The sequence below is a fragment of the Clostridium sp. 7_2_43FAA genome, from assembly GCF_000158375.2.
GTDB lineage: Bacteria > Bacillota > Clostridia > Clostridiales > Clostridiaceae > Clostridium > Clostridium tertium.
In genome coordinates this window covers 1,842,311-1,957,653 of the sequence record NZ_JH815222.1, presented here as the reverse complement: position 1 = coordinate 1,957,653, position 115,343 = coordinate 1,842,311, and the positions used below count along the sequence as shown (strand labels likewise).

At 27.1% G+C, this 115,343-nt stretch carries 109 protein-coding genes, 1 pseudogene, 1 riboswitch and 2 other annotated features (2 of these 113 running past the window's edge); of the genes and pseudogenes, 92 read left to right on the top strand and 18 right to left on the bottom strand.

Translation table 11 applies throughout. The features are described 5' to 3' along the window. The 10 genes from CSBG_RS10845 to CSBG_RS10805 form a co-directional block, all read left to right on the top strand. Nucleotides 1-718, top strand: partial view of a galactose ABC transporter substrate-binding protein gene (locus CSBG_RS10845; protein WP_008679461.1) — the 3' portion only. 317 nt of this gene lie to the left of the window's left edge; 718 of the gene's 1,035 nt are visible here — the last part of the coding sequence; the start codon falls outside the window, past its left edge; the stop codon is at nt 716-718. Between the two features lie 232 nt (nt 719-950). Then, entirely contained in the window at nt 951-1,991 is a 1,041-nt protein-coding gene (locus CSBG_RS10840) for a galactose ABC transporter substrate-binding protein (protein WP_008679459.1), read from the top strand. 66 nt (nt 1,992-2,057) lie between these two features. Continuing rightward, the gene (gene scfA, locus CSBG_RS17990) at nt 2,058-2,195 is read left to right on the top strand and encodes a six-cysteine ranthipeptide SCIFF (RefSeq protein ID WP_016208429.1); all 138 of its coding nucleotides are present in this window, start codon (nt 2,058-2,060) and stop codon (nt 2,193-2,195) included. A 72-nt stretch (nt 2,196-2,267) separates the two neighbouring features. After that, a complete protein-coding gene (gene scfB, locus CSBG_RS10835) occupies nt 2,268-3,623 on the top strand; it encodes a thioether cross-link-forming SCIFF peptide maturase (RefSeq protein WP_008679456.1) in 1,356 nt (451 codons plus the stop codon). 90 nt (nt 3,624-3,713) lie between these two features. Next, complete coding sequence (locus CSBG_RS10830; protein WP_008679455.1) at nt 3,714-4,931, top strand: pitrilysin family protein; 1,218 nt, start codon at nt 3,714-3,716, stop codon at nt 4,929-4,931. A 166-nt stretch (nt 4,932-5,097) separates the two neighbouring features. Further along, the gene (locus tag CSBG_RS10825; protein WP_008679454.1) at nt 5,098-6,510 is read left to right on the top strand and encodes an aminotransferase class I/II-fold pyridoxal phosphate-dependent enzyme; all 1,413 of its coding nucleotides are present in this window, start codon (nt 5,098-5,100) and stop codon (nt 6,508-6,510) included. A 783-nt stretch (nt 6,511-7,293) separates the two neighbouring features. Next, entirely contained in the window at nt 7,294-9,150 is a 1,857-nt protein-coding gene (gene htpG, locus CSBG_RS10820; protein WP_008679453.1) for a molecular chaperone HtpG, read from the top strand. A gap of 151 nt (nt 9,151-9,301) precedes the next feature. Then, nucleotides 9,302-10,144: a pyridoxamine kinase gene (locus CSBG_RS10815; RefSeq protein WP_008679452.1), complete on the top strand. Its 843-nt coding sequence runs from the start codon at nt 9,302-9,304 to the stop codon at nt 10,142-10,144. Beyond that, nucleotides 10,128-10,643 (top strand): TIGR04002 family protein, encoded by a 516-nt coding sequence (locus CSBG_RS10810; protein ID WP_008679451.1) that lies wholly within the window; start codon nt 10,128-10,130, stop codon nt 10,641-10,643. Before CSBG_RS10815 ends, CSBG_RS10810 begins: the two co-directional genes overlap by 17 nt. Before the next feature lie 27 nt (nt 10,644-10,670). Beyond that, a complete protein-coding gene (locus tag CSBG_RS10805; RefSeq protein ID WP_008679450.1) occupies nt 10,671-11,468 on the top strand; it encodes an endonuclease/exonuclease/phosphatase family protein in 798 nt (265 codons plus the stop codon). A 23-nt stretch (nt 11,469-11,491) separates the two neighbouring features. On the opposite strand, the gene CSBG_RS10800 is transcribed toward CSBG_RS10805, so the two are convergent. Further along, nucleotides 11,492-12,202 carry an ABC transporter ATP-binding protein gene (locus CSBG_RS10800; RefSeq protein ID WP_008679449.1) on the bottom strand — a complete coding sequence of 237 codons (711 nt, stop codon included), beginning with the start codon at nt 12,200-12,202 and terminating at the stop codon, nt 11,492-11,494. 13 nt (nt 12,203-12,215) lie between these two features. Continuing rightward, nucleotides 12,216-13,829, bottom strand: coding sequence for a putative ABC exporter domain-containing protein (locus CSBG_RS10795; protein ID WP_008679448.1), 1,614 nt, complete (start codon nt 13,827-13,829; stop codon nt 12,216-12,218). Between the two features lie 402 nt (nt 13,830-14,231). Here CSBG_RS10795 and CSBG_RS10790 point away from each other — a divergent pair, with 402 nt between their 5' ends. The 7 genes from CSBG_RS10790 to CSBG_RS10760 all read left to right on the top strand — a co-directional run bounded on the left by CSBG_RS10790 (nt 14,232) and on the right by CSBG_RS10760 (nt 21,574). Continuing rightward, nucleotides 14,232-15,089, top strand: coding sequence for an S-adenosyl-l-methionine hydroxide adenosyltransferase family protein (locus CSBG_RS10790; protein WP_008679447.1), 858 nt, complete (start codon nt 14,232-14,234; stop codon nt 15,087-15,089). A gap of 60 nt (nt 15,090-15,149) precedes the next feature. Beyond that, nucleotides 15,150-15,701 (top strand): ECF-type riboflavin transporter substrate-binding protein, encoded by a 552-nt coding sequence (locus CSBG_RS10785; protein ID WP_008679445.1) that lies wholly within the window; start codon nt 15,150-15,152, stop codon nt 15,699-15,701. Between the two features lie 134 nt (nt 15,702-15,835). Further along, nucleotides 15,836-17,542, top strand: coding sequence for an ABC transporter ATP-binding protein (locus tag CSBG_RS10780; protein ID WP_008679442.1), 1,707 nt, complete (start codon nt 15,836-15,838; stop codon nt 17,540-17,542). Continuing rightward, nucleotides 17,539-18,366 carry an energy-coupling factor transporter transmembrane component T gene (locus CSBG_RS10775; RefSeq protein WP_008679439.1) on the top strand — a complete coding sequence of 276 codons (828 nt, stop codon included), beginning with the start codon at nt 17,539-17,541 and terminating at the stop codon, nt 18,364-18,366. The genes CSBG_RS10780 and CSBG_RS10775 overlap by 4 nt, the downstream gene beginning before the upstream one ends. Nucleotides 18,367-18,749: 383 nt before the next feature. After that, the gene (lexA, locus tag CSBG_RS10770) at nt 18,750-20,177 is read left to right on the top strand and encodes a transcriptional repressor LexA (protein WP_008679438.1); all 1,428 of its coding nucleotides are present in this window, start codon (nt 18,750-18,752) and stop codon (nt 20,175-20,177) included. Nucleotides 20,178-20,550: 373 nt separating this feature from the next. Then, nucleotides 20,551-20,757 carry a hypothetical protein gene (locus tag CSBG_RS10765; protein WP_008679436.1) on the top strand — a complete coding sequence of 69 codons (207 nt, stop codon included), beginning with the start codon at nt 20,551-20,553 and terminating at the stop codon, nt 20,755-20,757. A gap of 109 nt (nt 20,758-20,866) precedes the next feature. After that, nucleotides 20,867-21,574 carry a DUF3784 domain-containing protein gene (locus CSBG_RS10760; protein ID WP_008679434.1) on the top strand — a complete coding sequence of 236 codons (708 nt, stop codon included), beginning with the start codon at nt 20,867-20,869 and terminating at the stop codon, nt 21,572-21,574. A 16-nt stretch (nt 21,575-21,590) separates the two neighbouring features. Here CSBG_RS10760 and CSBG_RS10755 read toward each other — a convergent pair whose 3' ends face one another. After that, nucleotides 21,591-21,941 carry a DUF1622 domain-containing protein gene (locus CSBG_RS10755; protein WP_008679433.1) on the bottom strand — a complete coding sequence of 117 codons (351 nt, stop codon included), beginning with the start codon at nt 21,939-21,941 and terminating at the stop codon, nt 21,591-21,593. Between the two features lie 160 nt (nt 21,942-22,101). Between CSBG_RS10755 and CSBG_RS10750 the strand changes: the two genes are divergently transcribed. The 28 genes from CSBG_RS10750 to CSBG_RS10615 all read left to right on the top strand — a co-directional run bounded on the left by CSBG_RS10750 (nt 22,102) and on the right by CSBG_RS10615 (nt 50,014). Continuing rightward, the gene (locus CSBG_RS10750) at nt 22,102-22,713 is read left to right on the top strand and encodes a DNA-3-methyladenine glycosylase (RefSeq protein ID WP_008679431.1); all 612 of its coding nucleotides are present in this window, start codon (nt 22,102-22,104) and stop codon (nt 22,711-22,713) included. A 114-nt stretch (nt 22,714-22,827) separates the two neighbouring features. Then, on the top strand, nt 22,828-23,208 hold the full coding sequence (locus CSBG_RS10745) for a hypothetical protein (protein ID WP_008679429.1): 381 nt from the start codon (nt 22,828-22,830) through the stop codon (nt 23,206-23,208). A gap of 44 nt (nt 23,209-23,252) precedes the next feature. Next, nucleotides 23,253-23,699 carry a peptide-methionine (R)-S-oxide reductase MsrB gene (gene msrB, locus CSBG_RS10740; protein WP_008679427.1) on the top strand — a complete coding sequence of 149 codons (447 nt, stop codon included), beginning with the start codon at nt 23,253-23,255 and terminating at the stop codon, nt 23,697-23,699. A gap of 134 nt (nt 23,700-23,833) precedes the next feature. Next, a complete protein-coding gene (locus CSBG_RS10735; protein WP_008679424.1) occupies nt 23,834-26,041 on the top strand; it encodes a stage V sporulation protein D in 2,208 nt (735 codons plus the stop codon). A gap of 19 nt (nt 26,042-26,060) precedes the next feature. Continuing rightward, a complete protein-coding gene (spoVE, locus tag CSBG_RS10730) occupies nt 26,061-27,233 on the top strand; it encodes a stage V sporulation protein E (RefSeq protein ID WP_008679422.1) in 1,173 nt (390 codons plus the stop codon). Nucleotides 27,234-27,367: 134 nt separating this feature from the next. Further along, a complete protein-coding gene (locus CSBG_RS10725) occupies nt 27,368-28,522 on the top strand; it encodes a transglutaminase domain-containing protein (protein ID WP_008679420.1) in 1,155 nt (384 codons plus the stop codon). Continuing rightward, nucleotides 28,515-28,817 (top strand): Dabb family protein, encoded by a 303-nt coding sequence (locus CSBG_RS10720; protein WP_008679418.1) that lies wholly within the window; start codon nt 28,515-28,517, stop codon nt 28,815-28,817. Before CSBG_RS10725 ends, CSBG_RS10720 begins: the two co-directional genes overlap by 8 nt. Nucleotides 28,818-28,917: 100 nt before the next feature. Further along, nucleotides 28,918-29,784, top strand: coding sequence for a DegV family protein (locus tag CSBG_RS10715; RefSeq protein WP_008679416.1), 867 nt, complete (start codon nt 28,918-28,920; stop codon nt 29,782-29,784). 169 nt (nt 29,785-29,953) lie between these two features. Further along, nucleotides 29,954-30,559, top strand: coding sequence for a Holliday junction branch migration protein RuvA (gene ruvA, locus CSBG_RS10710; protein ID WP_008679415.1), 606 nt, complete (start codon nt 29,954-29,956; stop codon nt 30,557-30,559). A 9-nt stretch (nt 30,560-30,568) separates the two neighbouring features. Continuing rightward, a complete protein-coding gene (gene ruvB, locus CSBG_RS10705; protein WP_008679413.1) occupies nt 30,569-31,594 on the top strand; it encodes a Holliday junction branch migration DNA helicase RuvB in 1,026 nt (341 codons plus the stop codon). 43 nt (nt 31,595-31,637) lie between these two features. Further along, a complete protein-coding gene (gene queA, locus CSBG_RS10700; RefSeq protein ID WP_008679411.1) occupies nt 31,638-32,666 on the top strand; it encodes a tRNA preQ1(34) S-adenosylmethionine ribosyltransferase-isomerase QueA in 1,029 nt (342 codons plus the stop codon). Nucleotides 32,667-32,687: 21 nt separating this feature from the next. Continuing rightward, nucleotides 32,688-33,830 (top strand): tRNA guanosine(34) transglycosylase Tgt, encoded by a 1,143-nt coding sequence (gene tgt, locus CSBG_RS10695; RefSeq protein ID WP_008679410.1) that lies wholly within the window; start codon nt 32,688-32,690, stop codon nt 33,828-33,830. Nucleotides 33,831-33,930: 100 nt separating this feature from the next. Next, nucleotides 33,931-34,206 (top strand): preprotein translocase subunit YajC, encoded by a 276-nt coding sequence (gene yajC, locus CSBG_RS10690; protein ID WP_008679407.1) that lies wholly within the window; start codon nt 33,931-33,933, stop codon nt 34,204-34,206. A gap of 52 nt (nt 34,207-34,258) precedes the next feature. After that, the gene (locus CSBG_RS10685) at nt 34,259-34,627 is read left to right on the top strand and encodes a TIGR04086 family membrane protein (RefSeq protein ID WP_008679405.1); all 369 of its coding nucleotides are present in this window, start codon (nt 34,259-34,261) and stop codon (nt 34,625-34,627) included. Nucleotides 34,628-35,023: 396 nt separating this feature from the next. After that, the gene (gene secD, locus CSBG_RS10680; RefSeq protein ID WP_008679403.1) at nt 35,024-36,289 is read left to right on the top strand and encodes a protein translocase subunit SecD; all 1,266 of its coding nucleotides are present in this window, start codon (nt 35,024-35,026) and stop codon (nt 36,287-36,289) included. Beyond that, the gene (gene secF / locus CSBG_RS10675) at nt 36,282-37,154 is read left to right on the top strand and encodes a protein translocase subunit SecF (RefSeq protein ID WP_008679402.1); all 873 of its coding nucleotides are present in this window, start codon (nt 36,282-36,284) and stop codon (nt 37,152-37,154) included. The genes secD and secF overlap by 8 nt, the downstream gene beginning before the upstream one ends. A 141-nt stretch (nt 37,155-37,295) precedes the next feature. Continuing rightward, nucleotides 37,296-38,147: a DHH family phosphoesterase gene (locus CSBG_RS10670; RefSeq protein ID WP_008679399.1), complete on the top strand. Its 852-nt coding sequence runs from the start codon at nt 37,296-37,298 to the stop codon at nt 38,145-38,147. A 91-nt stretch (nt 38,148-38,238) separates the two neighbouring features. Then, the gene (locus CSBG_RS10665; RefSeq protein WP_008679398.1) at nt 38,239-38,757 is read left to right on the top strand and encodes an adenine phosphoribosyltransferase; all 519 of its coding nucleotides are present in this window, start codon (nt 38,239-38,241) and stop codon (nt 38,755-38,757) included. Between the two features lie 100 nt (nt 38,758-38,857). Continuing rightward, complete coding sequence (locus CSBG_RS10660) at nt 38,858-41,050, top strand: bifunctional (p)ppGpp synthetase/guanosine-3',5'-bis(diphosphate) 3'-pyrophosphohydrolase (RefSeq protein WP_008679397.1); 2,193 nt, start codon at nt 38,858-38,860, stop codon at nt 41,048-41,050. A gap of 12 nt (nt 41,051-41,062) precedes the next feature. Continuing rightward, a complete protein-coding gene (gene dtd, locus CSBG_RS10655; RefSeq protein WP_008679395.1) occupies nt 41,063-41,512 on the top strand; it encodes a D-aminoacyl-tRNA deacylase in 450 nt (149 codons plus the stop codon). Between the two features lie 14 nt (nt 41,513-41,526). Further along, a complete protein-coding gene (locus tag CSBG_RS10650) occupies nt 41,527-42,129 on the top strand; it encodes an MBL fold metallo-hydrolase (RefSeq protein WP_008679393.1) in 603 nt (200 codons plus the stop codon). Between the two features lie 11 nt (nt 42,130-42,140). Further along, entirely contained in the window at nt 42,141-43,565 is a 1,425-nt protein-coding gene (locus tag CSBG_RS10645) for a coproporphyrinogen III oxidase (protein WP_008679390.1), read from the top strand. A 13-nt stretch (nt 43,566-43,578) separates the two neighbouring features. After that, a complete protein-coding gene (gene hisS, locus CSBG_RS10640) occupies nt 43,579-44,826 on the top strand; it encodes a histidine--tRNA ligase (protein WP_008679389.1) in 1,248 nt (415 codons plus the stop codon). Between the two features lie 16 nt (nt 44,827-44,842). Next, nucleotides 44,843-46,627, top strand: a complete 1,785-nt coding sequence (gene aspS, locus CSBG_RS10635) for an aspartate--tRNA ligase (protein WP_008679386.1) — start codon at nt 44,843-44,845, stop codon at nt 46,625-46,627. 320 nt (nt 46,628-46,947) lie between these two features. Then, nucleotides 46,948-47,322 (top strand): GntR family transcriptional regulator, encoded by a 375-nt coding sequence (locus CSBG_RS10630; RefSeq protein WP_035285310.1) that lies wholly within the window; start codon nt 46,948-46,950, stop codon nt 47,320-47,322. 2 nt (nt 47,323-47,324) lie between these two features. Beyond that, nucleotides 47,325-48,176, top strand: coding sequence for an ABC transporter ATP-binding protein (locus CSBG_RS10625; RefSeq protein WP_008679382.1), 852 nt, complete (start codon nt 47,325-47,327; stop codon nt 48,174-48,176). 1 nt (nt 48,177) lies between these two features. Continuing rightward, nucleotides 48,178-48,804, top strand: coding sequence for an ABC-2 transporter permease (locus tag CSBG_RS10620; protein ID WP_008679380.1), 627 nt, complete (start codon nt 48,178-48,180; stop codon nt 48,802-48,804). Between the two features lie 253 nt (nt 48,805-49,057). Next, nucleotides 49,058-50,014 (top strand): GNAT family N-acetyltransferase, encoded by a 957-nt coding sequence (locus tag CSBG_RS10615; RefSeq protein WP_008679378.1) that lies wholly within the window; start codon nt 49,058-49,060, stop codon nt 50,012-50,014. Between the two features lie 31 nt (nt 50,015-50,045). Here the strand turns inward: CSBG_RS10615 and CSBG_RS10610 are convergent, their stop codons facing one another. The 4 genes and pseudogenes from CSBG_RS10610 to CSBG_RS10595 form a co-directional block, all read right to left on the bottom strand. After that, nucleotides 50,046-50,309 carry a DUF1294 domain-containing protein gene (locus CSBG_RS10610; RefSeq protein ID WP_008679376.1) on the bottom strand — a complete coding sequence of 88 codons (264 nt, stop codon included), beginning with the start codon at nt 50,307-50,309 and terminating at the stop codon, nt 50,046-50,048. A 76-nt stretch (nt 50,310-50,385) separates the two neighbouring features. Further along, nucleotides 50,386-51,261, bottom strand: a complete 876-nt coding sequence (locus CSBG_RS10605; RefSeq protein WP_008679374.1) for a carbohydrate ABC transporter permease — start codon at nt 51,259-51,261, stop codon at nt 50,386-50,388. Then, complete coding sequence (locus CSBG_RS10600) at nt 51,261-52,127, bottom strand: sugar ABC transporter permease (RefSeq protein WP_008679371.1); 867 nt, start codon at nt 52,125-52,127, stop codon at nt 51,261-51,263. The genes CSBG_RS10605 and CSBG_RS10600 overlap by 1 nt, the downstream gene beginning before the upstream one ends. A gap of 86 nt (nt 52,128-52,213) precedes the next feature. Continuing rightward, nucleotides 52,214-53,499: pseudogene (locus CSBG_RS10595) on the bottom strand (ABC transporter substrate-binding protein). Between the two features lie 654 nt (nt 53,500-54,153). Between CSBG_RS10595 and CSBG_RS10590 the strand changes: the two are divergent. The 5 genes from CSBG_RS10590 to recQ all read left to right on the top strand — a co-directional run bounded on the left by CSBG_RS10590 (nt 54,154) and on the right by recQ (nt 60,482). Continuing rightward, nucleotides 54,154-55,485, top strand: coding sequence for an APC family permease (locus CSBG_RS10590; RefSeq protein WP_008679368.1), 1,332 nt, complete (start codon nt 54,154-54,156; stop codon nt 55,483-55,485). A 200-nt stretch (nt 55,486-55,685) separates the two neighbouring features. After that, nucleotides 55,686-56,450: an EFR1 family ferrodoxin gene (locus CSBG_RS10585; protein WP_141396848.1), complete on the top strand. Its 765-nt coding sequence runs from the start codon at nt 55,686-55,688 to the stop codon at nt 56,448-56,450. 79 nt (nt 56,451-56,529) lie between these two features. Continuing rightward, entirely contained in the window at nt 56,530-56,880 is a 351-nt protein-coding gene (locus CSBG_RS10580) for a DUF1540 domain-containing protein (RefSeq protein WP_008679365.1), read from the top strand. A 272-nt stretch (nt 56,881-57,152) separates the two neighbouring features. Beyond that, on the top strand, nt 57,153-57,839 hold the full coding sequence (locus CSBG_RS10575) for a TIGR01906 family membrane protein (protein WP_008679363.1): 687 nt from the start codon (nt 57,153-57,155) through the stop codon (nt 57,837-57,839). A gap of 210 nt (nt 57,840-58,049) precedes the next feature. Beyond that, on the top strand, nt 58,050-60,482 hold the full coding sequence (recQ, locus tag CSBG_RS10570) for a DNA helicase RecQ (protein ID WP_008679361.1): 2,433 nt from the start codon (nt 58,050-58,052) through the stop codon (nt 60,480-60,482). Between the two features lie 58 nt (nt 60,483-60,540). On the opposite strand, the gene CSBG_RS10565 is transcribed toward recQ, so the two are convergent. After that, nucleotides 60,541-61,707, bottom strand: coding sequence for an iron-containing alcohol dehydrogenase (locus CSBG_RS10565; protein ID WP_008679360.1), 1,167 nt, complete (start codon nt 61,705-61,707; stop codon nt 60,541-60,543). A gap of 107 nt (nt 61,708-61,814) precedes the next feature. After that, nucleotides 61,815-63,191, bottom strand: coding sequence for an aldehyde dehydrogenase (locus CSBG_RS10560; RefSeq protein ID WP_008679358.1), 1,377 nt, complete (start codon nt 63,189-63,191; stop codon nt 61,815-61,817). Between the two features lie 367 nt (nt 63,192-63,558). Here CSBG_RS10560 and CSBG_RS10555 point away from each other — a divergent pair, with 367 nt between their 5' ends. From CSBG_RS10555 to CSBG_RS10545, 3 genes are all read left to right on the top strand, one after another. Then, nucleotides 63,559-63,831, top strand: a complete 273-nt coding sequence (locus CSBG_RS10555; RefSeq protein ID WP_008679356.1) for a metal-sensitive transcriptional regulator — start codon at nt 63,559-63,561, stop codon at nt 63,829-63,831. Nucleotides 63,832-63,902: 71 nt separating this feature from the next. Continuing rightward, nucleotides 63,903-64,162: a binding site (T-box leader), on the top strand. Between the two features lie 105 nt (nt 64,163-64,267). After that, entirely contained in the window at nt 64,268-65,281 is a 1,014-nt protein-coding gene (gene asnA, locus CSBG_RS10550; protein ID WP_008679354.1) for an aspartate--ammonia ligase, read from the top strand. Nucleotides 65,282-65,438: 157 nt separating this feature from the next. After that, nucleotides 65,439-65,627 (top strand): ferredoxin, encoded by a 189-nt coding sequence (locus CSBG_RS10545; RefSeq protein ID WP_008679353.1) that lies wholly within the window; start codon nt 65,439-65,441, stop codon nt 65,625-65,627. 37 nt (nt 65,628-65,664) lie between these two features. Here the strand turns inward: CSBG_RS10545 and CSBG_RS10540 are convergent, their stop codons facing one another. Beyond that, nucleotides 65,665-66,141, bottom strand: coding sequence for a threonine/serine exporter family protein (locus CSBG_RS10540; protein WP_008679351.1), 477 nt, complete (start codon nt 66,139-66,141; stop codon nt 65,665-65,667). 1 nt (nt 66,142) lies between these two features. After that, nucleotides 66,143-66,907 (bottom strand): threonine/serine exporter family protein, encoded by a 765-nt coding sequence (locus CSBG_RS10535; protein WP_008679350.1) that lies wholly within the window; start codon nt 66,905-66,907, stop codon nt 66,143-66,145. 218 nt (nt 66,908-67,125) lie between these two features. On the opposite strand from CSBG_RS10535, the gene glyA reads away from it, so the two are divergent. The 4 genes from glyA (at nt 67,126) to CSBG_RS10515 (ending at nt 72,135) form a co-directional block, all read left to right on the top strand. Beyond that, a complete protein-coding gene (gene glyA, locus CSBG_RS10530; protein WP_008679349.1) occupies nt 67,126-68,361 on the top strand; it encodes a serine hydroxymethyltransferase in 1,236 nt (411 codons plus the stop codon). A 191-nt stretch (nt 68,362-68,552) separates the two neighbouring features. Continuing rightward, nucleotides 68,553-70,019 (top strand): methyl-accepting chemotaxis protein, encoded by a 1,467-nt coding sequence (locus tag CSBG_RS10525; RefSeq protein WP_008679346.1) that lies wholly within the window; start codon nt 68,553-68,555, stop codon nt 70,017-70,019. A gap of 68 nt (nt 70,020-70,087) precedes the next feature. Further along, entirely contained in the window at nt 70,088-70,843 is a 756-nt protein-coding gene (locus CSBG_RS10520) for an exodeoxyribonuclease III (RefSeq protein WP_008679344.1), read from the top strand. Between the two features lie 332 nt (nt 70,844-71,175). Then, nucleotides 71,176-72,135 (top strand): RsmB/NOP family class I SAM-dependent RNA methyltransferase, encoded by a 960-nt coding sequence (locus CSBG_RS10515; RefSeq protein ID WP_008679343.1) that lies wholly within the window; start codon nt 71,176-71,178, stop codon nt 72,133-72,135. Nucleotides 72,136-72,276: 141 nt separating this feature from the next. On the opposite strand, the gene CSBG_RS10510 is transcribed toward CSBG_RS10515, so the two are convergent. After that, the gene (locus tag CSBG_RS10510) at nt 72,277-73,419 is read right to left on the bottom strand and encodes an amidase domain-containing protein (RefSeq protein WP_008679341.1); all 1,143 of its coding nucleotides are present in this window, start codon (nt 73,417-73,419) and stop codon (nt 72,277-72,279) included. Between the two features lie 154 nt (nt 73,420-73,573). On the opposite strand from CSBG_RS10510, the gene CSBG_RS10505 reads away from it, so the two are divergent. From CSBG_RS10505 to CSBG_RS10495, 3 genes are read left to right on the top strand one after another with little or no spacing between them, the layout of a single operon-like run. Further along, nucleotides 73,574-74,542, top strand: coding sequence for a metallophosphoesterase (locus CSBG_RS10505; RefSeq protein WP_008679340.1), 969 nt, complete (start codon nt 73,574-73,576; stop codon nt 74,540-74,542). A gap of 13 nt (nt 74,543-74,555) precedes the next feature. Beyond that, the gene (locus CSBG_RS10500) at nt 74,556-75,488 is read left to right on the top strand and encodes a dipeptidase (RefSeq protein WP_008679339.1); all 933 of its coding nucleotides are present in this window, start codon (nt 74,556-74,558) and stop codon (nt 75,486-75,488) included. A 26-nt stretch (nt 75,489-75,514) separates the two neighbouring features. Further along, nucleotides 75,515-76,258: an SDR family oxidoreductase gene (locus CSBG_RS10495; RefSeq protein WP_008679338.1), complete on the top strand. Its 744-nt coding sequence runs from the start codon at nt 75,515-75,517 to the stop codon at nt 76,256-76,258. A 321-nt stretch (nt 76,259-76,579) separates the two neighbouring features. Here CSBG_RS10495 and CSBG_RS10490 read toward each other — a convergent pair whose 3' ends face one another. Beyond that, nucleotides 76,580-76,978: a hypothetical protein gene (locus tag CSBG_RS10490; RefSeq protein WP_008679337.1), complete on the bottom strand. Its 399-nt coding sequence runs from the start codon at nt 76,976-76,978 to the stop codon at nt 76,580-76,582. Nucleotides 76,979-77,194: 216 nt separating this feature from the next. On the opposite strand from CSBG_RS10490, the gene CSBG_RS10485 reads away from it, so the two are divergent. Beyond that, entirely contained in the window at nt 77,195-79,390 is a 2,196-nt protein-coding gene (locus tag CSBG_RS10485) for a DNA topoisomerase III (protein WP_008679336.1), read from the top strand. A 283-nt stretch (nt 79,391-79,673) separates the two neighbouring features. After that, on the top strand, nt 79,674-79,811 hold the full coding sequence (locus CSBG_RS18300; protein WP_008679335.1) for a hypothetical protein: 138 nt from the start codon (nt 79,674-79,676) through the stop codon (nt 79,809-79,811). A 68-nt stretch (nt 79,812-79,879) separates the two neighbouring features. Here CSBG_RS18300 and CSBG_RS10480 read toward each other — a convergent pair whose 3' ends face one another. After that, entirely contained in the window at nt 79,880-81,253 is a 1,374-nt protein-coding gene (locus CSBG_RS10480; protein ID WP_242825279.1) for an ATP-binding protein, read from the bottom strand. A 124-nt stretch (nt 81,254-81,377) separates the two neighbouring features. After that, nucleotides 81,378-82,052 carry a response regulator transcription factor gene (locus CSBG_RS10475; protein WP_008679333.1) on the bottom strand — a complete coding sequence of 225 codons (675 nt, stop codon included), beginning with the start codon at nt 82,050-82,052 and terminating at the stop codon, nt 81,378-81,380. 353 nt (nt 82,053-82,405) lie between these two features. Between CSBG_RS10475 and CSBG_RS10470 the strand changes: the two genes are divergently transcribed. Genes CSBG_RS10470 through CSBG_RS10460 form a run of 3 tightly spaced genes read left to right on the top strand, consistent with a single transcriptional unit; the run spans nt 82,406 to nt 85,390 of the window. After that, on the top strand, nt 82,406-83,644 hold the full coding sequence (locus tag CSBG_RS10470) for a pitrilysin family protein (RefSeq protein WP_008679332.1): 1,239 nt from the start codon (nt 82,406-82,408) through the stop codon (nt 83,642-83,644). Between the two features lie 16 nt (nt 83,645-83,660). Continuing rightward, complete coding sequence (recX, locus tag CSBG_RS10465; protein WP_008679330.1) at nt 83,661-84,296, top strand: recombination regulator RecX; 636 nt, start codon at nt 83,661-83,663, stop codon at nt 84,294-84,296. A gap of 23 nt (nt 84,297-84,319) precedes the next feature. Beyond that, nucleotides 84,320-85,390, top strand: coding sequence for a transglutaminase-like domain-containing protein (locus tag CSBG_RS10460; RefSeq protein WP_008679329.1), 1,071 nt, complete (start codon nt 84,320-84,322; stop codon nt 85,388-85,390). 36 nt (nt 85,391-85,426) lie between these two features. On the opposite strand, the gene CSBG_RS10455 is transcribed toward CSBG_RS10460, so the two are convergent. Further along, nucleotides 85,427-85,783 carry a tetratricopeptide repeat protein gene (locus CSBG_RS10455; protein WP_008679328.1) on the bottom strand — a complete coding sequence of 119 codons (357 nt, stop codon included), beginning with the start codon at nt 85,781-85,783 and terminating at the stop codon, nt 85,427-85,429. 447 nt (nt 85,784-86,230) lie between these two features. Between CSBG_RS10455 and CSBG_RS10450 the strand changes: the two genes are divergently transcribed. The 3 genes from CSBG_RS10450 (at nt 86,231) to CSBG_RS10445 (ending at nt 90,731) form a co-directional block, all read left to right on the top strand. After that, nucleotides 86,231-87,175 (top strand): carbohydrate kinase family protein, encoded by a 945-nt coding sequence (locus CSBG_RS10450; protein WP_008679327.1) that lies wholly within the window; start codon nt 86,231-86,233, stop codon nt 87,173-87,175. Between the two features lie 96 nt (nt 87,176-87,271). Then, nucleotides 87,272-87,397 carry a CPC_1213 family protein gene (locus tag CSBG_RS18970; RefSeq protein ID WP_008679326.1) on the top strand — a complete coding sequence of 42 codons (126 nt, stop codon included), beginning with the start codon at nt 87,272-87,274 and terminating at the stop codon, nt 87,395-87,397. A 113-nt stretch (nt 87,398-87,510) separates the two neighbouring features. Beyond that, nucleotides 87,511-87,734 (top strand) — a binding site (T-box leader). A gap of 354 nt (nt 87,735-88,088) precedes the next feature. Then, the gene (locus CSBG_RS10445; protein WP_008679325.1) at nt 88,089-90,731 is read left to right on the top strand and encodes a valine--tRNA ligase; all 2,643 of its coding nucleotides are present in this window, start codon (nt 88,089-88,091) and stop codon (nt 90,729-90,731) included. 184 nt (nt 90,732-90,915) lie between these two features. On the opposite strand, the gene CSBG_RS10440 is transcribed toward CSBG_RS10445, so the two are convergent. After that, nucleotides 90,916-91,347 carry a hypothetical protein gene (locus tag CSBG_RS10440; protein WP_008679324.1) on the bottom strand — a complete coding sequence of 144 codons (432 nt, stop codon included), beginning with the start codon at nt 91,345-91,347 and terminating at the stop codon, nt 90,916-90,918. Between the two features lie 274 nt (nt 91,348-91,621). Here CSBG_RS10440 and CSBG_RS10435 point away from each other — a divergent pair, with 274 nt between their 5' ends. The 7 genes from CSBG_RS10435 (at nt 91,622) to CSBG_RS10405 (ending at nt 98,265) form a co-directional block, all read left to right on the top strand. Beyond that, nucleotides 91,622-91,867: a hypothetical protein gene (locus tag CSBG_RS10435; RefSeq protein WP_008679323.1), complete on the top strand. Its 246-nt coding sequence runs from the start codon at nt 91,622-91,624 to the stop codon at nt 91,865-91,867. Nucleotides 91,868-91,896: 29 nt separating this feature from the next. After that, entirely contained in the window at nt 91,897-92,790 is an 894-nt protein-coding gene (locus tag CSBG_RS10430; protein WP_008679322.1) for a RimK family alpha-L-glutamate ligase, read from the top strand. Then, on the top strand, nt 92,787-93,581 hold the full coding sequence (locus CSBG_RS10425; protein ID WP_008679321.1) for an ATP-grasp domain-containing protein: 795 nt from the start codon (nt 92,787-92,789) through the stop codon (nt 93,579-93,581). The genes CSBG_RS10430 and CSBG_RS10425 overlap by 4 nt, the downstream gene beginning before the upstream one ends. A gap of 2 nt (nt 93,582-93,583) precedes the next feature. Further along, nucleotides 93,584-94,882 (top strand): folylpolyglutamate synthase/dihydrofolate synthase family protein, encoded by a 1,299-nt coding sequence (locus CSBG_RS10420; protein ID WP_008679319.1) that lies wholly within the window; start codon nt 93,584-93,586, stop codon nt 94,880-94,882. A 76-nt stretch (nt 94,883-94,958) separates the two neighbouring features. Continuing rightward, complete coding sequence (locus CSBG_RS10415) at nt 94,959-96,068, top strand: N-acetylmuramoyl-L-alanine amidase (protein ID WP_008679317.1); 1,110 nt, start codon at nt 94,959-94,961, stop codon at nt 96,066-96,068. A gap of 288 nt (nt 96,069-96,356) precedes the next feature. Then, complete coding sequence (deoD, locus tag CSBG_RS10410; RefSeq protein WP_008679315.1) at nt 96,357-97,064, top strand: purine-nucleoside phosphorylase; 708 nt, start codon at nt 96,357-96,359, stop codon at nt 97,062-97,064. Nucleotides 97,065-97,323: 259 nt separating this feature from the next. Then, nucleotides 97,324-98,265: a ribonuclease Z gene (locus tag CSBG_RS10405; protein WP_035285304.1), complete on the top strand. Its 942-nt coding sequence runs from the start codon at nt 97,324-97,326 to the stop codon at nt 98,263-98,265. 20 nt (nt 98,266-98,285) lie between these two features. Here CSBG_RS10405 and CSBG_RS10400 read toward each other — a convergent pair whose 3' ends face one another. Continuing rightward, on the bottom strand, nt 98,286-99,278 hold the full coding sequence (locus CSBG_RS10400; protein WP_008679313.1) for a DUF4003 family protein: 993 nt from the start codon (nt 99,276-99,278) through the stop codon (nt 98,286-98,288). A gap of 191 nt (nt 99,279-99,469) precedes the next feature. On the opposite strand from CSBG_RS10400, the gene CSBG_RS10395 reads away from it, so the two are divergent. The 17 genes from CSBG_RS10395 to CSBG_RS10315 form a co-directional block, all read left to right on the top strand. Continuing rightward, nucleotides 99,470-100,465, top strand: coding sequence for an MqnA/MqnD/SBP family protein (locus tag CSBG_RS10395; protein WP_008679310.1), 996 nt, complete (start codon nt 99,470-99,472; stop codon nt 100,463-100,465). Then, nucleotides 100,440-101,207: an ABC transporter permease subunit gene (locus tag CSBG_RS10390; RefSeq protein WP_008679308.1), complete on the top strand. Its 768-nt coding sequence runs from the start codon at nt 100,440-100,442 to the stop codon at nt 101,205-101,207. Before CSBG_RS10395 ends, CSBG_RS10390 begins: the two co-directional genes overlap by 26 nt. Then, nucleotides 101,200-101,799 carry an ATP-binding cassette domain-containing protein gene (locus CSBG_RS10385; protein WP_008679306.1) on the top strand — a complete coding sequence of 200 codons (600 nt, stop codon included), beginning with the start codon at nt 101,200-101,202 and terminating at the stop codon, nt 101,797-101,799. The genes CSBG_RS10390 and CSBG_RS10385 overlap by 8 nt, the downstream gene beginning before the upstream one ends. 198 nt (nt 101,800-101,997) lie before the next feature. Next, nucleotides 101,998-104,082 (top strand): nitrate reductase, encoded by a 2,085-nt coding sequence (locus CSBG_RS10380; RefSeq protein ID WP_008679305.1) that lies wholly within the window; start codon nt 101,998-102,000, stop codon nt 104,080-104,082. A gap of 12 nt (nt 104,083-104,094) precedes the next feature. Next, nucleotides 104,095-104,502, top strand: a complete 408-nt coding sequence (locus CSBG_RS10375) for a 4Fe-4S dicluster domain-containing protein (protein ID WP_008679303.1) — start codon at nt 104,095-104,097, stop codon at nt 104,500-104,502. Continuing rightward, on the top strand, nt 104,502-105,728 hold the full coding sequence (locus tag CSBG_RS10370; RefSeq protein WP_008679301.1) for an FAD-dependent oxidoreductase: 1,227 nt from the start codon (nt 104,502-104,504) through the stop codon (nt 105,726-105,728). The genes CSBG_RS10375 and CSBG_RS10370 overlap by 1 nt, the downstream gene beginning before the upstream one ends. 207 nt (nt 105,729-105,935) lie before the next feature. Continuing rightward, nucleotides 105,936-106,445, top strand: coding sequence for a molybdopterin-guanine dinucleotide biosynthesis protein B (gene mobB, locus CSBG_RS10365; protein ID WP_008679299.1), 510 nt, complete (start codon nt 105,936-105,938; stop codon nt 106,443-106,445). Then, nucleotides 106,437-106,575: riboswitch (molybdenum cofactor riboswitch) on the top strand. It overlaps the preceding gene by 9 nt. Before the next feature lie 256 nt (nt 106,576-106,831). Next, complete coding sequence (glp, locus tag CSBG_RS10360; protein WP_008679297.1) at nt 106,832-108,037, top strand: gephyrin-like molybdotransferase Glp; 1,206 nt, start codon at nt 106,832-106,834, stop codon at nt 108,035-108,037. An 8-nt stretch (nt 108,038-108,045) separates the two neighbouring features. Continuing rightward, nucleotides 108,046-108,621 carry a molybdenum cofactor guanylyltransferase gene (locus CSBG_RS10355; RefSeq protein ID WP_008679294.1) on the top strand — a complete coding sequence of 192 codons (576 nt, stop codon included), beginning with the start codon at nt 108,046-108,048 and terminating at the stop codon, nt 108,619-108,621. Beyond that, nucleotides 108,621-109,112, top strand: coding sequence for a MogA/MoaB family molybdenum cofactor biosynthesis protein (locus CSBG_RS10350; RefSeq protein ID WP_008679293.1), 492 nt, complete (start codon nt 108,621-108,623; stop codon nt 109,110-109,112). The genes CSBG_RS10355 and CSBG_RS10350 overlap by 1 nt, the downstream gene beginning before the upstream one ends. Nucleotides 109,113-109,182: 70 nt before the next feature. Beyond that, on the top strand, nt 109,183-110,199 hold the full coding sequence (locus tag CSBG_RS10345) for a molybdopterin-binding protein (RefSeq protein ID WP_008679292.1): 1,017 nt from the start codon (nt 109,183-109,185) through the stop codon (nt 110,197-110,199). A 9-nt stretch (nt 110,200-110,208) separates the two neighbouring features. Continuing rightward, complete coding sequence (moaC, locus tag CSBG_RS10340; protein WP_008679290.1) at nt 110,209-110,703, top strand: cyclic pyranopterin monophosphate synthase MoaC; 495 nt, start codon at nt 110,209-110,211, stop codon at nt 110,701-110,703. Nucleotide 110,704: 1 nt separating this feature from the next. Further along, on the top strand, nt 110,705-111,676 hold the full coding sequence (gene moaA, locus CSBG_RS10335) for a GTP 3',8-cyclase MoaA (protein WP_008679289.1): 972 nt from the start codon (nt 110,705-110,707) through the stop codon (nt 111,674-111,676). 4 nt (nt 111,677-111,680) lie between these two features. Then, nucleotides 111,681-112,136, top strand: a complete 456-nt coding sequence (locus CSBG_RS10330; protein ID WP_008679287.1) for an MOSC domain-containing protein — start codon at nt 111,681-111,683, stop codon at nt 112,134-112,136. 308 nt (nt 112,137-112,444) lie between these two features. After that, complete coding sequence (locus tag CSBG_RS10325) at nt 112,445-114,529, top strand: molybdopterin oxidoreductase family protein (RefSeq protein ID WP_008679285.1); 2,085 nt, start codon at nt 112,445-112,447, stop codon at nt 114,527-114,529. Between the two features lie 9 nt (nt 114,530-114,538). After that, a complete protein-coding gene (locus tag CSBG_RS10320; RefSeq protein ID WP_008679283.1) occupies nt 114,539-114,952 on the top strand; it encodes a 4Fe-4S dicluster domain-containing protein in 414 nt (137 codons plus the stop codon). After that, a protein-coding gene (locus CSBG_RS10315; RefSeq protein WP_008679281.1) for an FAD-dependent oxidoreductase crosses the window boundary here: on the top strand, nt 114,952-115,343 show its 5' portion. Its footprint extends 832 nt past the window's final position; the window shows 392 of its 1,224 coding nt (coding positions 1-392); its start codon is at nt 114,952-114,954; the stop codon falls past the right edge of the window. The genes CSBG_RS10320 and CSBG_RS10315 overlap by 1 nt, the downstream gene beginning before the upstream one ends.

The window sequence follows — 115,343 nt, the reverse complement described above, 5'->3', positions numbered from 1 at the left end:
AATAAACAAAATTAAAGCACATAATATTCCTGTAATATTTTTTAATAGAGAACCTTCATCATTAAAGGGAGTTAAATCTTATGGAAAGTCTTTATATATAGGAACTGAAGCATGTGAGTCAGGTGAAATTCAAGGTGAAATGATAATTAATGAGATGAAAAGTGGAAATATAAAGGATAGGAATGGAAACGGTATATTAGATTATGTATTATTACAAGGCGATAAAGATAATATAGAAGCACAGTTAAGAAGTGAATGTGTTATAAAATCAATAAATAAAAATGGAATTAGGACTAATGAAATAGCATCTGAATATTGTAATTGGCAACAGGAATGTGCTAAAAATAAAATTGAGTCTTTATTTTCAAATTATGGAGATAATATTGAAGTAATAATTTCAAATAACGATGAAATGGCAATAGGAGCTATACTGGCACTTCAAGAAAGAGGATATAACATAGGAGATCCAAATAAGTTCATATCTGTAGTAGGAGTTGATGGAACAACTGAGGCTAGAAAAATGATAGAAAATGGATTTATGACAGGTACAGTTATACAAGATGCTGAAGGAATGGCTAAAGCACTCTATAGAATAGGCTTAAATTTAGCTCAAGGGAACCCACCATTGCAAGATACAGAGTATAAATTTGATGTAACAGGCGTAGGTGTTAGGATTCCGTATAATGGTTACATAGTAAGAAATTCACCTAATTTATAATTTGAGTTTTATATTTAAATAAGAATTACAAATAGATTGTTAAGGAAAGAACTATTAGAATTTATAGTTTAGGAAGAAATTAAAAAATTATAGTAGAATTATATATAGTTATTTTTATGATTAATAATACTTCTTAAATTATAGAGTATGCAAATAATATTTGAAATTATAAAGTAATAAAAAAATTATATAGATAACTGTATTAGTAAATAAAGGAGATGTGAAGAATAATATGAAAAAAGTTAGTTTATTTAGTATTGTAGTGATTATAATTATAAACATATTTAGGTTAGATATAAGTGCTAATACAATTAATACAACACCATTAAGAGCTGGAGTACTTTTATATAATGAAGATATTTATTATATTTCTGAAATAAAAAAACAATTAGAAAAACTTGAAAGTGAAAATAAAGATGAAATAGATTTTATATTCTATAATGCTGAAGGAAATCAAGAATTACAGAATAAGCAAATTGATGAACTTATAAAAATGAAAGTAGATGTAATACTATTAAATATTGTAGATGTACATGAATCAGATTCTGTAATAAATAAAATCAAGGAAAATAATATTCCTGTAATATTTTTTAATAGAGAGCCATTATCATTGAATGGAATTAAATCTTATAATAAATCTTTGTATGTAGGAACACAAGCTTGTGATGCAGGTAAGATTAAAAGTGAAATGATAATTAATGAGATAAAAAATGAAAATATAAAGGATAAGAATGGAAATGGTAGTTTAGATTATATATTATTAGAAGGAGAAAAAGATAATGTAGAAGCTCAATTAAGAAGTGAATGTGTTATAAGATTTTTAAATGAAAGTGGAATTAAAACTAATGAAATAGCTTCTGAAGTGTGTAACTGGGAAAAAGAATGTGCTAAACAAAAGATTGAGTCTTTATTTGATAAATATAGCGATAATATTGAAGTAATAATTTCAAATAATGATGATATGGCAATAGGTGCTGTCTTGGCACTTCAAGAAAAAGGGTATAATTTAGGTGATCCAAATAAGTTTATATCAGTAGTAGGTATAGGTGGAACAGAGGAAGTTAGGGAAATGATTAAAAAAGGCTTTATGACAGGTACAGTTTTGCAAGATGCTGAAGAAAAAGCAAAAGTTCTTTATAGAATAGCGCTAAATTTAGCGCAAGGTAAGGAAGCATTACAAGATACAGATTATGAATTTGATGTAACAGGAGTAGGAGTTAGAATACCATATAACGGTTACATAATAAGAAATTCACCAAATTTAGAAATTTAATCTTTTATAAGTGAATTTTTTATGTTATAATCTTTGGGTATTTTGGAAGAATGGGGGAGTATAATCATGAAACATATCAAGACAATCAATAAGACTAATATCAAAAACAGCTTAGTAAAACCAGGTTGTAAAGAATGTGCTAACTCATGTCAATCAGCTTGCAAAACTTCATGTACAGTTGCAAACTTAGAGTGTGAAAACTAATTAACAAGAAGCGGCAACAATTAAGTTGCTGCTTACTTTTTATGTTAAGCAAAGCTTTTGGAGGGATAGAAAATGTCTTTAATACACAAATTTAAACAAGGTGATAATTATTTTGTATTAGATGTAAATACAGGAGCTGTTCATATAGTAGACGAGCTAGTATATGATTTAGTACATGATGATGGAATGAAGGATAAGGAAGAAACATTAAAGCTTTTATGTGATAAATATGATAAAGAAACTGTTATAGAAGCCTATGATGAAATAATGGAACTTGTAAAAGATGGACTATTATATTCAGAAGATAAGTATGAAGATATAGCTCATGGATCAATGGATGATAGAGATTATATAAAGGCAGTTTGCCTAAATATAATTCATGGATGTAATTTAAGATGTAAATATTGCTTTGCAGATGAAGGAGAATATAATGGACATAAGGGTGTCATGTCATTAGAAACTGCTAAAAAGGCAATAGATTATGTTGTAAAAAGAAGTGGTCCAAGAAGAAACATAGAAATAGATTTATTTGGTGGAGAACCAACTATGATCATGGATACTGTAAAAGAAATAATAAAGTATGCGAGAGAAAATGAAAAAGAGTGGAAGAAAAATATAAGATTTACAATGACAACAAATGCTACTCTTTTAAATGATGATATGATGGATTTCATGGATAAGGAAATGGGAAATATCATACTTTCATTAGATGGTAGAAAATGTGTTAATGATAATGTTAGAATAAAAGTTGATGGAAGTGGATCTTATGATGACATACTTCCAAATATAAAGAAGATGATAAAAAAGAGAACACCTGGAAAGATGTATTATGTTAGAGGAACATTTACAAGAGCAAATACTGATTTCTTTGAAGATGTAATGGCTATGGTAAATGAAGGCTTTGATGAAGTTTCTATAGAGCCAGTGGTTTTAGAAAAAGGACATCCTCTTGCATTAAGAGAAGAAGATTTACCAGAAATAATGAAAAATTATGATAAACTATATGAAGATATGGCAAGAAGAAAAAGAGAACAAAATGGAGAGTATAACTTCTATCATTTTAATGTTGATTTAAATGGTGGACCATGTGTTTATAAAAGAATTTCAGGTTGTGGAGCAGGATTTGAATATGTTGCAATAACTCCACAGGGAGATGTTTATCCATGCCATCAATTTGTAGGAAAAGAAGAATTTAAACTTGGAAGTATATATGATGATACATACAATAAAGACCTTGGCAGAGAATTTAAAAAAGCTCATATATACAACAAGCCTAAATGTAGAGATTGCTGGGCAAGATTCTATTGTAGTGGAGGATGTCAAGCAAATAACTTTAGCTTCAATGGCGATATGAAAATACCTTATGAAGTTGGCTGTAAAATGCAAAAGAAGAGAATTGAATGTGCAATTGCTTTAAAGGCAGAATAATTTTAAATATAAAAGTTGGTATTTGCTTATGTTCAAATACCAACTTTTTATATTACAATGATAATAAAAAAATAAGTTTTGGAGGATAAGATGGAATTTATATTAAAAAATAAGATGAAGCTTATATATACAAAAACTACATCTAATTTAACATCAATGTCTATATCAATAGATGCAGGCGCATGTAGAGAAAAAGAATTATTAGGACTTGCTCATGCAACAGAGCATATGGTTTATAAAGGCACAAGAAAGAGGAATGAGGAAAAAATAAATAAAAACTTAAGTAAAATTTTTGGATTTCAAAATGCCATGACAAACTTTCCATATGTTATTTACTATGGAACTATGTTAAATGAAGATTTTGAAGAAGGTGTAGAACTTTTTTCAGATATAATTTTAAATCCTATATTTCCAACTGAGGGATTTGAAGAAGAAATGAATGTAATAAAGGAAGAGTTAAGAGATTGGGATGAGGAATTAGAGCAATATTGTGAAGATAAACTATTTTTAAATAGCTTTAGAGAAAGAAGAATAAAGTATCCAATTATAGGTACAAATAAAGATTTACAAAAAATAAAATTAGAAGATATAAAACAATTTTATAAAGATAATTATTTACCTGATAAGACTTCTATAGCAGTGGTTTCTTCTTTAGAATTTGAAGAAGTTAAAAATATAGTTGAAAGCTATTTTGAGAATTGGAGTACTGAGTATAATGGAAATAATAAAGAAAAAATAATTTATGATAAGACTAACTTTGGAGTTTATAAAGAAATAAAAGAGGGAATTAATACATGTAAAGTTCAAGTCATATTTCCAATAGATGATTTAAGCTATAACGAAATAAAAGCATTAAGAATATTTAATGAGTATTTTGGAGAAGGAGTTAATTCATTATTATTCGATACATTAAGAACAAAAAATGGACTTGTATATGATATTTTAACTAAGATTTCTTATGAAAAGTACATAAAGCTTTATAAAATAACTTATAGTACTTCAAAAGAAAATTTAGATAAATCTTTAGAATTAATAAATGAATGTATAGATAAAATTGAAAGGTTTGAAGTAAATATAAGTAATGATGATATATTTGATTTTAAAAAGTCTATGAAACTAAAGAGATGGTTTAGAGAAGAACAAAATATAATTTTAGCAAAAGAATTATCAACGTATAGTACAATGTTTGGAGATTATAAAATATATTCAGAAGAATTTAATAATCTTGATGCTATAGATAAAAATTATATTTTAGATGTAGCTAAAAAAGTGTTAGAAAATAAATCTATACAAGTAATAAGCAATTAAGATAATTGAATCTATAATTATTTTAATTTATTAGTTTGTAAGTGAATATATGTGGATTGCTCTTGACTTGATACGAAGGAAAAGAATAACAAAGCTATATTTGCTTTTTATAAATATAATACAATTTTTTATTCATAATTTAAGTATAAATAAAAGGGAGATATTAATGAGTAAAGCACCTTTATTAGAAGAATTATTAAAATATCATAAAGAAGAAAATTTGATTTTATCAATGCCAGGAAATAAAAGTGGGAAAGCGTTTTTAAGAGATTCATTAGGAAAAAAGTTTAAAGAAACTCTAGGGAATTTGGATATTACGGAAGTGGACCCTTTAGACAATTTACATTGCCCAGAAGGGGTAATAAAGGAAGCGGAGGAGCTTCTAGCAAAAACTTATAATGTAAAAAAAGCATACTTTCTTGTAAATGGAAGCTCTTCAGGGAATTTAGCTTCAATATTTGCTGCTTTTAAAGAGGGGGACGAGGTATTAGTAGAAAGAAACTGCCATAAGTCAATTTATAATGGACTTATTTTAAGAAAACTTAAGGTAATTTATATAGATGCTGTAATAGATGAAAATATAGGAATATTTTTGCCGCCTAGAGAAAAAGAAATAAATGAAGCTTTAAGTAAAGCATTTAATCCAAAAGGAATAATAATTACAAGTCCGAATTATTTTGGAATATCTTACGATATAGAAAATAAAATAAAAGAATTAAAAGAAAAAGGACTAAAAGTAATAATTGATAGTGCTCATGGTGCTCATTTTGTAGTAAATAAGGATTTACCAAAGTCACTAGCTAATCTTGGGGATTATGTAGTATTAAGTGCTCATAAAACACTACCTAGTTTAACACAAGGAGCATATTTATTAGTAAATAATAATGAAGAAAATATTGATTTTTATGTAAAGACTTTTATGACTACATCACCATCATATTTAATAATGGCTTCATTAGATTATGCTAGATATTATCTAGATAATTACGGAAAAGATGACTATGGTAACTTAAAAGAAAGAGCAGAAAAGTGGAAAGAAAAAATAAACTTATTAGGTAAAGTGAGTGTAATAAGTGATGAGAATTTATTTAATAAATATACAATAGATAAAAGTAGATATTTAATTACTTTAAATAAAGGATATAGTGGTCATAAACTTTTAGATTATCTTAGAGTTAATAAGATACAAGCTGAAATGAGTTTTTCACGAGGAATAGTCCTGATTTTTTCGCCTTCAAATACAGAAGAGGATTTTGAAAAAATATATTTAGCTATTAAGAATTTAAATATAAATGTGTTGAAAACTAATGAAAAAAATGCAGTGTTTTCAAAAATATCACCTGTTAAAGTATTAGAGCCTTATGAGGTTTTTAATTTAAATAGTACTAGCTTAGATATAAATGATGCTTTGGGGAAAATAGCTAAAGAGGCGATAATTCCGTATCCGCCAGGAATTCCTTTAGTTTGTGCAGGTGAAAAAATTACTAAAGAAGCTATTGATATAATTAAAGAATATATTGAAAATAGATTAAAAGTAATTGGAGTACAAGACAATATTATTAAAGTGATTGAAGAGTAAGGCATATAATATTAAAAATATTACTATCTAGAAAGTGCTTTAATATAAAATGTAGAATGTAAAATTTCCAGTGTATTTAAGAATGAAATACTGAAACCTATATTATTTTGAAATTATTTTCAATAATTTTTACTTATATTATGCATTCTACATTTTCAATTGAGCTATAGATCCATTTTTAGATTACAATAAAATACAAGCCAATAAGGAAATTACTCCTGCTAAACAAATGGAGATACTATTACTTTCAATAATTCTAAAATTGATAGTATTTTTAATTGAATTATTTAATTTAGATTTTTGGAGTATAGGGCGTATAATAGCTATAATACCCAAAGCTATAAGGGATATTCCTAATATAAAAATATAATTAATTAAAGGAAAATTTAAAGTATTATGTAGGTAAAAAGACAATAAAGATACAACTAATATCCAAGATAAAGTATTAAGAATAAGCTTTTTAAAAATAAAACCTTCTTTACAAATTAATAGATAATTCATTATATTAATATTATATAGCCTCTAGGAATTATTTTACAATATGTTTTTATAATAAACTTAACACTATATATTTAGACTTTTATATTAAGGTGTAAATTTATATAACTTGTTAAATGAAAATCAAAGAAAGTAAAAGAAAAACTAAGCTTTGTTTTACAAAATTAGTTTTTATTCAATTAATTGTTAGTAGAGATATTTTAATAACTAAAACAAGCTTTAGTAAATATTGACATAATAGTATCTTTTAAATAAAATAATTATGGTAAAGAGGAGGGATTGTTAATGGAGAAAAATAAAGGGAATATTTCAATACATACAGAAAATATTTTTCCAATTATAAAGAAGTGGTTATATTCTGACAAAGATATATTTATTAGGGAACTTATTAGTAATGGGTGCGATGCTATAAGCAAATATAAAAGATTAGTTTCTTTAGGAGAAACTAATGGAAATAAAAATGAAAAATATAAGGTTACAGTTTCGTTAAATAAAGAAAATAATACTTTGAAATTTATTGATAATGGAATTGGAATGACTGAAGATGAAGTTAAGAAATATATAAATCAAGTTGCATTTTCAGGTGCAGAGGATTTTATAGAAAAATATAAAGATAAAATGGAAGATGGAAAAGATATAATAGGTCACTTTGGGCTAGGGTTCTACTCTGCTTTCATGGTTGCAAAAAGAGTTCAGATAGATACTTTATCTTATTTAGAAGGAGCAGAAGCAGTAACTTGGATTTGTGATGGTGGTACAGAATATGAGATATCTCCATCTTTAAATAGAAAAGAGAGAGGAACAACAATAACTCTTTTTATAGATGATGATAGTAATGAATTTTTAGAATTGTATAAAGTTAGAGAAATAATAGAAAAATATTGTTCATTCTTACCTATAGAAATATATTTAGAAGAAGAAGGTAAAGAAGTTAAGGAAGAAGATATTAAACCGTTAAATGATACAACTCCATTATGGATGAAATCTCCAAAGGATTGTACTGATGAAGAATATAAAGAATTTTACAAAAAGGTATTCCGAGATTTTAATGATCCATTATTTTGGATTCATTTAAATGTAGACTATCCATTTAACCTAAAAGGAATATTATATTTTCCTAAACTTAAACATGAACTGGAAGCTACTGAAGGGCAAGTAAAACTTTATAATAATCAAGTTTTTGTTGCAGATAACATAAAAGAAGTTATACCAGATTTCTTACTATTATTAAAGGGTACAATAGATTGTCCAGATCTACCTTTAAATGTATCTAGAAGTTTTCTTCAAAAAGATAAGGATGTTATAAAAATATCTAAGCATATAGTTAAGAAGGTTGCAGATAAATTAGTTGCACTATATAAAAATCAAAGAGAAAGCTTTAATAACTTTTGGAAGGACATTCAAATATTTATTAAGTACGGTTGTTTGAGAGATGAAAGCTTCTATGATAAAATAAAGGACATTGTTATATTTAGAAGACTAAATGGTGAGTATATAACATTAAAGGAATATTTAGAAAATAATAAAGATAAACATGAAAATAAGGTCTTTTATGTAACAGATGAAAAGCAACAATCACAATATATTAAAATGTTTAAGGAAGCGGATTTAGATGCTGTAGTTTTAGATTGCTCAATAGATAACCATTTTATTAGCTTTTTAGAGGCAAAAGAAAATGGAGTTATATTTACCAGAATAGACTCTGATATTTCAGAAACACTTAAAAATAGTGAAAGTGAAGATTCAAAAGAGTTAAATACTAAGCTGGAAGAGTTATTTAAAGAAGCAACTTCTAATAAAGTAAATAATATTAAAGTAGAAAATCTAAAAAATTCAGGAACTCCTGCTATGATATTGGTTTCTGAACAATCAAGAAGAATGGCTGAAATGAGCAAAATGTTTGGTGGAATGGAAATGCCAAATATGTTTATGGAAGAAAAAACTTTAGTTATAAATAATAATAACTCAATAATTAAAAAGCTAGCATCTGTAGACTTTGAAAGTAAAAAGGATGATATTAATTTAATATGTCAGTATATTTTAGATTTAGCTTTGATAGCTAATAAGGAATTAAGTTCTGAAGAAATGAATGACTTTATTAATAGAAGTAATGAGTTATTAAATAAAGTAATAGAATTATAGTAATATCTTAAAAATGAAATCAATAAAAAATAGAACTATTTATGCTTAATAGTTCTATTTTTTTTAATTAATATTGTATCGCTACAATGGACAAAATGTAATTATTGGATTATTATAAAATAAGTAACTTAATTAAAAAGCAGGTGCACTTATGAATGGGGTAAAAAAAGTAGCTACAATAAATGATTTATCTGGAATAGGAAGATGTTCACTAACAGCAGCAATTCCTATATTATCGACTTTAGGAGTTCAATGTTGTCCATTTCCTACAGCTATACTTTCTTCTCAAACTGAATTTGATAAGTTTTCATTTTTAGATATAACTAATGAAATGAACAATTATAAAAATGTTTGGAAAGAGCTCAATATAAACTTTGATTGCATATATAGTGGCTTTTTAGGTTCTGAAAAGCAAATTGACATAGTTTTAGATTTTGTATTAGATAATAAAGATTCTTTAATTGTTATAGATCCAGTTATGGGAGACAATGGAATACTTTATGATACTTTTACAGAAAATATGTGTAATAAAATGAAAGAACTTGTTTCTATTGCAAGTATAGTAACACCAAATTTAACAGAAGCATGTATATTAACAGGAGAAGAATATAAAAAGTATGATACAAGTAATGAAAAAGTTATGAGAATTGCTAAAAAACTAGCACAAATGGGACCAGAAAAGATTATTATTACAGGAATAATAAGAGAAAGTGAAATTTATAATTTTGCTTACGATAAAGGAAGAGATGAATTTTTTATAGTAAAATCAGTTTTTAATAATGAATCATATAGCGGAACAGGGGATATTTTTACTTCAATTATTATAGGATTATTATTAAATAATCATAATTTAAATTTTGCAATTAAAAGTGCAACTAACTTTATTTATGAAGCAATTAGTTATACATCTAAATTTAAAACTAATCCAAAAGAAGGAATAATGTTTGAAGTATTTTTAAAGGAGTTGATTTTGATAAATGAAAACAAAAATTAAAACAAGAAGTTTAGTTTTGGCAGCATTATTTGCAGCTTTTATATGCATTACAATATCTATTCATATCCCAACAGGCTTTAATGGAGGATATGTACATTTAGGAGATACATTCATATATCTTGCAGCAGTACTTTTACCTACTCCATATGCAATGCTTGCAGCGGGTATAGGAGCTGGACTTGCAGATGCATTGGCTGGTGGAATGATATGGGTGTTACCTACAATAATAATTAAACCTATAATGGTATTATTTTTTACTTCTAAAAGAGATAGTATAATATGTAAAAAAAATGTACTAGCAATAGTTATAGCTGGTATTGTAGGATGGTTTGGATATTATTTAGCAGGAGCTGTTATATCAGGTAGCTTTGTAGCTCCACTTGCAACTTTCTTTATAGATATAATGCAACCTATAGGAAGTGGTATAATATTTTTAATAGCTGGTTATTCTTTAGATAGGGTGAAAATTAGACAAAGATTATCTATAGAAGCAAAATAACTTTAGAATATGGCGTGAGGTAGAAGTATGAAGGTTATGACCTTTAACTTAAGGACAGATTTCTTATTAGATATAAATAATAGATGGAATAAAAGAAAAGAAATAGTTTATGATATATTAAACAATAATGATTGCGATATAATAGGTGTTCAAGAGCTAAATAATAAAATGTTTAAGGATATTTCAAAAGAAGCTCCAGGATATAATATAATTGGGAGCCCTAGAAGTCTTAAGTATTTTATAGAAAGAAATGATATATTAGTTTCTAAGAAACATAAAATATTAGAATACAGTACTTTTTGGCTTTCAGAAGATCCTGAAAAAATAGGAAGTGCTATTTGGTATTCTGTTTATCCAAGAATATGCACAACAGCTTTAATAAGATTAAATGATGGTAATATAGTTAGAGTATATAATACACATTTAGATTTTTTATTATCAAAGGCTAGGGAATATGGACTTAAAAAAATAGGTGAGTATATGGATAAACAACATGAAAAAGACAATTATCCAGCTATACTAATGGGAGATTTTAATGCAAGTCCAACAAGTAAAGCCATTAAAAATTTCTCGGAAGGTAAATATAGTAGTAAAAAATTTATAGCTGTACAAGATCACAAGAAAGAAATTTATAATATGTCTACTATGAGTAAGTTTAAAGGAAATAAAAAAGGTCTTCATATAGATTATATATTTGTAACCGAAGAGTTTAAAGTTTTAGATACTGAAATATTAGAGTATAACAAAAATGGTAAATATCCTTCAGATCATTACCCTATGATTGCAAAACTTGATATAAATAAAAATGCTAATACTTCAAAATAGAGTATTAGCATTTTTCATTTTAATTAAGCATTATCAATTATCTTAAAGAATAAATCTTCTATATTACCTAATTCGTTATATTTTTCTTTTAAGTATTCTTTGTTACCAGAATCTACTATTTTGCCTTCCTTCATTAAAATCATTGTATCGCTTATTTCTTCCATTGAAGCAAGGATATGAGTACTAACTAGTATGGTTTTTCCAAGAGATTTTATTTTTGATAGTATTTCTCTAAATTCCTTTATTCCATTAGGATCTAAACCTACAAAAGGTTCATCAATTAAAATTATACTTGGATCATGAATTAAAGCCATTATAATAGATACCTTTTGTTTCATACCTTTAGACAAGTCTTTAGCAAGAGAATCTTTTTTATTTGCTAAGTTGAAAGCATTCATTAACTCATCAGCTTTACTTGTCCAATCTTTAATTTTATAAGCTAAGGCTATAAATTTAAAGTGTTCCCAAACTGTTAATAAATTATATAAATCAGGGGTTTCAGGTATATAGGCTAAATTTTCTCTTATGGTTCTATCCTTTGTAGATTTTCCATCTATTAAAATATCACCTGAATCTTTTCTTAATAAAGAAAGTATGCACTTTAATGTAGTAGTTTTACCAGCACCATTGGGGCCACATAATATGGATATTTCACCAGTGTTTAATTTAAATGATATATTATCAATTGCTTTATTTTTCTTAAAAGATTTAGATAAATTTTTTACTTCTAACATAATTTCCTCCAAATTAATATTCTATAAAATCAAATATTTTATTACATAACAACATTAATAAGCTTATATAAATCCCAACAATTACAGTTAATACTCCAAATGCTATATATGGATTAATAGTTATACTGTAAGTAGCTACAGTTGCAACAAATGGAATCATTATAAGTATCATTAGCACGAAAGTTACAAGAATTCCTGGCCCAGATTCATTATCCTTTGGCATAAGAAGTATTACGATTAAGTTAAGTAATTTTACTACTAATGAGAATGCTATAGTAATTAAGTAACATCCTATTCCTAAGATTAAGAATTTATAATCTAATATAATAGAAGGAATAAGCATTATACTGATTCTAATTGCTAACATTAAAAGTTCGTCTAAGACTGTAGAAAGAATTTTATTTATTGGTTTTCCTGGGATAATATAAATATATACATTTTTTAATTCTCTAGATAACTCGGAAAAATTAGATGAAATAAGAACTATATAAACTGTACCAATTGAAATCACTAACAATGAAACTAATTGATTTCCTTTTAAAGTAACATATCCTCCGATTATTCCGATAATAATATTAACTAAGAATAATAAATATTTTTTTAATGAAGTCTGTTTTCTTTTTCTAATAATTGAAGCTTTCCAATATAATGATAATGATCCCCATCTTTCTTTAGAACTACTATTTAAATTAACTTTTTTTATATCTTTTTCCATTTGTGAATGAACATCTCTCTTGTTGTTTTTTAACTGCTTTAATTTTTCATTTTGTGTAGATACCTTTTCAGCTATTTCTTCATAATATTCAACATTAAGAGTTATAAATAAGAAACAATTAATAATAATTAATGATAATAAATATAATATATCAAATATTGGCGGTGTAATTGTTTCTGTTAAAAGTAAAGATATAAATTTAACTATAGAAGAAATTATAGGTAATTTAACAAGAAAGCTATCAAAAATAGACATAGACAATTTGTTAAAGTTAAAGTTTAGACTCCAAAACTTATATAAATAAAATAAAAGTATTAAACATGCAATACCTTGTAATATGTAAGAGATAAATTTTAAGACTTTAACTAATCCTGTTTTAACTTTTATTGCAAAAAACAAATAAGATAAAGAAATAAAAAATAAGAATATAAAGAAAAATCCTAAAGCTATTGGCAATAATCCTATTAATGCTAAATTAGTAAAGGCTAGGAGCATTAATATAATAAAAATAAACGTTAAAAAGAAGCTTGCTACACCTTTTATTGCACTACGAATCATTGAATAAAATAGTATTAATTTATTATTTATAGGTGAAGGAAATAAATAGCTAATATCTGAAATTGAGAAGTTACTTGGAGCATAATCATTTAAATAATTTGCTAATACAAATAGTATAAAAACTAATGATATTATAGCTATAATTCCTAGAGCAGATTGCTGCATTTCTGGAGCTATGGAAGCTTTAGATTCATTTTTAAATATTGAAACTATAAATGAAGAAAAGCAAAGTCCGAAAAATATGATTATAGAAAATAATTTCTTTAAGAATAAAAGCGGATGATGAAAAATTTGAAAAAAGAAATTTTTAATTTTTAAAAGATCTAAATAAACTAAAACTTTTAAATCGTTCATTAAAACACCTCCATAAGTTATTTGTTAAATTATAGCAAAAATATGTATTTTAAACAAGAAATATTCATATAGGTGATTAATAGACCCAAATTAAAATTGAAGATTGAATTTTGAAAGTGTTTAAATATGAGATATCATGAATATATTATTTAGATGATTAAAAAATCGTGATTTAATAACAAAATAAGATAGCTAGTGGAAGTAAAGTGTCAACTTTTTTATTTTTAATGAATGAAAAATGCTAATTTTATATTTGGAATATTATAAATTTCGTTTATAGTGAAGTATTTATTAAAAAGTCTAAAAATAATACATATATATATGCGAATAAAAAAAATATTGACTAGAATAATATTCGTATTATATACTTTTGGTGTGATATATTACTAAGGAGGAGTATTTATGAAAAATGCTTTAGTATTCCAATCAGATTTTGGAATTGGAGATGGTGCTGTTAGTGCTATGTATGGGGTTGCTTATAATGTAGATAAGACACTTCAATTATTTGATTTAACACATGAAATACCACAATATAACATTTGGGAGGCTTCATATAGGTTAATTCAAACTGTAGTCTATTGGCCTAAAAGCACTGTGTTTGTATCTGTAGTCGATCCTGGAGTTGGATCAAATAGAAAGAGTATAGGAGTTAAGACTGCAAGTGGACAATATATAATTACCCCAGATAATGGAACACTTACTCACATTAAAAGAATATGTGGGATAGTTGAGGCCAGAGAAATCGATGAAACTATAAATAGATTACCTAATTCTGGAGCATCTTATACTTTCCATGGAAGAGATATATATGCCTATACAGGAGCAAGACTTGCAGCTGGAGTTATAGATTTTGAACATGTTGGTCCAAAAATTCCAGTTGATGAAATAGTAGAATTACCAGTTGTTGAATCTATAAAAGAAAATGATTTAGTAACAGGAACTATAGATGTTTTAGATGTAAGATTTGGTAGCTTATGGACAAATATTGGAAGAGAATTATTTACTAGCTTAGGTATTAAGTATGGAGATAAAGTTGAAGTTTCTATTAGAAATAATACAAGAGAAGTTTATAGAAATATAATGGTTTATGCAAAGTCGTTTGCTGATGTTTATGTAGGTGAAACCTTGGTTTATGTTAACTCATTAGATAATTTAGCTGTTGCTATAAATCAAGGATCATTCTCAAAAGCCTATAATATACAAACTGGAACAAATTGGATAATATCTATCAGAAAAGCTCCTAGAGTAATATATGATTAGAAATTAATTTAAAACACGAATAGTATTTATTCACTATATATGAAATGAGGAGGAATTATAATGGAAAATAAAATGTCTATTAAAACAATAGTAGCGATTGGTATAGGTGCAGCTGTATTTATGATACTAGGGCGTTTTGGAGCTATTCCATCAGGTATCCCAAATACTAATATAGAAACAAGTTATGCTTTTTTAGCATTAATGTCAGTATTATATGGTCCTATTGCAGGAATATCAATAGGTTTTATAGGTCATGCTTTGAAGGATTTAGTATTTTTTGGTTCGCCTTGGTTTAGTTGGGTTATAGCTTCAGCTGTTGTTGGTCTTATAATAGGATTATCATGGAAAAAATTAAAAGTTAATGACGGTGAATTTGGCAAGAAAGAAATTATTGTTTTTAATATATACCAAGTAATTGCTAATTTAATTGCATGGCTTTTAGTTGCTCCTACATTAGATATACTTATATATGCAGAGCCAGCTAATAAAGTTTATTTACAAGGTGTAGTTGCTGCAATTTCTAATTCAATTACAGTTGGAATATTAGGCAGTATTTTACTTTATACATATGCTAAGACTAGAGTTAAAAAAGGAAGTTTAGATAGAGAGTAATATCTAATTAAAATACTGGGGGCTTTAGGTCTCTGGTATTTTTTACGTATATATTACAAACAATATACTATTATTTTTAATCATAAATAACGTTTTCGAGGAACATATAATTTATATATAAAGGGAGGTTTGCTATGAAAAAACCTGTAATTGAGTTCGATAATTTTACATTCCAATACAGAGCTCAAGCAAAGCCAACATTAAATAATGTAAACTTAACTATATATGAAGGCGAAAAAGTTCTTATTGTTGGTCCTTCTGGATCAGGTAAGAGCACGATTTCAAGTTGTATAAATGGTCTTATTCCATTTTCATATAAAGGAGAGATTTCAGGAAGTCTGAAAGTCAAGGGGAAAGAAACCAGTAAAATGAGCATTTTTGAATTATCTAATTCAGTGGGGACTGTTCTTCAAGATCCAGATAGCCAGTTCATTGGATTAACTGTAGGAGAAGATATTGCTTTTAAGTTAGAAAATGATTGTATACCTCAAGATGAAATGAAAAATAAAGTAGAAATTGTTTCTGAAATTGTTGGAATAGATAAGCATTTAGAAGCAGCTCCATATAGTTTATCAGGTGGTCAAAAGCAGCGTGTAACCTTAGCAGGGGTTATGGTTGGAGATGTAGATATAATTTTATTTGATGAACCACTTGCAAGTTTAGATCCTGCAACAGGTAAAAATGCAATTGAATTAATTGACAAAATACAACAAGAAACAAATAAAACTATAGTAATTATAGAGCATAGATTAGAAGATGTGCTACATTGCTCTGTAGATAGAATAATAGTAGTAGATAATGGAGAAATTGCTGCGGATATAACTCCAGAAGAACTTTTAAGTTCTAATATATTAGCGGAAACAGGCATACGTGAACCATTATATATTACTGCTTTAAAATATGCAGGCTGTGAGGTTACTCCAGATATTAATCCACAACATATTGATACATTAAATTTAAATACATATAGAGAAAAACTTAAAGAATGGTATGATGAAACTGTTGACAAGAGTGTTAATATAAATTCTGAAACTATACTTGAATTAAAAGATATAAAGTTTGGATATGAAGAAAAACGAGAAATATTAAAAGGAGTTTCTTTTAATATTAAAAAAGGAGAAATGGTTAGTATAGTAGGAAGAAATGGGGCAGGAAAATCTACTATATCGAAGCTTATTTGTGGCTTTTATAAACCAACTAAAGGGCAAATATTATTTAATGGTAGGGATTTAGTTAACGATACAATTAAAGAGCGTGCAGATAAAATTGGTATTGTTATGCAAAATCCAAATCAAATGATATCTAAGACTATGATTTTTGATGAAGTCGCATTAGGACTTAAAGTTAGAGGAATTAGTGAAGAAGAAATTAAAGAAAGAGTACTTGATACATTAAAAGTTTGTGGGTTATATGAGTTTCGTAATTGGCCAATTTCAGCACTTAGCTTCGGACAAAAGAAACGTGTAACTATTGCATCTATACTAGTTTTAAATCCAGAAGTTATAATTTTAGATGAGCCAACTGCTGGGCAAGATTTTAGGCACTATACTGAAATTATGGAATTCTTGCAAGAATTAAATAGAAAAGGTGTCACTATAATCATGATAACTCATGATATGCATTTAATGCTTGAATACACAAATAGAGCAATAGTATTATCTAATGGGTTGAAGTTAGCAGATGATACAGCATCAAATATACTTACCGATAAAAGAGTAATATCTGAAGCTAATTTAAAAGAAACATCTTTATATGAATTAGCAATAAAGGCTAAATTAGATAATCCAAGAGAGTTTGTTAAAAAGTTTATTGACTATGATAGGAGGATTAGAGGCATATGAGCAAAATGCTTGAATATACAAATATAAATTCACCTATTCATAAATTGACAGGTGCGTCTAAGTTAATTGCTTTGATAATATGGGCATTAGCTTCAATGATTACATATGATACACGCGTACTTATACTTATGTTTATTTTAAGTATATTTGTATTTAAAATTTCAAAAGTAGAATTTAAGCAAGTATCCTTTGTTCTTTATTTTATATTAATATTTTTATTGTTAAATAATTTAGCTATTTTTATTTTTTCACCATATGAAGGTGTTCAAATTTATGGAAGTAGAACTGACTTATTTAAAATTGCAGGTCCATATACACTAACATTAGAACAATTATTTTATCAGTTTAATATAACATTAAAATATTTTTCTATAATACCAATGGCATTATTATTTATGGTTGCAACTAATCCAAGTGAGTTTGCAGCTTCATTAAACAAAATTGGTGTTAGTTATAAAGTTGCGTATTCTGTTTCAATAGCATTAAGATATATCCCTGATGTTCAACGTGACTATCAAGATATATCATTTGCACAACAAGCTAGAGGAATTGATATGTCTAAAAAAGAAAGAGTAACAAAAAGAATTAAAAATTCTGCAGCAATATTGATGCCATTAATTTTTTCAAGTTTAGATAGAATAGATACTATAAGTTCAGCAATGGAGCTAAGAGCTTTTGGAAAAAATAAAAAACGTACTTGGTATAGTGGAAGAAAGTTTGAAAAAAGAGATTATATAGCGATATTAATAGTTAGCTTAATATTTATTATAGCGATTATTGCAACTATAGTTAACCATGGTCGCTTTTATAATCCTTTTAAATAAAGCTGTAATAGAAATTGCATATTAAAACTTATTTAGTTTTACTTTTAAAATTATATAATTATTAATGGTGTAGGTTATTGATTTAAGAATGATTATATATAATTAAAATTTTATTTAAATTGCTTTGGAAAATATATTAAGTGATAGATTTAATGAAAGAACCAATAAAATGGACTCTTGTAAAAGAAAGAAATTTTATTGGTTCTTTTTTTATATAACATATTAATTTTTGTGTGTGAATAAACTATGTAGATTTAGAATAAAGAGATTTATTAATTATAAATAGAATGCTGAATTTTTAATAGCGATTATTTGACATAAGGTATTATAAAATATATTATTAAAATACAGAAAACATAAGATAGATTTAAGGTGGTGAAAGTATGGAACTTTCGAAAGTTCAAAATAGATTTATAAATCATAAAAGTTCTGGATATCAGCTTTTGAAAGGCAAAGAAGGAACAGGGAAGAGTACTGCATCAATTTATAAGGCTATAAATTTAGAAAATAATTATTGTATTTATGAAGAGGATAAAATTTTATTTGTAACATCTAATTATACTAAGACATATGAAGCAATGGAACTTTATAAAAAAGAAAGTAATGAGAATTATTTTTATTCATTGTTTTCGTTAGAAAAGGATAGATTAAACATTATAACGTTAGAAGAACTTATTGATACATATTCTAAAGCCTTTAGAAGAGAAAAGGGACTAGCTATGCAAGTTATAGATAAAGTAAGCGGTATAGAAATTTTAAAAGAATTAGAAAATGAAATATCATCATTTTATAAAAAATCTAAGTTTCTTCAAAAGGCAACAATGAACTTTATATTAGAAGAAATTTTATGGATAAAAGCTAGTAATTTTTCTAAGGATTACTATCTTGAAGTTGATAGAAAAGGACGTGGAGGAAGAATTAAAAAATCTTCTTATACAAGAGAATCTATTTATAAAATTAAAGATCTATATAATGAAAATTTAATTAATAAAGGCTTAATGGATGAGTATGATCATGTTATATATGCTATTTCATATATAAATAATCATGGCGGATTATATAGTCATGTTATATTAGATGATATGGAGAAGTTTACTAAGGGAGAAATAGATTTTATAAAAGCTATTTATAAAAATAAACCACATTCTTCATTTGTTTTTATATTAAATAGCGAACTTAATAATAAAGAAAATTCTTGGATGATAAAAGGTAGAAAAGTAAATACTTTAGGGATTGATGTAAAGGGAAAGAGCTTTAACTTTAAAACTAAATATGATTCAAAAAAGAAAAAACAAGTAGACACAGTTGAAAAGTATAAGTATATAAACTTAAAAAATAAGGGAATTGTAGAGTTTAATATAGATACAGCTTCGAATAGAAAAGAAGTATTTGAAGGAAACGATATTTGCTATAATGAAAATGAATTAGAAGATATTCCAATGTTTAATAATATAGCGGCAGGAACACCTATAGAAATGAATGACAATATAGAGGGAAGTTTTTGTATACCTAAATATTGGCTTGAAAGAGGAAAAGATACCTTTATATTAAGAGTAAAGGGTGACTCTATGGTAGAAAAAGAGATTTGTGATGGTGATTTAGTTGTTATTAAAAAACAAGGGACTGCAAATCATAATGAAATAGTAGCTGCAAGCTTAGATGGTGAGGCAACATTAAAAACACTAAACCTAAATGGGAATTTACCAAAATTAATGCCTGCAAATTCTTTATATGCTCCAATTAGTTTGGAAAACAAAGAAGTCAATATATTAGGAGTTGCAATTGGAATAATAAAACAGGAGATAAACTAGAAGTTTATCTCCTGTTTTATTATTAGTAAAATATATAATATACTTTTTTAGTATATTTAAACATAAGGTAGTCAACTTAAAGTAGGTATATAGAGATTTCATATAATGTAAAAATAATTAACATAATAATAAGTTATAGCTAATACATATTATATATAAGATATGATATAGAGTTAATATTTAGTAAGACATATAACTATTTTATAATCTTGAGTAAATTTAGTGTTTTAATAGCTTATAAAGATTAAAAATATATGATTTGAATTTGTTATTTAGATTAATATTACTATTTATTATAAATGTTTAAATTATTTAGATAACAATTAGAAGCATATATAAATATAAATAAAATTAAATAGGTAGGAGGGATTTTATGAATTTAGAGTTTGTAAATGATCAAAAAAGAAAAATATTAGACAATATTAATTATGCTAAGGAATCTAATATAAATAAGGTTTCAGCTATACTTATGTGTAATGATAAAGAAGTACAAAAGGAATTATTATCTTGGTTTGTTATTGAAGGATACAAAGTATCATTGATAAAAGATGAAGTTAATATTTTAACAATTGAGTGGTAAGGATTAGCTAATAATGGTATTGACAATATGATTAAAAGTGTTATAATTAACCATATAAGGAAATGGTAATGAATTTGATTTTTGGAAATATTTAGATTAGAGGTGTACCATGGGATCTATAATATTTATTTCTATTATTTGTTTAATATTTATAGTATTAGGAGTGGCTATTAGCAAGTATAAATGCTACTGGTTGATATCTGGATATAATACTCAGTCTAAAGAAGAAAAAGCTAGGGTAGATATTGAAAAAGTAGCTAAACATATGGGGAGAATGTGCTATTTAATAGCTTTTATAATATTTATAGGAGCTATAGTTTCAGATTATTTTGAGATTTCTATAATACCTTTTGTGATTATTTTAATAATTATTATATTTGGGTATTTAATATATCTTCAAAGATTTGATCATAATAAAAAGAGCAAAGCAGAAATAATAGTAATGATAGTTATAGGATTTATAACATTTTCAATTTTAATTATAACATTTTCATTTGGGAATGAGCCAAATGATCTTATAATTAAAGATGAAGCTATAGTTATAGATGGAAGCTATGGAACTACTTTAAAAAGAAAAGACATAAAATCAATAGAGCTTGTAGACGATATTCCGGAAATAGGAATTAGAAGTAATGGATATAGCGATGGCGGTGTCATTAAAAAAGGTGATTTTAAATTAAAAAGTGGAGAAAAAGTTAAGCTCTATATTCAAAGTAATAAAGGACCATACATTAAAATTTCTACAATAAATTTTGATGTATATATAAATTATAAAGATGTATCTTTAACAAAACAGTCATTTAATAATTTAAAATAGCAAAGATAGGGAAGCTTTATTTGGCTTCTCTATCTTTTTTGTTTTTAGAAGAATTTTCAGACTTCATTTCCCAATGAATAATTAATGTTAAGAATCCTCTTAATAAGGTTATTGAGCCTAGAATTATTAGTTCATTCATATTTCTAATAATAACTGTTTTTAATATTTCAGCGGCTAGCTTGAATTCAAGTGCTGTAGCCAGGGAATTTGCATATTCCCATTTTAAAGGGTAATATTTTTTTGTTATTAATGAATAGGAATAATGATAAAAAGCTTTAATGGATCCAATACATATAACTAAAATTCCCATTAACTCTAAAATGTTTACCAAAGTAGGTATAATTGATTTTATAAAATCTTCTAACATATAAATCTCCTATTAATAGTTTCTTATAATATTTATTATTCCTTTTTAGAAAAAAATAATAAGTAATAATTATGAAATATTTAAGGAATAAATATAGTAGTATAATGGATAATAAAGTTACAAAGATAATTAATTTATAAATTGAAATTGGAGATTTATTATGATTATTGAAAAAGAGTTTTATAACCAAGGAGCTATTGAAGTTGCAAAAGGTATTTTAGGTCATTATTTAGTAAGGGAAGTGAATGGATTAAAGATTAGAACTAAAATAGTGGAAACGGAAAGTTATATAGGGTCAACTGATAAAGCATGCCATGCTTATAATTATAAAAGAACAGATCGAACAAAGCCTTTATTTGAGGAAGGTGGAATAGCATATGTTTACTTTATTTATGGTTTATATCATTGTTTTAATATAGTAACTAATATTAAAGAAGAACCTGAAGCTGTTTTAATAAGAGCTGTAGAGCCTCTTGATAATTTTGAATATTTATCTAATATTAGATTTAACAAAAATTATAACGAGTTAACTAATGCACAAAAAAGAAATTTAACTAATGGTCCATCTAAGTTATGTAGTGCTTTAAGTATTACAAGGGAAGATAATTATAAAAAATTATATATAGATAGTCGATTGTACTTAGAATATAATTATGAAAAAAATATCGAAATAGTAGAAACTACTAGAATAGGTATAGATTATGCTGAAGAGGCAAAAGATTTTAAATGGCGATTCTATATTAAAAATAATCCATATGTTTCAAAGAAATAAATAGTATTAAGAATATGAATATTTATAAAAAACAGGACAAAACTATTAAGAATATGAATATTTATAAAAAACAGGACAAAACTATTAGTGAATAGAAATTAAGGAGGAATTAATATGAAATTAAAAAAATCATTATTAGTACTTTGTTCACTAATTATCTTTTCAGGAATTTTAATTGGGGCAACTCCTGAAAAAGGAATGTCAACCAAAAGTCCAGTTGTTGTAGGAGAAGTAACAGAAATAAAAAAATCAGAAGATGGAAATTCAACTATGATAACTGTACAAGGATATATGAAAGGAAAAGAAGTTAGTAAAATGACAGTTGTCGGAATTATAAATAATGAAACAAAAGTTATGAATTCTGCAAATGATAAAAAAGAAAATATAGTAATTGAAAATGGAGATTTAGTATATATGAGAGTAAGTGAAGCTATGACTAAATCAAATCCACCTCAAACTGTAATAAAAAGAATATTTATTACTAAGAATAAATAGAAATTTTACAAAAATGGCTTTATAATATAAATGGAGGATGAAATATGGAAAAATTGAATAAAGATGAATTAAAAAATAGATTAACAGAACTTCAATATAGAGTTACTCAAGAAAATGGAACTGAACCACCTTTTATGAATGAATATAATAATAATTTTGAAGAAGGTATTTACGTAGATATAGTTTCCCTAGAGCCATTATTTATTTCAACGGATAAATTTAATTCTGGTTGCGGATGGCCTGCTTTTTCAAAACCTATAGATAGAAAGTTAATTGAAGAAAAAGTAGATAAAAGTCATGGAATGGTTAGGACTGAAGTAAGAAGTAAAAATTCAGATTCACATTTAGGTCATGTATTTTGTGATGGACCAGAAGATTTAGGAGGACTTAGATATTGTATTAACTCAGCATCATTAAAATTTATACCTAGAAAAGAAATGAAAGAAAAAGGATATGGGAAATATTTAGCTTTATTTGAAGATAATAAGTAAAGGTGGAAATCCACTTTTACTTTTTATTTAGTTTAATATATAGGAAATAATTTACATAATAAATATCTTTTTGATATAATAAATTGGACAACCTATGAATAGTAAATCTTTAAATAGCACCATGGGGGAGAAAAATGAATAATAGAAAAAAAAGTACTAAAAGAAATAATGATAAATTTAAGAAAATTTATACAAGAGAAAGAGCTTTGTATAGTAGTATTAGTATTTGTTTAATATTTTTATTTTTAATAGGAAGATTAACTTACATTATGATTTATAAGAATAAAGAATATAAACATATGGCTCAAGGACAATGGAATTCACAAGTTTCTGTGGAAGCTAGAAGAGGAGACATAAAAGATAGGAATGGTTCTATACTAGCAACATCAATTGATGTATATAGAGTAGATTTAGATTTAGAAGCGATACAAGTACATTTAGAAGAAAAAGATACGACTATAGAAAAAGTTGCACAAGATTTAGCCAATGCTTCAGGAATATCAATTGGCGAGGTTAAACAGAAATTAAATACTGTTGATGAAAATGGAGCTAAAATAAGAAATAGTACACTTGTTACAGGAATAGAAAAAGAAGTCGCAGATAAAATTAAAGCATTAAATATATATGGAGTTATCATTTCTATTAATCCAAAGAGATATTATCCAAATAATAATTTCTTAGCTCATGTGCTAGGAAGTGTGAATTCTGATAATACAGGATTAAATGGAGTAGAGTTGCAATATGATTCAGAATTAACAGGGATAGCTGGTTATAAAATAGCAGAAGTCGATGGATCATTAAAGGAATTACCATTCCAAACAGTAAAATATACAAGCCCAATTGACGGTAAAGATGTTATGTTAACAATAGATGAAAATATTCAACTTATGGCTGAAAGAGCAGCTCAAAAGGCTTACGATGATAATAAAGCAAAAGAAGTATCCATTATAGTTATGAATCCTAATAATGGTGAAATTTTAGCAATGGTAAATAAGCCGGATTTTAATCCTAATGATCCATATGGAGAATATGAGGATTTTGAAGGTGAAAATGATTTTGAAAAGCTACAAAATATGTTTAGAAATAGTTCTATAAGTAATACCTTTGAGCCAGGATCTACCTTTAAAAATATTACTATGGTTGCAGCTATAGAAGAAGGCGTTGCGCATGAAAATGATACATTTTATTGTGATGGTGGAGTGAAATTTGGTTCTACAACAATTAAGTGTTGGAATACAGCAGGGCACGGTACTCAAACTTTACCTGAGATATTACAAAACTCTTGTAATGTAGGTTTTATGGAACTAGGTTCTAGGCTAGGTAGTGCAAAATTAAAAGAATATATAGATAAATTCGGATTTGGAAAATTAACTAAAATAGATCTTCCAGGAGAATCAGAAGGAATTGTAAAATCAGTAAGTGATATGAGTGAAATGGATTTAGCAACCATTGCATTTGGACAAACTAATACTGTAAATAGCATTCAACTTATGAGAGCTTTCAATGCTATAGCTAATGGAGGAAAGTTAATCCAACCACATATTATGAAAGAAGTTATGCATGAAGCTGATAATGGAACAAAAGTAATAGATGAACAATTTAAACCTGCTGTTGAAGAAAATGTAATTTCTGAAGAAACAACAGCTGTACTAAGAGATTATCTAGAAAGAACTATAAATCAAGGACAAGAAATTGGAAGCTTTATGGGGAAAGAGAGAAGGGTAGGGGCTAAAACTGGAACAGCTCAAAAAGTTGACCCTATATTAGGAGGATATTCAGCTGACAAATACATTGCATCAGTTGTTGCTTTATATCCTGTTGAAAATCCTCAAGTAACAATATTTATAAAAGTTGAAGATCCAAGTGCAGGTCAATATTACGGGGGACCTGTGACAACTCCAGTATTAAAATCATTATTATCAGAAATGTTTACTTATATGGATTCTCAAGTTTATACTGAAAGATATGCAGAAAAAAGGAAAATAGTTGTTCCTGAATTAAGAGGAAAATCAGTTGATGAAGCAACAAAGATATTAGAAGCAAATAAATTAAATATAAATTTAGAGGGAAATGGATCAAAAGTTACTAATATGGAGCCTTATCCAGGTTCATTAGTTGAAGAAAATGCTATTATAAGTGTTAATTTATCTGATTCAAAAAGTGATGCAAATAAGTTAATAATGCCAAATTTAAAAGGTAAGACTTTAGAAGAGGCTACAGATATTCTAAATAAGCTTCAAATAACATTTAAAGCAAATGGTACAGGTATAGTAGATAGCCAAGATGTTATTGCTGGTAAACTTATTGAGAAGGGAACAAAAGTTAAATTAGATTTGAAATAATAGGATAGTAGGAGATAATATGGATAATGTAAGAAAGTTAGATATAAAGGGGAGAAATAAAAAGAAAGAAACTTCAATAAAAAGAAAAAAAATAAAAATGAAAAATATAGATTACAGTTTGTTATGTGCTATAGTGGTATTGCTTTTTATAGGTATAGTTATGGTATATTCATCAAGTTCATATTATGCTTTGTATCAAGAAGATGTTTGGAATTCAGATCATTATTTTACTAAAGAAATAATATGGACGGTTGTAGGAATAATAGGAATGATAGTTACCATGTCTATAGATTATCATACTTATAAAAAGTGGACTCCTTGGCTAGTTATAATTACAATAGGTCTTCTAGTACTTGTTTTATTCCTTGGAGCAGATATTAATGGAGCAAGAAGATGGATTAGATTAGGAGGATTATCATTACAGCCATCAGAGTTAGCTAAATATGTTGTAGTATTATACTTAGCGTTACTAATTGATAAAAGAAGAGGTAAAATTAAAGAATTTAAGGGAGGAACTTTATATTATTTAGCCATAGCAGCTGTATTTGCAGGTTTAATAATTTTAGAAAAGAACCTAAGTATTACTGCAATTGTTATGATGGTTTCTTTCATAATGATATTAGTTGGTGGAGCTAAATTGAGTCATTTATTTTCGCTTATTCCAATAGGTTTGTCAGCTGGACTTGGATTGATTTTTATGGAGAGTTATAGATTGCAAAGACTTACTAGCTTTTTAGATCCATGGGCAGATCCATCAGGAGATAGCTATCAGCTTATACAATCACTTTATGCTCTAGGTTCAGGAGGGCTTTTTGGTGTAGGCCTTGGTAATTCAAGACAAAAGGCACTATTTATGCCAGAGCCACATAATGACTTTATATTTGCTATTATAGGTGAAGAATTAGGATTGATAGGCTGTGTAGCTATAATATCTATATTTATATTTATAGTAATAAAAGGGACTTCTATTGCAGTTAAAGCAAGAGATAATTATGGATATTTATTAGCTATAGGAATAATTTCAGTAATAGCTATACAAGCAATAATAAATATTGCAGTTGTAACAGGTTCAATGCCAGTAACAGGGGTACCAATGCCGTTAATAAGTTATGGAGGTACTTCCCTTGTGTTTAATTTATGTGCGATAGGTATATTGCTTAATATTTCAAGACAAAGTAAAGAAGATATTTAAAAAGCACTAAAATAGTGCTTTTTCTTTTAATAAAATTACTTAAATATATATTAAAACTTAAATAATAACTTATAATATGTTAAAATAAAAAAAGGAATAGTAAAATATTTACAGTGGGTATTGGAGGGGTTAACTTGATAGTTATTATAAATAATGTATTTAATAATGATAATAATGATATTTCAAAAAAAGTTTGTGAAGAAATTGAAAATAGTATAGTTTATAATCCGTATGAAGTAGCCTTGATGTTAGATAATATATTAAAAAAAGATATAAAGGAAAACTTTGAGGATTTAGATATTTGGAATAAGTTAATAGTTGATATAGCTAGAGAAATTCAGAATAAGTATGAAAAACATCTAATTGTACCAACAAAGATTAATAAAATAGCAAATCTTATATTGCTAAAAAATAGTTTTCTCAATATAGATAGTGAGGTTTATATTTTTAATATTACTAGTAGTATAGATTACATTCAAAATGATAAAGAAGAATATCATAATATTAACATAAATGATAAAAGTAATAATAATATTAAATCAATAATAATAGATAAAATAAAGATTTTAAGGAGTGATTTTTTAAATAACGAATTTTTAGTTAATAAAACTTATATTATTAAAGGAAGCAAAATAGATATAAATCTTTTAAATTCTTCTCATCAAAGTGTAAAAAATTTATATAAGAAGAAACCTAATTATGAAGTTATATTAGAAACCCATCCATTAATTATCCAACAAGAGTTAAATATAGAAAGATTAGAAAAATATCTAATGCCAACTAAAAGTATAGAGAGTGATTCTAAAGATATTAAAAAATTAGTTGAAAATTTAATTAGAAATGAGAAAGATAAATTAATTATCATAAATAAAATATTAGAATTTACTAGAAATATAGAATTTGATGATGAGTTATCTACAAGAATATATGAAGGCGAAGATACTCAAAGTGCTTTAAATACAATAAATATTATGAAGGGAGGTTATAGTGAATGTACTAATGTATTTATTGCATTGTGTAGGGCGGCTAATATACCAGCAAAATTTATTTTGGGGAAAACTTCTAAAAATTTATATCATACATGGGCAGAAGTATACATTCAAGGTGTTGGGTGGATACCAGTAGAAACAAGAATAAATATTCCTGTGGACATAAATAAGGGGTACTTTGGAATTACTAATAAACATATAAAAATTTATGAAGGTGTCGACTTTGAAGATATAAATGTTAAATTATATAATTTAGATATAGATTTAAAAGTATTAAATAAGGAGGAATTTTATGATTAAACATATAGTTATGTGGAAGTTAAAAGAAAATGCAGAAGATAATACTAAGGAAATTAATTCTTTAGAAATAAAAAGACAAATAGAATCTTTAAAAGGAAGGATAGATAAAGTATTAGAGCTGGAGGTAGGTATAAATTTTGAAGAATCTAGTCAAGCTTACGATGTAGTTTTATATTCAACTTTTCATTCAAAGGATGATTTAAATTATTATCAAAACAATGAAGAGCATTTAAAGGTAGTTAATTTTATAAAAAAGGTAATAGAAGAAAGAATTGTGGTAGATTATGAAGTATAATATTAAATTGCTTCTTAAACTTCATAGAAAAACTTTGAATATAGATGTATAATAAAAAGCATATTATAATTATAAAAAGATATTTTTGGAGGAGATGACTATGAAGACAGTTATTTTGACAGATTCTTGTTGTGATTTACCTATAAGTTTCGTTAAAGAAAATAATATAGAAATAGTGCAGCTTAGAGTTAATATAAAGGGAGAAGATATTCCAGATGATCTAGGGCAAAGCATAAAGTATAAAGACTTTTATGATATGATTAGAGCAGGTGAAATGCCTTCAACATCTCAAGCTAACTCATATACATTTGCAGAAATATTTAAAAAATATTCTAACGAAGGCAGTTCAATAATTTATATAGGATTTTCATCAGCACTTAGTGGTTGTGTAAACAGTGCAAGAATAGCTAAGGAAGCTGTAGAAGATGAAATTAAATCTGCAGATATTACAGTAATTGATACAAAAAGTGCATCACTGGGACTAGGACTTATAGTTTATTATGCTGCTAATATGCTTAAGAATGGAGCAACTAAGGAAGAAATAATAAACTGGATAGAAGAAAATAAATTAAAGGTTAACCATTGGTTTACTGTAGATGATTTAAATCATTTAAAAAGAGGTGGTAGGGTATCAAGTACAGTTGCTATAGTTGGAACAATGCTTAGTATAAAGCCAATAATGCACGTAGATGATGAAGGAAGGTTAATTCCAGTTTCTAAAGTGAAAGGTAGAAAAAAATCAGTTAAAGAATTACAAGAAAAACTAAAAGAAAGAATTGTAAATCCAGAAGATCAAACAATCTTCATAAGCCATGGCGATTGTTTAGCTGAAGCGGAACAATTAAGAGATTTAATTTTAAATGAAGTAAAAGTAAAAGAAGTTATTATAAATAACGTAGGACCAGTTATTGGAGCACACTCAGGTCCAGGAACATTGGCATTATTTTTTATAGGTAATAATAGATAAGTTTTGGAATAATTATTTTATAGGAAGGAGTAAGATAAAATTAATCTTACTCCTTTTACATCTTTATGCTTATGTTTCTACCTTGAATTATTTTAGTTATAATGATAAAGTATAGTGTAGGTTAGAAACTAAATAGACTATTTAGTTGGCATATGAGGGGGTTAGTTGTATGTACGAATACATAAGAGGAAAATATAAAGGTATAAATAGAGATTATATTATTATTGAAAACAATGGAATAGGATATAAAATATTTACATCAGGAGCAACTATGTCATCTATGCCTAAAATCGATGAAGAAGTTAAGTTATATCTTGAGCAAATAGTAAGAGAAGATTTTTTAGGCTTATATGGATTTGATGCTAGAGAAGAGCTTGAAATGTTTAAGCTATTACTTTCCATTAATGGTGTTGGTGCAAAAGCTGCATTATCATTGCTATCCATTAGTAGAATTAATAATTTAAGGTATGCAATAATGATGGGAGACGAAAAACATTTATGTAAAGCTCCTGGAATAGGAAAGAAAACTGCAGGAAGAATTATATTAGAGCTGAAAGATAAAATTAAAAAAGAAGATATATCTGAAGTAATAGAAGGTTCAGGAGAGTTTGAAGATTTAATGCCAAACAACGCAAGTAATATAGCTGAAGCTTTAGGTGCACTTTTAGCACTTGGATATTCAGAAAAAGAAGCAGAAGCGGCGCTTAAAAAAGTAGATAAGACAGATACCCTAGAAAATATAATTAAAAATTGTTTAAAGGTCCTTATGGGATAGAGGTGAGTTATGGAAAGAATAATAACACCACAAGAAATATTTGAAGATGGAAGTTCTTTGAGTTTAAGGCCTCAAAGTTTAAATGAATATATAGGCCAAGATAAAGTTAAAGAAAGATTAAATATATTTATAAAGGCTGCTCAAAATAGGGATGAAGCTTTGGATCATGTATTATTATATGGACCACCAGGTCTTGGAAAAACTACATTAGCTAATATTATAGCAAAAGAAATGGATGGAGAACTTAAAATAACTTCAGGTCCAGCTATAGAAAGAGCAGGGGATTTGGCTGCGATATTAACAACACTTAAAGATAATGATGTTTTATTTATAGATGAAATACATAGATTAAATAGAAATGTAGAAGAAATACTATATCCCGCAATGGAGGATTATGTTCTTGATATTGTTATTGGAAAGGGAGCTGCTGCTAAATCTATAAGGCTAGATTTACCTAAGTTTACTTTAATAGGAGCAACAACAAGAATAGGTATGTTAACATCTCCATTAAGGGATAGATTTGGAGTTCTTTGCGACATGCAGTATTATACGGAAGAGCAACTTAAAGAAATTATAGTTAGATCTGCTTTTGTATTAGAGTGTAACATTACTGAAGAAGGCGCTTATGAACTTGCAAGGAGATCAAGAGGAACTCCGAGAATTGCAAATAGATTATTAAAAAGAGTTAGAGATTATGCTCAAGTTTATTCTGATTCTCTTATAAGTTATAAAGAAGCAAAAGCAGCACTTGAGCTTTTAGAAGTAGATAGTAAGGGCTTTGACAGAGTTGATAATAAAATCTTAGAAGCAATAATAGATAACTTTAATGGTGGACCTGTAGGAATAGAAACTCTTTCTTATTTTATAGGAGAAGAGCTTGGAACAATAGAAGACGTATATGAACCGTATTTATTACAAACGGGATTTATAGTGAGAACTTCAAGAGGAAGGGTTGCAACCGATAAAGCCTATGAACATTTAGGTAGAAGTAAGGGGAAGAAAAAAGTAACTGGAGAGCAGCAAAAGCTGTTTTAAAGAAAATTTGAATTATTAACGATAAAGATTAGGAGACAAGAAAATGAAAGTAAGTGATTTTGATTTTGATTTGCCAGAAGAATTAATTGCACAACATCCTTTAGAAAAAAGAGATTCTTCAAGGCTAATGGTTTTAGATAAAAATACTGGTGAAATAGAACATAAATCTTTTCATGATGTAATAGAGTATTTAAATGAAGGAGATACCTTAGTTTTAAATAATACAAGAGTAATGCCAGCAAGATTAATAGGTGAAAAAGAAGGAACTGGTGGAAAGATTGAGTTCTTGTTATTAAAAAGAATAGAGGGCGATAGATGGGAATGCTTAGCTAAGCCAGGTAAAAGAGCAAAGGTTGGTCAAAAATTTACTTTTGGTGAAGGTAAACTAATATGCACTGTAGTTGATATCGTAGAAGAAGGAAATAGAATAATAGAGTTTTCATATGAGGGAATTTTTGAACAAGTATTAGATGAGTTAGGAGAAATGCCACTTCCACCATATATTACTGAAAAGCTTGAAGATAAAGAAAGATATCAAACTGTATATTCAAAAGAAAAAGGGTCGGCAGCAGCGCCAACAGCAGGATTACATTTTACAGAAGAATTACTAAAAGAAATTAAGGCTAAAGGAGTTAACATTGCGTACTTAACTCTTCATGTTGGACTAGGAACCTTTAGACCTGTAAAGGTTGAAGATATAAATGAACATATAATGCATTCAGAATATTATCACTTAGATAATGAAAATGCAGATTTAATAAATGAAACTAAAAAAAGAGGGAATAAAGTCATAGCAGTTGGAACAACATCTACAAGAACTCTAGAGACAATTGGTGATGATAATGGATTTGTAAGAGAGCAAAGTGGATGGACTGATATATTTATCTATCCGGGATATAAATATAAAGTTATTGATGAATTAATAACTAACTTCCATTTACCTGAATCTACCTTAATAATGTTAGTTTCAGCTTTAGCAGGAAAAGAGCATGTAATGAATGCATATAATGAAGCTGTTAAAGAAAAATACAGATTTTTCTCCTTTGGAGATTCTATGTTAATAAAAGAATAAACAAGAAGAGGAAGTGAAATTTTGAGTAAGAAAAGATATACTTTACTAAAAAAAGATGGAAACGCAAGAAGAGGAAGATTTGAAACTCCTCATGGAACTATAGAAACTCCTGTATTTATGAATGTTGGTACACTTGCTGTAATAAAAGGAGCAGTATCAACAATGGACTTAAAAGAAATAGGATGTCAAGTGGAATTATCAAATACATATCATTTACATTTAAGACCATCTGATAAAGTTGTAGCAAAACTTGGTGGATTACATGAATTTATGAATTGGGATAGGCCTATTCTTACAGATTCAGGTGGATTCCAAGTGTTTTCACTATCAGGAATGAGAAAGATAAAAGAAGAAGGTGTTTATTTCTCATCACATATAGATGGTAAAAAGATATTTATGGGACCAGAAGAGTCAATGCAAATTCAAAGCAATTTAGCATCAACTATAGCTATGGCATTTGATGAATGTATTCCAAACCCATCTACAAGAGAGTATGTTGAAAAGTCAGTTGCAAGAACAACAAGATGGCTTGAAAGATGTAAAACGGAAATGGATAGATTAAATTCACTTCCTGAAACTATAAATAAGGATCAGATGCTATTTGGAATAAATCAAGGTGGATGTTATGAGGATATAAGAATCGAGCATGCCAAGACTATAACAAAGATGGATTTAGATGGATATGCAATAGGCGGTTTGGCTGTTGGAGAAACTCATGAGGAAATGTATAGAATAATAGATGCTGTTGTACCACATTTACCAGAAGATAAACCTATATATTTAATGGGAGTAGGAACACCAACTAATATATTAGAAGCAGTTGATAGAGGTGTAGATTTCTTTGATTGTGTACTTCCGGCAAGAAATGGTAGACATGGGCATGTATTCACAAAAGAAGGAAAGATAAATTTAATGAATGCAAAATTCGAGTTAGATACGAGACCTATAGATGAAGGATGTGGATGCCCAGCTTGTAAAAGTTATACAAGAGCATATATAAGACATTTATTTAAAGCTAAGGAAATGCTTGCAATGAGACTATGCGTATTACATAATCTTTATTTCTATAACAAGCTTATGGAAGATATAAGAGCTGCAATAGATGGGGGATACTTTAAAGACTTTAAAGAACAAAAATTAAAAGAATGGAATGGAAAAGCTTAAAGTATTAAGTATCTGTTAATATAATTGACAATACCACATAAATAAGATATAGTTTTTATTATGAAATATATTAGTTATTTGATGAAGGGAATGAATTTAAATGGCACAAATTTTATCACTTGTAGTACCATTCGTATTAATGTTTGGTCTTATGTACTTTTTATTAATTTTACCTGAAAAGAAGAGAACAAAGAAATACAATGAAATGCTATCAGCATTGGAAAAAAACGATGAAATAGTAACTAGAGGCGGAATAATGGGAAAGATAATAATAGTAGAAGAAAACTATGTTATTATTGAAACTAGTGCTGAAAGAACAAAATTAAAAATTTCTAAAAATGGTATTGCTTCAAAAGTAAATAAAGTAACAGAATAAGAATAATACCCCCTAGTATTTCATAAAATTAATACTAGGGGGTGAAATTTTTATGGAGTGGTCAAATTATTTTAAAAGTGTTCTAAAAGGCGTTGTTTGGGCAATTATGGTTACATTTTTAATAACAGCAATACTTTCTTTAGTAATGAACAGTATTACTCTTGGAGAAGGTGTTTTTAATATTATTTATGTAGTTATATCTTGTCTAGCGTTAGTTGTAGGCTCACTAGTTGCAGTAAAAGCACATGGAAGTAAAGGATGGATAGTTGGTTTAGCAGTAGGATGTATGTTTTACATAGCTCTATATATAATTGGAATTATATTCGGCGCAGAACCAACATTAGGCATGTATGATTTTATTAAATTCACATTATGTGTATTTATTGGCCTTTTTTCTGGAATGCTTGGCGTAAATCTATAACTTTATTAATACAAGAAAAGTTATTTGTTAAAACTAAAGATTATTTAAATTAATTTATAAAAATTAAATAATATATCATTAAAATAAGAGAATTAAAAATTCTCTTATTTTTTATGTTGTAAGAAAATGTATGATGTTTTAACAGTAAATTAAATGAAAGATTTTAGTTAAATCTAAATTTATCAATATTTTATATAAATATAAAATATACGTAATTATTGTATAGATTTACAAAATAATAGTTATACTTAAGTATAGAATTGTGTAAAGTAATATTTATTAAGAGAATTTGGAATATAAAGGATGGAAAACGACTCCAATTAAGTAAAAAGTAGTTGATATTACTTAACATAAGTAATATAATTTTAGGTGAAAACTTACCAGAGGGGGAAGAACATGAAAGCGAGAAGCAAAAGCAAGAGTAAAAGTTCAATATTATTTATACTCTGTATCGTTGCTATTTTCTCATTAGCATTTACAGGTTTTAAAGGGTTTGAAATAGCAGGATGGGAGTTTAAGTCATTTAATAAAGCAATAACTAAGGGACTTGATCTTCAAGGTGGAGTATCAGTTTTAATGGAAATACAAGAAGATGATGTTCCATCAGATGTTCGTCAAAGAACAAAGCAATTATTAGAACTTAGAGTTAATAAAATTGGAGTATCTGAAACAATTGTAACTGAAGAAGGTGAAAAAAGAATAAGAGTGGATATACCTGGAGCTTATAACTCAAGTGAGATAGTTGATGGATTAAGTAAAACTGGTAACTTAGAGTTTAAGGACCCAAAAGGTAATGTTGTTTTAACAGGTAAAGATGTTAAAGAGGCAACGGCTATTCTTGATGATACATCAAGACCGGTTGTATCATTAGAATTAAATGAGGAAGGGCAAGCAAAATTTGCTGAAGCTACAGCCAATAATATAGGAAAGACAATAAGTATATCAATGGATAATGAAGTGGTATCACAGCCAGTGGTTCAAAGTGCTATTACTGATGGAAAAGCTGTTATTAATGGAATGTCTTCAATGGATGAAGCAACAAAGTTATCAGGAATCATAAGTTCAGGTGCGCTTCCAGTAACAGTTAAAGCAGTATCTGTTAAAAATGTAGGAGCTCAATTAGGTGCAGAAGCATTTCCAAATGCAATTAAGGCTGGTGTTATTGGAATATCATTAATATTTATATTCATGATACTTTGGTATAGGGTTCCAGGAATTTTGGCAAGTATAGCATTAACATTATATATAACATTAGTACTTTTAGTATTTGTAGAAATGGGAGTAGCACTAACACTACCAGGAATTGCAGCATTATTGTTAACGGTAGGTATGGCAGTAGATGCAAATATATTAATTTTTGAAAGAATTAGAGAAGAACTTACAAGAGGTGTATCAGTTAAAAGTGCTGTGAAAAGTGGATTTGAAAATGCAATGTCATCAATAGTAGATTCAAATGCTACAACATTTATTGCTGCACTTATATTGTATTTTATAGGTTCAGGAACAGTAAAGGGATTTGCTGTAACATTAATGATAGGAATAGTTTTAAGCTTAATTACTGCTTTAGTAGTTACTAAGATTTTAATGAATTTTGCAGTAGATATTGGACTTTTAAAGAGTCTATGGCAGTTTAGAGTGAAGAGGGGGGCTAATAATGCTTAAAATTATAGAAAAGACTAAGCTTTGGTTCGCCTTATCAATTATAGTTATAATAGTAGGATTAGGATTTACTATCTCAAGAGGATTGAATTTTGGAATAGACTTTTTAGGCGGAACTAAAGTTGTTATTGAATTAGGTGAAGGGTTTAATAAACCTGAATCAGATGAAATAGTTAAAGGGATAGTTCCAGACGCGGTTACAAATGAGGCAAATGAAACAGAATACGAAATTAAAGCAAAAGATTTAGATAGTGAAAAAGTTTCAGAAGTTTTTAAAGCCTTACAAGATAAATATAGTTTAGAGGATAATGCTTTATTATCACAGGATGAAATTGGAGCTTCAGTAGGAAAAGAACTTACAAGAAATTCAGTAATTGCATTAATAGTAGCTTGTGCTGCTATGCTAATATATATTGCAATGAGATTTGAAATGAATTATGGGGTAGCTGCTATCGTAGCACTTGTACATGATTTATTTATTACAATTAGCGTATTTGCAATTTTCAACATACCTGTTAATACACCATTTATAGCAGCTATATTAACGATTGTAGGTTATTCTATAAATGATACAATAGTAATTTTTGATAGAATAAGAGAAAATTCTAAAAATATGAGAAGAGCATCAGCTACTGAAATTGCAAATAAGAGTTTAACTCAAACTATGTCAAGATCAATAAATACAACATTGACTACATTAATTACAATTATAGCCGTAAACATATTTGTACCAACAGTTAGGGAGTTTACATTCCCATTAATAATAGGTATTGCAGCGGGGGCATATTCTTCTATATGCATAGCTTCACCAGTATGGGTTATATTAAAAGATAAAAGAGGTAAAAAAAGTAAAGCTGAATTAGCTTAATCTTTTAAAAAATAACAAAAAAAGTTAAACCTCCGAAATATTTTGGAGGTTTATTATTTTTTTCCTTAGAAAACATTTGTAATCTTAGAGATTTTACATTATAATATATGTGTTTTCTTAAGTTTTATGGAGGAGTTTATAATGCGTAAGTTTTGGGAGAGTATTTATAGTCCAAATTATATTACTGGATATAATCCCTTTATACTTAAAAATATGAATAAAGCTATTGAACATATGGTAGAAGCTATAAATAATAGAAAGAAGATAGTTATTTATGGAGTGCCAAATGTAGATGGGTTGTGTGCTATATCGTCTTTAATATTAGTCTTAAAATATTTAAATGCAGATATAGAATATATAATTCATGATGAAGCTTCTAGTTCTGGAATAATATCAGAAGATATAAAGAATAATGTTAGTTTTCTAGGGGGCCAGCTTTTGATAACCTTAGGTATAGATTTAAGTTCAGAAAGAGAAGAAGAGCTTTGTAGGGATCTTGGGATAGATTTGATAGTTTTGGAAAATAAAGAAGTTAATAATGAGAGAAATTACATATACATAAATCCAAATCAAAAGGGGTGTCAGTATAGATATAAAAATTTATCTATTAGTGGATTAACCTTTAAATTAATGCAAGCAATTGCAATATACTATAACATAAAAAGCATAAATAAGTATTTGGATTTGATACTTATAGGAGAACAGTGGGCGGAAGTTCCTTTAAAAGGTGAAAATGGAGTTATTTTAAAGGAAGGTAGAAAGTTCTTAATAAATACAAATAATTATGGTTTAAGATCTATAATGAATTATTATAGTATTGTTGAAATGGATGAAGAATGCATATTAAAGATTATAGATGTTATTACACCAACCATAAATGCAGTAACAATGATGGATAATGCACGTATAATTATAGAACTTTTGACTACTACTAAAAAAGATAGAGCAGAACAAATAACAAAATATTTAAACAAATCAAAAATGACTATATAATTAATTTGATAATTACTTAAAATAAAAAGTAGTAGTTTTAGTAAGGAGAATAATTATATAGTTTATAATTTTTAGTGATGGAGGATTTATCATGAATCTAAAAGAGAAAATAAGAGTAATTGAAAATTTCCCAAAGGAAGGAATAAGCTTCAAGGATATAACTACAGTAATTGGAGATGGAGAGGCATTAAGATACTCAATTGATAAAATTGTTGAACATTTAAAGGACAAAAATATAGATTTAATAGTTGGACCAGAAGCAAGAGGATTTATTTATGGAGTTCCTGTAGCTTATGCAATGGGTATAGGATTTGTACCAGTAAGAAAACCAGGGAAATTACCTGGTGAAACAATATCAATAACTTATGATTTAGAATATGGTAGTGATACATTACAAATACACAAAGATGCCATTAAAAAAGGACAAAGAGTTGCAATAGTTGATGATTTACTAGCAACTGGTGGCACTATAGATGCAGTAGCTAAGCTTGTAGAATTAGCTGGTGGAGAAGTAGTTTGTTTAGATTTTGCAATTGAACTAACAGGTTTACATGGAAGAGATAAATTAGAAAAGTATGAAGTTATGTCTTTAGTTGATTACGAATTCTAATATTGTTGAAATATCAAATTAAATATTATATAATAAAAGAAAATGGCTGGTTGTTAAAACCAGCCAATTATTTTAGACTTAATCAAAGGAGATTACCCATATGTATGAAGGCCTATTACGAAAAATAAATGAAAATTGTAACAATATAGATACAGATATCGTAAAAAAAGCATATGATTTAGCATGTGATGCTCATAAGAATCAAAAGAGAGAGTCAGGTGAGCCCTATATAACCCATCCAATAGATGTGGCTGAAATACTTGCTGAAATGGGTATGGACACTAGCACAATAGTAGCAGGACTTTTGCACGATGTTATAGAAGATACACACTATACATATGATGATATAAAGAATATATTTAATGAGGAAGTTGCAGATTTAGTTCAAGGCGTAACTAAGCTGGGCAAGATAGAATATAAGACAAAAGAAGAGCAACAAGCTGATAATGTTAGAAAAATGCTTTTAGCTATGGCAAAGGATATTAGAGTAATAATTATAAAGCTAGCTGATAGATTACATAATCTTAGAACTTTAAAATTTATGCCTAAAGAAAAACAAAAACAAAAGGCTAAAGAAACTTTAGATATATATGCTCCATTAGCTCATAGATTAGGTATATCTAAAATTAAGTGGGAACTTGAAGATTTAGCTTTTAGATATTTACATGAAGAAGAATATTATGATTTAGTAAAACAAATTGCAGAAAAAAGAGTTGAAAGAGAAACTTATATTGCTGAAATAATAGAAGACTTACATAATAAATTGGAGGAATCTGAAATAGATTCTGATATAGATGGAAGACCAAAACATTTTTATAGTATATATAAAAAAATGATTAATAAAAATAAGAGCATTGAGCAAATATTCGATTTAACAGCAATAAGAATTTTAGTAAATACAGTTAAAGATTGCTATGGTGTATTAGGTATAGTACATACTATATATAAGCCTATTCCTGGCCGATTTAAAGATTATATAGCAATGCCTAAGCCTAATATGTATCAATCTCTTCATACTACCGTAATAGGACCTCAAGGGAAAACATTTGAAATACAAATTAGAACCTTTGAGATGCATAAAACTGCAGAATATGGTATAGCAGCCCATTGGAAGTATAAAGAGGGTGATACGCAAGAAGATAAGGAAAAATCCTTTGAAAATAAGCTTGCATGGCTAAGAGATATGCTTGAGTGGCAAAAAGAAACATCAGATGCAGAAGAATTTATTGAAGGGTTTAAGATAGATTTATTTACTGATGAAATTTTTGTATTTACTCCAAAAGGTGTTGTAATCAATTTACCAAGTGGAGCTACTCCAATAGATTTTGCATATAGAATACATACAGATATAGGAAATAGATGTATTGGATCAAAGGTAAATGGTAAAATAGTACCTCTTGATTATAATTTAAAAACAGGTGAAATAGTAGAAGTATTAACATCTAATAATGCTAAGGGCCCTAATATGGATTGGCTAAATATGGCTAAAAGTAATCAAGCTAAAAGTAAAATAAGACAATGGTTTAAGAAAATTAAAAAAGAAGAAAATATAGATAAAGGGAAAGAAGTTTTTGAAAAAGAACTAAAGAAGCAAGGGGTAATTTACTCAGAAATTGCCAAAGGTGAAGCATACGAAAAATCAGTTAAAAGATACAATATTCATAGTATGGAAGATTTATATGCTTCAATAGGAGTGGGGCAGATTTCAGCTTCATCATATATAGCTAAGTTAAAAGAAGAAAATATTACTGAAAAACAAAGTTTAGAAAGCATAAATAAGTCAATTGACGATCATATTTCTAAATCAGATAAGGCAAATATAAATAAGAAAACATCTTCTAATGATTATGGAGTAACAGTAAAAGGTGTTAATAATCTTATGGTAAGGTTTGCTAGATGTTGCAATCCAGTTCCGGGAGATGAGATACTTGGATATATAACTAAAGGAAGAGGGATTTCAGTTCATAGAAGTGATTGCAGTAATTTAAAAGCTTTAATTGATTATGATAATGGAAAAGTTGTTGAAGTTTCATGGGGCTCTTCAAAAGGAACAGCCTATGTAGCTGAAATACAAGTTAGAGCCGAAGATAGAATAGGTATATTATCAGATATAATGATGATAATAACTGAAGCTAAATTACCATTAAATGCATTAAATGCTAAATCATCAAAAGGTAATATTGCTATAATAAATATAAAGGTAAAAATAGACTCTATTGAACAACTAAGAGAACTTATGAGAAAGATAAGAAGATTAAAAGGTGTAATGGATGTATACAGAATGAATAACTAGAGGGGTGATTATATGAGAGCTGTGGTTCAAAGAGTAACATCTTCTAAAGTTACAGTAGAAGGAAATATAATTGGATCAATCAACAAAGGATTAAATATATTAATAGGGATCTCAAAGGACGATACTGAAGAAGACCTATTATATATAAAAGAAAAGTTGATTAATTTAAGAATATTTGAAGATGAAGCTGATAAAATGAATTTATCAGTTTTAGATGTGAAAGGCGAAATTTTAGTAATTTCTCAATTTACCCTTTATGGAGATTGCAGAAAGGGTAGAAGACCAAACTTCATGGAAGCAGAAGGTGGAGAAAAAGCAAAAGTTTTATATGAGAGATTTATTGAGTTATTAAAGGAATCAAATTTGAAAATTGAAACTGGTGAGTTTGGAGCTCATATGAAAGTGGATATTCAAAATGATGGACCAGTGACTTTAATGTTAGATAGTAAAAAGAATTTTTAAAAAGGAGGATAAGTATGATAGTAAAGACATATCCACTTGGATCATTGCAAACAAATTGTTATTTAGTTATAGATGAAAATACAAATAAAGCAGCTGTAATAGATCCAGGTGCAGAGGCAAGTTATTTAATTAAAGAAATTGAAGCTTTAGGAATTAAAATAGAAGTAATACTTTTAACACATTGTCATTTTGATCACAATGGAGCTGTAGAAGAATTAAAAGATAAATATAAAGTAGATGTTTATCTTAATAAAGCAGATGAGGAATACATGGAAATGGATTCAACGGGAATATTTGGTAAGTTACCTAACATTTATAAATATATAAATGAAGGTGATGAAATAAAAGTTGGAAAATTAACTTTTAAAGCAATATTTACACCAGGGCACACAAAAGGTGGAACTTGTTACTTAGTAGAAGATAAGGTGTTTACTGGAGATACTTTATTTAATGGTTCAATAGGTAGAACAGACTTCTTAGGTGGTAGTTATAATGAGCTTATAGAAAGTATAGAAACTAAGCTTATGGTACTTGATAATGACGTAGAAGTTTACCCAGGACATGGGCCAAAATCTACTATTATATTTGAAAGGATGAGAAATCCCTTCCTAGCATAAGAGGAGAATAAATGGAATTAAAGATTAAGTTAAATAATTTAAAATATAGATATGACGTATATCAAATGTTTAATATATATTATGCACTTGACGAAATTAAGTTTGAGGAAGATGGTAACTATATAATAAATATAGAAGAAGATAAAATATCATTTTCATTTAATGATTTTTATAGAGAATGTAATGTTTTAGAAAATATAAAAGAAGATATTAAGAGGTTAATTTTTTCTTCATTGAAAGAAATAACTGGAGATTACTATCCATGGGGGATACTTGTAGGAATAAGACCTTCCAAAATAGCTTTAAAGTACTTAGAAGAAGGAAAAAGTGAAAAGGAAATAATAGATTTATTTGCAAAGAAACATTTAGCTTCGGAAGAAAAAGCTAAGCTTTGTATAAAAGTAGCTAAAAAAGAACAGGAGCTTGTAAATAAAGATGAAAAGAGTATTGCAATTTATATTGGAATGGCATTTTGCCCGACAAGATGTTTTTATTGTTCCTTTACAGCTAATCCTATAGGTAGTAATAAAAAATTAGTTAATCCTTATTTAGAAGCGTTAACATATGAAATAAGAGAAATGAAAAAGTATGTTAATGAGAGAAATCTAAAAATAGAAAGTGTTTATTTTGGTGGGGGAACTCCAACAGCAGTAAATAATGAAGAGTTTGAAGATATTATGAAAGAAATTTATAATGCTTTCGTATTGGATAAAGAAATACTTGAGTTTACTGTAGAATGTGGAAGACCGGATAGTATAACTTTAGAAAAGCTTCAAACTATGAGAAAATATAACACTACTAGAATAAGTATTAATCCTCAAACAATGAATGATGAAACATTAAAAATGATTGGTAGAGGACATACATCAAAAGATGTTATAGATAAATTTAATTTAGCTAGAAATTTAGGCTTTGATGATATAAATATGGATATGATAATAGGATTACCTGGTGAAGGGATAAAAGAAGCAGAATATACTGCAAATGAAATCTTAAAACTAAGACCAGATAGTTTAACTGTCCATGGATTATCTTTAAAAAGAGCATCTATTCTTTATGAAAATTTCATTTTAAAGAAAGGTATACAAATAAAGAAGCAAGATGAACTTTCATTAATGTATGAAGTAAGTAGAAATTTAGCTAAAAGTTTAAATATAGAGCCATATTATATGTATAGACAAAAAAATATGGTTGGCAATATGGAGAATTTAGGCTATTCTAAAGAAGGCAAAGAATGCTTATATAATATACAAATGATAGAAGATAAGCAAACTATAATAGCTTTAGGGGCAGATGCCGTATCAAAAGTAGTCTTTCTAGAAGAAAATAGAATTGAAAGATTTGGAAATGTTAAAGATATTAGAGAGTACACAAGTAGAATTAAGGAAATGGTAGAGGAAAAGATAAAACTTTTAGATGAACTTTACCTTAAATAGGAGGAGATATTTTATGGAAATCCAAGCACCTAAGGGTACGAAGGATATGCTACCTCAAGATGCATATAAATGGCATTATGTAGAGGGAGTTTTAAGAGATGTTTCAAAATCATATGGGGTAAGAGAAATAAGAACTCCAATGTTTGAACATACAGAATTATTTTTAAGAGGTGTTGGAGAAACAACTGATATAGTGCAAAAAGAAATGTATACTTTCAATGATAAAGGTGATAGAAGTATTACCTTAAAGCCAGAAGGTACAGCACCAACAGTAAGGGCTTTCATAGAAAATAGATTATTTAATGAAGCTCAGCCAACAAAGTTATATTACATAATACCTTGTTTCAGATATGAAAATGTTCAAAAAGGAAGACTTAGACAATTCCATCAATATGGAGTTGAAGTTTTTGGTTCAAAAGAAGCTTCAATTGATGCTGAAGTAATTTCATTAGCTATGGAATCATTAAAAAAATTAGGGCTTAAAAGCTTAAGTTTAAATATAAACAACTTAGGATGTCCTAAATGTAGACCTAAATATAATGAAGCACTTAAAAAATATCTTGAAGAAAATTATGATAATCTTTGTGGAATTTGTAAAACTAGATTTGAAAAAAATCCAATGAGAATTCTTGATTGCAAAGAAAAAAGTTGCAATGAAATAACTAAGCATGCTCCAATTATATTAGATTATATATGTGAAGAGTGTGATTCTCACTTTACTGAAGTTAAAAATTATTTAGATGCTTTAAAAATACAATATAAAGTAGATCCAGGTATAGTTAGAGGATTAGATTATTATACAAAGACTATATTTGAAATATTAAATGATGATTTTACAGTTTGTGGAGGCGGAAGATACGATAAGCTTATAGAAGAAATTGGTGGACCAGAAATGCCAGCTGTAGGATTTGGATTAGGTTTAGAAAGACTTATAATGACTTTAGAAAAAGAAGGTATAGAAATTCCAAATGAAGGGGTAGTTGATCTTTATATAGGTGCTAGGGGAGAAGCGGCTAAGACAAGTGCTTTTGTATTAGCTAATAAACTTAGAGCTATTGGTATAAAGACAGAAATAAATCATATGGGAAGAAGTATAAAGGCAGAAATGAAATATGCAAATAAGATAGGTTCTGCTTTTACTACAATTTTAGGTGATGACGAACTTCAAAATAAGACATTAAAGCTTAAAAGAATGAGTGATGGTGAGCAATTTGAAGTGAGTTTAGATAATATAGAAGAAATAGCAAAGCTTGTAAAATAGTTAGGAGGAAGAAAAAATGGGTGAAGCTTTAGGTGGCTTAAAAAGAACCCTAATGTGTGGAGAAGTTAGAGAAAATAACGTATCACAAAAAATCACATTAATGGGTTGGGTGCAAAGAAATAGAAAATTAGGAGGTCTACAATTTATTGACCTTAGAGATAGAACAGGAATAATGCAAATAGTATTTGGTGAAGCAATAAATGCTGAGGCTTTTGAAAAAGCTAAAGATGTTAGACCTGAATATTGTATAGCAGTTACTGGTGAAGTAGTTTTAAGAGAAGCTCCTAATCATAATATGCCAACAGGATTAGTAGAGCTTAAGTGTGAAAGTTTAAAAATTCTTTCAGAATCAGATACACCTCCAATATATATAAAGGAAGGATTAGATGCTGCTGAAAGTATAAGATTAAAATATAGATATTTAGATCTTAGAAGACCAGATATGCAAAGAATATTCATGATTAGAAATAGAATTTCTAAATCAGTTCGTGATTATTTAGACGATAATAACTTTTTAGAAGTAGAAACTCCAATGCTTACTAAGAGTACTCCAGAAGGAGCTAGAGATTATCTTGTACCTTCTAGAAACTATCCTGGAATGTTCTATGCGCTTCCACAATCACCACAAATTTTTAAACAACTATTAATGGTATCAGGATTTGATAGATATTATCAAATCGTAAAATGTTTTAGAGATGAAGATTTAAGAGCAAATAGACAACCAGAATTTACTCAAATAGATTTAGAAATGAGTTTTGTTGAACAAGAAGATGTTATTAAAATGAATGAAGGTTTAATAGCTCATGTATTTAAAGAAGTAGCAGGAGTAGATGTTAAATTACCAATAAAGAGAATGACATTTAAAGATGCTATGGAAAAATACGGTTCAGATAAACCAGATTTAAGATTTGGAATGGAAATAACTAATATTACAGAAGACGTTAAGGATATGGATTTTGTAGTATTTAAATCAGCAATAGAAGCTGGTGGTTCAGTAAGAGCTCTTTGCTTAAAAGGTGGAGCAGATCTTGGAAGAAAGCCAATAGACAAATTAGGTGAATTTGTTAAGACATATAAGGCTAAAGGTCTTGCATGGATTCAATTAAAAGAAGATGGAGTTAAGTCTTCTATTGCTAAGTTCTTAACTGACGATGTTACAAACTCAATAGTTAAAACTATGGGAGCAGAAGTTGGAGATGCTATATTTATAGTTGCTGATAAGAATTCAGTAGTATTCCAAAGCTTAGGAGCACTAAGATTAGAGCTTGCTAAACAATTTGACTTAATAAAAGACAAAAATGAATTTAATTTTACTTGGATTACAGAATTCCCATTATTTGAATATGATGAAGAAGAAGGAAGATATCATGCAGCACATCATCCATTTACATCACCTATGGATGAAGATATAGATATGCTAGAAACTAATCCAGGAGAAGTTAGATCAAAAGCTTATGACTTAGTTTTAAATGGTGAAGAATTAGGTGGAGGATCTATAAGAATCCATGATTCAAAACTTCAACAAAAAATGTTTAAAGCATTAGGATTCACAGAAGAATCAGCACAAGAAAGATTTGGATTCTTAATAGATGCATTTAAGTTTGGACCACCACCACATGGTGGATTAGCTTTTGGACTTGATAGAATGGTAATGTTCTTAGCTGGAACAGAAAATATAAAGGATGTTATTGCATTCCCTAAAAACCAAAATGCTTACTGTTACTTAAGTGAAGCACCTAATATAGCAGATGAAAAGCAATTACAAGAATTAGGTATTTCAATAAATACAAAAGAAGATTAAAATAGATTACAAAGTGTAGTATCAAGAAAATTGATACTAGATTATAAAAAAGGAAGTTCGAGTTAGAACTTCCTTTTTTGCGTATATTAATATAATTATGAAAGATTTTTATAAAAATGTGATACATATGCAATAAATAGGTTTTCGATTTAGATTACTTTTTCAACGTAATAAAACTTACTTGAAAAAGTAAATTAAGTTTTACTTTAAATAGGTTTCTGAGACTGTAAATTTTTTATTCTATTGACAATAGTGTGTATATGAATTAATATATGTATATAGATGATATATACACATTATATACAATTGGAGGTGAAAGATTGGATATAGTAATTAGCAATTCCTCACAAGTACCCTTATATGAACAAATTGAAAGTCAAATAAAGAATCAAATTATTAATTTGACTTTAAAACCTGGAGAAGCATTACCTTCAATAAGAACTTTAGCTAAAGAGTTAAAAGTAAGTATAATTACTACTAAAAGATCATATGAAGAACTTGAAAAAGAAGGATTTATTAAAACTGTTGTAGGAAAAGGGACATTTGTAGCAGAATCAAATAATGAAAGACTTAAAGAAGTGGCTATGTTTGAAATTGAAAATAAATTAGAAGAAGCAATAGTTTCTGCAAAAGCTATTGGATTAACATTAGATGAAGCATTAGGAATATTTAAGAGTTTATATGAGGAGGTATAAAAGTGGAAGCAATTGAAATTAAGAATTTAAAAAAAGAGTATAAGAATTTTAAGTTAAATATAGAAGAATTAAAAGTAAAGGAAGGTTTTATAACAGGATTTATTGGACCTAATGGCTCAGGAAAAACAACTACTATAAAAGCTATTATGAACATGATTAAATGTGATGAAGGAGAAATTTTAGTTCTAGGAGAAAATATTTCTGAAAACCCTAAAATCAAGGAATCTATAGGTTTTGTTGGCGATGTATGCGGATTTTTAGAAGAAAGTAAATTAAAAAATATAAAGTTATCTATAGCTAGATTTTATAGAAATTGGGATGAAAAATTATATAATAACTTAATTAATAAATTCAATCTAAATGAATCTTCAATTTATGGGAAATTATCTAAAGGGCAAAAGAAACAATTTGAATTAGCTATGGCATTATCTATAAAGCCTAAAATTATAATAATGGATGAGCCTACTGCCAGTTTAGATCCAATTATAAGAAATAAATTTCTAGAGATATTACAAGAAGAAATGGAAAAGGAAAACCTTACAATTTTTTATTCAACACATGTAACAAGCGATTTAGAAAAATGTGCTGATTATATTATATTTATATATAAAGGTAAAATTATATTATACGGTGAAAAAGATGAAATATTAGAACAACATTCTATAATAAAAGGAAAAAAAGAACTTTTAGATAATGAAACAAGGAAATATCTTATTTCTATTAAAACTAATGGGTTTGGTTTTGAAGGACTAACATCAGATAAAAAAGAAGCATTTGAGATATTTGGAAATGAAGTTATTTATGAAAAACCAACTTTAGAAGATATTATGCTTTATTATACTAGGAGGAATTAATATGAGGAAAATATTAAATTTATTATTTTTACAATTTGAAACAGTATTTGCATTAAAAAAATATATGATTTTAATAATTGCCATGGGAATATTTTTAGGATTTATAAATCCTGAAATGATGACTTTTGGTGGAGCACTATTTATAATGGCCACATGTTATAGTACAGCATTTTATGAAGAGAAAAGTAAAATGAATTATTTAATATATTCTCTACCAATAAAGCCAAAAGAATATATATTATCAAGATATATATTTGTAGCTATTAATACACTAATAGCCACTATAGTATCATTAGTACTATATACAGGCTTGATTTCTTTAAATATAGTTACGATAAGTGAACTTGGTCCATTATGGCCATTTATTTATATAATGATAGGTATAGGTATTTTTGTAATGACTATATTGATTCCATTAGAATTAACTTTAGGGTTTGAAAAGGGTAGAATAGCAATGGTATTTTTAGTAGTTTTTCCAATGGTATTTTCAAGTGAATTAATAAAATATTTACCTAATATAAATTTTGATATGTTAATAGTAAAAGTACTAATTGTTCTATGTATATTTACATTAATTTTATCATCATATTTTATTACTTCAAATCTATATGCTAAAAAAGATATCTAATAAATTGGATTAGAATTTATATTATATGAATTCTAATCCAATTTACTATTTCTACTTTATATTAAGCAATAATGAACTTATTTTGTGTATAGCTTTTACAATTATATTACTTTAGATTTCAAGCGAGTGTAAATTTACTTTAATATTAAGATAGCGATAAAATAATAAAAATTATATATGTTAGTTTTTTTATAGAACGTAATTAATTTAAGATTCATATATTTTATTAAAAGAAAAACTAGCAGGTGTAATTATGAAATTAGAATTTATAGATAAACAAGACTTTAATAAAATAGTAGATGAATTAAAAAGCTTATATAAAGTGTGCCTTAATAAAGATCTAAGTACAGAATATTTTTTATGGAGATATTTAAATAATCCAATAGATGATTTTGTTCTTTGTATTGCAAGGGAAGATAATAAAATAGTTGCAAGTTATTCAGTTTTACCTATTAATATAGTAGTAGATAATGAAATAATTAAAGCAGGAATATCTATGCCGATATTAGTTAAACCTAATTTTCGAAATAATGGATTGTCTTTTGAACTTGCAATAAAAGTCTATGAAAAGCTAAAAGAAAGAAATTATAGCTTATTATTAGCATTCCCAAATGAAATATATCATTATAATTTAGTGAAGAAATTTGGATTTGAGGATATATATGAAATGCCAACACTTAAGCTAGAAATTAAGGATAAGGATATTTACCATATAAATAGATGTGATATTCAAAAAGTAGATGTAGATAATGATTATAAGTTTAATTATTCATTACTATTAAAAAATAATACTAGCAAAATCAAAATTTATAAGGATGTAAATTATTTAAAATGGATATTTAGAGAAAATCCTATAGAGAAATATAATAATTATGTCGTTAGTAAAAATAAATTAGTATTAGCATCACTTGTATTAAAAAAAGATAAAAATAAAATTGAAATATTAGAATTGAATTCAATAGATAAAGAATACACTAAAATTTTATTATGCAAATTATTTAGAGATAGTATAGAAGATGAAATTAAAAATATAGAACTATGTTGTTCTATTTATAATAAAAATCACAGAGTTTTAGAAGAATTAGGTTTTAAAAATGATATACCTGTAACATACTTTACACTAAAGAAAATAAATTGTTTGGATAATAAAATTAATGATTATAAAAATTGGTGTATTCAAATGAGTGATTTTAAAGATAGTTTAAAATAGAAATGGATAATTTATTATAAATTATCCATTTCTATTTTTTTATAATTAGATAAGTTGAGAGCTGTATTAAAATTATTATTGGTATTCCTAAGGTGAACTTAAGATGTTTTGTTTTGTGCCTAAAAAAATACATGCCTAAATAAGTTCCTATACTTCCACCAATTAAGGAAATGAAAATAATAGTAGATTCTCTAATTCTCCATTGTTTTTTTATAGCTTTTTGCTTGTCTATATAAACTATTGTAAAAGCTATAATATTAATAATAAAAAGATAATAAATAATAATTTTTTCCATAGAAATCTCCTTTATAAGTTTTATAGTATATATGCTAAGTATAAACTATAAAGCTTATTTTAGGAAATAAAGTTAATTATTTAATTGAGCCTTGAACGATTCCTTTAATTATATACTTTTGAACAAAGAAGTAGAAAATAATTATTGGAATAACGGCTAAAATTAATGCTGCCATGGCTAGTTCCCATTGCTTAGAAAATGCACCAAAGAAATTATTCATAGCAAGAGGAATAGTGTTTATTTTACCATTTATAGTTAGGAATGGTAGCAAGAAGTCGTTCCATATCCATATACCGTTTAAAACCATAACAGTTACGGTAATTGGCTTTAAAAGAGGAAATACAATCTTATAGTATAATTGCCATTTATTACATCCATCTATTATAGCGGCTTCTTCAACTTCTAAAGGAATATTATTTATAAATCCATGATATAAGAATATACTCATACTTGATCCAAAGCCTATATACATAAAAATAAGTCCATAATGTGTTCCAAGCATATTAAAGTTTATAGCATCAATATGCATCATACCCATCCATTTTACTAGAGGTAGCATCACAGCTTGAAAAGGAACTATCATTGCGGCAACAAATAAGTAAAATATCACTTTACTGGTTTTAGTTTTGGTTCTAGCTAAAGTCCAGGCAGCCATTGAGGAAAATAAAACTATTAGTATTATGCTTAATGCAGTTATTATTAACGAATTAATAAAAGCACTACTCATATTCATTCTTTCTATTGCATCTGTATAGTTACTAAAATTCCATTTTGAAGGTAAACCAGTAGTATTATCAAATATTTCTCTTCGGCTTTTAAAGGAATTTATAAGCATAAGATAAAATGGAACCATATAAATTATAAGTAGGCACCAACCAAGGGTTTCTAGTATCCCTAGTTTATAGTTATAGCTATTTAATGTTTTTAATTTGCTTTGTCTTTTAATTTGCATTACATTTCAACCTCCTTTTTCTTAGTAAAATAAACTTGAGTCAAGGAAATTGCTGTAACAAATATAAAGAATATTATAGCTTTGGCTTGACCAACTCCCATACTATTTGATACAAAAGCTTCTTTATATATATTTAAAGAAAGCATTTCAGTGGTTTTTAAGGGAGTTAAAGAAAAGTTTAAATCAAAAAGCTTAAAAGAATTAGCAAGTGTTAAAAATAAACATACTGTTATTGAAGGAGCAACCATTGGTAAAGTAATATGCTTAAAGGCTTGTAGTCCATTAGCACCATCAATATGACTTGCCTCAATTAAATCAGTAGGTACATTTTCGAGTGCAGCTACATAAATAACCATTATATATCCAGCATATTGCCAAGCAGAAACTATAAGCATAGCTAAAATAGCAGTATTTCTTTCTTGAAGAAGGGATATGGATAGAAAATCAGATCCAAGCTTAGCCCCAAGAGATGTAAAAACTGAATTGAATAAAAATTGCCATATAAATCCTAAAATAAGTCCACCAATTAAATTTGGCATAAAGAATCCAGTTCTAAGAAAATTCTTAGTCTTTAAATTTCTAGTAACAAAATAGGCTAGTCCAAATCCTATTAAATTTATAGAGATAACACTTGCAATAGTATAAACTATTGTAATTTTGAAGGAATAAATAAATTGTGTATCTTTAAAAAGATTACTATAGTTAGAGAAACCTACAAAATCATAATTAGGATTGGCACCATTCCAATTAGTAAATGTATAATATATTCCTATCAAAAAAGGAATTATTACTACTATGGTTAGTGCAAATAAAGAGGGACCTACAAAAAGCCAAAATCCCTTATTAGATTTACATTTTTTTGCCATATTATCATCTCCCATAAAATTTAGCCATAATATAAGTATCCACAAGGGATTAAAATCCCTTGCGGACAAAGAAAAATATTATGGATTTACTTTTTAGTAAGGGCTTGTATCTCTTCAAGCATCTTAGTTTGATCTATTTCACCTTTAGCATATTTTGAGAAAATAGGTCCTATTTTTTCCATACTAAATCCATCAGGAAGGTTAGTAAATGCCCAAGGAAGAATTTTTCCAGCATTATTATATTCAATTATTGATTTAGCTAACTTATCATCAGTTTCAACTTTGAAATTAGTAAATGCAGGTATCATTTTCATATCTTCTATTAATGATTTTGACCAGTTTCACTAGTAACCATCCAATCAAGGAATTCTTTAGCTTCAGTATTTACAGCAGAATCTTTATTAACTGTCCAGTACATTGGTACTCCAACAGGAATGCTTCCACTTACTTTAGTATCATTATTGATTGCTAGTGGAATAAAGCCCATATCAAAATTTGCTTCAAGCTTAGTTAAATCTCCAGCAACCCAGTTACCTTGATGTAAGAAGGCAGTTTTACCTAAAGCAAAGTTACCAACTTGAGTACTATAATCTATAGTATCTAAAGTAGCTCCTCCACTATATTTGCAAAGTAAATCAACAAGGTTCATCCAATCTTTAAAACCTTGATTATTTGTAATATCAGCTTTCCCATCAGTATAATCCTTAGTGAATTGAGCAGGATTTTCTTGAACTGCTAATGGAATATTAAAAGTATGATTACCAGTTACCCATGTTTCCTTAGTTGTATAAGATATAACATTTTCTAAGCCTAGATCAGCTTTCTTGGAATCTAATGTTTCAACAGCAGCTTTTAATTTATCGAAAGTGTCGATTGATTTTGGATCTATAGATGCCTTATCTAAAATTTCTTTATTATATATTAGTCCATAACCTTCAGTTGCAACTGGCATACCATAGATTTTACCATCTTTCGTTACTGTATCTAATGTACCTTTAACAGCATTAGAAATCCATTTTTCAGAAGATAAATCATCAACTTTATGGGACCATACTTCTAAATCACCAGCCCCTTGAATCATGAATATATCAGGATCAGTACCTTTTTGAAATTCAGCTTTTAAAGCTGCACCATAGTCAGCACCACCTCCTACTGAAGTGACTTCAACTTTAACTCCGGTTTCTTCTTCATATTTTTTTGCTAGTTGTTGTAAAGCATCGTTAATTTCAACTTTAAGTTGAAATACTTTAACTACTTTATTTCCATCACTTTTATTGGTATCGTTTTCTGTTTTGCCAGAATTAGAAGAACATCCAACAAATATTCCAGCCATTAATGATGTAGTTAAAACAGTTGCTAAGACTTTTTTCATTTTATAATCCCTCCATATATATTTTAAAATTAATTGAAAGAGCAAACGATTGCACTTCTTACCAACATATTACATTTAATAAAAATATTATTCAATATAAATATTAACAAATTGTAAAATTTGGATTTCTGCACTAAATAATATATTTTATCTACAGATAAGATTAATATATATATAAATAAATTTCTTCTTGATATATAAATTAAATAAGCCTTAAAGTAATATATTTTGAGGATATCAATAATATATTTAAAAAATTATAAATATCATCTACATAAATGAGAAAAGAGTGTCAATATTTTTATAAATTTAGTAGTGAAATATTGGAGAATTAAGAGAAAAAATGAAATATTAAATTTGGATAATTTTACAATTGATTAATTTTATAAAATATACTTAGTTTATTAATTTATACTAAAAATAGGTCATATTCAAAAACTATATAAAAATAGAAATAATATGGTTCTTAAAGATATTTATATATTTAAGAAAATAAATATATAAAATTAAGTTAGTTAATGTTAACAAAATGAGTTTAATATTTGAATTATATTTGAATATTGCTAAATTTTTATTCTTATTTTTACCTTTTTGTGGTATATTGGACATAGTTATTTGTCATTATTAATAAATATAAGAAAAAGAGGTGGAAATATGAAGAAAAACGAATATGGTTTATTCACTGCCATAGGGATGATAGTAGGAATTGTAATAGGATCCGGGATATTTTTTAAAAGTGATAATATTTTAGTAGCAACTAATGGAAGTATAAGCTTAGGAGTCCTTGTTTTCTTTATTGCTGCTATGGGAATAATATTTGGAAGCTTAACTATTTCAGAATTAGCATCAAGGGAATCAACTGCAGGAGGGATAATAACTTATGCTGAATTTTCATATAATAAGTCTATTGCTTGTGCATTTGGATGGTTTCATACATTCCTATATTATCCTACACTTATTGCTGTAGTTGCATGGGTATCAGGGATATATATATGTATGTTATTTGGAATTGATGGTGGACTAGCAATTCAAACATTCATTGGATTTATAGTTATGATAGTACTATATATATTAAATATTTTATCTGCAAAACTAGGAGGATATTTTCAAAATGCTTCAACTGTGATTAAAGTTATACCGCTAATATTAATAGCATTAGCAGGAGTTTTCTTTGGGGATCCTAGTGAAATATCAGCAAGCGACATTACACATATGAAATCTGCAACATGGATAGCTGCAATTGCACCTATAGCCTTTTCTTTTGATGGATGGATTATATCAACTTCTATTGGGCATGAAATTAAAGATTCTAAAAGGAATCTACCAAAGGCTTTAGTAATTGCTCCTTTATTTATATTAGTTATTTATGTATTATATTTTGTTGGGATAAGCATGTATATTGGACCTGATACAATTATGAGTTTAGGAGATTCTCATGTTGACTTAGCTGCCAATAAATTATTTGGAGCATGGGGAGCTAAGATAATATTAACATTTGTAGTTATATCTATATTGGGTACTGTAAATGGATTAATAATGGGACATACTAGGTTACCATATTCTTTAGCTATAAGAGGAATGTTTCCAAAATCAAATAAGATAAAAATAGTTAATGAGAAATTAGGTATGCCAATTATATCTTCAATAGTAGCTTTGGTAATTTCATTAATTTGTTTAATTATTCATTATATAACGCAAAAATATAATTATTTACCTAATAGTGACATATCAGAAATATCTATTACAATAAATTATTTATTATACATATTATTATATTTTAAAGTATTTAAAATGGGATTAAGTGGTGAGATTAAGGGAATATGGAAAGGAAAGGTTAATCCTATTCTTGCAACTATCGGATCGCTTATAATTTTATTTGGAAGTATTGGAAATACATTATTCTTTATATACACATTTATATGTGGAATTATCTTAATATCAGCAATTTTATTTTGGAAATATAATAAAGATGACGTTGTACTTTAACATAAGAAAATAGTAAGAAAAGATAGGGAAAAGTCCTATCTTTTCTTATTTTGAAGAAAAAGAAGGAATAATATATAAATATGTAAAATTAAAAATGTTTCCAATATTTTACATATAATATATAATTATTAACATAAGCTTATTATTGTAGCCTAATTATATTTTAACTGGGATAAAAGGAGAGGGTTATATTGAAGGGTATGATCTTATATTTTAGTGGCAGTGGAAATACAAAATTTATTGCAAATAAAATAGAAGAAGAATTTATAAAAAATGGTTGTGATATAGAAACTCATTCTATAGAAGAAAAGATAAATATTAAGAACTTTTCATACGATTATTTAATACTTGGATTTCCTAAGTATTTTGAATATATTCCTCAAAACTTTATGGAGTATATAGATGATAATTTAGGTCCATCTGATAAAGAAGTAAAAACAATGATATTTACCACTGGTAAGGATAAAAATAAAATGTACTTTGATGAATTAGAAAAAGGTTTATTAGAAAAAAATTTTAAAGTCATAATGACTAAAAATTTTAAAATGCCAAATAGTTTTATTATAAGTAAAAATTATAAAAGTGTTAAAGATTTAGATAATATTTATCAAAGTTCATCAAATAAAATAAAAGATGCAGTTGCAAATTTTTTAATTGAAAATTATAGTAAAGAAGAAATAAATAATTTTAAAGCAACAATAATGAAAAGATTATATAAGTTTAAAACAAAAGATTTATATAAAAATTCATATAGGTTTTCTGTTAATTCGAGTTGTGACAAATGCAATTTATGTGTTAAGGCTTGTCCGACAAGAAATATAGAATATATAGGAGGTGATATTAAATTTAGAGATAATTGTATTATGTGTTGTAGATGTATAAGTTGCTGTCCTAAAAATGCAATATTGTATAAAAATAAAAAATATCCACAATACAAAGAAAATATAAATTTAATTATAAGTTAATTGATATATGAGAATAAATACAGGGTATAATGCAAAAACTTTCTATAAGAGCAAAATCTCTTGTTGAAAGGATGATTAAATGAACAGATTAGCATGTAATGTAAGGAAGTGCAATCATAATTTTTTTGGAATATGTGATAATGATAATATTAAAATCATCAATAAGATAGATGGTGAACTAAAAACATCTTGTATAACATTTGAAAAATATAAAATTTCTAAAAGAGTATTTATGATAGGAAAAACAGATTTATATATAGATAGATTAGATAAAATTCAAGATAGTTTACTTACTCCATATATTGAGTGTAGTGCAGAAAAATGTTTTTATAATAAAGAGAAAATATGCTGTTCTAGCTATGTTATGATAACTTCCATTAAAGAAAATGGTAAACTGGAGGGACGATGCGAATCTTTTAAAGCAAATTAAAAATAATTAAAGTTTAAAACAATATTATAGATATAAGAGGTTTAGTGTAAATTATTACTAGAACTATCTTATATCTTTTTTAGTATTAAAAATTATTTGCAAAGAAACTAAAATCAATTATTTTGAGGATATAGTGATTGCTTTATTTTTTATATTCAAAATAATAATTATTATGTTATTATATATATAAGTTAAAATATATATTTTTATTTAGCTAAAATATGTTGTTAATTAATAATATTTAATAATGTTAGAAATAAAAGAGGTAGAAAATGAAGAGGTTGTTAATTTCAATATCCAAGATTATTCAAGGAATAATGGTAGCTTTATTTACAATTGGATTAAGCGTGATTATATCATTAAATTTAAGGGTTATTTATAGCTACTCGATAGATAAATATGATTTAACAAGATTAGGACAACTTTCAAAAGACGCATTAATGAATGATTATAATATATTATTAAATTACTTACAAAATCCATTTATAAAAAAGTTGAAATTTAATAATTTTATAATGAGCACTAATGGAGAATTTCATTTTTATGAAGTTAAAAAAATATTTTTGAATATTTATTTAATTATTATAGTCATATTACTGGCATTTATAGTAATTAAATTTATTTTAAGGAAATATAATAAAAAATTCAACCTATTTAAGATTCTTAATTATGGGGCTAATACACTGATAAGCATAATTGCAGTATTATTAGCTTCAATATTTATAAATTTTTCAAAGGCATTTGTAGTATTTCATAAGATATTTTTTAATAATGATTATTGGGTCTTTGATTCAAAGACAGATCCTATTATTGACGTCTTACCAGAAGAGGTATTTAAATTATATGCTATAATAGTGATAGCATTTGTTTTAGGATTTATAATTCTTTACAAGATATTTTATTATAGGGAAAAGAATAAAAATAAATTAGGTAAGAATGAAATTATTATGAAAGAGTGAAGGAATCCCTTCACTTTTCTTTTAAATATATAAGTCATAATAAATGTTAAATGTAATATAAGCGTTAATTAAACAGATTATTAGTTGGCAAATATAATTTTAAGATTTGCAGATAACTTATTTAATTATTAAATATGATTAAGAACGTATGTTTGTGTTGATAATTATAATAGTTAAATAAATGGTAGATAGTTTTAAGGAGTGTTTTATATGAAAAATAGAGGTTTAGAAATATTAGAAAAATATTATGGATATAAAAGCTTTAGAAGAGGGCAAGAAAATATTATAAATAGTATTTTAAGTGGAAATGATGTATTAGCTATAATGCCAACTGGTGGAGGAAAATCAATTTGCTATCAAATACCTGCATTATTATTAGATGGAGTAACTATAGTAATATCTCCACTTATATCTTTAATGAAGGATCAAGTTGATGCAATAAAAGAGATGGGAATAGAATCTACATATATAAACAGTTCATTAACCTCTAAAGAGTTTGAAGAAATAATAACTAATGTTAAAGAAAATAAATACAAAATAGTATATGTAGCTCCAGAAAGATTAGAATCATATGAGTTTATTATGGCTATAACGGAATGTAGGATAAGTCAAATTGCAATAGATGAAGCGCATTGTGTATCTCAATGGGGACATGATTTTAGATCAAGTTATAGAAGAATAAAAAACTTTATTGAAATGCTTAATATAAGGCCAATTGTAACAGCTTTTACTGCTACAGCAACAGAAGAAGTAAAAGGGGATATAATAAATTTACTTGGACTTAGAGACCCAAGTTTATTTGTAACTGGATTTGATAGAGAAAACTTATTTATCAATATAGAAAAAGGAAATGACAAAAAGAGTTATATATTAAAATATATAGAAGAAAATAGAGATAGCTCAGGAATAATATATGCAGCAACAAGAAAAGAAGTTGATTATATTTATGAACTATTAACTTCCAATGGATATAAAGCTGGTAGATATCATGCAGGGCTAAATGATGAGTTAAGAAAAGAAAATCAAGAAGATTTTATAAAAGATAAAATTAATATAATGGTTGCTACAAATGCTTTTGGTATGGGAATAGATAAGCCTAATATTAGATTTGTAATTCACTATAACATGCCTAAAAATATAGAAGGATATTATCAAGAAATAGGTAGAGCAGGGAGAGATGGAGAAAAAAGTGAATGTATATTATTATTTTCTCCAAGTGATATCCATACACAAAAATATCTAATAGAAGTTAGCACTGAAAATATAGAGAGAAAAAATAATCAATATTTTAAACTTAAGCAAATGGTAGATTTAATTTATAGTAATGATTGTTATAGAAAGTATATTTTAAATTATTTTGGTGAAGATGTTCATGAAAATTGTAATAACTGTAGTAATTGCTTAAGTGAAGGTGAATTAGTAGATAAAACTATAGATGCACAAAAGGTATTATCATGTATTTACAGAATGAAAAAATCCTTTGGAGTTGCAATGGTAGTAGACGTTTTAAGGGGCTCTAAAAACAGTAAGGTTATTAATGCAAAATTTAATGAACTATCAACTTATGGAATAATGAAAGACTATTCTAGTGATGAGCTTAAGGTTTTTATAAATACTTTAATTTCTCATGGATATATAGATTATGTAGAGGGGACATATCCAGTTATAAAGCTTAATAATAAATCAATTAAAGTTATTAAGGGGGAGGAAAATGTTCAATTCAAGGAAGTTAAAATTAAGAGTACTTCAAATGATAATAATACATTATTTGAAATTTTAAGAGAACTTAGATTTAATATTGCAAATGAAGAAGGGGTTCCTCCTTATATTATATTTGGTGATAATACACTAAGAGAAATGAGTACTAAATATCCACTTAATTTAGAAGAACTTATGAATATTAGTGGAGTTGGAGAAGTAAAACTAAATAAATATGGAGAAATATTTATTAATACAATAAAAGATTATGTTGATGAAAATAATATAAAAATAGTAAATAATGAATACAAGAAGAAAAATGAAGAAGTTTATTTGAATGTTGAAAGTAATAAAGAGTTATTATCAAGGTTAAAAGTAATCAGACGAGAATTTGCTAATAAAGAAAATTCTCTTCCACAAGCTATTTTATCTTTAAATACTTTGAAGGAAATAAGCGGAAGGTTCCCTTTGAATTTAGAGGAGTTAAAAGATATATCTGGAATAGGACCAAAGAAGATAACAAAGTATGGAGATGAAATAATAGAAGAAGTCAGAAGGTTTGTAGTAGAAAAAGACTTAAATATAGTTTTCGAAGAAAAAGGAAAAAGAAAAGTAATAATTGATGGAGAAAAGAGATCAAATGAAGAAATAGCTATAGATATGATAAAAGATGGAGTTAATTTAGATTTAATTTCAGAAAATATTGAAGTATCTATTTCTACAATATTAGGATATGTAACAGACTATATAAAGGAAAATGGAGAGTTTTCTATTAGTTTAAATTTAAATAAATATTATAATCATGATGATAAAGAAAAGATATTAAAAGCTTGTGAGGTAAATGGGTATGAAAAGGTTAGTATTTTGAAAAAGTATTTACCTGATAATATAAAATATGAGTCAATAAGAGCGGTAATATTAGAGGAGTATTTTAAAGTATCCTAGGTAAAATTAGAACAAAACAGGTGTTACTTAAAAGTAACACCTGTTTCATATTTGTAGATTAAAGAGCTAATTTTAAAATTTCTAAAGCTTCAGGATAACGTATTTCTACAAAGTTTCCTACGTGATCGCAATGGGCAACTAATTTTCTTGCCATTTCATCTATATGTTTATCATTAATATTTACATGACTTAATCTAGTTGGAAGCTCAATTTTAGTAAAGAAGTTTTCTAAAGCTTCAATACCACGAAGAGCTGTTTCTTCAGGATTATTCATATTTATATCAATATCAAAAACTCTATTTGCAAATTGAGCAAATCTATTTATATCATGCTTATAAACGTATTTCATCCAAGCTGGGAATATAATAGCAAGTCCAGCACCATGAGCAATATCATATATTCCACTTAATTCATGTTCTATATCATGTGTTGCCCAATCTCCAATTCTACCCATGCTTAAAGAATCATTGTGAGCTACCATACCAGATAGCATGATTTCTGCTCTAGCATTATAGTCATTAGGATTTATATTCAATCTTAATGCATTATTTATTATTGCTTTTAAGGCACCTTCACATAATCTATCAGTTAAATCTACATATTGCTCATTAGTAAAGTATCTTTCAAGTATATGAGCAAACATATCTGCAATACCGCAAGAAGTTTGATATTTAGGTAAAGTAAATGTAAGTTCTGGATTTAAAATTGAAAATACAGGTCTTAGTGTAGGGTGTCCAGTACTTCTTTTATATAATCCATCTTCATTTGTTATAACACAACCAGAGCTTGTTTCACTACCAGCAGCAGGTATTGTTAATATAGTTGCGACTTGTAGACATTTATGATTGATAGGTGTACCTAAAAATAAGTCCCAAACATCTCCATCATAATTTACACCAGCAGCTATTGCTTTAGATGAATCAATAACGCTTCCTCCACCAACAGCTAATATAAAATCTATATCATTTTTTCTGCAAAGCTCTATACCTTCTCTTACAAGTGATACTCTTGGATTAGGTTTAACTCCAGAAAGTTCGATTACTTCTATGTTTTCTTTCTTTAATGAATTTATAACTTTATCATATAATCCAGTGGATTTTATACTTCCACCACCAAAGTGAAGTAATATTTTATTGGCATATTTTTTTACCTCTGCACCAACATTATTTTCAGTATCTTTTCCAAAAATGATTTCAGTACCATTTTTATAATTAAAATTCCTCATAAAGTCCTCCTTATATTTAAATATTAAAATATAAATACATAATACTCCAATAGTGAAAAGGTTTCAAGTGGCGTAAATTACATAAAATATAATTTACATATGAATAGTTATTTCATAACTTTCTTTAATAAATTAATTTTATTATTATATGGTGCAAATTTAATTGGAAACTCAATGAAAGTCCCTCTTTTAATTACGGATTTTTTATGAGTGAATACATCAAAGCTTGCTTTACCATGATATGCCCCCATACCACTTGGACCAACGCCTCCAAAAGGTAAATATGAAGATGCAACATGGATTATAGTATCATTTATTGTAACTCCACCAGATGTAGTTGAATTTAATACTTTTTCTATTGAAGTAGAATCCTCAGAAAAATAATATAATGCAAGAGGCTTATCTTTATTTATTACATAAGTTAAAGCTTCATCTAAACTTGAATATTCTAAAATAGGAAGAATAGGACCAAAAATTTCTTCTTCCATGATTAAGCTATTTTCTTTGATATTTGTTAAAATAGTTGGTTCCAAATATAGATCTTTTTCGTCAACGGATCCTCCAAAATATATTTCACCATCATTTAAATAGTTTTTTAATCTTAATAATGAATGTTTGTTTACTATGCGAGGAAAATCAGAACTAGATTTTATATCAGATCCAAATTGTAGTAATAATTCTTTTTTTAATTCTTTTAATAATTTTTCTTTAATATCTTTTTGAACTAATATATAATCTGGAGCAACGCAGGTTTGACCAGCATTTAAAAATTTACCCCAAACTATCCTTTTGGCAGCCAAACCTAGTTTAGCCGAATTATCTACTATACAAGGGCTTTTTCCTCCAAGCTCTAAAGTAACTGGAATAAGATTTTTTGATGCCTTTTCCATAATTATTTTTCCAACTCTAACACTTCCAGTAAAGAAAATGTAATCAAATTTTAAATCTAGTAAATAGGAAACAGTATCCTTTCCACCTAAAGGATTAACAACTCTTATATAATTTTCTTTGAAATTTTCGTTTATTATTTTTTCAAGTAGTAAAGCTATATTTTGAGTGCTTTCTGAAGGCTTAATAATAGCACAGTTTCCAGCAGATATAGCACCTATTAATGGAGCAATAACTAATTGAAATGGATAGTTAAAAGGACCTATTATTAAAGTTACCCCATAAGGATCTTTATAAATGTAACTTTTAGCAGGAAAGTGAACAATAGGACTTTTTCTTTTTTCTCTTTTAGACCATTTCCTTAAATTTTTTATATGAAGATTTAATTCATCATAAACTATTCCAATTTCAGTAGCATAACTTTCAAAATTTGATTTTCTTAAATCTTTATATAAGGCATCCATTATATCTTGTTCATTTTCTTTTATTAAATTTTTAAGTTTTTTTAAATTATTAATTCTATAGTTAATATCTTTTGTTTTATTAGAATAAAAAAACTCTTTTTGACTATTAAATATATTTAAAATATTCTCCATAAGAACCTCCATGATTTATCACATAAAAATCAAAATCTACATAATAATATTTATATATAAGCTTATTATAGCACTTAAAATAATAATAAATTAAATTATCTTTAAAAATAGTAATATAGTTATATTTTAAATAAAAAAATATAAAGTTTATAGTAAAAATTTTGAATTAATTGGAATGTATAAATAATAATAATTTATATAAAATTAAGTAAGATATATTTAAAATTTGAAGTTTCATTTAACTTGTTATATTGATTAGTTAATAATATATAATTAGTAATTATGCATTTTCTTAATTGAAAGATAGATGTATAAATGTTAAAATATATATACCCTATAGAGGTATAGTATTATGGAGGTTTTAAGTATGGAAGAGGAAAATGAAAAGCTAAGAAAAGATATAGTAAATAGATTGAAAAGAATTGAAGGACAAGTAAAAGGAATTCAAGGAATGATGGAGAAAAATGTGTGCTGCTCTGATATATTAGTGCAAATATCAGCAATTAGATCAGCAATAAACAGAGTAGGTGGACTAACTATTGAGTATTATGCAAATAATTGCTTAGGTATTGAAGAAGGGTCATGCGAGCAAGATACTTTAAAGCAATTAATAAAAACTATAAATACATTTGTAAAATAATATTTAAAAAATCTTAATTAACTATTTACAAACTATTAATAAAGTGATAATATTTTTTATAAATAATTGAATTATAGGCTATGATGAGAAGAAGTAAAATTGATGTATCTTTTCAGAGAGTTCTACATTAGCTGTGAGTAGAATAAGAAAGTTAATTTGAATAACATCTCTGAGCCGTGCCCCGAAAGATAACACCTAGTAGGCGGTAACCGGGTTGCGCCCGTTATAGTGCTAGAGTATCTAAGTTTTACTTATGTACTTGAAGAGTCTATTATTGTGAAGTAATAGTGAATTAAGGTGGCAACATGGAATTATAGCTTTCATCCTTTTATATATAAAGGATGAGGGCTTTTTTTATTGTAATAAAACTGTTTTACTCGTGGGGATTTGATTATTTAAATTTAATTAATTATTTATTTAAAGGGGGAAGTTTAAAATGAAAGTAGAAGGAATAATAATACCAGAAGGTTACAAAAGTAGCACAACATTGATTGAAACAGAGGTTCATATTAAAAAAATAAAAGACTTCTTTGAAAAAAAACTAGCAGAAAACTTAAACTTAACAAGAGTTTCAGCGCCATTATTTGTTGATGCACAAAGTGGTGTTAATGATAATCTAAATGGAGTAGAAAGACCAGTAAAGTTTGATGTATTAGCAACTGGAAAGGATGTGGAAATAGTTCATTCATTAGCTAAATGGAAGAGACTAAGTCTTCATAGATATGGATTCAAAGTATCGGAAGGATTATATACTGATATGAATGCAATAAGAAGAGATGAAGAACTAGATAATTTACATTCTATTTATGTAGACCAATGGGATTGGGAAAAAGTTATAGATAAAAAAGATAGAACTGAAGAAAAGCTAAAGGAAGTAGTAAGATGTATTTATGATGTTTTTAAGGAAACTGAAAAGTATGTTCATAAAGATCTAATAGAGAGTGAAGATAAATTACCAGAAGAAATATTTTTTATAACTACTCAAGAGTTAGAAGACAAGTATCCAGAATACACTCCAAAAGAAAGAGAAGATGCTATATGTAAAGAACATAAAGCTGTATTTTTAATGAAAGTTGGAGGGGTTTTAAAATCTGGAGAAAAGCATGATGGAAGAAGTCCAGACTATGATGATTGGAACTTAAATGGAGATATATTATTTTGGTATCCACTTTTAGATAGGGCTGTAGAGCTATCTTCAATGGGAATAAGAGTAGATGAAAAAGCATTAGATTATCAACTTAAAGTTTCTGGAAATGATGACAGAAGAAGTTTAGATTTTCACAGGATGCTATTAAGTGGAGAATTACCTTATACAATAGGGGGAGGAATAGGACAATCTAGAATTTGTATGTATTTACTAAATAAAGCACATATAGGAGAAGTACAAGCAAGTACATGGGATGAAAAAAATTTAAAAGTATGTAGAGAAAACGACATAAACTTATTATAATCTATTAAATAAAGAATAATCAATATCTATTACTAATAGTAACTTTTAAATAATATTGACAAATAAAAATAATTATTTATAATTATGATATATTAACTTATAAATACACATTAACTTTTGAAGGTTTAAGGTAATGTGAATAAAGGAGGCGAATTGCATGAAGGCATTTGTTGACGAAAATACATGTATATCTTGTGGACTTTGCGAAGGAGTCTGTCCAGAGGTATTTTCATTAGAAACAGGAGTTTCAGTTGCTATAGAAGGAACTGTTGCAGCAGAATTGGAAGATGCAACAAGAGAAGCTTGTGAAAGCTGTCCAGTAACAGCTATTTCAATAGAAGAATAATTTAAAAGCCATACACTGAATAATAAAGTGTATGGCTTTATTTTTTAAATTTTCTTTTTGCACGTCTTTCTAATTCTCTAAATTCTCTCTTCTTTCTAGCAGACATTAAAAGTCTAGTAACTGTCGATACAAATATAACTCCAAGAGAAAGTGAACCAGCATTTGCTAATGTAGTTAATCCTATTTCTAAAGATTTCATTATGTCTCCATTTATAGCTTCATACATTGTATAATACATTCCTCCACCAGGAACTAATGGAATTAAGGCACAAATTATAAGCGTTGTAACAGGAGTTTTTAATACTCTTGCAAGAACTTCTGAGTAAATACTAAAAATAATTGCTGAAATAAAAAATGATGAAGTTGTATTAAAGCCTAAACTTTCACAATATAAACTTGTGAACCAACTTAATCCACCACCTAAAGCAGCATAAAATAATTTTTGCCCCTTTATATTAAATAATATACCAAAACCGAGTGTAGAAAAAAATGCAAATAATGATTGTATTAGCATATTATAATCCTCCAAAAGTAGAAATCCAAAAACTAAGTACAGCACCAGTACCTACAGCTATTGAAATTGCAACTAAAAAAGCCTCAGCAGCTCTAGTAAGACCTGCAAGCAAATCGCCGGATATTGTATCTCTTATTGCATTTGTAATAGCAAGACCGGGAACTAATAGCATTATGGAACCAATTATAGTCTTGTCTATGTCATTTATAAATCCTAACTTTAAAAATAAAATAGCCATTATAGCAGCAATTCCTGCTGAAATACTATTTATAAAAAATTGATTTATTTCAAGGCTAGAAAATTTTATAGATACTGACTTTATAATAAGTCCAATAAAAAAAGCAGCAATAGCTTCTTTTATTTTTCCACCAAAAAGAAACACAAAGCAAAATGCACCTAATGCAGAAATTAATATAGCTGTTTTATCATTATATCTTTCTCCACTATTTATTATTTGGAGTTGAGTTTTTAGTTCAGATACAGATAATCCTCTGCTTATAATATTTCTAGACAAATCATTTACTTTATCAACTTTATTTAAATCAATAGTCCTTGTTGAAACTCTTCTAATTAATGAATAGGTTTTTCCTTCATGACATACAGAAACCATAATACCAGTTGTAGTAACAAAGCTTTCTGCATCCTCTACTCCATAGATTTTACAAATTCTCCATATTATTTCTTCAGATCTATATGTTTCCCCACCAGACTCAAGCATTATTTTTCCTGCGAAAGTTGCAACGTGAAGTATTTCATTCATATCCATATTGTATGCTCCTTATAAACCTAAAAATTTTCTTAAAGTATTATAACATAATAGCATTATACATAGTATATACTAATTTACAGAATTAATAATATATATAATATTATTAATGAATTAATTTATAAATTTATAAAAAAACAAGAATAATTTAGAAATATTAATTGATTATTATTTAAATTATATTTATAATTTAGTAAAAAAGGATTTGGGGTGATTAAATGAATTTTGAAAACATTTCAAAAGAAGATAAAGCAATTTATGAATTAATAGAAAAAGAACTAAAAAGGCAACAAGATGGAATTGAACTAATTGCATCAGAAAATTTTGCTTCAAAAGCAGTAATGGAAGCTATGGGATCATTCCTTACAAACAAATATGCAGAAGGATACCCAAATAAAAGATATTATGGTGGATGTCACGTAGTTGATGAAGTAGAAGATATAGCAAGAGAAAGAGCAAAAGAACTATTTGGTGCTGAGCATGCAAATGTTCAACCACATTCAGGTTCACAAGCAAACATGGCTGTTTATTTATCAGCACTAGAACCAGGTGATACAGTTTTAGGAATGGATTTAAGTCATGGAGGACATTTAACTCATGGTTCACCAGTAAATTTCTCAGGAAAGCTATTTAATTTTGTTTCCTATGGTGTTGATAAGGAAACTGAAACTATTGATTATAATATAGTTAGAGAATTAGCTCTTAAGCATAAGCCAAAACTTATTGTAGCAGGTGCAAGTGCATATGCAAGAATAATTGATTTTAAAGCTTTTAAGGATATATGTGATGAGGTAGGAGCTTTATTCATGGTAGATATGGCTCATATTGCAGGGCTTGTTGCAGCAGGAGTACATCCATCTCCAGTGCCATATGCCGATTTTGTAACATCAACAACACATAAAACATTAAGAGGACCAAGAGGTGGATTAATTCTTTGTAAAGAAAAATATGCAAAGCAAATAGATAAAACCATATTCCCAGGAATACAAGGAGGCCCACTTATACATACTATAGCAGCAAAAGCAGTATGTTTTAAAGAAGCACTAGACCCAAGTTATAAAGAATATATAAAAAGTGTAGTTAATAATTGCAGTACATTAGCTAATGAATTAACTAAATATGATTTTAAAATAGTTTCAGGTGGAACAGATAATCATTTAATACTTGTTGATTTAACTAATAAAGATGTTACAGGAAAAGATGCAGAAATACTTTTAGATAGTATAGGAATAACAGTAAATAAAAATACTGTACCAAATGAAACTAAAAGTCCATTTGTAACATCTGGAATTAGAATAGGTACTCCAGCTGTAACAACAAGAGGATTTAATGAAGAAGATATGAAAGAAGTGGCAGCTATTATAAATGATGCAATTTCTAAAAAAGATCATGATTTAGAATTATTAAAATCAAGAGTTAAAGCTTTATGTGAAAGGCATCCATTATATAACTAATAAAATTTATATATAGTATAGACTAAATTATAAAATAAATAAAAAAACTATAAATAGTAGAAAGATGATTTTATTCTGATGAAGCAGTTTATTACATATTTCTACTATTTTTTATTTATTAACAGATAGGTTGTAAAGCTTGATAAAAATATGACGATACTTATAGAAAAAGGGTTTGGGGGAAGAGATACTTGGAAAATAAAGTAACAAGAAAAACAAATAGAGGATTTGTCATAGCAACTTCAGTTCTTGCAATAACATACTCATTAGGGTTATTAGCCATGTTAAAAAACAAAAGAATAGAAAAAGAATTTGCATATTTAGCACTTGCAATCACATTAGTATCAACATTTATTATGGTCATATTTTATTTTAAGGATAAAGATAATATAAAGATAAGACATATAGTTGGAACACCATATGCAATAGTCTATGCAATATTACTATTTAAATCTAATTTGATGGTAGCTCCAGTTGCAATAGTACCTCTTATAGTTATATGTATGATATATTTAGATCATAAATTTATGATAATACCAATAGTAGGAGCTTTTATATTCAATGTAATCTGGGCTTTTATAAATTTTAATAATGAAGCTGTTAGAGATAATATACTCTTAGAATTGGTATGTATTTTCATGTTTTATGCAATGACTTTTATTATAACTAGAATATCAAATAAAATAAGGGTAGAAGCAGATCTCGAAAGAGAAAAAAGCAATAGTATGGTTAAAGAACAAGAGAAGATATTAATTGAAATAAGGTCAGCAATAGAATTATTAAATAAGAATACATCATCAATATCAGAGACATTTAATACTATAGAATCATCATCAACTGATATAAGTAGTGCAATTTTAGAGATATTAAATGGTTGTGAAAGTACTACTTCAAATATTGAAGAGCAAAACAAAGCATCAAATAATATAAAATTAGATATTGAAAGTGCTGTAAATAATTCAAAGGACATGGAAACTGAGTTTAAGAAAAGTAGAGATATTTTCGAAAACGTATTTGGAATGGTAGAAGAAGTTGCTAGAAATTCTAATGAAGTTAAAAATAAAAATTTAGAGGTTTATACAATAGCTAATGAACTAAAGGAAAAGACTTCTAAAGTATTAATAATAATTGATATTATCAGAGATATATCAGAAAAAACAAATCTTTTAGCCTTAAATGCAGCTATAGAATCAGCTAGAGCAGGTGAATATGGCAGAGGATTTTCAGTTGTTGCAGATGAAATAAGAAAGTTAGCAGAGCAAAGTAAGGATTCCTCAAATGAAATAAATAGTATTATCAAAGAATTAGAAGGCGAAGTTTTAAATGTTTCTAAATCTATTAATGATGTTACAGAAATAATAAATGAAGAAGAATTAATAGTAAAGAATACTACTAATGAGCTTTATGATTTAACTAATGGATTAGATGATATGGAAAAACTTGTTAAAGGAGTAACTAGTAGAATTATAGCAATAGATAACGATAATTCCAAAATTACAGATGGAATAGCTAATGTTGCTTCAATATCAGAGGAAACATTAGCAAATTCACAAAACACAGCTGCAACAGTTGAAATGCTATTTAAAGAAGTTACTGATGCAAAAAATTCTTTAGATGAATTAGTTGAATTATCTAAAAGAATGAATACATATTCATAGAATGATATTAAATTAAAAACGTGATATAATATTATTAAACATAATTTTATATAAAAGGAGAAGAATAAATGAAGTTAATATCATGGAATGTTAATGGAATAAGATCCTGTGTTACAAAAGGCTTTTTAGAATATTTTAAAGAAATGGATGCAGATATCTTTTGTATTCAAGAAAGTAAATTGCAAGAAGGACAAATAGATTTAGAATTAGAAGGATATCATCAGTATTGGAACTATGCTGAGAAAAAAGGTTATTCAGGAACAGCGATATTTACAAAAGAAAAGCCTTTAAGTGTAAGCTATGGATTAGGGATAGAAGAGCATGATAAAGAAGGTAGAGTTATCACTTTAGAATTTGAAAATTTCTATATGGTAACAGTTTATACTCCAAATTCAAAAAATGAACTTGCTAGATTAGATTATAGAATGGTTTGGGAAGATGCATTTAGAGATTATTTAAAGGTATTAGATGAAAAGAAACCAGTTATAGTTTGTGGAGATTTAAATGTTGCACATAAGGAAATAGACTTAAAAAATCCTAAGACTAATTTAAGGAATGCAGGATTTACAGAAGAAGAAAGAAGTAAATTTACAGAATTATTAAATGCTGGTTTTGTTGATACATTTAGATATTTTTATCCTGATGAAGTTGGAGCATATTCTTGGTGGTCATATCGATTTAATGCAAGAGCAAAGAATGCAGGATGGAGAATTGATTACTTCTTAGTATCAAATTCAGTAAAGGATAAATTAGAAGATGCTAAAATTCATTCTGAAGTTTTAGGCTCTGATCATTGCCCAGTTGAATTAAAAATTAATCTTTAAGATAATAAAGAATTAAGCTACTGTACTATTTATGGTTTATATATAGTAAGGTGGCTTTTTTTATTAGAAATTACAAATTAACTTTGAAATCAGTAATATATTAATATAAAAGATTACAAAAAACTTAGAGATGAAATTATAGAGAAAAATGAAAGTAATATTTTAAAATTTTCAGTTAAATATCTTTATAAATAGTTTAAAAAAGTTATTGGAGTAAAGGTTACAGAAAGAATAAGCGTAGAAGTTAAAAAGCAAGTGAAAGTTATAAAAAAAGCATAATTTATACAATTGAAAAGTAATATATATTATGAATAAACTATAGGGGTGATGTAGTGTCAATTAAGGAAGTTAAAAATAGCTTACCAAAAGAGCTTATAGAAATTTTAGAAAATATATTTACAGATGGTCAGTTAGATCTTATTTATAAAAGTTATTATAGAGGACGAAATACTACATTTAGAATTAATACTTTAAAAGGCAATACTAAGGAAGTTATGGATGAATTAAGCATGAATAAAATAAAGGCTGTAAATCATCCAGTATTAAAAAATGCATTTATTGCAAAAGGCATTAAGGAGAGTAACTTAAGAAGATTAGAGGCTTATAAATATGGTAAAATATATTTACAAAACCTATCTTCAATGTTACCTCCTTTATTTTTAGATTTGAAAGAAGATTTAGTTGTTTTAGATATGTGTGCAGCACCAGGTGGAAAGAGCCTTTACATGGCTGATTTAACTAAAAATAAAGCAACTATTTTAGCAAATGATGTAAATGAAATAAGAAGAGAGAGGTTAAATTACAATATAGAAAAACAAGGTGCAAATTCAATAATAGTCTTAGGTGCAGATGGATGTTCTATAGGTAAACGATTAAATAAATATTTTGACAGAGTTCTTTTAGATGTTCCTTGCTCTGGAGAAGGAATAATCACGTTAAAAAGTAGTAAAGTATATAAGGGATGGAATGAAAAAAAAGTTGCATTGTGCTCAAAATTACAAAAAAGATTATTTGATAGTGCTTATAATGCTCTAAAGCCTGGGGGAATCATGGTATACTCAACATGTACTTTGAATCCTTTTGAAAATGAAGAAGTTATAGAATATGCACTAAATAAATATCCAGATTTGAGATTAGAAAAAATTAATTTAGAATTACCAAATGTAATAAGGGGTTTGAGTAAATATAAAGAAAAAATATATAGTGAAGAAATTACAAAATCAATAAGAATAATTCCAAATGAAAATATGGAAGGATTTTTTATAGCTAAATTAGTTAAAAATAAAGAATAATTTGAATACTACTTGAAAATTGTAATATTGAAATTTCTATTATAATTTGGAAGTAAAAAGGAAGAAAATAAGTTAATATAAATAAAAATACCACTATAAAGTTATAAATAAATTTTGTAGTGGTATTTTATAATTAAATTCTTAGTAATGAACATGAATTAGATGAAATCTTATATTATCATTACTCCAACCTAAATCATAGGGAACAAGGAGTCTATTAGTGTTATGACATGTAACTAAAGGATATCCCTTAGAATCAAATCCAGTAACTGTTGATATATGGGTTATTCTCCCTTTCTTTTCATATGCAACAAAATCTCCAGGCCTCATATTAAAGGCTGCCTTATATGTTTGTTGATAGGATCCTTTAGCAATATATGAAGCTCTACCACTTCCAACCATATAATTTTTGAAGCCTTGTGCGTTTAGCCAAGCCTTAGTTCCTTCTTTTCCAGAGTAATTCCATAGGCCATTTTTCTTGAAACCTCCACCTTCAAATAGTATTTGTGAAGCAAAATTTGCACAGTCACCACCATCAGGATTGTGATCTTTATATTTTGAATTATATTTAAAAGTAAATTCTTCATCTTCAGAAACTCCACAATATTTATGAGCATATTCTACTGCCTTTGTTACTCTTTCATTAGGTATAAATTCTGGTTGCTTTTGAGTCAATATGTAATTTTTTATTTCATCAGATTTTATATTTTTCATATCAAGTGAATCTGCAAAAGGGTCAGTATACCATTCCTTAGTTATAATATATCTATCATTTTCTTTCTTTAAGTTTAGGTAGTGATTAGTTCCTAGCCTAAAGTGATTAATAACATCTGGAGTATCAATATAAAAATAATTAAAATCTGTTGCAACATCACAAATTACTCCATATAAACCTGGCTCTTTTTCAGCAACTTTTCTTATTCTAACTATAGATTTTAAATCTCTAAACTTTACAGCTTGTTTTTCCGACCAACTTATTAAATAATTAGTTTTTTTAGCTTCACTTTCATATGCCCATAAGCTTACTTTTATATTTAAATCATAAAATCCCTTTAATAATTCACAATCTCCAGAAACTATAGCAGCATTCCTTTGTGCAAATAAATCTTCTAGCAAACCTTTAAATTCTTGCTTCATTTCCTCAGAGGATAAACCATTATTTAAAAAGTTAATAGTTTCCTCATCTTCATAAATGTCATCTGCAAAAGAAATAGAAAAGGGTAATATATTAAAGGTAAATAGTACAATTAAAATAAAATTTATAAATTTATATTTAAGCTTCACAAATTTCGCCTCTTTCCTCTTTAAACTATATAAGTAGTTTATACAAAAGATATTAAATTTATCTATAAGTTATTAGTATTTTGTATGGATGTTTTTAGCAAATAAGTAATAAAAACATATAATAAAGTATTAAAAATTAAGTAAGAGGAAATTTATGAAAAGATTAAACTATCTTTATGAGAATGCAATGGAAGTAAAATTTGATGATGGGGATAATATAGTATTTATTTCAGATATCCACAGAGGTGATGGAACTTTTTATGATTCCCTTCTTCCAAACAGAAATATTTATAAGACAGCTCTAGCTTATTATTACAGAAAGGATTTTACTTATGTTGAAGTTGGAGATGGAGATGAGCTTTGGAAAAATAGAAATTTTAATGATATAGCATATTGCTATAATGATATATTTAAGTTATTTAATAGATTAAAAGAAGAAAATAGAATTTATATGATTTATGGAAATCATGATATAATAAAAAATAGAGATAATTTTTATAATACACAGTATAGGGCATTAAGAAAAATTGGAGCCAATTATGGAAAAAACTTTTTAAAGTTTATTAAAGATATTAAGTTTTATGAAGGTATTAATTTTAAATTTACTCCTGTTAATGAAAAGTTTCTAGTTACTCATGGACATCAAGCAGATTTAATAAATTCTGATTATTGGATGATATCACGATTTTTAGTAAGATATGTGTGGAAATTTTTAAATGGATTAGCAGGATTTAATGATCCAACAAGTCCTGCTAAAAATAATAAAAAAGGAAATAAAGTTGATAGAAAGCTTGAAAAATGGACAAAAGAAAATGGTAAAATGCTACTATGTGGACATACTCATAATAGTAGAATGCCAGGCAAACTTGAGCCACCATACTTTAATGATGGGTGTTGTGTTTTACCATATGCAATGACAGCAATAGAAATAGAAAGTGGAAAAATATCTCTTGTAAAATGGAGTGTGGAATCACAAGAATCAGGAGTTCTTTGGGCAAGGAGAAAAATTATTACTGGACCAGAAAGATTAGAAGACTACTTGTTATGGGCAAGAAACGAAAGAATAAGAATGATAAAAGAAGCTAAAGAAGGAAATGAAAGTAAAATAGAAAATAGGAAATAAAGGAGAGATATGTATGAATTCAATTGACTTACATTGTGATACTGCTAGCAGATTATTATATGAAAATCTAAAGCTTAAGGAAAGTATTTGCAAAGTTGATATAAAAAAATTAAAGGAAGCTAAAGCATTAGCACAGGTTTTTGCACATTTTATAGAGTTAAATATAGTAGATAATCCATATTTAGAATTTAAAAGAATGCATGAGGTTTTAATGAAAGAATTAAAAGAAAATTATAATGATATTGAAATAGTAAGAAATTTAGAGGAGTTAGAAAGAGTTAATAATAAAGGGAAAATAGGAGCTTTCTTATCAATAGAAGAAGGTGAAGTATTAGAAGGAAAAGTAGAAAGAGTAAAAGAGGTTTATGATATGGGGATAAGATTCATAACATTAACATGGAATTTTCCAAATAGTATAGGTTATCCCAATGCAGGATATAGATATAAAGATAATGGTTTAACTTCTAAAGGAAAAGAAATAGTTAATGAAATGGAGAGGATTGGAATAATACCAGATTGTTCTCATTTATCAGATGGTGGATTTTATGATTTAGTAGATATATGTAAGAAGCCTTTCGTTGCAACTCATTCTAATGCTAGAGAAATAACTAATCATTCAAGAAATTTAACTGATGATATGATAGTTAAATTAGCTAATAAGGGTGGAGTTATGGGATTAAACTTCTGTGCACCATTTTTGGGAAAAGAAAAGATTCCTACAATTGAATCTATGATAGCACATATTAAACATATTAGAAATATTGGAGGTATAGATGTACTTTCACTGGGAACAGATTTTGATGGGATTGAAAATGAAGTGGAAATTAGAAATATTGGAGAAATAGGAAGACTTAGAGATGCCTTAATAAAAGAAAAATTTACAAATTCAGAAATTGATAAGATATTCTTTAAAAATGTAAAAAGAGTAATTAAAGAATGTCTATAATACAAACTAAAAGCTAGGAGAAGAAGATGGAAAACTTACAAGGAAAAATAGCCTTAGTTACAGGCGCATCACGTGGTATTGGAAAAGCAATAGCCATTGAATTAGCTAAAGAGGGGGCAACGGTAATTATAAATTACTCAAAAGACGATGATGGTGCAGAAACTACATTAGCAGAAATAATTGCATTGGGAGGATATGGTAAATTATATAAGTGTAACATATCTGATTATGCTATGTGTAAAGAAATGATTGACCATGTTATAGAATCATTTGGGAAGATAGATATATTAGTCAATAATGCAGGAATATCTACTATAGGATTGTTTATGGATTCTTCAAAAGAAGATATAGATAATGTTATGGAAGTAAATATTATAGGAACTATGTACTTAAGTAAACATGCGCTTCCTCATATGATTTCTAAAGGAAAAGGGAATATAATTAATATTTCTTCTATATGGGGCGATGTTGGAGCTTCATGTGAAGTAGTATATTCTAGTTCTAAAGGGGCAATAAACTTGTTCACTAAATCACTTGCTAAGGAAGTGGCTCCAATGGGAGTAAGAGTAAATGCAATTGCACCGGGAGTAATTAATACAGAAATGAATTCATTTTTATCAAAAGATGAAAAGAAGGAACTAAAAGATGAAATACCAATGGGAAGATTTGGAGAAGCTGATGAAATTGGAAAATTAGTGGCTTTTATATGTAATGATTCATGTAAATATTTAACTGGACAAATTATAAAAGTTGATGGAGGACTTATTTAGAATTAATAATAGGTAGTTGATAATAGACATAAACTTTTATTTAAGTTAAAAAACGTCTTTAAGTAAGTAAAATCAATGGTTTAAAAGGGGGTCGCGTTTCGCGCCCCCCTTTACAAAATAAGATATTAACTTTTTTAAGGCAATAAAGCTTACTTTAAATTTAATAAATTTTATATTAAATAGATTTCTTAGATTGAGCCTTTTACTAATAATCAGATTATCATATGATTTTATAATTTTACTAATATAAATTCATTTTAAATAAAAATTATATGTTAAAGTGATATTCAATACTATAAGTCATTATGAAAAAAACTATAATTATTTTTTATATTTCTTATATATTTTCTTTATTACTATTACAATGAGCTTTATAAGTAAATAGATAAAAAAGATATAAATGAAACCATATAAACCATAAGCAATATCAGCAAATTCCATATTACCTCTGTTTGTTAGTTTTTGCTGTATTTCTATAGCAAAAACTATAACTATCATAACTGTTAATGTATAGATAAAAGATATTGCAGTAATGCTATATTTTGCAAGTTTCTTAAATAAAACTTGTGTTACTCCAAATATGATTATTCCAATTAAAGCCATAAATATAAAGTGAAGTTGTTTATCATTTAATTGATACCCAGCTATGCTGACAATATCTAAAACTTTATCATGTAAGTCATTAATAATGTTAGCTATTAATTTTAATATTTCTACCATAGATATTCCCCCTATGTTATTTTATCATTTATTATATCATTAAATGTGGGAATTTACTAATTATGAATACAAGGATATCTTAAATATATAATGTTTATTTAAAGAAGGTTTACAGAATATTATAAATTAGATATAGTTTAATTAGATAAAAGAAAATAAATAGAGATTTGGTTAAGAGTTAAAATAGAACTCTTAAAAGAGAAAGGACTTAATAGTATGGGAAAAGTATTAGTACTAGCAGAAAAGCCTTCTGTTGGTAGAGATATAGCAAAGGTTCTAAAAAGTAATCAAAATAAGGGATCATATATTGAAGGAAATAAGTATGTAATAACTTGGGCATTAGGGCATTTAGTTGGTCTTCAAGATCCAGAAGGATATGATGAAAAGTATAAAACTTGGAGTATGGAAACTCTTCCAATGTTACCTAAGTATATGAAGCTTACTGTTTTAAAAAAGACATCTAAGCAATTTTACGAAGTAAAAAAGCTTTTAAATAGAAATGATATTGAAGAAATAGTAATAGCTACAGATGCTGGTAGAGAAGGTGAGCTTGTAGCAAGATGGATTATAGAAAAGGCAGGAGTTAAGAAACCTATAAAAAGACTATGGATATCATCTCAAACTGATAAGGCGATATTAGATGGCTTCAAGAACTTAAAGCCTGGAAGCCACTACGAAAACCTATATAAGGCAGCAGTATGTAGAGCAGAGGCTGATTGGATAGTTGGACTTAATGCAACAAGAGCATTAACATGTAAATATAATGCACAGCTTTCAGCAGGAAGAGTACAATCACCAACTTTAGCTATGATAGTTGATAGAGAAGATGAAATAAAGAATTTTAAACCAAAAGACTTTTATACTATATCTGCAAAAGCAAGTGGAATATCACTTCAGTGGGTTAATAAAGATAATAATTTAAGAATTTTCAATGAAGAAGCAGCAAATAAAATTTTAAATAATTTAAAAGGGCATGATGCTAAAATAATATCTATAACAGAAACACCTAAAAAGAAATTTTCTCCAGCTTTATATGATTTAACAGAGCTACAAAGAGATGCCAATAAAATATGGGGATATTCAGCAAAGCAAACTTTATCAATAATGCAAAGACTATATGAAAATCATAAGATTTTAACATATCCAAGAACTGATTCAAGATATATATCAACAGATGTTGTTTCAACTATTCCAGAGAGATTAAAAGCAATATCTATTGGTGAATATAGAATGGCATCTTCGGAGATATTAAAGGGAAAAATAAATGTGAGTAAGAGCTTTGTAGATAATAGCAAGGTAAGTGATCACCATGCAATAATACCTACTGAGCAAAAGCCAAACTTAAGTAATTTAAGTTCAGAAGAAAGACATATATATGACCTTGTAGTTAAAAGATTTTTAAGTGTTTTAATGCCTCCATTTGAATATATTCAAACAAATATAAAGGCTGAAATAAATAAAGAAATATTTATTGCAAAGGGTCAAGTTATAAAATCAAAGGGATGGAAAGCTTTATATGATAAAGAAATAATAGATGATAATTCAAAGGAAGATGATTTAAAAGATCAAGTTCTTCCAAAACTTAATAATGGGGATTTATTAAAGATAAATTCAGTAGATTTAAGTAAAGGTCAAACTAAGCCACCAGCTAGATTTAATGAAGGAACTCTTTTATCAGCTATGGAAAACCCACAAAAATATATCAGTGTAGATAAAGATTCTGCTAAAACATTAAATGAAACAGGTGGACTTGGAACTGTTGCAACTAGAGCAGATATAATTGAAAAATTATTTAATTCTTTTGTAATAGAAAAGAAAGGAAAAGAAATTATACCTACATCTAAAGGAAGACAGCTTATAGATTTAGTTCCAAAGGAGCTTAAATCACCATTGTTAACTGCAAAATGGGAAAAGAAATTAGATGGAATAAGCAAAGGGAAAGAAGATTCTAATTTATTTATAAAAGAAATGAGAAACTATGCTGTAGCTTTAATAGAATCTATAAAAGGAACTGATAGTAAATTTATTCATGATAATAAAACAGGTAAGAAGTGTCCTAATTGTGGCAAATACCTTTTAGAGGTAAAAGGTAAAAATGGAGTCATGAATGTTTGCCAAGATAGAGAATGTGGATATAGAGAAAGCGTAAGCAGAAATACCAATGCAAGATGTCCAGAATGTAAAAAGAAATTAGAAGTTAGAGGACAGGGCGAAGGAAAGATATATGTTTGTACTGGATCTAATTGTAACTTTAGAGAAAAAGCATCACAATTTGAAAAGAGATTTGATAAAAAGGGAAAAGTAGATAAAAGAGAAGTAAATAATATGATGAAGAAAATGAAAAAGGAAGCAGAAGACTTTAATAATAATCCTTTTGCAGAACTTTTAGGAAAGATGAATTTAAAAGACTAATGTAATAATTAGATAGAAAAGAACAGATTGAAACTTATGAAAGTCAACAAAGAGCCTGAAAAAGAAAAAAGCCTATAGAATTAGAAATTAATTAGTAAAAAAAATAAACTATATTTAATTTTAAAATATAGTTTATTTTTTATAATAATTTTGGAATATTTATATAAAATAAGAATATAAATATATAGTCTGAAAAATTTCTATCAAAAATTTAAAGTTATTTTCAGTTGAATAAGAAAAGTAATATATGGTAAAAATTAGAATTGTAGAGAGGATGAAGTATATGGAAATAAATAAATCAGAATGTACATGTAGTAAATGTGGATACACATTCGAGGAGTTAAGAGATGAATGTCTAATTATATGCCCACATTGTAAAAAAATAAAGAAGATACAGGAGTTTAATTTAATAGAAGGTTAAATTGTTAAGTAGTAGAAATTTTAATTTCCTACTACTTTTTAATAATATAAGGGATGAAACTTCATCCCTTATATTATTTCTGAGTCATCTGCTTTTTTTAATGTAAATTCAAATTTAACTCCATCTTCTGTATTATTTAGTGAATAAGAACTTTCATGTAGTGTTAAAATTCTCTTTACTATTGCAAGTCCAAGACCATTACTATTTTTAGAAGTAGTTCTAGCTTTATCGATTCTATAGAATTTAGTATATAAATTTTCTATTTCATCTTCAGGAATATAAGCACCTTTATTTTCAATAGAAATATTAATTAAAGTATCAGTACTAGCTACTTCTATAATCACTTCTTTTCCATTAGGAGTGTATTTAAGAGTATTACTTATAAGATTTGTAATAACTTGTTCTAATTGAAATACATCTCCAATTACATAACAGTATTCCAGGTCTGTTTTCAAATTTAATTTTATATCTTTTGAAGCAAATTCTAGTGAGAAGCTTTTTATAAGCTTTTGTATAAGTCTAAGTATATTAAATTTTTCTAAAGCTAGTTCTATATTTCCAGATTCAAGCTTTGAAAGTTCTAACATATTAGTTACTAATTTATTCATTTTATGTGATTCATCTATGATAGTATCTAGATAAATTAATGCATCTTTACCTGTTACGATTCCATCTTTAAGTCCTTCTGCATATCCTTCTATTATTCCAATAGGTGTTTTTAAATCATGAGAGACACTTGCAACAAAATCTTTTCTCATTTCTTCAAGTTTACGCTCTTTTTCGATATCTTCTTCTAACTTTTTATTTTTTTGCTTTAAATCATCTAAGGCGTTTTCAAGTGTAGAGGACAAAAAGTTTAATGTTGTAGCAAGATTACCAATTTCATCATCAGAAGTTGCTTCGCATTTAGCGGTAAAATCCATAGAGGACATTCTTTTTGCTACTTTATTTATATTTATCAATGGCTTAGAAATTAAATTTGCATATACTGATGATAAGAAAACAGCAATTATACTAAAGCCTAAAAATAAATATCCATAAAACTCTTTAGTTACACCAGCAGCTTCATTTATAGGCTGCATTGATGAAACAGATACAATAATTGAATCATTTTTTGAGTTTAATGACATTGGAGATAAAATACCAATTTTCTTTGAATTACTTAATTTATTTTCAAAAATACTAGCTTGTGGTTTACCAGAAGTTAAAACTTGATTAACAAGATGTTTATCATTAATAAGTTCAGCACAAAATGAAGTTAAAACTTGAAAGTCATCCGTATTTTTACCGTAATTTGCCACAAATCTAATTTTGCCATCTAATGAAAGAATAAGAGCTTTGGAATCTGTTTCTTGCTCGAATCTAATTAGTGCCTCAGTTAAAAGATTTTCATCAGTATAATAAGAATTTAAAGTGCTAAATTTACTTGATTCTTTAATCATTCTATTTACTTTTCTATTTAAATAGAAATCTTCAAAAAATAAAATTTGAAATAACATGCTAAATATTAATAAAATAAATATTAATCCAAAAGTTATTAAAAATAATTTTTTTGATATGTTAAATTTATTTTTGTGCTTCAAATCTATATCCACTTCCTCTAACTGTAACTATATAAGATGCTTTATTTCCAAGCTTTTCTCTAAGTCTTTTTATATTTGTATCAACAGTTCTTAAGTCTCCATAGTAATCTAATCCCCATACATTATCTAATATAGTATCTCTAGATAATGCAATTCCTTCATTGTCGGATAAATAAGATAATAGCTCAAATTCTTTTGGCGATAAATTTATAATTTCATTATTTACTTTAACTTCATGAGATAATTTATTTATAGTCAACCCATCATATTCATTTAATCCAGAAAAAGTATCTTCAGAAGTTCTCTTAAGTAAAGCTTTTACCTTAGCTATTAGTATTTTAGGTGAAAATGGTTTAGTTATATAATCATCAGCCCCCATTTCATATCCAAATAACTTATCTTCTTCTTGGCCTTTAGCAGTTAATAATATAACAGGAACTGTAGAAACCTTTCTTATCATTTCTAAAACTGTAATTCCATCAACCTTTGGCATCATGATATCTAATATGACTAAATCTATTTTATTGCTAATAAAAAAATTAAGTCCCTCATCTCCATCAGCAGCTTCAATAATGTTAAAGCCTTCTTTTAAAAAATAATCTCTTAGTAAAAATCTAATACGAGTTTCATCTTCAATTAATAAAATATTTTTTGGCATAAAACCCTCCATATAATAAAATCTTTAATATAATTATAAATGTCAAGACTTGTGTGGTAAAGGTTAATTGATCAAATTAAATAAAATGTAATATTTATCTTGTTGTATATTAAGTATATTTTTATATTAAAAAACAGTATAAATGTTGAGATAAATTTCATAAAAATAAGTAAAGATAGATATTAATTACTTTTAGAGTAAATTGTTCATGAATAATAAGTAATTATTTGATTTAAAAAGAGTAATAATGTAGATTCTTAGTTGAAACATATATATAATTATAGTATTGTATTTAGAATATAGTCATATTATATTTTTAATAATTAAGTAGTATGAAGAATGGGTGGATTAATATGTTTAAATTGAATTTTGATGTTGAAAGACATTTTTTAGATAATGGATTAGAAGTTATAACAATTAAAAAAGATACAAAAATATCAGCTATAAATGTTGGTATTAAAGTTGGATCACTATATGAAAATATGAATGAAAAGGGAATTTCTCACTTTATAGAACATATGCTGTTTAAAGGAACAAAAAAAAGAAGTTATGAAGAATTAAATGATGAGTTAGAATTCTTAGGGGGAGAGTATAATGCATATACAGATTATACATCTACAGTATATACTATAAGTTGTTTAGAAGAGGAATTTAAAAATGCTATAGAAATATTAGGAGATATGATTATAAATCCTGCCTTTAATAAAGAAGAATTAGAAAAGGAAAGAGGAGTAATACTTGCAGAAATGAGAACTAGCAAGGATGATATTGAGGATTTAAGCTTTAAAAGAACAAATGAAGTAGCATTTAATAAAAGTCCATTAAAATATGATGTTGCAGGCATTGAAGCAAATGTAAAAAATTATGATAGATATGATTTAACTAGTTTTTATAAGAAGCATTATATTCCTAATAATGCTTTAGTTACAGTAGTATCTTCATATAATCATGATGAAGCGTTAAATGAAGTAAAAAAAGTTTTTAAAGGATGGGAACCTGGAGAAAAAATAAAAAAGGATATTTTAGAAGAAAAGAATATATGTAAGTCTATAACAACAACTAAATCTAATATAGAGCAAAATACAATAGTTTATTTATATACTTTCTATAATTTAAATAGAGATTTAGAACTTCCTCTTAGAATTTTAAATCATAGATTAGGAGAAAGCTCTAACTCACTTTTATTTAGAGAAGTTAGAGAAAAAAGAGGACTTGCTTATGATATTTATACAAGTATAGATATGACTAATAGTGTTAAGACTTTATATATCTATACAGCAGTTGGAGAGGAAGATCTTAATTCAGCTGTAAGTGCAATAAATGAAACAATATCTGGAGTTAAAAGTGGAAGTTTAGCAATTGGCGAAAGAGATTTAGAACTTATGAAAAAAGTTCATAAAACAGCAGTTATTTCAACTTTAGAAGATCCTTCAGAGTTATGCAATTATATGCTTCATCAAGGTTTAGATGGAGAGGACTTATATGAATTTGTTAAGGATATGGAAAAGCTACATTCTCTTGATATAAATAAAATTCAAGAAGTTGCTAGAGAGGTTTTAAGCAATCCAACAATTCATATATTAAAATCTTAAAATATTGGAGATAATTATGAATATTATTACAAAAATAGAGGTACAAAAGAGAAACAAAGAAAGAGTAAATATATATATTGATAATGAATATTCATTTTCTTTAAGTACTGAATTGATATATAAAGAAGGTCTTAAGACAAATGAAAATATTGATTTAGAAAAAATAAAATCTATTGCTAAAGAAGATGATTATATAAAATGCAAGAATGCTGCACTTAAAATAGTAGAAAAATCATATAAAAGTGAAAAAGAATTGAAAGATAAACTTTTATTAAAAGGATATGATAATTTAACAATTGATAAAACTTTAAATTTTTTAAAAGAATATAACTTTTTAAGCGATACAAATTATGTAAAAATGTATGTTAAGGATAGAAGTAGACTACAAGGAAAAAAGAAGATAAAGTATGATTTAATAAAAAAAGGGATTAACGATAACCTTATAGAAGAAGAAATATCTAACATAGATGAAGATGAAGAAAGAGAAGTAGCATATAATATGGCATTAAAAAAGTATAATGTTTTATCAAAAAGAGAATCTGATAAATATAAGTTATCTCAAAAGCTATATAGATTTTTATTATCAAAGGGATATGATTACGATATAGTATCATATGCTGTAAAAAGAGTAACAAGTACTGATGATATGTAGATTATTAAAAAGGAGAGACATTAATGGTTACATATTTACCTTATATTTTATGTGCTATATTAATGCTTTTTTCAATAAAGGGTAGTATACAAGGGGCTTTGGAAGAAGGAAGCGCTAAGTACTCTTTAAATAGATTAATTTATTATTTTTCTATTTTTATAACATTTTTAATTATGCTTACAAATTTAGATAAGATATATTTAGCTATATTGAAGTTCGTGAGTGATAATTCTAATGTTACTTTAGTAAATAATAATTTATTTAAAGCATTAGTATTAGGAATAGTTTTTTTAGCTATACAAACTATAATTTACTGGATTTTAAAGTGTTTAAGTGAGCCATTAACAAAAGCTTATAAGTTGTTATTAAGCAAGGGTAAGTTAAGAATAGTATTATTTTCATCGCTTTTTGGATTTTTAAAAGGGCTTGTTATTATCTTAATAATGTTTATGGGAATAATAACCTATAATACAACCTTTGGAAGAAGCATGAAAATCAATTTATTTAACGGTATTAATGGATATAGTACTTTAGAAAGTATAATGTCAATAAATAAGCCTGTTTTATCTTACGATGATTTTAAAGAGTATATTCCTGCAAGTTCAAATGTAATAGTATATTATAATGGAGTTACTTTAGAAGATGGTATTAAATCATCAAAAGAGATAGATGAAAAGGCAACTGAAATAATAGGAAATGCTAAAAGTGATAGAGAAAAGGCAAAAAGGTTATATTCATGGATAGGATCAAATATAAAGTATGATTTTACAAAAGCAGAAAAAGCATTAGGACCTGAAGGTGTAACTAATAGTGGTGCAATTGAAGCTTGGAATACTAGAAGTGGAATTTGCTTCGATTATGCATGTCTTTATGTAGCTATGGCAAAATCAGTTGATTTAGGAAGCAGAATAGTAACTGGAGATGCATTTGACGGTCAAAATTATGGACCGCATGCATGGAATCAGGTATATCTTGCAGATGAGGGGATTTGGATTAATGTTGATCCAACATTTTATTTAGCAGGAGATTATTTCGATAACAAAGATTTTAATGAAGATCATTTAAATGCTCAAATAGCAGGTGAATGGCTTTAAGCATATAAGTTAAAAAGCATTATAACCTTAAATAGGTTATAATGCTTTTTTGTTTTTAGACATTATTAAATTTATTGCTTTTTCACAATCAGTATCAGAACTATCTAAAGACCAAGCTATGTTGAAATAAATTAATGCTTTTTTTATTTCTTCTTTCATTGCATAACAATATGCTAAGTTAAAGAAATATTTACTTTCTTGCTGCATAGCAAGAGCTTTCTTTATCATTGTTATTGCTGAATCAAAATCCTTAAGTTTTATATAACAAACTCCACAGTTATAGTAAGAGCAAGTCATACTTTCATTGTTTTCAATTGCCATGGTGTAATATTCAATTGCTTTTTTATATTCTTTAAGATTATAGTATTTATTACCTTCATTAAAGTAATTCATTTTTACCTCCAAGTGATAATTATATGTATATAAGTTGTAATAAATATCCTTCATTTAATTAAAATATTTTTATAGTTTATGGTATTTAAGTAAAGTTATTATTTTAGCAACTTATATAAAAAATTAAATAATATATGCTTTCAATTTTGATATTTTACTTAAATAAGACTATTAACTTTTAATTTTATAACACTATAATTATGAAGATTATTAATTGAAACATATATTTAAATTATTGACAGCTGAATAAGTTAATATTCAATATATGAATTTTAAAAGAAAGTGTAGCAGAATTTAGAAATTTTTAAAGAAAATATATTGATAATAAATACAATTAAAAAATAAAATTCGACAAAGTTTGTAAATTTGACTTTATTTTTTTATATTTCTCTAATATAATATATTTATGTTTTTTAGTAACGGATTTTAAAGAGCAGGAGAGATGGTATGTGTAATAATAATCCTTATATATTAGTATTAGGAGCATCAATAGTAGATATAATAGGTTTTAGTAGAAAAAAATATCATGAAAGAGACTCAATACCAGGGAATATTAAAATATCTTTAGGTGGAGTATGTAGAAACATTGCTGAAAACTTAGCAAGAGTTAATGTTAATACAGAATTCATTTCTATTTTAGGTGGAGATGATCAAGGAAGAAATATTCTAGAAAATTCAAAATTAATAGGATATAATATGGAACACTCATTGATTTTAGAAGATGAGTATACACCAACATATATGGCAATTTTAAATGAACACGGAGAAATGGAATCTGCTATAGTTGATATGGACAGCTTAGATAAGATGGAATCTTCTTTTATTGATTCTAAATCTCATATAATTGAAAATGCCGAATATACAATATTAGATTCTGATAACCCAGAACTTTTAGAGTATATTTTAACTACTTTTAAAGGTAAAACTAAATTTGTTTTAGATCCAGTTTCAGCTACAAAAGCAGAGAAAATAAAACATTTAATAAAATATTTTCATACTGTAAAGCCAAACAGATTGGAAACTGAAGTTTTATGCGGATTTAAAATTGAAAATGATGATGATTTAAAAAGAGCGGGAGATTATTTCTTGTCCTTAGGAGTTAAAAATGTATTTATAAGTCTTGATGCTGATGGAATATATTATAAAAACTCTAAGGAAGAAGGAAAGATAGGTACTAGCAGTGTAGAAGTCAAAAATGTTACAGGTGCTGGTGATTCTTTTGTTGCTGGTGTTGGATATGGCTATATGAATAACCTTTCTATTAAGGATACTGTTAAATATGCTATTGCTATGTCAATAGTTACAATAACTCATGAAGAAACTATTAATCCAAGTATGAGTGAGGACTTTGTTAATGAGTTTATAAAAAATATGGAATGGATTGAAGGATAATAATAATTACATATTTTCACTTTCTTTCTTAAGATTTAATAAAATAAATAAATTTCTTTTACATAATCTAAGTATATAAGCTTGGAGGTGAAAGAAATGGGTAAGAAATCAAAGAATAGTCATAAGAAACATATTAATCATAATCCACAAGTGGAAAGTGTAAAAGCAGCTTTTGGAGAGCCAAAAGCAAAAGAGCATGATAAAAAAGATTTTATAATTTAGCAAATAAATAAAAAGATGCTATAATATCATAGCATCTTTTTATTTATTTTATTATAAGGACAATATTGACAAAAATAATAATATATTATAAGATAACCTTACAAAATCATATTATAAAAGCAATGATAAAGAGGAGTAAGGAATACAATATATAAAGAGAATGAAGGTCATCGGCTGAAAGCCTTCTATATTAGAGTATCCTGAAGGTAGCTTTTGAGCATCTTTACTGAACTAAAGTAAGTAAAGGCGGCTTTCTTAGTCGTTAATAAATAAAGAGCTTAATATAAAAAAAATTATATTAAGAAAAAAGGTGGTACCGCGAGTCTTCGTCCTTTTGTGATGAAGGCTTTTTTTATTGCTTAAAATTAATAATCAAGAATATATAATTTTATTTTATTTCTAAATTACAAAAATGAATTTATAAATTAATTATGTGAATCTAAAGTATGAACCTTCAATTTAATACTTTATTACCATTTAGTACATATAATAAAGTTTATTAATTATCTTGATTATATAAAAATTTAATATGTAGTTAGTAAAGATTAATAAATTATTATATGAACCTTCAAATTATATAATAGAACTAAAATTAATATCTTTATTAAACTAGTTTTATTAATTTCAATAAAAGCAAATTTTTAGGTATCTATCTTTAATCTATATAAAGTAAAAAAAGGAGGCAAAAAGGATGTCTGAAAAGAAAAACTTAGCAACGACATACAATCCAAAGGAATTCGAAGAAAGAATTTATAAGCTTTGGGAAGAAAAAAAATACTTTACACCAATAATCGATAAAAATAAGAAGCCTTTTTCTATAGTTATGCCACCACCAAATATAACTGGAAAGCTTCATTTAGGTCATGCTCTTGATAATACACTTCAAGATATGCTTATAAGATTTAAAAGAATGCAAGGATACTGTACTTTATGGTTACCAGGACAAGACCATGCTTCTATTGCAACTGAAGTTAAGGTTGAAAATGAACTTTTAAAAGAAGGCTTAATTAAAAAAGAAATGGGAAGAGAAGCATTCTTAGAAAAGGTTTGGGAATGGGCTGATGAGTATAGAGATACAATAAGAACTCAATTAAAGAAAATGGGAGTTTCTTGTGACTTCTCAAGAGAAGCATTTACAATGGATGAAAATTTAAATAAAGCAGTTAGAACTGTTTTTGTTAAGCTATATAACGAAGGCTTAATTTATCAAGGAAATAGAATAACTAACTGGTGTCCAAAGTGTACTACAGCACTTTCAGATGCTGAAATAGAATATGAAGAAAAAGAAGGAAGCTTCTGGCATATAAATTATCCATTAGCTGACGGTAGTGGATATTTAGAAATTGCAACTACAAGACCAGAAACTTTACTTGGAGATACAGCTGTTGCTGTTAATCCAAATGATGATAGATTTAAACATCTTATAGGAAAAACATTGAAATTACCTCTAACAGATAGAGAAATTCCTATAGTTGGTGATGACTATGTAGATATTGAATTTGGAACTGGTGCTGTAAAAATAACTCCTGCTCATGATCCAAATGATTTCCAAGTAGGACTTAGACATAATTTACCTCAAATAAGAGTTATGGATGATAATGGTGTTATTAATGAGCTAGGTGGAAAATACCAAGGATTAGATAGATATGAAGCTAGAAAGCAAATGGTTAGCGATTTAGATGAGCAAGGTTTATTAGTTAAAGTTAAACCACATACTCATAATGTAGGTACTCATGATAGATGTGGAACTGTAGTTGAACCCATAATATCAAAACAATGGTATGTTAAAATGGAATCTTTAGCGAAACCAGCTATAGAAGCAGTAAAAAATAATGAAACTAAATTTGTTCCAGAAAGATTTGATAAAATATACTTCAATTGGATGGAAAATATTCAAGATTGGTGTATATCAAGACAATTATGGTGGGGACATAGAATCCCAGTTTGGTATTGTAATGATTGTAGAGAAATAATAGTTCAAGTAGATGCTCCAGAAACTTGCCCTAAGTGTGGATCAAAACATATGCATCAAGATGAAGATGTATTAGACACTTGGTTCTCCTCAGCTTTATGGCCTTTCTCAACTTTAGGATGGCCAAATGAAACGGAAGATCTTGAATACTTCTATCCAACAAATGTATTAGTTACAGGATATGATATTATCTTCTTCTGGGTTGCAAGAATGATATTCTCAGGAATACACAATATGGATAAAACTCCATTTGATACAGTTTTAATTCATGGAATTATAAGAGATTCTCAAGGTAGAAAAATGAGTAAATCTCTTGGAAATGGTGTTGATCCATTAGAAGTTATAGATGAATATGGAGCAGATGCTTTAAGATTTATGCTAGTAACTGGTAACTCTCCAGGAAATGATATAAGATATATTCCAGAAAGAGTTGAAGCAGCTAGAAACTTTGCAAATAAGATGTGGAATGCTTCTAGATTTGTTATGATGAATCTTGATAAAGAAGTAATGGATAAATACGCTGATTGCAAAGAATATAGTTTAGCTGATAAGTGGATTCTTTCAAGAATGAATACTTTAGTTAAAGAAGTAACTGAAAACATGGAAAAATACGAACTTGGAATTGCTCTTCAAAAGGTATATGATTTCATGTGGACTGAATTCTGCGACTGGTATATTGAATTAGTTAAAGGCGTACTATATGGCGATGATGAAAAGCAAAAAGGTATAGTTTATAATGTTTTAAATGATGTTCTTAAAACTGGACTTAAGTTATTACACCCTGTAATGCCATTTATAACTGAAGAAATATATACTACTTTAACTGATGGTGATTCAATAGTAGTTTCAAATTGGCCAGAATACAATGAAAGCTTAACTGATGAAAAGGCTGAAAAGGATATGGACTTTATAATTGAAGCTATAAAGGGGTTAAGAAATGTAAGAGCTGAAATGAATGTTCCACCATCAAGAAAAGCTAAAGTAATTAGCTATACTACAACTGAAGCAAAAGATGCATTTATTTCTGGGGTTCACTATATAGAAAAATTAGCATCTGCATCAGAAGTATCATTTATAGATGATAAAGCTATGGTTCCAGAAAATGCAGTATCACTAGTTGTTAAGGGTGGAGAATTATTTATGCCACTTTTAGATTTAGTAGACAAAGAAAAGGAACTTGAAAGATTAAATAAAGAAAAGAAAAAGCTAGAAGGCGAAGTAGAAAGAATAGATAAAAAGTTATCTAATCAAGGGTTCGTAGCTAAAGCACCACAAGCTGTAATTGATGGTGAAAAAGAAAAGAGAGAAAAATATCAAGAAATGCTAAATGCAGTTTTAGTTAGAATAGATACTTTAAAATAGAATATATTATTTTAAAATATTAAAATAATATTCATTGCTATACAACATTAAAAGAATTTATTTTATTATTAAAAAAAATTTTTGTTTCTAATTTAGAGTATTTAGTTTATAATATTTAAGATAAAAGATTTAATAAGATAAAAGGCATTAAAGGCTCTAGCTTAAGCTAGGGCCTTTAGTGTTTTTAAAACATTTGTAATATAGTATTAGCTAAAGTACTGCTAGGATCTTTTTCAATAACTTCTTCAGCAATTTTTATTGCATCATATGTTTTTATAAAGTTATTTGGAAGAGTTGAAAATATAAGAAGCCATTCCTTATATTTAAGATTATTTTTATATTTTAATGCTTTATTTATATGATTAAATGCTAAATCCTCATATGATAAAGGTGTTAGGATAATAAAAACAAAATAAGACATTAAGTAATGAGCATATGCTAACTCATCATAAAGCTTTTCATCTTCAAAATAATTTATCTTATTAATTAACCAAAAATAAAAATTTGTTTGCATATAGTAATCGTAAGACTTAAGTTCTATTAACTTTTCTTCATCTATTTCAAAAATAGAGATTTTATCTAAATTTAACTTTAATGCTTCATTTAAATTGTTCATAATAAGCTCCTTCTTTAGGTTTTATATTTATTATTGTAAAGTACCTTAATATAAAATTCAATTAATAAAAAGTAATAAACTAAGATGCTATATTGACAAAAAAAATTAAAAGTGATAAAAGTAGGGTGATTAAGAGTTATTACACAAGTAAAAATGTATAATTTATAATGAATTCAAAAGCTTGTTAAAGTAGTTTTAAAGTAATATAAATTTTGCAGTACATATTAAAGGAATTGAATTATTTACCATTATGAAGAAATAGGAGACATAAAAAATGAAAGATTTTAATATATGGTGGCAGCCATTTAAATCCTTAGGTGAAAAGAGTTTTATAAGAAATTTAATTGTAAGTTTATTAGTATTATTTTATTTGATATTTATACCAGTAGTAATGATAAATAAAATAAATATAGCAAATAGATTTTTAATAATTTTTACAATTATAATAAATGTTTTACTTATTATAATTGGATATTTTTCAGGTAAAAAGTTATGGAAAAAAGGCGAAAGCATTAAATAAATATTAAGTATAGAAAGAGTGAATTACTTATGACAGGATGGATAATTTATAATGGAACATTAAATATTCCTAAAATAAATAAGCTTGTAAAATCTTTAGTAACTGAAGGAAAAAATTTAAATGTAAAGTTAGAGGCAGTTAAAAATACGGAGATAATACCTACATACAATAATGAAGGAAAAGCTGAGCTTTTATATTTAAAAGAGATTGAAAGCCCAAAATTTATTATATTTTGGGACAAAGATGTATTATTAGCAAGGCACTTAGAAAAGATGGGATTTAAGGTCTTTAATTCAAGTAAAGCCATTGAATATTGCGATCATAAGGGGTTAATGCATTTAGAACTTTCTAATAATGATATACAAATGCCAAGAACAATATTATCACCAATGATTTTTGATTATTTACTAAATAGTGAAGATTATTTAATAAAATGTTATGAGGAACTTGGCAAAGAAATAATAATAAAGGAATCAAAGGGTTCTTTTGGTATGCAGGTTTATTTAATAAAAGATAAAGAAGAGTTTATTAAAAAGGTTACAGAATTAAATAAAAGAAATGTAGACTTTATTATGCAAGAAAATATAAAAAGTAGTTATGGAAAAGATATAAGAGTAAATATCATAGGGAATAAAGTGATAGGGGCTATGCTTAGGGAATCTGATAAAGACTTTAGAGCTAATATATCTCAAGGTGGAAAAGGTAAATTAATAAACTTAACAACAGAACAAGAAGAGATTGCATTAAAAGCTCATAAGGTATTAGGTTTAGATTTTTCAGGCGTAGATTTATTATTTGGTGAAGATAATAAACCTATATTATGTGAAGTGAATTCAAATTTGAATTTTTTAAGCTTTGAAGAGCTTTGGGGAAAAAGCTTTGGAGCAGAAATATTAAAATATATATTAGAGGAATGTTTATGATAAAAGGGTTAGTTATTTATGATGAAATAGATGTAGAAAAAAATAAAAGCTATATAAATTGGTTAATAGAAGATGGAATAAAATACAATTTGGATTTGGAACTTATATTAACAAAAGATATAGATTACAAAATTGTAAATTCAAAATATAAATTTGCTATAAATAGATCTAGAGATTATAAAATAACTTATGATTTAGAATCATTAGGACTAAGAGTTTTTAATAAATTTAATTTTTGCAGGCTTGGAAATGATAAGTTAGAAGCATATAATTTTATGGAAACTTTAGATATTAAGTATCCAAAGATTTATAGAAGCATTGAAGAGTTAAATAGTAATAAAAAGATAATAGAAAAACCTAAAAATGGACATGGTGGAATAGGAGTTAATATATTAAAGGATTTTAAATCTTTAGATTTTAATAAAAATGTTTATCAAGAGTTTATTGAAGATTATGTTGGAGATATAAGGTTTTATATAATAAATAATAATATAGTTAATTCAGTAATTAGGCTTCCTAAAGAAGATGAAATCTTATCTAATTTTTCAAGGGGTGGCAATGTTGAATTATATAAATATTCATCTTTGCAAAAGGAGATATTAGAAAAGCTACTAAATAATATAGATATAGATTTTGGGGGAATTGATTTCTTACTTTTAGAAAATGATGAAATATTATTCAATGAATTTGAAGATGCAGTTGGAAGTAGAATGTTAAGTTATTTAGGTGTAAATAATACTATGGAATTATTTTTAGAGCATATAAGAAAAAGTGTTAAAGGAATGAAATAGATATGAAGGATTTAAAGACAATAAAATATTTAGAGGAGCTAAGAGTATTAGGTTCAAATTATGGATTAGAACGTACAGAGAGATTATTAGAGTTGCTCGGAAATCCACATAAAAAACTAAAGCTTATACATATAGCTGGAACAAATGGAAAGGGATCAACTTCTTCTATATTAGGTAAAGTTTTAATTGAACATGGTTATAAAGTAGGATTTTTTAATTCACCACATTTAGAAGAAATAGAAGAAACAATAAGAGTAAATGATGAGAATATACCAGAAGAGGATTTGGTATACTTATTAGAAGAAATAAAGCCATATGTTAATAAAGTAGTAGAAGAAGGATATAAGCATCCAACTGAATTCGAAGTATTAACATGTATTATGTTTTTATATTTATATAGACAAAAAGTTGATTTTGGAGTAATAGAAGTAGGCCTTGGAGGCAGGTTAGATTCAACAAATGTAATTAAACCAATTTTATCAATAATAACATCTATAAGCTTAGATCATACAAATATTTTAGGAAATACAATACAAGAAATAACTAATGAAAAAGCAGGAATAATAAAAGATGCAATTCCAGTTATAACTTGTAATCAAAAGGATGAAGCTCTTTATATTATAAAAAATAAAGCATTATTAACAAAATCTAAATTAACTATTGTAGATTCAAATGATTTTGTTTTTTTAGAAATAGTAAATGATGATATTCCTTATCAAAGAGTTTCAGTAAATTTTAATAATAATAAATACACTTTAGATTTAGCTTTGCTTGGAAAACATCAAATAATTAATTTATCTTTAGCAATTAAAGCATTAGAAGAGCTTGAAAAGTTAAATTATATAAAGGTAAATATTAATAAATTATATAAAGGCGTAAAAAATGTTAAATGGAAAGGAAGACTTGAGGTATTAAAGAAAGATCCATTTATAGTAATTGATGGAGCTCATAATATTGCAGGGATAGAATTTCTTAAAAGTAATATAGAGGAATATTTTAAATATAAAAATTTATATTTAATACTTGGAATTTTAGCAGATAAAAATGTAGAAGAAATGGTTAAAATAATAGCACCAGTAGCTACTGAAGTGTACACTGTTACTGCAAATTCAATAAGAGCAGCTAGTGCAAATGAGCTAAAGGAAGTAGTATTGGAGTATAACAATAATTGTATTGCTTTTGATGATTATGACAAGGCAATAAAACTATCATTAAGTAAAGCAAATAAAGATGATTTAATAGTTGCAGCTGGTTCTCTTTATATGATAGGAGAAATAAGAAAGCAAATTAATAATATATAAGGTTATTTGTATATTTTCACTAAGTAATAATGTCAGATAACATAATACTTGCATATTTTATATTGAGGTGATTAATATGAAAATAGTGTTAGATTATGGACACTGTTTGTCGGGACCTGATACTGGAGCATCGGGAAATGGGTATAGAGAAGAAGTTTGTACAAGAGAGATTGGAAAAAAAGTTAGAGCTAAATTAGAGAATCTAGGACATTATGTTGTTGTTGTATCACCAGATTATGCTTTAAGTGTATCTGAAAGTTTAAGAATTAGAGTTTCTTCAGCTAATTCAGCAGCAGCAGATATTTCGGTTTCAATTCATTTAAATGCAGGTGGCGGACGAGGAACTGAAATTTATACAAAAGGTGGATCTACTCTTGTAGAGGCATCTAATATTTTAAAAGAAATGAATGTTATAGGATATATAAATAGAGGAATAAAAAATGGTAGTGAACTAGCTGTAGTTGGAGGAATAAGAACTAAATCAATGTTAGTAGAGTGTTGTTTTATTGATTCTAGTGATATGAATATTTATAATCCTGAAAGAATTGCAAATGCTATAGTAAAAGGATTAGTTGGACAAGAAGTGACAACGCCAACTGAACCAGAAGCACCAGTAAATCCACCTACAACTACACCAGGTACTGATAGATATTTAAATTTAAACAAATCAGTTAGTAGATGGAGAGTATATCCTTTAAGTAAAGCTCCTATTATAGGAAATGAAGTAGGATTTTTAGCTCCATCAACTTATGGGGGATTATCATATAAAATATTAGGAAATCCACAAAGTAATGTATATACTATAAATACACAAACCTTTGGAAGAGTAAATATTTACGCGCCTAATGATAATGATAGTTCAATTACTACTAATGCTTTATATGGAGATAGCACAGTAGTTTCACCAGGAACACCAGGATCATCTGGAAGCCCATCATCAAGTAGAAGATATTTAAATTTAAATAAATCAGTTGCTACTTGGAGAGTATATTCATTAAATAGAGCACCTGTTATAGGAAATGAAGTAGGATTTTTAGCTCCATCAAGATATGGAGGATTATCTTATGAAATATTAGGGAATCCACAAAGCGACGTTTACACAATTAACACTGAAACCTTTGGGAGAGTAAATATATATGCTCCAAGAGACAATGACAGCAGTATTACAAATAATCCAATATATTAGATAAATTTTAGTGTAATTAGTAAAATTAATTTTACTAATTACACTTTTTTATAAATTGAGAATTATATTCGAAATTATACGAAAATAGGAGAGTTAATACATATCATTAAGGTTAATTCTCAATTTATTTTTATGAGAAAAGAGTGAATAATATATAATGAAGAGTAAAAGTTATTTTATTTTTGATAACAAATGTAACAATAATGATAATTTAAAGTGAAAAGGTTTATTTGTTTTTAGAAATATGATAGTATTTTATTAATCATAAATTAAGGAGGCTTTTAACATATGGCAAAGCATTTACACATAATGGCTAATGAAGGAGCTATAGCCGAAACAGTATTATTACCAGGAGACCCATTAAGAGCTAAATTTATAGCTGAAAATTATTTAGAAAATCCTGTTTGTTATAATGAAGTTAGAGGAATGTATGGCTATACTGGTACATATAAAGGCAAAAGAATATCTGTACAAGGAACAGGAATGGGGTTACCATCACATTCTATATATGTAAATGAACTAATTCAATTTTATGGAGCAAAAAGACTTATCAGAATTGGATCAGCAGGATCCATGAATGAAGATGTTAATGTAAGAGATATAGTTTTAGCACAAAGTGCATCAACAAACTCAGCAATAAATAAAAGAAGATTTCAAGGTATGGATTATGCTCCAACAGCAAACTTTGATCTTTTATTAGAAGCATATAATAAAGGAAAAGAAAAAGGATTAAACATTAAAGTTGGTAATGTTTTATCTTCAGATTTATTCTATGATGATACTAATGTAGGAATAAAGTTATGGGCTGATTATGGTTGTTTAGCTGTAGAAATGGAATCAGCTGAGCTTTATACACTAGCAGCAAAGTTTGGAGTAGAAGCGTTATCTATACTTACAATTTCTGACCATATATTTAAAGGTATAGAAACTAGTCCTGAAGAAAGACAAAAAAGCTTTACTGATATGATGGAAATAGCATTAGAGCTAGCAAAATAATTTTTAATAATTTAAGTGAGAGAATTGTATCAAAATAAATTTTGATATTAGCCGATAAAAAGGGAAGTTCTAAATTCGAACTTCCCTTTTTGCGCATATATAAATTAATTAATATGTATCAATAAATAAAAGTTATATTTTAGATTATAAGTTTTAAATATGATAAATAATAATATAGAATTATGTTATTTAATAAGATTATATTATTAAAAATATAAATTTTAAATTTACAAACATATTAGGAAAGAAGTTGATTAATTTGATTGATGTATCACTATTAGGATGTGGTGGTGGAATGCCTATGCCAAAAAGAAATTTATCTTCTTTATTTATAAATTATAAAGGAAGAAAAATACTAATAGATTGTGGTGAAGGTACACAAGTAGCAATAAGAAGAATGGGACTTGGATTTAAGGCAATAGATTTAATACTTATAACTCATTGTCATGGTGATCATATTGTTGGACTTCCAGGACTTCTTTCAACCATAGGAAATAGTGGACGAGAGCATCCTTTAACTATAATTGGACCGATAGGAATTACAAATGTAGTAAATAGTCTTAGAGTTATTGCACCATATTTACCTTATGATTTAAATATAATAGAAAATCCCAATGAATTATATTTTAATGTGAAAAAGGATTTAATTGAATTAGATACAAATGATAAAAGTGATTTGATAGTAAGGACTTTAGAACTTGAACATTCATCACCTTGCCTTGGATATAATTTTTATTTTAAAAGAAAAAGAAAGTTTGATATAGATAAAGCTATTAAAAGTAATGTGCCTAAAATGTTGTGGAATAAATTACAAAAAGAAGAAGAAGTGATTTATGATGGGATTCAATATGATTACACAATGGTTTTAGGAGAAGAAAGAAAAGGAATTAAAGTAAGCTTTATTACAGATACAAGACCAATAAATAGTATTGTTAGATTCATAGAAAATAGTGATTTGTTTATTTGTGAAGGTACTTATGGAGATGATAAAGATATAGAAAAGGCTATAAAAAATAAACATATGACTTTCAGAGAAGCAGCAGGCTTAGCTAGTAATGGTGATGTGTGTGAAATGCTTTTAACTCATTTTAGTCCGGCTATGTTAAATCCAAATGAGTATTTAGAAAATGCTACTGAAGTTTTTAGTGAAGTAATAATTGGAGAAGATGAAATAACAAAAACCTTAAAGTTTACAGAGTAAGCTCTAAGGTTTTGATAAAGTTAATTACTTGAAGCAGCAGCGGCTGCGGCTGCAGATGTAGCAGCAGTTGCTGCTGCTATTTGCATTATAATAACTATATTTAAAGATATATTGTTAGTTGTTTCAATTAACTTTTCTTTGATTAAAGAATTAGTATCTTCTATAGATTCTAATGATAGTAAAGAAGCTATAATCATATTTCTCACAGCTCGGCCTAAAGTAAAGCTTCCAAATCCACTTTGTTTCTTTAATGAATTATTTATTGAATTTAAGTCAGTAGCAAATTTTTCATAATCAGCATTAGTAAGAGCTGCAACTCCTAAAATTGGTAAAGAATAGCCTTTTAATGGAACAGAGTGGTTCCTTAAAACTTTATCCAATAAAATAACTTTATTACATTTTTCTTGTGCTAATCCTTCAAAAAGTGAAAGTATATGGGACAAAGCTTGAAGGTTATTTCCACTATAAAAACTATTACTTCTTAAAATATTATAGCATTCTTCCATATCTATAAATGTTTGATCTAAGTTATTGGAAGTTGTTGCAATGAGAGCTGCGGCACAAATATCATCTTGTCCAGTTAAAAACAAATGATTTTTTTTCATAGTGTCATAGGCTTTTCTAGTATTTATAACTATTAAATCAATATCATTTGTATTTTTGTAATTGTATATTATTTGGGCTTCTAAAACTAAAAATTGATTGTTTAAGAAATAATTTTTTAATTTGCCATATATAATCATAATATCATTAAAACTTTCTTCTGGATTAGGTTGCATAGATAAATTAACAGCAGTAGTTAAAAGATTATTTCCTCTAAAGTTAGAAAATATAGAGGAATTATTTTTTATTATATCTATACAGTGATTAATTTTTTCTACATTTGCATTAATATTTCTTAATGTTAAATTTAGTGCATTACATCTCTTAAATGTACCCATGCCAAAAGTAGATTTTACATTTTCTAAGCTATTACTATTCTTAATTAGTAACTCAATTTTATTTTCTATCATAAATTTTCATCCCCTTTAAAATTATATAATAATATTATATAGATAAAACAGAACAATATCAATATTGAAACTGCTTTATATAATAAAAAATAACTCATAAAGAGGTGGTGGTATTGTTTAGATTGACATTGAGTATACTAAGATTAATGTTATAATGGTAATATATAGTAAAGCATGGAGGAGTAGATAAAATGAGAAGAAACAATAAAATTAAATTAAGTATTTTCTTTATAGCTACTATATTTTTTATATTTACAGGCTGTAAAGCAAAAGTGGAAGAAAATGTAATTAAAGATACCGAAAGAAAAGAAATATCAATAGTTGTTCCAAATGGAGTTCCGTCTACAGCAATTTCAAAATTAATAAAGGAAAATATACAGGTTAATGATAATTATAATATTAGTTATTCTATAGAAAATACATCAGATACATTAGCAACTTCGGTTATGAAAGGAGAACCAGATATAGCAATAGTTCCATCTAATCTAGCAGCACAAGCATATAATAAAGGGTTAGGTTATAAGTTAGTTGGAACAACAGGATATGGAGCTTTGTACTTGGTTTCAACTGAAGGAAAAATAGAGTTTAATGATATAAAAGGAAAAGAAGTGTATAACATAGGGAATGGACTAACTCCAGATATAGTTTTTAAAGCTTTATTAAAGGAAAGTGGAATATTAAATGATGTAACTTTAAGTTATGTAGGAGGAGCTACAGAATTAGCACCAGCAATATTAAGTGGTAAGGCTAAGTATGCTGTGGTACCTGAACCAGCATTAACTACTATATTAAGCAAAAATCCTAATATAAATATAATAGCTAGTTTAAATGATTTATGGAAAGAAAAATTTAATAGTAAAAATGGATTTCCACAAGCAAGTATAATAGTAAAAGAAGAAATAATAAATAATGATAAGGATTTTCTTAATGAACTTATAGATAAGGTAAATAACTCTATCCAGTGGGTAAATGAAAATAATAAAGAAGCTGCAGATTATTCAGTAGAAAATGGATCACAAGTAGAAGCTTCTATAATAGAGAAATCAATAAAAAATAGCAATATAAACTTTTCAAATGCAGGAGATAGTAAGCAAGATTACTTAGAGTATTTTAAGGTTTTAGAAAATGAAAATGCAAAATCAATAGGAGAAAAGATACCAAATGAAGACTTCTTCTATGAAGGATAAAAAGATTATATTCATGTCGCTACTTATAATAGTAGTGATATGGATATTTTTATCCAATAAAATTAATAATTCTATTTATTTGCCTAAAATAAGTGAAATAATAAATGAAATATTAAGGATAATAAAAGAAAAGAACTTTTTATTAAATATAATCAATTCATTGCTAAGAGGATTTATAAGCTTTTTTATAGCATTAATAATAGCAATAGTTTTAGGAATAGTTTCTGGATTTAATAAATTTGTATATAACTTTTTATATCCAATTAATTCAATATTAAAATCTATACCAACAATAGCATTTATATTAATAGCACTAATTTGGCTAAATAAAAATTATGCACCCTATTTGATAGGAATAATTATAGCGTTTCCTATTTTATATGAAACAACTGTGAATTCGATTTTAAATGGAAATAGTGAATTAAATGAGATGGTTGAATCTTTTGAGGTTAGTTTTTTCGATAAGCTTTTAAGCATACATATTCAAGCAATAATCATTAGCATTTCATCTATAGTGACATCAACATTTTCCTTAGTCCTTAAAGTAGTAATAGCAGGGGAAGTTTATGGTCAACCGTTATATGGAATAGGAACTGCAATACAAGGTGAAAAAATTAATTTTAATACATCAGGTATATTTGCGTGGATAATTATAGTAGCAATATTATGTTATATAACTGATAAGATCATTATATACTTTACAGGAAAGCTAATTAAGGGGAGGAGGTATATAGTTGATTAAATTTAACAAAGTTAATATAAGGTTCGAGGACAGAGTTTTATATGATGATTTTTCAATAGATTTTGAAGAAAATACTGTAAACTTTATAATGGGAGAATCAGGTATAGGTAAGAGTACTTTAACTAAATATATAAAAGATCAATTAATTTCAAGTGGAAATAAAGTCAGTGTTGTTTTTCAAGAAAGTAGATTAATACCCTGGAAAAATATATATAAGAATTTAGATATTGTGATTAAAAATAAATTAAGCAAAGATGAAAGAAAAGCAAAAATTAATAATATATTACAAAAGATGAACTTATTAAATTGTAAATATTTATATCCACATGAGTTAAGTGGTGGTATGAAGCAAAGAGTAAATATAGCTAGAGCCGTGATATATGATGCTGATATTTTTATCATGGATGAGCCTTTTAAAGGCTTAGATAAGGAAAATAAAGAAAATATCATTAAATATATAAAACAATATTTTTATGATAATAAAAAAACGGCTATAATTATAACTCATGATATAAACGAAGCAAAAGAGTTTACAAAGAAGATAATTTTTTTAAAGAACGAGCCTGTAAAAAAAGAAATAATTGAAGTTTAAAAGAAGTGAGAGTACACTTCTTTTTTTATTACATTTTAAAAAATATGGAAAATATATTTAAACAATTTGTTAATTATATAACAATCAATTATAAAACTGTGATAATCATCACAGTTTTTAGCGATAGTTAATGATAAAATTAAAAATCATAAAATAATATAACGAGTTTAAAAATTATGAATTGGAGATGTAAGTTATATGAAAAAAATTCAATCAACTTGTAATTTATGTGCTTTAGCATGTAACATAGATTTCTATGTAGATAATGGTAAGATTCAAAAGGTTTCACCTACTGTTGATTATCCAGTAAATAAGGGGTTTTGTTGTATTAAAGGATTAAACTTAGATAAGCAACAAACAAAAATTAAGGCAAGAAAATCCCCTTTATTAAGAGATGAAAATGGAGAAATGAGAGAAATATCTTGGAATAAAGGCTTTGAAGTTTTTGCTAAAAAAATGACTGAAATTCAAGCTAAATATGGTAAAGAAAGTGTTGCATATATTAGTACTGGGCAAATGACAACTGAAGAAATGGCGTTGCTTGGACATGTAGGAAGAAATTACATGGGTATGCATGGAGATGGAAATACAAGATTATGTATGGCGACATCAGTTGTAGCGCATAAGCAAAGTTTTGGTTTTGATGCTCCTCCTTATACTTTAAATGATGCTGAACTTTCAGATACTATAATTTTAATTGGAGCTAATCCAGTTATAGCACATCCAGTTTTTTGGGGAAGAATAAGAAAAAATAAGGATGCAAAAATAATAACAGTTGATCCAAGAAAATCAGAAACAGCAATAAATTCTCATATGTGGGTAGATATTAAACCTAAATCTGATTTAGTTCTATTATATACATTAGCAAATGTATTAATTCAAAATGGTTGGATTGACAAAAAATATATAGACGAGCATACAGAGGGATATGAAGACTTTAAAAATCATGTTTCTAAATTTACTTTAGATAATGTAGAAGAAGAAACAGGAATATCTAAAGAAAGAGTTTTAGAACTAGCAGAAATAATACATAATGGGAAAAGAGTATCATTTTGGTGGACAATGGGTGTAAACCAAGGATATCAAGCAGTAAGAACTGCACAATCTATAATAAACTTAGCACTGATCACTGGAAATATCGGTAGACCAGGAACAGGTGCAAATTCATTAACTGGTCAATGTAATGCTATGGGATCAAGAGCGTTCAGCAATACAGCAGGACTATATGGCGGCGGAGATTTTGATAATCCAATAAGAAGAAAAGCTGTAGCGGAAGCCTTAGAAGTTGACGAAAGTGTATTAGCAACTAAGCCAACGCTTCCTTATAATGTTATAATAGAAAAAGCAATTGCAGGAGAAATTAAGGGGTTATGGGTAATATGTACAAACCCAAGACATTCATTTACAAATAATGATGAATTTAAAAAAGCAGTAGAAAATTTAGATTTCTTAGTAGTACAAGATATATATGAAGATACTCACACTGCACAGCTTTGTGATTTATATTTACCTTCAGTTCCAGCTATAAAGAAAGAAGGAGTTCTTATTAATACTGAGCGTAGATTGTCAAAAGTTAATCCAGTAGTACCAAAAGAAGAGGGCGAATTATCTGATTTTGAAATATTCTTAAATATAGGTAAAGCGTTAGGTATGGGAAGTTTACTTGAGAATTGGAAAACTCCAAGAGACGTATTTGAATTATTAAAAAAATGTTCTAAAGGAATGCCTTGTGATATAACAGGAGTTACTTATGAAATGTTAGAAGGCAAAAATATGGAAGGCTCAAGAGGAGTTCAATGGCCATTCAAAGAAGGACAAGTTATAGAAGAGGATGAAAGAAGACTTTATGAAGATGGAAACTATTATACACCATCAAAGAAGGCTAAGTTCCATTTTGAAGATATAGCAGAAAATCCAACAGAGACCTCAAAAGAATTTCCTTATATATTAAATACAGGAAGAGGAACTGTAGGACAATGGCATACTCAAGTTAGATCTAGAGAAATAGAACATAATAAAATTTATAGAAAAGAATCATATGTTTTAATGAATCCAGATCTGGCAAGAGAGTTAAATATTAATGAAAATGAGAGAGTTAATATAACTTCACAAAACGGTAATACTAATGAGTTTAATGTTGTTTATTCAGAAAATGTGAAAAAGGATCATATATATGCGCCTATGCATTATATTGAAACAAATTCTCTAACTCCTTCAGTTTATGATCCTTATTCAAAAGAACCATCTTTTAAAACTGTTGCAGTGAATATTTTTAAAAAATAGGGGGGATTCAATATGAAGAGAATAAAAATAGATAGATCGAAATGTGTTGGATGTCTGACTTGTACAACTGCATGTATTGTTTCTCATAATTCAGAAGATACAAGAAGTAGAATAACAATAGATAGTAGTGGAAAGTATGCTCCAATTTTTTGTAGACATTGTGATAGACCAGAATGTGTTTATACATGCATGACTGGAGCTATGAGCAAAGATAAGGAGACAGGATTAGTTACTTACAATAAAGAGCGTTGTGCAAGTTGTTATATGTGCATAATGGCATGTCCTTATGGAGTATTAAAAGCTGACAGTAGAGCACAAAAGGAAATAATGAAATGTGATGCATGCAAAGATAAGGGGACACCACAATGTGTAGAAAAATGTCCAATGGCAGCTATTACATTAGAGGAGGTGCCTAATTAATGAAATATGTAGTTATAGGAGCATCAGCAGCTGGCATTAGTGGAGCAAAAACATTAAGAGAATTAGATAAGGATGCAGAAATAATATTAGTTTCAAAAGATACTGAAGTATATTCAAGATGTATTTTGCATCATTACATTTCAAATCATAGAAATGTAGAACAATTAAACTTTACATCTATGAATTTCTTTGAAGAGTACAATATAAGATGGATAAATGGTGTTGAAGTTATTTGCGTAAATGATGAAAATAAAACTTTAACTTTATCTAACGATAAAGTTTTAAGTTTTGATAAATTATTGATTTGTAGCGGAGCTTCATCATTTATTCCACCAGTTGAAGGATTAAGAGAAGGAAATAATGTGGTTGGACTTAGAAATTTAGAAGATGCAGTGCTTATAAAAGAAAAGGCAGCTAAGGTTAAAAATGTAGTTGTATTAGGAGCAGGACTTGTTGGAATAGATGCAGTAAGTGGACTTATTGATACAGGTGTAAATATATCTTTAGTAGAAATGGGAAATAAGGTTTTACCAATACAATTAGATGAATATACTTCAGAAGTTTATAAAAAGAAGTTCACAGAAAATGGAGTGAATTTAAAGCTTGGTGTTAGAGCAGAAAAATTAATTTTAGATGAAAATAAAGATCCTAAAGCTTTAGTAATTAATACTGGTGAAGAAATACCATGTGAATTAGTTATTGTGGCTACAGGGGTAAGATCTAACGTTAACTTTTTAAACTATAGTAATGTTGAATGTGATAAGTTTGGATTAATAATAGACGAAAAAGGAAAGACTAATATTAATGATATTTATGGAGCAGGAGACGTAACTGGAAGAAATCCTATATGGCCAACAGCAGTAAAAGAAGGGATAATTGCTGCAAACAATATGTTAGGAAAAGAAATGATAATGACAGATTTCTTTGGAAGCAAGAATACTATGAACTTTGTTGGTGTTGCAACTATGTCTTTAGGGGATATAGAACCAAAGGATGAAACTTACAAAGTTGAAATAAGCATAGATGGCGAAAACTATAAAAAGATAATACACAAAGATGGCAAAATTTATGGAGCAATAATCCAAGGAGATTTATCTTACGCAGGTGTATTAACACAACTTATAAAAGAAAAAATAGATATATCAAAAGTAACAAAAAATATATTTGATATAGATTATGCAGATTTCTTTAATATAGAAAAGAATTTTGAATTTAGTTATAAATAATAATCTTTATATGGAAATTAGTATTTTGGCTAATTTCCATATAGTTTAATTAAATATTATATCTTTATTGAAAATTATATAGTTAAAAATTTTTTTATAATATATTTTAAAGAAGGATTATTACAAAAAATCTAGAACATAATAAGTATAAATTTAAATAAAGCCATTAAAAATTAATAATTAAAATATACTTAAAGGATGAAGATTATGTCTAAGGTAATTAATATAATTGGGGAAAAGTCAAATGTGGGAAAAACATTTGTAATGGAAGGGTTAATAAGAGAATTAAAAAGTAGAAATTTAAGTATAGCAACAATAAAGCATGATGTTCATGGATTTGATATTGATAAAAAAGGAAAAGATACATATAAACATAGGGAAGCAGGTTCAGAAACTGTAATAATATCCTCAAGTTCTAGGCTTGCAATAATAAAGGAATTAAATGAAGAAACAGAACTTTACGATCTTATAAACTTGGCAATTGATAAAGATATAATTTTAGTAGAAGGATATAAGAAAAGTAATTTAAGAAAGATAGAAGTATATAGAAGTGGTGTTAGTAGTAAAATAATAACGCCTAAGAATAATCTTATAGCAGTAGCAAGTGATAATAATTTAAGTTTAAATGATGTTTTAGTTATAGATAAAAATAATTTTGAAGAACTTGCTGATTTAATAGAAAAGGAAGAAGATTTTAACTTTGAAAATTATCAATAATATTTTCTAGAGCATAGTATTGCCTAAGGATAAATTCTATGGATATTATGCCTGAATTTTAGATTCACAGGGTGCTTATTTGAAAAGATAGCATCTCCACGATTTGGGAAGGAAAATAAGTTGATTTAAATATATTATACTTATAGTTAAGATAGATCTAAAAATAATATTAAGTTCAATTTTATTTTTAGGTTTATATGATAAGTGAATTTTAACACTATTAAAAGTGTTTATTTATATTTAAATTAAAAGCTTATTACTCACCAAATTTATGGGTAATAGGCTTTTTTGTATAGGAAAGTATGAAATATTAATATTCTAAAAGGATAATTATAAGTGATGGGATGAGAAAAATTTTGTACATTAATTTTTTAGGGAGGAATAACGTGAAATCCTTTATTTCATTAGAAGAAGCAATAGAAATATTAAATAATAATGTGAATAATTTAGATATTGAAGAGGTTGATCTAATTGATGGATTAAATAGAGTAATAAGTGAAAATATTTATGCACAAATAAATAATCCACCTTTTAATAAATCTGCAATGGATGGTTATGCATTAATTTCTAATAATACTGAATTAAGTAATAGGAAGTTTAAGGTAATAGATAAGGTTTATGCCGGAGGTGTTTGTAGTAGTGCTGTGAATGAGGATACAGCAGTGAGAATCATGACAGGTGCACCAATTCCTAAAGGCGCAAATGCTGTTATAAAACAAGAAGATGTAACTTTAGAAGATGATTTTATTATCTTAAAGAAAAATATAAAGGAAAATGAAAATATCTGTATAAAGGGAGAAGATATTTCAAAGGGAAGTCTACTTTTAAAATCAAGCAAAAAGCTTGACTATGCTGATATTGGGATTTTAGCTAGTTCTGGAATAAATAAAATGAAAGTATATAAAAAGCCTAAAATAGCATTTATAAGCACTGGTGACGAAGTTGTTGATATAGGCTTAGCTTTAGGAGAAGGGAAAATTTATAATAGTAATAAATATTCTATTTTATCAAGGATAAAAGAGTTGGGCTATGAAGCTAAGTATATTGCTCATATAAATGATAATTTTCATGAAATAGGTAGCTATATTGAAGAAATTTCAAATGAAGTTGATTTAATAATTACAACAGGTGGAGTTTCAGTTGGAGAAAAAGATTTATTAAAAGATGCTATAGACACTACAAGTGGAGAAAAACTTTTTTGGAAAATAACTATTAAACCTGGCTCAGCGGTTTTATGTAGCAGAGTAAATAAATCAATTGTAATTAGTCTATCAGGAAATCCAACAGCAGCTTTAACAACATTTGAATTATTAGTTAAACCAACTCTTGAAAAATTATCTGGATATCAAGAAATTAAAATAAATCGAGAAAAAGCAATATTATTAAAAGATATCAAAAAGAAAAGTCCTCAAAGAAGGTTTATAAGAGGATATGTAGAAGTTAATAATTGTAAACAATATGTACATATAACACAAACTAAATCAGGAAATGGAATCCTTAGTTCTGCAATAAATTCAAATTGCATAATTGAAATAGAAACTAATAATGATGGTAAAAATCAAGGAGATTTAGTAGATATTATAAAGCTTTAGGAGAAAAGATGATAAATAAAACATTAGCTATTTTAGCAGGTGGAAAAAGTAGTAGGATGAATTATAACAATAAAGCGCTATTACTTTTTAAAGAAAAAACTTTTATAGAAAATATAATAGATGCTGGAAAAGATTTTGATGAAATAATAATTATATCAAATAAAAAAGAGGATTATAGAAAGTTTAACTTAAAAATTTTTGGTGATATTCATTTAGGAAATGGGCCTTTATCAGGAATACATTCAGCACTTAAAAATGCAAAAAATGATAAGGTTTTATGTATTGCTTGTGACATGCCTTTAATTACAAAAGATATTTTAAACATTATAGGAAATTTAGATGAAGAATATGAAGTCTTAGTACCTAAAATAAATGAAAAGCTTCAGCCACTATGTTCAATTTATTCAAAAGAATTAATTCCTAAAATTGAAGAATCCTTAGTAAAAAGTGAAAATAAATTACAAAAATTTATAATATCAACAAAATATAAAGTATTAGAAGATAAAATATATGAAGAGTTAAATGATAGATATTTTTCAAATATAAATACAATTAATGAATATAATGACTTGGAGGAAATTTAATGTATACTGTTGGAATAATAACTAGTAGTGATAAAGGATATTCAGGGGAAAGAGAAGATAAAAGTGGAGCTGTTATTAAAGAAATAATAGAAAATGCAGGTTTTAAAGTAGAAAAAATGGTGATTGTACCTGATGAAAAGGAAATGTTAAAAAAAGAATTTATAAATATGAGTGATGAGTTAAAGGTTAATTTAATATTAAGCACAGGTGGAACTGGATTTTCGAAAAGAGATATAACTCCAGAAGCAACTAAGGAAATAATTGATAGAGAAGCACCAGGAATCTGTGAAGCTATAAGAATGTATAGCCTTCAAATAACTAAAAGAGCAATGCTTTCTAGAGCAGTATCTGGAATAAGAAAAGATACTCTTATAGTAAATTTACCAGGAAGTCCAAAAGCATGTGAAGAAGCATTAGATTTTATATTAGATGAATTGAAACATGGAATTGGTATATTAATTGGAGAAGCAAAGGAATGTGCGAGAAAATAAGTACATTTATAAGAAATATTTATTAAATAAGTATTCAGACAAATGATTAACTGATAGGAGATGCATTATAATGAAAATGATAAGCGTATATGATTCTGTTGGCTGTATCTTATCTCACGATGTTACACAAATAATACCAGGAGAATTTAAAGGAAGACTTTTTAAAAAAGGTCATATTGTAAAAGAAGAGGATATTGAAAAATTACTATCTATAGGAAAAGAGCACATTTATGTATGGGAGCCTAGTAAAGGAGAGCTACATGAAAATGATGCTGCAATTAGAATTTCAAACCTTGTACTTGGTGATGGAGCTTGCAAATCAGAAGAAATAAAAGAAGGAAAAGTTGACTTTTTTGCAGATATAGATGGAGTTTTAAAAATAGATAAGGAAGAGTTGTTTAAGCTTAATAGCCTTGGAGAAATAATTGTATCTACATTACATAACAATACTCCAATAAAAAAAGGAGAAAAAATTGGTTCAACTAGAGTTATTCCATTAATAATTGATGAAGATAAAATTATTAATGCAGAAAAATTAATAAAAGATAAAATTATTTATATAGAAGAAATAAAACCTAAGAATTGCTTGCTTATAACAACTGGTAATGAAGTTTATAGTGGAAGAATTAAAGATGCCTTTCTACCAGTAATAAAATCAAAACTTGGATATTACGGTAGTGAAGTTATTAATCAAGTTATTCTACCAGACTCTAAAGAAAGAATAATAGAAGAAATAAAGAATGGGTTAAGTGAAAATGTAGATATGATTATATGTACAGGAGGAATGTCAGTTGATCCAGATGATGTAACACCAACTGCTATAAAGGAATGTGGTGGAGAGCTTGTTACATACGGATCGCCAGTATTACCAGGGGCTATGTTTTTATTAGCTTACTATAAAGACATTCCAATACTAGGAGTACCAAGTTGTGCTATGTATTCAAAAAGAACTGTATTAGATTTAGTACTGCCAAGAATACTAGCAGATGAAAAATTAACTTTGGGTGATATAGCAGATTATGGACATGGTGGATTATGTTTAGATTGTAAGGTTTGTACCTTCCCACATTGTTCTTTTGGAAAGTAGGAGGATATAATGAATAGTAAATTTACTCATTTTGATAATAGTGGAAATGCAAGAATGGTAGATGTATCAGAAAAAAATAAAACTGAAAGAGTTGCAATTGCAGTTTCAAAAATAAAAGTAAGCAAAGAAACCTTAGAACTTATAAAAGAAGGGAAAATAGGTAAAGGAGATGTTTTAGGAGTAGCTAGAGTTGCAGGGATAATGGCTAGTAAACAAACATCTAATTTAATACCTATGTGTCATCCATTAATGATATCTAGCTGCAATATTGATTTTGAAATAAATGATGAAGAAAATAGTATTGAAATAAAAGCCACTGTAAAAATAGTAGATAAAACAGGAGTTGAAATGGAAGCTTTAACTGCAGCTACAATTTCAGCTTTAACAATATACGATATGTGTAAAGCTATAGATAAAAGAATGGTAATAGAATGTACTCATTTACTAAAAAAAACAGGGGGGAAGAGCGGGGAATTTAATTTTTATGATAGCTCTATAAAATAATATGAAAGATAAATATGGTAGAGAAATAGATTATTTAAGAATTTCATTAACTGATAATTGTAACTTAAGATGTATATATTGCATGGAAGAGAAAAATAATACTTTTCTTAAAAAAGAAGATAAATTGACTAATGATGAAATATATAAAATAGTATGCGAAAGTGCAAAGCTTGGTATAAAAAAAGTTAGATTTACTGGGGGAGAACCTTTAGTTAGGAAAGATATAGTAGAGCTTATGCAAAGAATAAATACTATACAAGGTATAGAGGAAATATACTTAACTACAAATGGAATATTGCTTGAGGAAAACGTAGAAATTCTTGCAAAAGCAGGATTAAAAGGTGTTAATATAAGCTTAGACTCATTAAAGAAAGAAACATTTAAAAGATTAACTAGATTAGGAGATTTAAATAAGGTATTAGCAGCAATAGATAAATGTATTTCACTTGGAATAAAAGTAAAATTGAATACAGTTATGATAGAAGATATTAATGATGATGAAATAATAGATTTTGTAAATTTAACATTACAAAAACCAATAGATGTAAGATTCATAGAGCTTATGCCTATTGGAGTGGGAAGTAAGTATAAAGGAATTAATAATGAAGTTATTATAGACATTATTAAAAATAATTATAAGGATTTTGAAGAAGTTAAAAGAATTAAGAGTGGTGGACCAGCAACTTATATAAAATTAAAGGATGCTAAAGGTAAGATTGGATTTATTAGTGCTATAAGTAATTGTTTTTGTGAGGATTGTAATAGAATTAGATTAACTCCAGAAGGGTTTTTAAAACAATGCTTACATTTCAATTATGGTATTGATTTAAAAGAGCTGATTAGAAAAGGAGGTTCTGATAATGAATTATCACTTGCAATAGAAAATAGTATTTTTGATAAACCTGAAAAACATTTGTTTATGCAAAAAAGTAATGATAAAGAATTAAAATTTATGAATCAAATTGGAGGATAAAAATATGAGCAAGGTTTTAGCTATATGTACAAGTAAACATAAAGGAACTTTAAAAAATGAGGTTGAAGAAGCAAATTTCATAGAGGAGTTTGGAATAGAAGGTGATGCTCATGCTGGTAAGTGGCATAGACAAGTAAGTTTATTAGCTTTTGAAAAGATTGATGAATTTAGAAATAAAGGAGGAAATGTTGATTTTGGCGCATTTGGAGAAAACTTAGTTGTTGATGGAATAGAATTAAATAAACTTCCAATTGGCCAAAGATTAACAGTAGGAGAAGTACTTTTAGAAGTAACTCAAATCGGTAAAGAATGTCATGATAAGTGTGCAATATACTATCAGGTTGGAGAATGTATAATGCCTAAGAATGGAATATTTACTAGAGTTCTAAAAGGTGGAAAAGTAAGAGTTGGAGATAAATGTACTTTATTAGATAATGAAAAGAAAGTATTTACATTATAATAAAGAAACATCTAGATATTAGATTTTAATAATCAAGTATCTAGATGTTTTTTTATTTATACGAAAGTATGAAAGTTTGAAATTTTCAAAATTAAATTATTGATGGTATTAGAATTTTAATATTTAGAAATACACTAATTTTATAGTTATGGGTTGCTAATTTTTAATTAGAATATATAAGTTTTTGTTGCTCTCAAAAGCTGTGAATGAATAAGTAAATTTATATATGACCATTTGTTTAATATGCATATAATAAGCGAATAATACTAATAATAGCTATAAAATGTTTATTGAAGAGGAGTAAAAATATGAAAGTTGTTAGATCTACTTGTAACTATTGTTCTATAGCATGTAATTTTGATTTTCATGTTGAAGATGACGGATTTATACAAAGGGTTAAGCCAGCAAAGGATTACCCTGTAAATAGAGGCTTTTGTTGTGTTAAGGGTCTTAACTTAGATAAACAAAATACTATATATGAAAATCCTGTATTACCATTATTAAGAAATGAAAAAGGTGAGCTAGAACATATATCTTGGGATAAAGCATTTAATATATTTGCAGAAAGAGTAAAAAAAATTCAAGATGAATATGGTAAAGAAAGCTTTGCATTTTTAAGCACAGGACAGTTATGTACAGAAGAAATGGCATTGGCAGGACATATTGGAAGAACATTTCTAGGTGGAAATGGGGATGGTAACACTAGACTTTGTATGGCAACAGCAGTTGTTGCATATAAACAAAGTTTTGGGTTTGATTCTCCACCATACACATTTGAAGATTTAGAACTATCTGATGTAATGATATTTATAGGTTGTAATCCTGTAGTAGCGCATCCAATTCTTTGGAGTAGAGTTATAAAAAATAGAAATAAAGATAAAAAAATAATAAGTATAGATCCAAGAAGAACTGAAACAGTAACTAATTCAGACATGTGGATAGATATAAAGCCTAAAAGTGATTTAAGACTTTTATATACATTAGCAAATGTATTAATTGAAAAAGGGTGGATAGATGAAAAATTTATAAAAAATAGTACTGAAGATTTTGAAGGATTTAAAAATCATGTTAAAAAATATGACATAAATGATGTTGAAGAGTACACAGGAATATCAAAAGGAAGAGTATTAGAATTAGCTAAAATAATACATGAAGGAAAAAGAGTATCATTTTGGTGGACTATGGGTGTAAATCAAGGATATCAAGCTGTTAGAACTGCACAAGCCGTGATAAATTTGGCTCTTATGACTGGAAATATTGGAAGGCCTGGAACTGGAGCTAATTCAATAACAGGTCAATGTAATGCTATGGGATCAAGGTTGTTTAGTAATACTACTGGACTTTATGGTGGAGGAGAATATACTGATAAAGCTAGAAGAAAAGTAGTCGCTAAAGCTTTAGGAATTGACGAAGAGATGCTACCTAAAAAGCCTACAATACCATATAATGCAATAATTGAAGGTATAAATAATGGAACAATAAAAGCCCTTTGGGTACTAGCAACAAATCCAGTTGTATCATGGATAAATAGTTTGGAATTCAAAAAAGCAGCTGAAAAATTAGAGTTTTTAGCAGTGCAGGATATTTATAGTGATACAGAAACATGTAAATATGCTCATCTTATACTTCCTTCAACAAATGGGTTGAAAAAAGAAGGTGTTTTAATAAATACGGAAAGAAGATTATCCAAGATTCAGCCAGTGCTTGAAAAGAAAAAAGATGAATTAAGTGATTATGACATATTACTAGGAATAGGAAATGCTCTTGGAATGGGAAGTCTTTTAGATAAATGGAAAACACCAAGAGATGCCTTTGAAACTTTGAAGGAATGTACTAGAAATATGCCTTGTGATATAACTGGTGTAAGCTATGATATGCTAAAGGACTCAAAGGGAATTCAATGGCCATTTAAAGAAGGAGATGATATTGAAAAAGAAGAAAGAAGATTATTTGAAGATGGAAAGTTCTATACTCCAAATAAAAAAGCAAAATTTATTTATGAAGATATAATTAATCCTCCTTTTGAGCAAAGTGAAGAATATCCATATATTTTAAATACAGGTAGAGGAACAGTTGGGCAATGGCATACCCAAACAAGAACAAGAGAAATTCCAGATGTAGAAGCTATAATTATGAAGAAAGGGTACATAAATATTAATACTGATTTAGCAGAAGAACTAGGTATTAAAGAAAATGATATGGTTAAAGTAAGTTCACCAAATGGAATAAGCAACCAATTCCTTGTTAAGTTAAGTAGAACTGTTAAAAAAGATCAGCTTTATGCACCAATGCATTATATAGAAGCAAATTCTGTACTGCCATCAATATTTGATACGTACTCAAAGGAACCTAATTATAAATATGGTCCAGTAAAAATAGAAAAAATCAATTAGGAGATTATTATGAAAAGGATAAAAATCGATAGAAAGAAATGTATAGGCTGTTTAACTTGTACAACTGCTTGTAAGGTTTCTCATGGATGTAGAGATACAAGAGGAAGGATTGTTATTAATAGTGAAGGAAGGTATGCACCAATTTATTGTAGGCATTGCACAAGACCAGAGTGCGTATATTCATGTCCAACTGGAGCAATGAGAAGAGATGATGAAAGTGGATATGTCATATATGATAAAAGTCGTTGTGCAACATGTTATATGTGCATAATGGGTTGTCCTTATGGAGTATTAAAAATGGATTATCAAACTAATAGAGAAGTAATGAAATGTGATATGTGTCTATCTACAGATACTAAATATCCACATTGCGTAGATAGATGTCCTATGGGAGCATTAAGCTTAGAGGAGGTATATAAATAATGGCATATGTTATAGTAGGTGCATCAGCATCTGGAATTAATGCAGCAAGAACAATTCGAGAGCATGATAAAGATGCAGAAATAACTTTAGTATCTAAAGATGATCATGTTTATTCAAGATGCATACTTCATCATTTTTTAGATGGAAGAAGGGATATAGAAGATTTAGACTTTTCACCAGACAATTTTTTTGAAATGTATAAAATAAAATGGATAAAAGGAGTAGAAGTTATTGGAATAGATATAAAAGAAAAATTATTAAAGTTATCTAATGAAGATAATTTAAGGTATGATAAAGTTTTACTTGCTACTGGATCATCATCATTTTTACCTCCAATAGAAAATTTAAGAAGTGCTAATAATGTAATAGGATTAAGAAATCTAGATGATGC

Bases quoted from the DNA above. Each gene is read 5' to 3' on its own strand.
- CSBG_RS10435 (WP_008679323.1), top strand. From the start codon at position 91,622: ATGAAAGATTTTAATATATGGTGGCAGCCATTTAAATCCTTAGGTGAA.
- CSBG_RS10505 (WP_008679340.1), top strand. From the start codon at position 73,574: ATGAAAAGATTAAACTATCTTTATGAGAATGCAATGGAAGTAAAATTT.
- CSBG_RS10390 (WP_008679308.1), top strand. From the start codon at position 100,440: ATGAAGACTTCTTCTATGAAGGATAAAAAGATTATATTCATGTCGCTA.
- CSBG_RS10330 (WP_008679287.1), top strand. From the start codon at position 111,681: ATGAGCAAGGTTTTAGCTATATGTACAAGTAAACATAAAGGAACTTTA.
- CSBG_RS10590 (WP_008679368.1), top strand. From the start codon at position 54,154: ATGAAGAAAAACGAATATGGTTTATTCACTGCCATAGGGATGATAGTA.
- CSBG_RS10785 (WP_008679445.1), top strand. From the start codon at position 15,150: ATGGAAAATAAAATGTCTATTAAAACAATAGTAGCGATTGGTATAGGT.
- msrB (WP_008679427.1), top strand. From the start codon at position 23,253: ATGGAAAAATTGAATAAAGATGAATTAAAAAATAGATTAACAGAACTT.
- CSBG_RS10760 (WP_008679434.1), top strand. From the start codon at position 20,867: ATGGGATCTATAATATTTATTTCTATTATTTGTTTAATATTTATAGTA.
- CSBG_RS10355 (WP_008679294.1), top strand. From the start codon at position 108,046: ATGATAAATAAAACATTAGCTATTTTAGCAGGTGGAAAAAGTAGTAGG.
- CSBG_RS10780 (WP_008679442.1), top strand. From the start codon at position 15,836: ATGAAAAAACCTGTAATTGAGTTCGATAATTTTACATTCCAATACAGA.
- yajC (WP_008679407.1), top strand. From the start codon at position 33,931: ATGGCACAAATTTTATCACTTGTAGTACCATTCGTATTAATGTTTGGT.
- CSBG_RS10460 (WP_008679329.1), top strand. From the start codon at position 84,320: ATGGTTACATATTTACCTTATATTTTATGTGCTATATTAATGCTTTTT.
- CSBG_RS10575 (WP_008679363.1), top strand. From the start codon at position 57,153: ATGAAGAGGTTGTTAATTTCAATATCCAAGATTATTCAAGGAATAATG.
- lexA (WP_008679438.1), top strand. From the start codon at position 18,750: ATGGAACTTTCGAAAGTTCAAAATAGATTTATAAATCATAAAAGTTCT.
- CSBG_RS10600 (WP_008679371.1), bottom strand. From the start codon at position 52,127: ATGGCAAAAAAATGTAAATCTAATAAGGGATTTTGGCTTTTTGTAGGT.
- ruvA (WP_008679415.1), top strand. From the start codon at position 29,954: ATGTACGAATACATAAGAGGAAAATATAAAGGTATAAATAGAGATTAT.
- CSBG_RS10790 (WP_008679447.1), top strand. From the start codon at position 14,232: ATGAAAAATGCTTTAGTATTCCAATCAGATTTTGGAATTGGAGATGGT.
- CSBG_RS10805 (WP_008679450.1), top strand. From the start codon at position 10,671: ATGAAGGTTATGACCTTTAACTTAAGGACAGATTTCTTATTAGATATA.
- CSBG_RS10500 (WP_008679339.1), top strand. From the start codon at position 74,556: ATGAATTCAATTGACTTACATTGTGATACTGCTAGCAGATTATTATAT.
- secF (WP_008679402.1), top strand. From the start codon at position 36,282: ATGCTTAAAATTATAGAAAAGACTAAGCTTTGGTTCGCCTTATCAATT.
- hisS (WP_008679389.1), top strand. From the start codon at position 43,579: ATGGAAATCCAAGCACCTAAGGGTACGAAGGATATGCTACCTCAAGAT.
- moaA (WP_008679289.1), top strand. From the start codon at position 110,705: ATGAAAGATAAATATGGTAGAGAAATAGATTATTTAAGAATTTCATTA.
- CSBG_RS10565 (WP_008679360.1), bottom strand. From the start codon at position 61,707: ATGAGGAATTTTAATTATAAAAATGGTACTGAAATCATTTTTGGAAAA.
- CSBG_RS10650 (WP_008679393.1), top strand. From the start codon at position 41,527: ATGATAGTAAAGACATATCCACTTGGATCATTGCAAACAAATTGTTAT.
- CSBG_RS10490 (WP_008679337.1), bottom strand. From the start codon at position 76,978: ATGGTAGAAATATTAAAATTAATAGCTAACATTATTAATGACTTACAT.
- CSBG_RS10350 (WP_008679293.1), top strand. From the start codon at position 108,621: ATGTATACTGTTGGAATAATAACTAGTAGTGATAAAGGATATTCAGGG.
- CSBG_RS10645 (WP_008679390.1), top strand. From the start codon at position 42,141: ATGGAATTAAAGATTAAGTTAAATAATTTAAAATATAGATATGACGTA.
- CSBG_RS10520 (WP_008679344.1), top strand. From the start codon at position 70,088: ATGAAGTTAATATCATGGAATGTTAATGGAATAAGATCCTGTGTTACA.
- CSBG_RS10830 (WP_008679455.1), top strand. From the start codon at position 3,714: ATGGAATTTATATTAAAAAATAAGATGAAGCTTATATATACAAAAACT.
- secD (WP_008679403.1), top strand. From the start codon at position 35,024: ATGAAAGCGAGAAGCAAAAGCAAGAGTAAAAGTTCAATATTATTTATA.
- CSBG_RS10750 (WP_008679431.1), top strand. From the start codon at position 22,102: ATGATTATTGAAAAAGAGTTTTATAACCAAGGAGCTATTGAAGTTGCA.
- CSBG_RS10815 (WP_008679452.1), top strand. From the start codon at position 9,302: ATGAATGGGGTAAAAAAAGTAGCTACAATAAATGATTTATCTGGAATA.
- CSBG_RS10660 (WP_008679397.1), top strand. From the start codon at position 38,858: ATGTATGAAGGCCTATTACGAAAAATAAATGAAAATTGTAACAATATA.
- CSBG_RS10800 (WP_008679449.1), bottom strand. From the start codon at position 12,202: ATGTTAGAAGTAAAAAATTTATCTAAATCTTTTAAGAAAAATAAAGCA.
- CSBG_RS10470 (WP_008679332.1), top strand. From the start codon at position 82,406: ATGTTTAAATTGAATTTTGATGTTGAAAGACATTTTTTAGATAATGGA.
- CSBG_RS10560 (WP_008679358.1), bottom strand. From the start codon at position 63,191: ATGGAGAATATTTTAAATATATTTAATAGTCAAAAAGAGTTTTTTTAT.
- aspS (WP_008679386.1), top strand. From the start codon at position 44,843: ATGGGTGAAGCTTTAGGTGGCTTAAAAAGAACCCTAATGTGTGGAGAA.
- dtd (WP_008679395.1), top strand. From the start codon at position 41,063: ATGAGAGCTGTGGTTCAAAGAGTAACATCTTCTAAAGTTACAGTAGAA.
- CSBG_RS10840 (WP_008679459.1), top strand. From the start codon at position 951: ATGAAAAAAGTTAGTTTATTTAGTATTGTAGTGATTATAATTATAAAC.
- CSBG_RS10455 (WP_008679328.1), bottom strand. From the start codon at position 85,783: ATGAATTACTTTAATGAAGGTAATAAATACTATAATCTTAAAGAATAT.
- CSBG_RS10795 (WP_008679448.1), bottom strand. From the start codon at position 13,829: ATGAACGATTTAAAAGTTTTAGTTTATTTAGATCTTTTAAAAATTAAA.
- htpG (WP_008679453.1), top strand. From the start codon at position 7,294: ATGGAGAAAAATAAAGGGAATATTTCAATACATACAGAAAATATTTTT.
- CSBG_RS10535 (WP_008679350.1), bottom strand. From the start codon at position 66,907: ATGGATATGAATGAAATACTTCACGTTGCAACTTTCGCAGGAAAAATA.
- scfA (WP_016208429.1), top strand. From the start codon at position 2,058: ATGAAACATATCAAGACAATCAATAAGACTAATATCAAAAACAGCTTA.
- queA (WP_008679411.1), top strand. From the start codon at position 31,638: ATGAAAGTAAGTGATTTTGATTTTGATTTGCCAGAAGAATTAATTGCA.
- CSBG_RS10605 (WP_008679374.1), bottom strand. From the start codon at position 51,261: ATGCAAATTAAAAGACAAAGCAAATTAAAAACATTAAATAGCTATAAC.
- CSBG_RS10395 (WP_008679310.1), top strand. From the start codon at position 99,470: ATGAGAAGAAACAATAAAATTAAATTAAGTATTTTCTTTATAGCTACT.
- recQ (WP_008679361.1), top strand. From the start codon at position 58,050: ATGAAAAATAGAGGTTTAGAAATATTAGAAAAATATTATGGATATAAA.
- CSBG_RS10540 (WP_008679351.1), bottom strand. From the start codon at position 66,141: ATGCTAATACAATCATTATTTGCATTTTTTTCTACACTCGGTTTTGGT.
- CSBG_RS10755 (WP_008679433.1), bottom strand. From the start codon at position 21,941: ATGTTAGAAGATTTTATAAAATCAATTATACCTACTTTGGTAAACATT.
- CSBG_RS10720 (WP_008679418.1), top strand. From the start codon at position 28,515: ATGATTAAACATATAGTTATGTGGAAGTTAAAAGAAAATGCAGAAGAT.
- CSBG_RS10345 (WP_008679292.1), top strand. From the start codon at position 109,183: ATGAAAATGATAAGCGTATATGATTCTGTTGGCTGTATCTTATCTCAC.
- CSBG_RS10380 (WP_008679305.1), top strand. From the start codon at position 101,998: ATGAAAAAAATTCAATCAACTTGTAATTTATGTGCTTTAGCATGTAAC.
- CSBG_RS10325 (WP_008679285.1), top strand. From the start codon at position 112,445: ATGAAAGTTGTTAGATCTACTTGTAACTATTGTTCTATAGCATGTAAT.
- CSBG_RS10620 (WP_008679380.1), top strand. From the start codon at position 48,178: ATGAGGAAAATATTAAATTTATTATTTTTACAATTTGAAACAGTATTT.
- CSBG_RS10585 (WP_141396848.1), top strand. From the start codon at position 55,686: ATGATCTTATATTTTAGTGGCAGTGGAAATACAAAATTTATTGCAAAT.
- CSBG_RS10810 (WP_008679451.1), top strand. From the start codon at position 10,128: ATGAAAACAAAAATTAAAACAAGAAGTTTAGTTTTGGCAGCATTATTT.
- CSBG_RS10555 (WP_008679356.1), top strand. From the start codon at position 63,559: ATGGAAGAGGAAAATGAAAAGCTAAGAAAAGATATAGTAAATAGATTG.
- CSBG_RS10745 (WP_008679429.1), top strand. From the start codon at position 22,828: ATGAAATTAAAAAAATCATTATTAGTACTTTGTTCACTAATTATCTTT.
- CSBG_RS10440 (WP_008679324.1), bottom strand. From the start codon at position 91,347: ATGAACAATTTAAATGAAGCATTAAAGTTAAATTTAGATAAAATCTCT.
- CSBG_RS10775 (WP_008679439.1), top strand. From the start codon at position 17,539: ATGAGCAAAATGCTTGAATATACAAATATAAATTCACCTATTCATAAA.
- CSBG_RS10610 (WP_008679376.1), bottom strand. From the start codon at position 50,309: ATGGAAAAAATTATTATTTATTATCTTTTTATTATTAATATTATAGCT.
- CSBG_RS10485 (WP_008679336.1), top strand. From the start codon at position 77,195: ATGGGAAAAGTATTAGTACTAGCAGAAAAGCCTTCTGTTGGTAGAGAT.
- scfB (WP_008679456.1), top strand. From the start codon at position 2,268: ATGTCTTTAATACACAAATTTAAACAAGGTGATAATTATTTTGTATTA.
- spoVE (WP_008679422.1), top strand. From the start codon at position 26,061: ATGGATAATGTAAGAAAGTTAGATATAAAGGGGAGAAATAAAAAGAAA.
- glyA (WP_008679349.1), top strand. From the start codon at position 67,126: ATGAATTTTGAAAACATTTCAAAAGAAGATAAAGCAATTTATGAATTA.
- CSBG_RS18300 (WP_008679335.1), top strand. From the start codon at position 79,674: ATGGAAATAAATAAATCAGAATGTACATGTAGTAAATGTGGATACACA.
- CSBG_RS10545 (WP_008679353.1), top strand. From the start codon at position 65,439: ATGAAGGCATTTGTTGACGAAAATACATGTATATCTTGTGGACTTTGC.
- mobB (WP_008679299.1), top strand. From the start codon at position 105,936: ATGTCTAAGGTAATTAATATAATTGGGGAAAAGTCAAATGTGGGAAAA.
- CSBG_RS10400 (WP_008679313.1), bottom strand. From the start codon at position 99,278: ATGATAGAAAATAAAATTGAGTTACTAATTAAGAATAGTAATAGCTTA.
- CSBG_RS10765 (WP_008679436.1), top strand. From the start codon at position 20,551: ATGAATTTAGAGTTTGTAAATGATCAAAAAAGAAAAATATTAGACAAT.
- CSBG_RS10445 (WP_008679325.1), top strand. From the start codon at position 88,089: ATGTCTGAAAAGAAAAACTTAGCAACGACATACAATCCAAAGGAATTC.
- CSBG_RS10375 (WP_008679303.1), top strand. From the start codon at position 104,095: ATGAAGAGAATAAAAATAGATAGATCGAAATGTGTTGGATGTCTGACT.
- asnA (WP_008679354.1), top strand. From the start codon at position 64,268: ATGAAAGTAGAAGGAATAATAATACCAGAAGGTTACAAAAGTAGCACA.
- CSBG_RS10475 (WP_008679333.1), bottom strand. From the start codon at position 82,052: ATGCCAAAAAATATTTTATTAATTGAAGATGAAACTCGTATTAGATTT.
- recX (WP_008679330.1), top strand. From the start codon at position 83,661: ATGAATATTATTACAAAAATAGAGGTACAAAAGAGAAACAAAGAAAGA.
- CSBG_RS10480 (WP_242825279.1), bottom strand. From the start codon at position 81,253: ATGATTAAAGAATCAAGTAAATTTAGCACTTTAAATTCTTATTATACT.
- CSBG_RS10420 (WP_008679319.1), top strand. From the start codon at position 93,584: ATGAAGGATTTAAAGACAATAAAATATTTAGAGGAGCTAAGAGTATTA.
- CSBG_RS10430 (WP_008679322.1), top strand. From the start codon at position 91,897: ATGACAGGATGGATAATTTATAATGGAACATTAAATATTCCTAAAATA.
- CSBG_RS10615 (WP_008679378.1), top strand. From the start codon at position 49,058: ATGAAATTAGAATTTATAGATAAACAAGACTTTAATAAAATAGTAGAT.
- CSBG_RS10670 (WP_008679399.1), top strand. From the start codon at position 37,296: ATGCGTAAGTTTTGGGAGAGTATTTATAGTCCAAATTATATTACTGGA.
- CSBG_RS10450 (WP_008679327.1), top strand. From the start codon at position 86,231: ATGTGTAATAATAATCCTTATATATTAGTATTAGGAGCATCAATAGTA.
- CSBG_RS10495 (WP_008679338.1), top strand. From the start codon at position 75,515: ATGGAAAACTTACAAGGAAAAATAGCCTTAGTTACAGGCGCATCACGT.
- CSBG_RS10320 (WP_008679283.1), top strand. From the start codon at position 114,539: ATGAAAAGGATAAAAATCGATAGAAAGAAATGTATAGGCTGTTTAACT.
- moaC (WP_008679290.1), top strand. From the start codon at position 110,209: ATGAATAGTAAATTTACTCATTTTGATAATAGTGGAAATGCAAGAATG.
- deoD (WP_008679315.1), top strand. From the start codon at position 96,357: ATGGCAAAGCATTTACACATAATGGCTAATGAAGGAGCTATAGCCGAA.
- CSBG_RS10580 (WP_008679365.1), top strand. From the start codon at position 56,530: ATGAACAGATTAGCATGTAATGTAAGGAAGTGCAATCATAATTTTTTT.
- CSBG_RS10665 (WP_008679398.1), top strand. From the start codon at position 38,239: ATGAATCTAAAAGAGAAAATAAGAGTAATTGAAAATTTCCCAAAGGAA.
- CSBG_RS10370 (WP_008679301.1), top strand. From the start codon at position 104,502: ATGAAATATGTAGTTATAGGAGCATCAGCAGCTGGCATTAGTGGAGCA.
- CSBG_RS10415 (WP_008679317.1), top strand. From the start codon at position 94,959: ATGAAAATAGTGTTAGATTATGGACACTGTTTGTCGGGACCTGATACT.
- ruvB (WP_008679413.1), top strand. From the start codon at position 30,569: ATGGAAAGAATAATAACACCACAAGAAATATTTGAAGATGGAAGTTCT.
- CSBG_RS10685 (WP_008679405.1), top strand. From the start codon at position 34,259: ATGGAGTGGTCAAATTATTTTAAAAGTGTTCTAAAAGGCGTTGTTTGG.
- CSBG_RS10735 (WP_008679424.1), top strand. From the start codon at position 23,834: ATGAATAATAGAAAAAAAAGTACTAAAAGAAATAATGATAAATTTAAG.
- CSBG_RS18970 (WP_008679326.1), top strand. From the start codon at position 87,272: ATGGGTAAGAAATCAAAGAATAGTCATAAGAAACATATTAATCATAAT.
- CSBG_RS10825 (WP_008679454.1), top strand. From the start codon at position 5,098: ATGAGTAAAGCACCTTTATTAGAAGAATTATTAAAATATCATAAAGAA.
- CSBG_RS10715 (WP_008679416.1), top strand. From the start codon at position 28,918: ATGAAGACAGTTATTTTGACAGATTCTTGTTGTGATTTACCTATAAGT.
- CSBG_RS10425 (WP_008679321.1), top strand. From the start codon at position 92,787: ATGATAAAAGGGTTAGTTATTTATGATGAAATAGATGTAGAAAAAAAT.